Genomic DNA, 113700 nt, shown 5'->3' with positions numbered 1-113700 from the left:
ACCCAGGCCCTGCGGGTCCTGAAGGAGGAGGGCCTGCGCGTCATCCTCGTCAACTCCAACCCGGCCACCATCATGACCGACCCCGAGTTCGCCGACGCCACCTACGTCGAGCCGATCACCCCGGAGGTCGTCGAGAAGATCATCGCCAAGGAGCGCCCGGACGCCGTCCTGCCGACCCTGGGCGGGCAGACCGCGCTGAACACCGCGATCGCCCTGGACAAGAACGGCGTGCTGGAGAAGTACGGCGTGGAGCTGATCGGCGCCAACATCGAGGCCATCGAACTCGGCGAGGACCGCGAGAAGTTCAAGGGCGTCGTGGAGCGCTGCGGCGCCGAGTCGGCCAAGTCCGTCATCGTCCACACCATGGACGAGGCCTTCGCGGCCGTCGAGGAGCTCAACTACCCGGTCGTGGTGCGCCCCTCCTTCACCATGGGCGGCCTGGGTTCGGGCATGGCCTACAACCCCGAGGACCTGCGCCGCATCGCCGGCGCCGGCCTGCAGTACTCGCCCACCACCGAGGTGCTCCTGGAGGAGTCCATCCTCGGCTGGAAGGAGTACGAGCTGGAGATGATGCGCGACAAGAACGACAACGTCGTCGTCGTGTGCTCCATCGAGAACTTCGACCCGGTCGGCGTGCACACCGGCGACTCGATCACCGTCGCCCCGGCCATGACCCTGACCGACCGCGAGTACCAGAACCTGCGCGACATCGCCATCGCGGTCATCCGCGAGGTCGGCGTCGACACCGGCGGCTGCAACATCCAGTTCGCGATCGAGCCGGACACCGGCCGCGTCGTGGTGATCGAGATGAACCCGCGCGTCTCCCGCTCCTCGGCGCTGGCATCCAAGGCCACCGGCTTCGCCATCGCCAAGATCGCGACCAAGCTCTCGCTGGGCTACACCCTGGACGAGATCCCGAACGACATCACCCTCAAGACCCCGGCCTCCTTCGAGCCGACCCTGGACTACGTGGTCGTGAAGGTTCCGCGCTTCGCGTTCGAGAAGTTCCCGGCCGCGGACAAGACGCTGACCACCACCATGAAGTCCGTCGGCGAGGCCATGGCGATCGGGCGCAACTTCACCGAGGCCCTGCAGAAGGCGCTGCGTTCGCTGGAGCAGAAGGGCTCGGAGCTGTCCTTCTCCGTGCCGGACGAGGCGGAGATCGATGAGCTCATCGAGGGCTCGCGCAAGGGCAGCACCGACCGCATCTACCGCGTGCAGCGCGCCCTGCTGGGCGGGGCCGGCATCGAGCGGATCTACGAGGCCACCGGCATCGACCCGTGGTACCTGGACCAGCTGGCGCTGATCAACGAGACCGCCGAGCAGATCCGCACCGCCGGCTCGCTGAACCCGGACATCCTGCGCCTGGCCAAGCGCCACGGCTTCTCCGACGCGCAGATCGCCGCGCTGACCCACAACTCGGAGGCCGTCGTGCGCGGGGTCCGCCACGCGCTGGGCATCCGCCCGGTCTTCAAGACCGTGGACACCTGCGCCGCCGAGTTCGAGGCCTTCACCCCGTACCACTACTCCTCCTACGACGAGGAGTCGGAGGTCGCCTTCCACGAGAAGCCCTCGGTGATCATCCTCGGCTCCGGCCCGAACCGCATCGGCCAGGGCATCGAGTTCGACTACTCCTGCGTGCACGCCACCATGGCGCTGCGCGAGGCCGGGTACGAGACCGTTATGGTCAACTGCAACCCGGAAACCGTCTCCACGGACTACGACGTCTCCACCCGCCTGTACTTCGAACCGCTCACCCTCGAGGACGTGCTGGAGGTCATCCACGTGGAGCAGGCCACCGGCGGCGTGCTGGGCGTGTTCGTCCAGCTGGGCGGGCAGACCCCGCTGAAGCTCGCGCAGGACCTGGCCGACGCCGGGGTCCCGATCCTGGGCACCTCCCCGGAGGCCATCGACCTGGCCGAGCACCGCGGTGCCTTCCAGCGCGTGCTGGACAACGCCGGGCTGATCTCCCCGAAGAACGGCACCGCCGTGTCCTTCGACGACGCCAAGCGCGTCGCCGACGAGATCGGCTATCCCGTGCTGGTGCGCCCGTCCTACGTGCTCGGCGGCCGCGGCATGGAGATCGTCTACGACGAGCCCAACCTGCTGCGCTACATCACCAACGCCACCGAGATCACCGAGGACCACCCGGTCCTGGTGGACCGCTTCCTCGAGGACGCGATCGAGATCGACGTCGACGCCCTCTTCGACGGCACCGACATCTTCGTCGGCGGCATCATGGAGCACATCGAGGAGGCCGGCATCCACTCCGGCGACTCCGCCTGCGTGCTGCCCCCGATCACCCTCGGCGCGGACGTCACCGCCCGCGTGGCCGCGGCGACCCGTGCCATCGCCGAAGGCGTGGGGGTGCGCGGCCTGATCAACATCCAGTTCGCGCTGGCCTCCGACGTGCTGTACGTGATCGAGGCCAACCCGCGCGCCTCCCGCACCGTCCCGTTCGTCTCCAAGGCCACCGGCGTGCAGATGGCCAAGGCCGCGGCGCTGATCGGCACCGGGGTCAGCATCGCCGAACTGCGCGCCGAGCACGGGCTGCTGCCCGCCACCGGCGACGGCTCCGCGCTGCCGGCCGACGCGCCGGTCGCGGTCAAGGAGGCCGTGCTGCCCTTCGCCCGCTTCCGCACCCCGGAAGGGCGCGTCGTCGACTCCCTCCTCGGCCCGGAAATGCGCTCCACCGGCGAGGTCATGGGCATCGACAAGTACTTCGACACCGCGTTCGCCAAGTCGCAGGCCGCGGCCAACAACCCGCTGCCGACCGCCGGCAAGGTGTTCGTCTCCGTCGCCAACCGCGACAAGCGCTCGATCGTCATCCCGGTCAAGCACCTGGCGGACCTGGGCTTCGAGATCATCTCCACCGGCGGCACGGCCGAGGTGCTGCGCCGCAACGGCATCTCCGCCACCGTGGTCCGCAAGGTCCGCGAGGGCAGCGCCGAGGGCGAGGACAACATCGTGGACCTGATCACCGACGGCAAGATCGACATGATCCTGAACACCCCCTCCGGCGGCGACGCGCGCGGCGACGGCTACGAGATCCGCGCGGCGGCGACCTCGGTCGGCACCCCGGTGATCACCACGGTCGCCGAGTTCGGCGCAGCCATCCAGGCGATCACCGCCATGCGCAGCTTCGAATGGTCCGTCACCTCGCTGCAGGAGCACGAGGCGCGGCTGAAGGCCTCCGCGCATGCCTGAGTCCGCTGACACCCTCGACGCCGGGGAGCAGGCGGCCACCGCCGCCCGCCGCCCGTTCGGGCAGCGGCTGGCCGCGGCCATGGCCGCCCGCGGTCCGCTCTGCGTCGGGATCGACCCGCACCCGGGCCTGCTCGCCGGCTGGGGCCTGGCCGACGACGCCGAGGGGCTGCGCGCCTTCTCGCTCACGGTCGTCGAGGCCGTGGCCGGGCAGGTCGCCGCGGTCAAGCCGCAGGTCGCGCTCTACGAGCGGCACGGCTCGCGCGGCATCGCCGTGCTCGAGGAGACGCTGGCCGCCTGCGCGCAGGCGGACCTGCTGAGCATCGCCGACGCCAAGCGCGGGGACATCGGCTCCACCATGGCCGCCTACGCCGACGCGTGGCTGGGGGAGGGCTCGGCGCTGGCCGCCGACGCGGTGACCCTGAGCCCGTACCTGGGCTACGAGTCGCTGCGCCCGGCCCTGGACCTGGCCACCGCCACCGGACGCGGCGTGTTCGTGCTGGGGCTGACCTCCAATCCGGAGGGCGCCTCGGTGCAGCACGTCGGCGGGAGGGACTCGGTCGCCCGCCGGATCGTGGCCGCCGTGGCCCGCGAGAACGCCCCGGTCGAGGCCTTGGGCAGCACCGGGCTGGTGATCGGGGCGACTGTCGGTCCGGACCTGGTCCGGCTGGGGATCGAACTCGGCGCCACCCGGGCCCCGATCCTGGCCCCCGGGCTGGGCGCGCAGGGCGCCACGGGCGCGGACATGAAGGCCGCGTTCGCCGACTGCTGGCCCCAGATCCTGGGCACCAGCAGCCGCGAGATCCTGCGCGCGGGACCCGACCGTGCGGCCCTTCTCCAGGCCGCGCTGCGCACCCGCGACTCGCTGCTCTGACCACCGCCCGTTCCGGCCGCAAGCATGCGGCCGGAACGGGTCACTGGCCACCATTGCGCGGCCGGTCCCGGTTCGCTAGGTTCGGTGCAGGCGTACCCGCCTGAACATCGATGCGCTAGTCAACGGGGAGTGCGAGGATGGTTTTGAAGTCGCTGTCAGATGAGGACCGGGCCAAGGCCCGGGCCAAGGCCCTTCAGGCCCGCACCCGCAGGGCCGAAGTCAAGGAGGCGTTCGGTTCCGGGCGCCTCGGCATCACGGAACTGCTCGAGCTGGTCCCGGACGACGAAGCCGTCGGCCGCCTCCGCGTCGCAGACCTGCTCGAGGCCGTTCCCGGCGTCGGGCAGATCCGTGCCGCTGCACTGATGGAGCGGCTCGGGATCTCCCCGAGCCGCAGGCTGCGCGGCCTCGGCCGCAAGCAGCAGCAGGCGCTGGTGGAGCATTTCACGGCCACCCCGCCCGCCAAACACTGAAAGATCCACACGAAGGACAAGATGACGGCCAAGAGCCACCCCACCGTGACCGTCCTTGCCGGCCCCACCGCGGTCGGCAAGGGAACGATTTCAACCTATATCCGGGACAACTACCCGGAGGTGTGGCTCTCGGTCTCGGCCACCACGCGCGATCCCCGGCCCGGCGAAATGGACGGGGTGCACTACTACTTCGTTGGCCCCGACGCCTTCGCTCGGCTCGTCGAGGAGGGCCAGATGCTGGAGTGGGCCGTCGTCCACGGGCGAAACAGCTACGGGACCATCCGCTCCAAGGTGGAGGAGGCAGCCGCCTCCGGGCGGCACGTCCTGCTGGAGATCGACCTGCAGGGCGCCCGCCAGGTGAAGGAGTCCATGCCGGAGGCCAAGTTCGTCTTCCTGGCGCCCCCCTCGTGGGACGAATTGGTGCGCCGGCTGGTCGGCCGCGGCACCGAAAGCGCGGAGGAACAGCAGCGCCGCCTGGAAACCGCTAAACTGGAACTCGCCGCGGAACCGGAATTCGACGTCACCATCGTGAACGACGACATCCGGCGTGCCGCGGACGAACTGGTTTCCCTGATGGGCCTGGAGCCGCACGCGCACTGAAACCGCGCGCCGGAACCCGGGACCGGCCGGCACCATCGACCCACTCACAGAATATTTTGGAGGCTTCGTGTCCACGAACCTTGAGGGCATCATCAACCCGCCGATCGACGATCTGCTGAAGACCACCGACTCCAAGTACGCCCTGGTGATCAACTCCGCCAAGCGCGCACGCCAGATCAACGCCTACTACGCCCAGCTGCACGAGGGCCTGTTCGAGTACGTGGGCCCGCTTGTCGACACCAAGCTGAACGAGAAGCCCCTGTCGATCGCCCTGCGCGAGATCAACACGGGCCTGCTCGAGGTCACCCCGATCACCGAACCTGCGGAGTAGCACCCCCCGATGGCACAGCAGCGGCGCATTGTCCTTGGTGTCGGCGGCGGCATCGCGGCCTACAAGGTGGCGTCGCTGCTGCGGCTGTTCAAGGAGGCGGGCCACCACGTCGACGTCGTGCCCACCCGCGCGGCCCTCGACTTCGTCGGCAAGGCGACGTGGGAGGCCCTCTCCGGGCGCCCCGTCACCGCCGACGTCTTCGACGCCGTCGACACCGTGAACCACGTGCGGCTCGGCCAGGAGGCCGACCTCGTGGTGGTGGCCCCGGCGACCGCCGACGTGCTCGGCCGGGCCGCCGCCGGGCTGGCCAACGACCTGCTCACCAACACCCTGCTTGCCTCCCGCGCTCCGGTCGTCTTCGCCCCGGCGATGCACACCGAAATGTGGGAGCACCCCGCAACGCAGGCCAACGTCGCCACCCTGCGGGCCCGCGGCGCGCTGGTGATCGACCCGGCCGTCGGCCGACTCACCGGGAAGGACTCCGGCCCGGGCCGGCTCCCCGAACCGGCCGAACTCTTCGCCGCCCTGTCCCCGCTCCTGCGGTCCGAGGCGCCCCGGGGCCCGGCATCCCGTCCCCTGGCCGGACGCACCGTCGTCGTCAGCGCCGGCGGCACCCGCGAACCGCTGGATCCGGTGCGCTTCCTCGGCAACCGCTCCTCCGGCAAGCAGGGCGCGGCGATCGCCCGGGCGGCCCTGGCCGCCGGCGCCACCGTGCGCTTCGTGGCAGCCCACCTGGAAACCCCCGTTCCCGCCGGCGTCGAGGTGCGCACCGCCTCCACCGCGCTCCAGCTGCGCGACGCCGTGCTCTCCGCCTCCGACGGCGCCGACGTGCTGGTGATGGCGGCGGCCGTGGCCGACTTCCGCCCGGCCGACTACGCGGACGCGAAAATCAAGAAGCGCGAGGACGGCCAGGACCCGGTCATCACGCTGGTCCGCAACCCCGACATCCTGGCCGAGGCCGTCGCCCGGCGCACCGCCGAGGGCGCCGGGACCCGGCTGCCGGCGCTGATCGTCGGCTTCGCCGCGGAGACCGGAGACGCCACCTCAAGCGTCCTGGACCACGCCGCGCGCAAGCTGGCTTCCAAGGGCTGCGAACTGCTGGTGGTCAACCAGGTCGGGGAGGACCTGGTCTTCGGCGCCGACAGCAACGACGTCACGGTGCTCGCCGCGGACGGCTCGGCCCCGCGCACGTTTTCGGGCACCAAGGACGAGGTTGCCTCAGGTGTCGTCGCGGTGATCGCGGAGTCGCTGAGCCGGTAAACTGTCCCGGTGACTTCTGAGAACTCTTCCCTGCGCCTGTTCACGTCCGAATCGGTGACCGAGGGCCACCCGGACAAGATCTGCGACCAGATCAGCGACGCCATCCTCGACGCCCTGCTGGACAAGGACCCCGATTCGCGCGTGGCGGTGGAGACCCTCACCACCACCGGACTGGTGCACGTGGCCGGCGAAGTCACCACCGACGCCTACGTCGAAATCCCGCAGATCGTCCGCGACACCATCCTGGGCATCGGCTACGACTCCTCCGCCAACGGCTTCGACGGCGCCCGCTGCGGCGTGTCGATCTCCATCGGCCAGCAGTCCCAGGAAATCTCCGACGGGGTCTTCAACTCCCTCGAGGCCCGCGAGGGCATCCAGACCGACGCGCGCGACCTGCAGGGCGCCGGCGACCAGGGCCTGATGTTCGGCTACGCCTCCGACGAGACCGACGTGTTCATGCCGACCCCGATCCACCTGGCCCACCGGCTCTCCGAGCGCCTCACCGAGGCGCGCAAGACCGGCGTCGAGCCGCTGCTGCGCCCGGACGGGAAGACCCAGGTCACCGTGGGCTACGACGGGGACAAGCCGGTGTCCGTGAACACCGTCGTCGTCTCCTCCCAGCACGCCGAGGGGCTCTCCCTGGCCGACCTGAAGGACGCCCTCTGGGAGGAGGTCGTCAAGCCGGTGCTGGCCACCACGGACCTGGACACCTCCGCCACCCGCGTCATCCTCAACCCTTCCGGCCCGTTCATCATCGGCGGGCCCGTGGGCGACGCCGGCCTGACCGGCCGCAAGATCATCGTCGACACCTACGGCGGCTTCGCCCGCCACGGCGGCGGCGCCTTCTCCGGCAAGGACCCCTCCAAGGTGGACCGCTCCGCGGCGTACGCGATGCGCTGGGTCGCCAAGAACGTCGTCGCCGCGGGCCTGGCCCGCCGCGTCGAGGTGCAGGTGGCCTACGCGATCGGCGTCGCCCGCCCGGTGGGCCTGTACGTGGAGACCTTCGGCACCGAGACGGTGGATCCGCGCCTGATCTCCCGCGCCATCGAGGACGTGTTCGACCTGCGTCCGCTGGGCATCATCGAGGACCTGGACCTCAAGCGCCCGATCTACCAGCGCACCGCCGCGCACGGGCACTTCGGCCGCGAGGAGCCCGAGTTCACCTGGGAGCTGACCAACCGCGTCGAGGCCCTGCGCAGCTTCGTCAACTTCTAGGGCACGCAACAGGGGGGAGGATCCGGTGGACCCGAACCGGCAGCCCCTGATCCCGGGGGAGGACGGCCAGCCCGGTCCGGCCCTGCCCGGCCTGGAGCCGCCCGCGCTGGACCTGCCTGGCCTGGCCCTGCCTGGCTTGGACGTGCCCGGCCTGGGTGCGGGCGGGTCCGCCGGGCTCCCGGCCGATGCCGCGGAGACGGATCCGGTGGCCCGCGTCATGCTGGAATCCCCGGTGCCGCACCTGGACCGGCCCTTCGACTACCTCGTCCCGCGGGACCTGGCGGCCACCGCCCTGCCCGGGGTGCGCGTCAAGGTCCGGTTCGGCGGGCAGGAGCTCCCCGGCTTCATCGTGGAGCGCCGCAGCGGCTCCGAGCCCGGCGTGCGCCTGCAGCCGCTGCGCACCATCGTCTCCGCCGAGCGCGTCCTGCGCCCGGACGTGCTGGCCCTGTGCGAGGCGATCGCCGTCCGCTACGCCGGCACCGTGTCCGACGTGCTGCGCAGCGCCATCCCCCCGCGCATGGCCCGCGTGGAGCGGGAGCCGGGCGCGGACCCGGTGCCGGTGTCGCCCGGCCCCGAGCCGCTGCTGCTGGGCGCGTACGACGGCGGTGCGGCCTTCGCCGCGGCCCTCGCCGCCGGGGCGTCCCCCCGGGCCGTGGCTTCCGTGCTGCCCAACCAGCCCGGCGGCTGGCCCGCCCTGGTGGCGGAGGCGGTGGGAGCGTGCCTGCGCTCGGGGCGCGGAGCCGTCGTCGTGGTCCCCGACGCCCGTGACCTCAACCGCCTCTGCGCCGCCCTGGACGAGGCCTTCGGCGAGGGCACCTACGCGCGGCTGAACGCCGACGACGGAGCCACGCCGCGGTACCGCAGCTTCCTGCGCGTCTCCCGCGGCACGGTCCGCCTGGCCGTGGGCACCCGCAACGCGGCGTTCGCGCCCGTGCACGACCCCGGCCTGTTCGTGATCTGGGAGGACCACGACTCCAGCCACGCCGAACCGCGCGCCCCCTACCAGCACGCGCGCGAAACCCTGCTGCTGCGCGCCAACCACAGCGGCGCCGGGCTGCTGGTGCTCGCCCACGGCCGCAGCGCCGAGGCCCAGCGGCTGGTCCTGACCGGGTGGGCCGCCGAGCTGGCCCCGCCGCGGCCGGTGCTGCGCGCCGCCGCGCCGCGGGTGGTGGCCAGCTCGGACTCCTTCGAACAGGAGCGCGACCCGCTGCTGCACGCGGCCCGGCTGCCCCGGGTGGCGTGGCAGGCCGCCGCCGACGCGCTGGCGAAGGGACCGGTGCTGGTCCAGGTCGCGCGCACCGGATTCGTGCCGGCGCTGCGCTGCCAGCGCTGCGGCGAACCCGCCCGCTGCCCCCGGTGCACCGGCCCGCTGGGGTACCGCGACGCGCACTCCGCCCCGGACTGCCGGTGGTGCGGGGAGCACGTCCCGGGCTGGTCCTGCGCGGCCTGCGGCGGCACCCGGCTGCGCGCCAGCACGATCGGCGCCGACCGCACCGCCGAGGAGCTCGGGCGGGCCTTCCCGAAGGTTCCGGTGGTCAGCGCCACCGGAGCCAGCCCGCGGGACAGCGTTCCGAACCGTCCGGCACTGGTGGTGGCGACCCCCGGCGCCGAACCGGTGGCGGAGGGCGGCTACGCGGCCGTGCTGCTGCTGGACGGTGACCGCATGCTGGCCCGCGACGGCCTGCGCACGGGGGAGGAGGTGCTGCACCGGTGGATGTCGGCCGCGGCGCTGGCCCGGCCCTCCCGGGACGGGGGCACGGTGGTGGTTGCCGCGCAGGAGTCGGACCCGCTGCGCGCCCTGGTGCGCTGGGACCCCGCCGCGTACGCGGACCGGGAACTGGCGCTGCGGCGCGAGCTCGGGCTTCCCCCGGCGGTGCGCACGGCCGTCCTTACCGGACCGGCCGAGGCCGCGGACAGGTTCGTCGAGGGACTCGCCCTGCCCGAGGGCGTGCGCGTGAACGGGCCGGTCCTGGAGGAGGACGGGCACCGCTGGCTGCTGTTCTTCGGCTACGCGGCCGGAGCCTCCGTCACGGCCGAACTGCGCCGGCGCAAGGCGGTCTCCAGTGCTGCCCGCGAACCCGTGGTCCACGTCCGGGTCGATCCCGAGGACGTCCTGTAGCGCGCGGGGCAGGCCGCGAACGGGCGACGAAGTCGACACGAAAGGGCCTGCCCCGCGCTTAGCGCTAGGCCAGGAACTCCTCGACCATGCCGGCGGCCTCGGCGGGGGTCTCGTAGTGGACCAGGTGCCCGACGCCGGGGATCACCCGCAGCGTCGCGTCCGGGAACAGGGCGGCCAGCGAGCGCTGCGAGGCCACCGAGCCGATCTCGTCCAGTTCCCCGGCAATCAGCAGCGTGGGCGCGCCGATCTGTGCGGCGACCTGGCGCACGTGGCCGCCGATCGAGGCGTTGAAGGCCTCCTCGAGCATGCGGCGGTTGCTGAAGCCCCCGAAGTAGCGCCGGTGCTGGTCGAAGACGTAGGCCCGGACCTGGGGATCCCTGGTCTTGGACATCACCGCGCTCATCGTGTCCGCCACGAGCCTGCTGCGCAGCACGGCCAGCCCGGGCCGTTCGGGCAGGGCCCGGGCCAGCGCGTAGTAGCCGGCGGCGAGCCTGGACATGACCGCCTTGGGGCCCTCCAGCGCGGGCTCGCTGATCGGGTTCACCAGCACCAGCCGGGCGAAGTCCCCGGGGTGGGCGGCGAGGTAGTGGGAGGCCACGATGGAGCCGAAGGAATGCCCCAGCAGCACCGCGTCCTCCGGCAGGTCCAGTTCCCGGCGCAGCGTCCCCAGCACCAGTCCGTAGGAGGCGGTCGAATGGGGCAGGGCCGGGAAGGGCTCCGATTCCCCGAACCCGGGCAGGTCCGGGACCACCACGGTGTGTCCGGGCAGGGCGTCCACGATCCGGGCCAGCCCGTGCCGGTCCCCGCGGAACCCGTGGACCATCAGGATGGTCGACTTCGGCGTGCCGGCCGCCGGGTAGGTCCAGCAGCGCACCCGCGCGCCCTCGATCAGGTGATCGGCGATCGTTGCCGGACGGGTGCCGGCAACCGGCAGCTCAGAACTCATGCATCCAGCCTAGAGGGCGAGGGGCCCACGGCGAGCGCAGCGAGGCGGGGGAGCCCGATAGGCGCTAGAGGGCGAGGGGCCCACGGCGAGCGCAGCGAGCCAAGAGAGCGGCCAGGGGTCCCCGCGCGCGAAACGTGTGGGGCAGGCCGCGAACGGGGAGCCCGACAGGCGCTACCGGGGCCGCGTTGACGGTCCGGTGGGCGGCCGATAGCTTCGGGGAATGCGCCGCTACGTACTCGCCATCGATCAGGGGACCACTTCCACCCGGGCGGTCGTCGTCGATGGTGCCGGGCAGATCGTGGCGGCGGCCCAGCGCGAACACCACCAGTACTTCCCGCACCCGGGCTGGGTGGAGCACGATGCCGCCGAGATCCGCGACAACGTGCGCCTGGTCGTGGCCCGGGCCCTCTCCGGGTCCGGGCTGGGCCGCGGGGACATCGCCGCCGTCGGGCTTACCAACCAGCGCGAGACCACGGTGGTGTGGGACCGCCGCACCGGCGAGCCCGTGCACCGGGCCATCGTGTGGCAGGACACCCGTACCCAGCCGGCCGTGGACGCGCTGGCGGCCGACGGCGGCACCGGCCCCTTCCGCGCCGCCACCGGGCTGCCGCTGGCCACCTACTTTTCCGCCACCAAGATCGCCTGGATCCTGGACAACGTGCCCGGCGCCCGGGCCGACGCCGAGGCCGGCCACCTGGCCTTCGGCACCACGGACAGCTGGATGCTGTGGAACCTCACCGGCGGGCTGGAGGGGGGAGTGCACGCCACCGACGCCACCAACGCCTCGCGCACGCTGCTGATGGACCTGCGCACGCTGGAATGGTCCCCGGAACTGCTGGAGGCGTTCGGGATCCCCGCGGCCATGCTGCCGCGCATTGCGGCCTCGGCGGAGGTCTACGGCACGATCGCCGCCACGGAGCCGGTGGTCGGGGAGGTCCTTGCCGGAGTGCCGGTGGCCGGGATCCTGGGCGACCAGCAGGCGGCCACCTTCGGGCAGACGGTGTTCGCCCCCGGGGCGGCCAAGAACACCTACGGCACGGGCTGCTTCATGAACATGGTCACCGGAACCGAGCCGGTGTTCTCCACCAACGGGCTGCTCACCACCGTCGCCTACCGGCTGGCCGGCCAGGACCCGGTGTACGGCCTGGAGGGGTCGATCGCGGTGGCCGGGTCGCTGGTGCAGTGGCTGCGCGACAACCTTGGCATCATCTCCACCTCCGCCGAGGTGGAGGAGCTGGCCGCGTCGGTGGAGGACAACGGCGGGGTGTACTTCGTGCCCGCCTTCTCCGGACTCTTCGCCCCGCACTGGCGGCCGGAGGCGCGCGGCGCCGTCTTCGGGCTGACCCGCTACGCCACCCGGGCGCACCTGGCCCGCGCGGCGCTGGAGGCCACCGCCTTCCAGGTCGCCGAGGTGGTCGCGGCCGCGGCCGCGGACTGCTCCCGCCCGCTCACCGAGCTGCGGGTGGACGGCGGCATGGCCGTGAACGACGCGCTGATGCAGTTCCAGGCGGACCTGCTGGGCATCGACGTGGTGCGCCCGGCCGTCACGGAGACGACGGCGCTGGGCGCGGCCTTCGCGGCCGGCCTCGCCGTGGGCAACTGGTCCTCCCTGGAGGAGCTGGGGCACACCTGGCACGAGGAACGCCGGTTCGTACCGGACCTGGACGCCGGCAGCCGGGCGGCGCTGCTGCGCCGGTGGGGATCGGCCGTGCGGCGCACCTTCGGCTGGCTCGACGACGCGTAGGGCCGCCGCCTTGACGCCCGCGGCGGGCTCCACGGCGGCGTCCGGTCCTTCGCCGGCGAGCGCGGGCGCTGTTGTAGACTGGCCGCATGGAGACGACCCTGCTTCTACGCTAGCCGCGCGTTCGAAACGCGTGGCCGCCCCTTGCATGCCAAGGGGCTTTTGCATGTTCCGGGCAGGACAGGTCCCGGCGGCACGGCAGGCAGGATACGGAACGGCCGCCCCGATCGGGACGGCCGCACAAGGAGAAGGCGAAGCACACAGTGAGCACCCAGCCAACCGGCACCGAAACCGGCGGATCGACGTACCGCTTCCAGGACCTGGAAGCGAAGTGGGCACCCGTGTGGGAGGAACTCGGCGTCTTCACGCCGAAGGACGACGGCTCCGCCGAGCGCCGCTACGTGCTGGACATGTTCCCGTACCCCTCCGGCGACCTGCACATGGGCCACGCCGAGGCGTTCGCGATGGGCGACGTCGTGGCCCGGTACTGGCGCCAGCTGGGCTATGACGTGATGCACCCGATCGGCTGGGATTCCTTCGGCCTGCCCGCGGAGAACGCCGCGATCAAGCGCAACGCGCACCCGGCCGAGTGGACCTACACGAACATCGACACCCAGGCCGCCTCCTTCAAGCGCTACGCGATCAGCGCCGACTGGTCCCGCCGCCTGCACACCTCCGACCCGGAGTACTACCGCTGGACCCAGTGGCTGTTCACCCGTTTCTACGAGAAGGGGCTGGCCTACCGCAAGGACCACCCGGTGAACTGGTGCCCGAAGGACCAGACCGTGCTGGCCAACGAGCAGGTCGTCAACGGCGCCTGCGAGCGCTGCGGCACCGCGGTGACCAAGAAGTCGCTGAACCAGTGGTACTTCAAGATCACCGAGTACGCCGACCGCCTGCTCGAGGACATGGAGCAGCTGAAGGGCCATTGGCCCGAGCGCGTGCTGGCCATGCAGAAGAACTGGATCGGCCGCTCCGAGGGCGCCCACGTGGACTTCGTGGTCGAGGCCGCCGGGGATCGTCCCGAGCACAAGGTCACCGTGTTCACCACCCGCCCGGACACCCTGCACGGGGCCACGTTCTTCGTGGTTGCCGCGGATGCCGACCTGGCCGGGGAACTGGTCACCGGGGCCCACCGGGCCGAGCTGGAGGCCTACCAGGAGCAGGTCAAGGCGCTGTCGGAGATCGAGCGCCAGTCCACCGAGCGGGAGAAGACCGGCGTCTTCACGGGCCGCTACGCCATCAACCCGCTCAACGGCGCGAAGCTGCCCGTCTGGGCCGCCGACTACGTGCTGGCCGACTACGGCACCGGCGCCATCATGGCCGTGCCCGCCCACGACCAGCGGGACCTGGACTTCGCCAAGAAGTTCGACCTGCCCGTGCGCGCGGTGCTGGACACCGGCGAGGAGGATCCGGCCGTCACCGGCATCGCCACCACCGGCGAAGGCACCCTGATCAACTCCGGCGAGCTGGACGGCCTGAGCAAGGCCGAGGGCATCGCCCGCGCCATCGAGATCGTCGAGGCCGCCGGCACCGGCGAGCACACCGTGAACTTCCGCCTGCGCGACTGGCTGCTCTCCCGCCAGCGGTTCTGGGGCACCCCGATCCCGATCATCCACTGCGCCGAGTGCGGCGAGGTCCCGGTCCCGGACGAGCAGCTGCCGGTGCGCCTGCCGGACAACCTGCGCGGGGAGCAGTTGGCTCCCAAGGGCACCTCCCCGCTGGCCGCTGCCGCGGACTGGGTCAACGTGCCCTGCCCGCAGTGCGGCGGCGCCGCCAAGCGGGACACCGACACCATGGACACCTTCGTGGACTCCTCCTGGTACTTCCTGCGCTTCGTGTCCCCGCAGTACACCGAGGGGCCGTTCGATCCGGAGGCCGCTGCCCGCTGGATGCCGGTGGGCCAGTACGTCGGGGGCGTCGAGCACGCCATCCTGCACCTGCTGTATTCGCGGTTCTTCACCAAGGTGGTCCACGACCTGGGCCTGGTGCCGTTCACCGAGCCGTTCAGCGCGCTGCTGAACCAGGGCCAGGTGCTCAACGGAGGCAAGGCGATGAGCAAGTCGCTGGGCAACGGCGTGGACCTGGGCGAGCAGCTGGACAAATTCGGCGTCGACGCGGTGCGCCTGACCATGGTCTTCGCCTCCCCGCCGGAGGACGACGTCGACTGGGCGGACGTCTCCCCGTCGGGTTCGGGCAAGTTCCTCGCCCGTGCCTGGCGCCTGGCCGGGGACGTGGCCAGCGAGGCCGGCGCGGACCCGGCGGCCGGGGACAGGGCGCTGCGCGCCATTACCCACCGCACGGTGTCCGACTGTGCCGAGCTGCTGGATTCGGGCAAGTTCAACGTGGTGGTGGCCAAGCTGATGGAACTGGTGAACGCCACCCGCAAGGCGATCGACTCCGGTGCCGGCGCGGCTGACCCGGCGGTGCGCGAGGCCGTGGAGGCCACCGCGGTGGTGCTGAGCCTGTTCGCCCCGTACACCGCCGAGGACATGTGGTCCCTGCTCGGCCACGAGCCCGCGGTCGCCAACGCCGGGTGGCCCGCGGTGGATCCGGCCCTGCTGGTCCAGGACACGGTCGTCGCCGTCGTGCAGGTCCAGGGCAAGGTCCGCGACCGCCTGGACGTGCCGGCGGACATCACCGAGGAGGCGCTGCGCGAGCTGGCGCTGGCCTCCGAGCCTGTCCAGCGGGCGCTTGACGGCCGCGGGCTGCGCACGGTGATCGTCCGGGCGCCGAAGCTCGTGAACATCGTCCCGGCGTAGGCGGACCCACCCGTGGAGCTTCCCGAAGGCACCAGCCAGCCCGGCAAGGCCATCCGCCCGCCGGGCTGGCTGGAGCGCCTGACGGGACTGCTCCGCGAACCCGGTGCCAGGGTTCCGCGCAGGGGCGGGCGCGCGCCCGTCCAGCGCGTCGCGGTGGTGACCGACTCCGCGGCCGCGGTTCCCCACGAGTGGTGCGCGGCGCACTCGGAGGCGCTGCGGGTGGTGGCCATGCCGGTAATGATCGACGGGCAGATCTACACCGAGGGCCTGGACGACGTCGAAACGGAACTGGCGCTGGCCCTGGCCATGGGCCGGCGCGTGCAGACCTCCCGGCCGGCCCCTGGCCTGTTCCTGCGCTCCTACCGCGAGCTGGCTGCGGCCGGTGCGCACGAGATCGTCTCCATCCACCTCTCCGCGGAGCTGTCCGGGACGGTCGAGGCCGCCCGGCTGGCCGCCGCGGAGAGCCCGGTGCCGGTGCACGTGGTGGACACCTCCACGGTGGGGCTCGCCCAGGGCTTCGCCGTGATGGACGCGGTCGAGGCCGCGGCGGCGGGAGCCACCGGGGAACAGGTCGCCGCCCTCGCCGCCCGGGCCCGGGAGAACACCATCCTCTTCGCCGTTCCCAGCCTGGAGCAGCTGCGCAAGGGCGGCCGGATCGGTGCCGCGGCTTCGGTCCTGGGCACCTGGCTGGCCGTGAAGCCCCTGCTTATGGTGGCCGGCGGGCAGATCACGGTCGCCGAGAAGGTCCGGACCCTGCCGCGGGCGCTGGCACGCCTGGTGGTCCTGGGTCGGGAGGCCGCCGCCGCGGCGCCGGGCGGGGCGCGGATCGCGGTGCAGTACTTCGGCAACGAGGACGAGGCCCGGGAACTGGTCCACGAACTCGCGGGGTCCTCGGTGGCGCCCGTGCTGTGCGAGGCGCTGCCGGCCGTGCTGGCCGCCCATACCGGGGCCGGCGTACTGGCAGTGGCCGTCGCGCCGGTGCCCACCGCTCCGCTTCCCGCCGCCCCGCAGCCGCCTGCCGCTCAGCCGTCCGTTCCTCTGGGCGGTCCGCTGCCCGGCGGTGCGGCAGCCGTCCGCCCGTCCCGCGGCGGCTTCCCGTGGGAGAGGGCGCAGGAGGCCCCCCTGTCCGATCCCGCGGGGAACGCCCCGGTCGCGGCGCCGACCACGACGCCGGATGCCGTGCCGGATGCCGTGCCGGATGACATGCCCGGCGCGGCACCGGGAGGCACGCCGGCCCCGCGACAGGACTAGGCGCCCTCCACAGACCCCGGGCACGATTGCCCTCTCCACCTCGGCCCCCGGTGGCCCCCGCCGGGCCGGTGCCCGGTCCTACGGTGGGTGGATGGTCCGCCACCGATGGGAGCTTCGCACCCGTGCCACCGGCCCCGGCGCGCCCCGCAGCAGGGTCCGCCTGGGCGCAGGCCGCGCCGCAACGCTGTGCGTCCTGTTCGCGGCGCTGGCCTGGATCAGCGCCAGCCTCCTCTTCCATCCGCCGGCCCGTGCCGGGGAGGAGCTGGGGCGGATCGAACTGGAACGGACCGACCAGGGACACCCCCAGCCGGATTCAACCGATGCAGCCCGGACGGGTGAGGCACAGCCTGATGGGACACAGCCCGGAACGGGCGCGGGAGCTTCAGCCACGGACGGATCCACCCCGGACGGGGTGGCCGCGCAGGACCGGCCCGCCCTGCAGGACGGGAGCAACAGGCAGGAGGGCCCCGCTGGGCAGAAGGACAGCGGCGGCGCACCGGTGGAGGCCTCCGCGGCGGACGTGGTCGTCCATGTGGCCGGGGCGGTCAAGCGCCCGGGGGTCTACGAACTTCCCGCGGGGACCCGCGCCCACGAGGCAGTCGATGCCGCGGGCGGCCTGACCCGCGATGCCGATGCCGGAGCAGTGAACCTGGCCTCGCCCCTGACGGACGGGCAGCAGCTGTACATTCCGGAGCAGGGCGAACCCGTACCTCCGGCCGGCAGCAATCCGGGCAATGACGGTAGTGGTGCCGGGACCGCGCCCGGTGGAGGAGGGGCTGCCACCGGCACCGTCAACGTCAACACCGCCACCTCCGAGGAACTCCAGCGGCTGCCGGGGATCGGACCGGCGCTGGCGGAGCGGATCATCGAATTCAGGCAGCGCAACGGGCCCTTCGGCTCCCTGGCCGAGTTGGATGCGGTCAGCGGGATCGGACCGGGCGTCCTGGCCCGGCTGGAGAGCATGGTGTCCTTCGGATGAGGCGGCCTGACCGCGGGAGCCGGAAGCCGGAACCGGATCGGGTGGAAGCCGATCCGGGGGTGGTGGATCTGCGCGGGGTCTGGGCCGCGGCCGGCGCGTGGGGCTCCGCGGCACTGATGGTGAGGATCCCCACGGCGCAGGCTGCCTTGGGTGCAGTTGCCGGGTGCCTCCTGCTGGCGCTGATGGCGTGGAACCTGCGCAGCGGCAGGGGCCTGGTGGCATGGTGGCAGCGGGGGTGGGCGCCCGTGGCGCTGGCGGCAGCCGGGGCGGCCGTGGTGGCCGCGTCGGTCGCCATCCAGGGTGCAGGCGGCCAAGGCAGCGCAGGTGCGGAACCGCGCTGGGCAGCCATGGTGGAGGCCCGCGAGACGGCTCGGGTCAGGATCGTCCTGACCGGGGAACCGGAGACCCGCCCCGCGCCCGGCGGCTACGGTCCGGTGCCCCACGGCAATGGCCCGGCGGCCGGGGAAAGTCGCGGTGTGGAATGGGTCGCGGAGGGGCAGCTCCAGGCCGTGGCAGTCTCCGGAGCCTGGGTGTCCGTGCGCTCCAGGGTGACGGTCTCGTGGCCGGAGTCCCTGGACACGGATGCGGGCGGTGCCGGACAGGGTGCCGGGGTGGATGCCGGCGATGCGACGGCTGAGGAAGCGGCCGTGGGGAGGGGGGACACCTTGGAGGCCTTGGGACGACTGTCTCCGGTGGCCGCGGGGCGTCGGGAAGCGGCGTGGGTGGGTTTGCGCAGTCCGCCGACCGTGGTGCCCGCAGCGGAAGGAGCCGTCGACCGCGCGCGGGAGGACTTCGCGCAGGCCGCCCGGAGGCTGCCGGGAGACGGGCCGGCGCTTCTGCCCGGCATGGTCATGGGGGACCGTCGCGGGCAGGACGCCGACCTTGAGGCCGCGATGACCCGGGCCGGGCTGGCCCACCTGACCGCGGTGAGCGGGGCCAACTGCGCGCTCGTCCTGGGAACGGTGCTCGGGGCAGGCCGCGCCTGCCGGTTGGGCCGGACCGCCACCCTGCTGCTGTGCCTGGCGGCGCTGGCCGGATTCGTCGCGGTGGTGCACCCGGAGCCGAGCGTTGTGCGGGCGGCGGCGATGGGGGCGGTGTCCGCCGTGGCCGTGTACGCCGGACGCGGCCGGCAGGCGTTCGCCGCGCTGTGCGCCTGCGTGGTGGGCCTGTTGGCCTGGGATCCCTGGTACGCGGGCGAGGCGGCCTTCCGGCTTTCCGTCGCCGCGACCGCCGGAATAGCCCTGCTGGGGCGCCCCTTGGCGGTGGTGCTGCACCGCGTCCTTCCGGGCTGGCTCGCCGACGGCACGGCCATCACGGTGTCCGCCCAAGCGTTCTGCCTGCCGGTGCTGCTGACCTTCACCACGGACGTCGCCGCGTACGCGGTGCCGGCGAACCTGGCCGTGGCGCCCCTGGTGCCGGTGGCCACCATCGCCGGGACGGCGGCGTTGGGGCTCGCGTTCCTTCCCGGTGCCGGGGCCCTGACAACGGCGCTGGTGTGGGTGGCGGGGCTGCCCGCGGCACTGGTGGGCGGGGTGGGCCGCTGGTTCGCCTCGCTGCCGCACGCACACCTGTCCTGGGCCGAAGGCCCGGCCGGAACGGCGGCGGCGGTCCTGGTCGCCGCGGCCCTGCTTGCCGCCGTATGGATGGCCCGGGCGCCCGGCGGCATACCGGAACGGCGGACGGCGGCTCTGCTGGCAGCCTTCGCCGCGGCCGTCACCGCAGGCATCCTGGTGCCGGCCACCGCGCTGGTGGGGCGGGATCCCCCGGACTGGGAGGTGGCCCTCTGCGACGTGGGGCAGGGCGATGCGTTGGCCCTGCGCACCGGCCACGGGCACGCGATCGTCATCGACACGGGACCGGACCCCGAACCGGTGCGGACCTGCCTGGACGTTCTGGGAGTGGAGGTGGTCGACGTCCTGATGCTCACGCACCTGCACGCGGACCACATCGGCGGGACGGAGGGGGTCTTCACCGGGCGGGAGGTGCAACAGGTGCTTTATTCCACGGCGGCCGCCGCGCCGGGCGGGACGCCGGATGCCCGAACGGAGGATCGGCCCGGGGTCGAGGGCGCGGAGCTTTCGGGACGGCTGCCCGCGACGGTCCAGGCGCGCAGGGCCTTCGCGGGCGAACGCGGATCCGCCGGTCCGGTGCAGTGGGAGGTGCTGTGGCCGCTGGCAGGTGCCCCGGCTCCGACGGAGAACGACGCCTCGCTGGTGGTGAGGTACCGGATCGGCGCCGACGGGACGGCGGCCGGTCGTCCCCTGACGCTGCTGGCCCCCGGGGACATCGAGGAGGCGGCGATGGACGAGCTGCTGCGCACCGGCGCCGACCTGCGCGCTGACATCCTCAAGGTCAGCCACCACGGGGCCCGCAACGGCGGCACTGCGGTCATCGGCGCCGCGGACCCGCGGGCCGCCCTGGTCGGCGTCGGCGCCGGGAACCGCTACGGCCATCCCGCCCCGGAAACCCTGGCCGCGCTCGAGGCAGCGGGGGCCGCTGTCTTCCGCACGGACACGGGCGGGGCCGTGGTGCTCAGGCGGGAAGGGAACGCGCTCGTGACCGCCCGGCTGGAGGGCGCGGGAGGGTAGCGGTGCCTCTTCGGGCTCAGTGACAGGGCGTGGCGGTAGGATGCAGGGGCAGCAATGTCGGTGAAAGGCGGAGGACAATGGCGGCAGGCAGGACGGCGGCGGGCAAGCCCGGCACAGGCAAGGCGGCCGCAGGCAAGCCCGGTTCCCCACACGCCTGGCGGACCGTTGACCCGGCCCCGCTGGTGCTTCTGCAGGGCCCCGAGGAGTATGTCGCCGGCCGCGTGTTCGAACTCGTCCGCGGCAAGGTCAAGGAGCGCGAGGACGCCGTCGAGGTCACTCGCTTCGACGCCTCCACCTACCAGCGCGGCGAACTCCTGCTGGCCGCCAGCCCCTCGCTGTTCGGCGAGGCGAAGGTCATCGAGGTCCGTGCCCTGGCCACCATGAACGAGGATTTCCTCGAGGACGCCCTGGCCTACGCCACCGCCCCCGCCGGGGACGTGGTGGTGGTGCTGCACCACTCGGGCGGCAACCGCGGCAAGAAGCTGCTGGACCGGCTGCGCGAGGCAGGGGCCACCGTGGTGGACTGCCAGCCCCTGAAGAAGGACTCCGAGAAGCTCGACTTCGTTGCCCAGGAGTTCCGCGGCTCCCGCCGCAGGATCCTTCCCGAGGCCGCGCGGGCGCTGGTGGCCGCCGTCGGCTCCGACCTCGCCGAGCTCGCTGCCGCCTGCTCCCAGCTGGTCACCGACACCAGCGGCGAGATCGACCAGGACACCGTCGACCGGTACTACGGCGGCCGCGTCGAGGCCACCGGGTTCAAGGTCGCCGACGCCGCGCTGTCCGGCCGTGCCGAAACCGCGCTCAGCACCCTGCGCCACGCCCTGGCCACCGGCACCGACCCGGTCCCGATCGTCGCCGCGCTGGCCATGAAGCTGCGCCAGGTGGCGAAGGTCGCCGGCCAGCGCAAGTCTTCCGGCCAGCTGGCCAAGGAACTGGGCATGGCCCCCTGGCAGGTCCAGCAGGCGCAGGAACAGGCCCAGTACTGGACCCAGGACGAACTCGTGAAGTGCCTGCGTCTGGTCGCCGAGGCCGATGCCATGGTCAAGGGCGCCTCCCGCGACCCCGAATACGCCGTCGAGCGGGCCGTGGCCGGGATAGCCCTGGCCGCCCGCCGCTGAGGCCGCCCCGGCACGAGCACCATAGGCCGGCACACAAAAGCGAGGGCCGCCCCGGGATGTCCCGGAGCGGCCCTCACCGTGCAACCAACGCTTAGAGCGTGGCGACCTTCTTGGAGATCGCGGACTTGCGGTTGGCGGCCTGGTTCTTGTGGATGACGCCCTTGCTGACGGCCTTGTCCAGCTTCTTGCCGGCGGTGGACAGCGCGGCGGCCGCGGCATCCTTGTCGGCGGCGGAGACGGCGGTGTTGACGGAGCGGATGGCCGTCTTCAGCTCGGACTTGATGGCAGCGTTGCGCTGGCGGGCCTTCTCGTTGGTGAGAATGCGCTTCTTCTGGGACTTGATGTTAGCCACTGGATAAACTCTCTTGCTTTTCGCGGAAATGGGTCTAGAGGGTTACTTCCGGGCCATCGACTGAGCGGCGTGGGGATACCTATGGCGACCCTAGAAGAAGGTGCCCGTTCGACCTGCGCGGGCACACAGCATTAGATACTAGCAGGTCGCGCCGGGGGAGTGCGACTCCGCGCGGGCGGCGCGCCGGTTCCACGGCCCGGGGCCGGACCGGCCTAGAGGCTCCGGGCGACGGCCTCGAACCGCTCCCGGTCCAGCACCGCGCCCTCGCGGCGGACGGCTCCGGGCAGCAGCCGCACCACGCGGTCCAGCTTGACCTCGCTGGGCCGGCCCTGCCGGTCCCACGGCCCGGTCCCGATGTCCATGTAGTCCTCGTCGCGGCGGGTGACGTTGTTGCGGTCCTTGGAGGTGAGCATCAGCGCCAGCAGGTAGTCCCCGTCGCGCCCGACCAGCAGCACCGGCCGGTCCTTGCCCTGCGCGTGGTCCTCCTCGTAGGGGACCCACGCCCACACGATCTCGCCCGGGTCGGGCCTGCCGTCCGGGCTCGGCGCATAGCGGGCGCGGACCGTTCCGGTGAAGTCGCCCGGGTATCCGCCGTCTTCCCAGCTGGCGGTGCCGCCCACGACGGCGGGAGCCGGCGCAGGTCGCGGAGCCGGCTTCGCGGCGGCGCGGGCGGGGGAGGCCGCCGTGCCGGCGTTGCCGCGGCCCTTGGAGGCGCTCTTGGAAGGGCCCTTGGTGCGAGCCTTGGGGGAGGCCGGGCGCGGGCCGGTGCCCGTCGCCGTGCCTCCGGCCCGCGAGGTGCCCCTTCGCTGCGGCGGATTGGGGTCCTGGGCCTGGCCCGTGCCGAACAGGCGGGCGAGCGAATCAAGGAGCGTGCGGACGAAGGAGGCCTCGGATTTCATGCCCCACAGGCTACCGCCCCTTCCCGGGAGGAACCTTAACGAACGGGTCGCGGCAGACGGGGCCCGCCGCGGCATGGGACAATGAGTGCTTGCGGTGCGTCCGCGTTCATTTGTGCCGTTCGTCCCTACCCCGTCCGTCAGCAAGAGTGAGGTCACCCACGTGTCACCCATGGCCCGCACCGCACCGGTGCCCGCCGCCACCGATCCGGCGATCATCAGAAACTTCTGCATCATCGCCCACATCGACCACGGAAAGTCGACCTTGGCCGACCGGATGCTGCAGAAGACCGGCGTCGTCGCCGCCCGGGACATGAAGGCCCAGTACCTGGACCGCATGGACATCGAGCGCGAACGCGGCATCACCATCAAGAGCCAGGCCGTGCGCATGCCGTGGGAGGTCGACGGGACCGCCCACGCGCTGAACATGATCGACACCCCCGGCCACGTCGACTTCACCTATGAGGTCTCCCGCTCCCTGGCCGCCTGCGAAGGCGCCGTCCTGCTGGTCGACGCCGCCCAGGGCATCGAGGCCCAGACGCTGGCCAACCTGTACCTGGCGATGGAGAACGACCTCACCATCATTCCGGTGCTCAACAAGATCGACCTGCCGGCCGCCCAGCCGGAGAAGTACGCCCTGGAACTGGCGAACCTGATCGGCGGCGACCCGGCGGACGTGCTGCGGGTCTCCGGCAAGACCGGCGAGGGCGTCGAGGCGCTGCTGGACAAGATCGTGCGCGACCTTCCCGCCCCGGTCGGCAACGCCGACGCGCCGGCCCGGGCGATGATCTTCGACTCCGTTTACGACACCTACCGCGGGGTGGTCACCTACGTCCGCGTGGTCGACGGCAAGCTGAGTCCGCGCGAGCGCATCCAGATGATGTCCACCAAGGCCAGCCACGAACTGCTGGAGATCGGGGTCAGCTCCCCGGAGCCGACTCCGACCCAGGGCCTGGGCGTGGGCGAGGTGGGCTACCTGATCACCGGCGTGAAGGACGTGCGCCAGTCCAAGGTCGGCGACACCGTCACCAACCTGGCCAAGCCGGCCAACGAGTCGCTCGGGGGCTACCAGGACCCCAAGCCCATGGTGTTCTCCGGCCTGTACCCGCTCGACGGCTCCGACTACCCGGCGCTGCGCGACGCGCTGGACAAGCTGCAGCTGAACGACGCGGCCCTGGTGTACGAGCCGGAGACTTCCGTCGCGCTCGGCTTCGGCTTCCGCGTGGGCTTCCTGGGGCTGCTGCACCTGGAGATCGTCCGGGAGCGCCTGGAGCGCGAGTTCAACCTGGACCTGATCTCCACCGCACCGAACGTGGTGTACGAGGTCAAGACCGAGGACAAGAAGATGATCACGGTCACCAACCCCAGCGAGTTCCCGGGCGGCAAGATCCTCGAGGTCCACGAACCCATGGTGGCCGCCACGGTCCTGGCCCCGAACGAGTTCGTCGGAGCCATCATGGAACTGTGCCAGTCCCGGCGCGGGCACATGCGCGGCATGGACTACCTGTCCGAGGACCGCGTGGAACTGCGCTACTGGCTCCCGCTGGCGGAGATCGTCTTCGACTTCTTCGACGTCCTCAAGTCCAAGACCCGAGGCTACGCCTCGCTGGACTGGAAGGCCGACGGCGAGCAGATCTCCGACCTGGTGAAGGTGGACATCCTGCTCCAGGGCGAGCAGGTGGACGCGTTCAGCGCCATCACCCATAAGGACAAGGCCTACTCCTACGGCGTCATGATGACCCAGAAGCTGCGCGAGCTCATCCCGCGCCAGCAGTTCGAGGTGCCCATCCAGGCCGCGATCGGCTCGCGCATCATCGCCCGCGAAAGCATCCGCGCGATCCGCAAGGACGTGCTGGCCAAGTGCTACGGCGGCGACATCTCCCGCAAGCGCAAGCTCCTGGAGAAGCAGAAGGAAGGCAAGAAGCGCATGAAGATGGTGGGCCGCGTCGAGGTCCCCCAGGAGGCGTTCATCGCCGCGCTGTCCTCCGACGAATCCAAGGACAAGAAGAAGTAGGAACCATGGCCGGCGCGCTGCCCCTGGGCGACCCCGCCCCGGCGGACGGGCTGCTTCCCCCCACCGTGCTCGACGGTGCGGGGGAGCGCCCGTTCTCCGTCTACGTCCACATCCCGTTCTGCGCGGTGCGCTGCGGATACTGCGACTTCAACACCTACACCGCGCAGGAACTCGGCCACGGCTCCAGCCAGGACACGTACGCCGCCGCGGCCAGCCGCGAAATCGAGTTCGGTGCAGCCGCGCTGGAGGCCTCCGGGCTTCCCGCACGCCGCGCGGGGACCGTGTTCTTCGGGGGCGGAACACCCACGCTGCTGCCCGCCTCGGACCTTGCGGCCGTGCTGGGGACCATCCGCGACACGTGGGGCCTGGAGCCCGGCGCCGAGGTCACCACCGAGGCCAACCCGGAGTCCGTGACGCCGGAGTCGCTGCGCACCCTGGCCGAGGCCGGATTCACCCGCGTCTCCTTCGGCATGCAGTCGGCCGTCCCGCACGTGCTGAAGGTCCTGGACCGCACGCACCGGCCCGAACGCGTGGGGCAGGCCGTCGGCTGGGCCCGGGAGGCCGGGCTGGACGTGAGCGTGGACCTGATCTACGGCACCCCCGGGGAGTCGCTGGAGGACTGGCGGCGCAGCCTGGAGGAAGCGCTGTCCTACGCGCCTGACCACATCAGCGCGTACGCGCTGATCATCGAGGAGGGGACCCGGCTGGCCGCGCGCATCCGCCGCGGTGAGGTCCCGGACATCGACGACGACGACCACGCGGACAAGTACCTGCTCGCCGAGGAGATGCTCACCGCCGCCGGCTACGGCTGGTACGAGGTCTCCAATTGGAGCCGGGGCGAGGCCACCCGCTGCCGCCACAACCTGGCCTACTGGTCCGGCGGCGACTGGTGGGGCGCCGGCCCGGGCGCCCACTCGCACGTGGGCGGGGTGCGCTGGTGGAACGTCAAGCACCCGGCCGCCTACCAGCAGCGCATCGACTCCGGCTCGTCCCCGGCGGCGGGCCGCGAAACGCCCGACGCGGAGGCGCGCTACCTGGAGGAGGCGATGCTGCTCACGCGCATCGTCGAGGGGCTTCCGACGGCGCGCCTGCGCCCGGAGGGCCGCAAGGCCGTCGCCGGGCTGATCGCCGACGGGCTGGTGGACCCGGCGGCCGCGTTCGCCGGCCGGGTGGTGCTGACCCTGAAGGGCCGCCTGCTCGCCGACGCCGTGGTGCGCCGGCTGCTGGACTTCTAGCCCCGACGGACGGCTGGCTGCGCCGGACTTCCGGCCGTCGAAAAAGCCCCCCGACGCGGGCGTCGGGGGGCTTTTTCGACGGCGGGGCCGCCTACTTGATCATGCGGAAGTTCAGCAGGTAGCGGTATGGACGGCCCTTGTTGGTCTCGATGCCGGCGATCACGCCGCAGACGGTCAGGTACAGCCAGATCCCGACGGCCAGGATCGCGAAGAACCCGCCGATGAATGGGATCAGCGCCAGCAAGTTGGCCAGCATCGCCAGCACCGTCAGCGGGAGGGCGAAGTTCAGGGCCTCCTTGGACTCCTGCGCCGTGAACGGACCGCGGTCGCGGTAGACGTAATAGATGATGGCCGCGGGAATGAAGCCCAGGATGCAGCCGAAGTGGGAAATCATGGCCCACTGGCGGTCCTCGGAGGGGGTCAGCGGCAGCGGCGCCGGCGACGAACCCTCGAACCGGCCGGCAGCCTCCGCCCCGTCGGCGGTCTTGTCTGGGTGCCCGTTGGTCACGCTTGCATCCTCCACTAGTTCTCCTGCTTGCCCGCCAAGTCTACCGGGCGCGGGACCCGCGGCGAGCGCAGCGAGTCGGGGGAGCCCGGTAGACGCTAGCCGCCGTCCCGGCGGCTTTCGTCCGCGGTCAGGAAATCGATGACTTCCTCCACCCGGCCCAGCAGCGACGCCTCCAGATCCGCGTAGGTGCGCACGTTCCCGAGCAGGCGCTTCCACCCCAGCGCCACGTCGGCCGGGGTCCGGTGCGGCCAGCCCAGGCCGCGCAGGATGCCGGTCTTCCAGTCGGTGCCGCGCGGGACCACCGGCCAGGCCGGGATCCCGAGCACGGAGGGGCGGATCGCCTGCCACACGTCGACGTAGGGATGCCCCACGATCAGGACGTTGCCGCGGGCTCCGGGCACCGCCATCGCGGCGGCGGCGATGCGTTCCTCCTTGGTCCCGGCGACCAGGTGGTCCACCAGGATGCCGAGCCGGCGGCCCGGGCCGGGGGAGAAGTCGCGGACCGCGGCGGCGAGGTCGTCGACGCCGTGCAGCGGCTCGACGACGATGCCCTCCACGCGCAGGTCGTGGCCCCAGACCTTCTCCACCAGTTCGGCGTCGTGCTTGCCCTCCACCCAGATGCGGCTGGCCCGGGCGGTGCGCGCCTTGAGGTTCTGCACCACCACCGAGCCGGAGGCGCTGCGCGCGGGGGCGGCCTTCGCGGCCGGCGCGGCCGCCTGGGCGACGGCGGGGTCCACGAGTTCGACCGGCTCGCCCTCGAGCAGGAAGCCGAAGCCGGTGCGGAACGACTTGGTCCGCCCGTGCCGGTCCTCCAGGGCCACCACGCGCATGCCGCCGGCCTTTTCGACCCGGACCACCTCGCCGACCCAGCCGGTCTGGACGTCCTCGAGCAGCAGCCCGACGGCGGCGGGGACCTTGCGCAGTTCGCGCCGCTTCGGCGCCCCGATCTCCTGCGCGCCCCAGTCGTACGTGCCCATGTCCCGCCCTCGCCTTCCGTTCCTCGGCCGGCGTCGTTCCGCCCGCCGTTCCGCCCGCCGCCAGCGTGCGCGCGGCCCCCATGCTAACAACGGGCCGGACGTATTAGACTTAGCACTTGAACGTGTCGAGTGCTAAGGCCTCGGCCGAGAGAGCACGGAGGGCGGGACCATGTCCGAACCGCGGCGGCTTGAGGTCCTGAGGGCCATCGTCGAGGACTACGTACATTCCCGCGAGCCCGTGGGCTCCAAGGCCCTCGTGGACCGGCACGGGCTCGGGGTCTCGGCGGCAACCATCCGCAACGACATGGCCGCGCTCGAGGAGGAGGGGCTGATCGTCGCCCCGCACACCTCGGCCGGGCGCATTCCCACCGAAAAGGGCTACCGCCGCTTCGTGGACCGCATCGAGGACGTCAAGCCCCTTTCGCCGGCCGAGCGCCGCGCCATCCAGTCGCTGCTGGAGGGCTCGGACGACATGGACGTGGTGCTGGACCGCACGGTGCGGCTGCTCGCCCAGCTGACCCACCAGGTCGCCGTCATCCAGGTGCCGCGGTTCAGCGACGCCAAGGTCCGCCACATCGAGCTGGTCGGGCTCGGCGCCGGCCAGGCGCTCGTGGTGCTCATTTCCACCACGGGGAAAGTGGAGCAGCGGGTGGCGCTGCTGGCCCCGGAGACCACCGACGCGGACCTGCACGAGCTCAAGTCCGCGTTCCTGACGGCCGCCGCGGGCCGCCGCATGGACGATGTCCGCGACCTGTGCCAGGCCGCCGCGGACCAGCTGCCGCCCCGGCTCGCGCCGGCCGGCGGCCAGCTGGCCGCCGCGCTGGGCGCGCTGGCACGCAACAGCGGCGTCGAACGCATCATCATGGCCGGCACCGCGAACCTGGCCCGCGCGACCGGCGACTTCTCCCACACCATCACCCCGGTCCTGGAGGCGCTGGAGGAACAGGTGGTGCTGCTGCGCCTGTTCTCCGAGATGGAGCAGGACGCGCACGGGATCTCGGTGAGCATCGGCAGCGAGCACGCCCACGGCAGCCTCGCGGAGGCCTCCGTGGTCGCCACCGGCTACGTCGCCGGCTCCACCGCCAAGGTCGGCGTGCTGGGCCCGACCCGCATGGACTACCCCAACAGCATCGCGGCCGTGCGTGCCGTGGCCCGCTACCTGTCGCGGATCCTGGCCGGCTGACCCGGCCCCGCGCACCAAGAATTCACCCTCACGAAAGGACACAGCGAAGACTGTGAGCACCCACTACGACGTCCTGGGCGTCACGCAGGACGCGAGCACCGAGGAAATCAAGAAGGCCTACCGCAAGATGGCCCGCAAGCTGCACCCGGACGTGAATCCCGGCGACGATGCGGCCGAGCAGTTCAAGCTGGTCACCCGCGCCTACGAGGTCCTCTCCGACCCCGAGAAGCGGCGCAACTACGACGCCACGGGCAACGAGAACGGGACCGGCGGCTTCGGCGCGGGCGGCGCCGGGGCGGGCTTCGGCTTCACCGACATCTTCGAGCAGTTCTTCGGCGCCGGCGGAGGCCAGCAGGGCCCCATGTCCCGGACCAGCCGTGGCCGCGACGCGCTCATCACCGCGACCATCGACCTGCAGGACGCCGTGCAGGGCGTCGTGTACCCGCTGGAGATGGAAACCGCAGTCACGTGCCCCACCTGCCACGGCAGCTGCTGCCGGCCGGGCACCCACCCCGAGGAATGCACCATCTGCCACGGGCGGGGACAGGTCCAGCGCCCGGTCCGTTCCTTCCTGGGCCAGATGATGTCGGTGGAGACCTGCAGCGCCTGCCGCGGCTACGGGACCACGCTGCCGAGCCCGTGCAACGAGTGCATGGGCCAGGGCCGGGTGCGCCAGCGCGTCAGCAAGCAGCTCAAGGTGCCCGCCGGCGTCGGTACCGGAACCCGCATCCACCTGGCCGGGCAGGGCGAGGCCGGCCCCGGCGGCGGCCCGGCCGGCGACCTCTACGTCGAGATCGACGTGCGCCGCCACCCGGTTTTCGAGCGCGACGGCAACGACCTGCACGCCACGCTGAAGGTCCCCATGACGGCCGCCGCGCTCGGCACGGACATCTCCCTGGACACCTTCGACGGCAGCCAGACCGTCACCGTGGATCCGGGCACCCAGTCGGGCGAGAACGTCCGGCTGTCCCAGCTCGGCGTCCCGCGCCTGCGCGGCACCGGCCGCGGGGACCTGATCGTCACCATCCAGGTGGAGACCCCGACCCGGCTCGACGGAGAGCAGCGCGAGCTGCTGGAGCGGCTGGCCGAGCTGCGTGGGGACCACGTCGCCGAGGGCCGCTTCGAGCACCGCGGGGTGTTCTCCCGCCTGCGCGACAAGCTGCGCGGCTGATGAGCAATCAGTCGTTCCTGGCCGGGCCCGGCGCCCTCGACGGGGTCCGGGTCGGGAACACGCTCACCCTCGACGGACCCGAAGGGCACCACGCCGTCGCGGTCAAGCGGGTCAGGGCCGGGGAGGCCATCGACCTCGTGGACGGGCTGGGCCGCCGCGCCGTCTGCACCGTCACCGCCACCGCCAAGGCCGGGCTCGACGCCCGCGTCGATGAGCTGCACACCGACCCGGAACCCGCCGTCTCCACTGTCCTCGTCCAGGCCCTGGCCAAGGGCGACCGCGACCTGCAGGCCGTCGAGTCCGCCGTCGAACTGGGCATCGACCGGGTGGTGCCGTGGCAGTCGGAACGCTGCGTCGTGCGCTGGCAGGGCGACCGCGCGGCCAAGGGGCAGGCCAAATGGGAGTCGACCGTGCGCGCCGCGCTCAAGCAGTCGCGCCGTTCCCGCCTGCCCGCCGTCGAGCCCGTCCTGACGACGGCGCAGCTGGCCGGGCGCTGCGCGGCCGACGGCGGGAACGCCGCCGCGGAACGGCTCGCGATCGTGCTGCATGAGAAGGCCGAGCGCCCGCTCGGAGCGGTCGTCGCCGACTGGATGGCCGAACGCGCCCGCTACGAGTCGCCGGAGGCCCCCGCCCCGGCGGAGGTGCTTCGGGGCGAAATCCTGCTGGTGGTCGGCCCCGAAGGCGGGATCTCCGACGCGGAGGTGGAACGGCTCACCGGCGCCGGGGCGGTGGCCGCGCGCTTGGGCTCCCACGTGCTGCGGGCCTCCACGGCCGGTCCGGCCGCGCTGGTCCTGGTGCGCCACCTTGCGGGCCTGTTGGACTGACGGGCAAAGCGCGGGGCTGCTGCCGCGCGCTAGCGGCTAGCGTCCTCGCTTCGCTCGGGGCGGGGCCCTCGGGCGCTAGTCTCCCGAAACCGTGAAGTCCTTGGTGTCCTCGGCCAGGCGCTCGGTGCCGGTGGAGGGCGTCCCCCAGACCGCCAGCCGGTAGCTGCCCCGGGGCAGGGCCAGGGAGATCTCGAATTCGTTGGCGCCCAGGTCCGCCTCCCCGGTCTCCACGGCGCCGGAGGCGACCACCGTGTCCGATTCGCTCCCGGTCCGCTGCACCTCCCAGCGCGTCCCGGCGGGGAACTTGGCGGCGTAGCCGTGGATGCGCACGGCGTTGTCCGCGGCGACCCGGTCCTGCCCCGGGTCCAGGACCCAGATCGGGGCACAGAACGTGGCGTCCCGGGACATCGCGCCGTCCAGGGGGACGTGGCCGAAGGCCTCGTAGTCGGCATGCCCGTCCACCAGCAGGACCACCTGCGCGGACGAGCCGCCGAGCAGGCCCGCATTGGCCGCGGCCGACGTGGCGGTGAAGACCAGCTGCTGGATGGCGCGCTGGGCGAGCCCCGCGTCCAGCCGCCGGGCGAAGGCGTCCGCTGACAGGTCCACCGTGATCACGTTGTCGGCCGAGATCGAGGTCCCGATCCGGCTGGCCGGGCTCCACACGTTGAAGAAGTCGGGGTCCTCCGGCGGCTGCTCCAGCATGTGCTTGATGCTGGTGGTCACCGGATCGCCCTGGTCCTCGGCCCGCACGTACTCGCGGTAGAGGTAGACGGTGGAATCGCGTTCGCCCAGCCAGTAGACGGGGGAGAGATCGCGGGAAGCGACCGGTTCCAGGGCGGTGCCGCTGGCCGCCGCGGGCACCTTCTGCGACGCCTCGGTCGGGGCCGGCATCGTGGCGGCCGCCCCTCCGGGCCCCTCCGCGCAGGCGGAAACCATTGCCAGGCACGCCGCCAGCGCCAGCGTGGCGGCACGGGCGCGAGGCCTGAGGCGGGGTTGGCGGCGGGTCAAAGGTCATTCCTTCCTGCGAAAAATCGGACAGCCAAGATGCGGACAATCCAGCTTTGCACAGCCCGCCGACCGGGTCCTGCTCGCCGGGGCGCCCGTGCCCGGAACGTTGCACAAGCGATACCAAAGCATCCGCCCGTGACTGGGCCGTGTCCTTGGAGGCCAGTCTTCCGAAGTGCGGGGGTCCGGACAACCACCGTGTTCCAAATCACGCACCGGCGGCCGGACCCGAGGGCGCGCCGACAAGGTCAAGTACCATGGAAGGGCGCCGGAAAGGCCCGGGAAAGCCCGCGGCCGGATCCGCCGGCGCGAACCAACGGGGAGGCCCGCCAGCAGCATGACCGAGGACGTCAGCAACCAGGGGGACGCGGTCGGCGCCCCCGCGCCGGAGCAGCCCGAACAGGCCTTGGCCCCCATCCACTTCGACAGCACGGAGGAGATGGTCGCAACGCTCGGTGCCCACGACGAGGTCCTGCGCATCATCCAGGGCGTCTATCCCGCGGCCCAGCTCCACGTCCGCGGCAACGAGCTCAGCTTCGGCGGCGACCCGGCCGACGCCGGCAAGGCCCACCGCCTGGTGCAGGAGGCCCGCGGCCTGGCCGCGCGCGGCACGCGCATCTCCCCGCAGGTGGTCGAACAGCTGGTGCGGATGCTGGAGGGGAACCGCGAATCGCGCCCCCAGGACGTCTTCGGCCTGAACATCCTCACCGGACGCGGACGCAGCATCCGGCCCAAGACGGTCAACCAGAAGGCCTACGTCGACGCCATCGACACCCACACGGTCATCTTCGGCATCGGCCCGGCCGGCACCGGCAAGACCTACCTGGCCATGGCGAAGGCCGTCCAGGCCCTGCAGGCCAAGGAGGTCAACCGGATCATCCTGACCCGCCCCGCCGTGGAGGCCGGAGAGAAGCTCGGCTTCCTGCCCGGGACGCTCACCGACAAGATCGACCCGTACCTGCGTCCCCTCTACGACGCGCTGCACGAAATGGTCGATCCCGAATCGATTCCGCGCCTGATCGCCGCCGGCACCATCGAGGTCGCCCCGCTGGCGTACATGCGCGGGCGCACGCTCAACGACGCGTTCATCATCCTCGACGAGGCACAGAACACCACCCCGGAGCAGATGAAGATGTTCCTGACCCGCCTGGGCTTCGGTTCCCGGATCGTGGTCACCGGCGACGTCACCCAGGTGGACCTGCCCGGGGCCACGAAGTCGGGGCTGAAGGTCGTCACCGAGATCCTGCAGGGCGTGGAGGACATCGCCTTCTGCCGGCTCGATTCCTCCGACGTCGTCCGCCACCGGCTGGTCGGCGACATCGTCAACGCCTACGAGGCCTGGTCCGCCCGCGCGCGCACCCCCCGCCCCCGTCCCGCCCGCCGCAGCAAGGCCGCACCGGCGGCCGTTCGTCCCCAGGAGGACTAGCCCGTGTCCGTGGAAGTCAACAACGAATCCTCCATGGAGGCCGACCTCGAGGCCGTCGCCGCCCTGGGCCGGCACGTCCTGGACAGCCTCTACGTCCACCCGGAGGCCGAGGTCTCGGTGATCTTCGTGGACGAGGACGCGATGGAGCGGCTGCACGTGGAGTGGATGGACCTGCCCGGCCCCACCGACGTCATGTCCTTCCCGATGGACGAGCTGCGTCCGGGCAGCCCGGGCAGCCCGACCCCCGCCGGGATGCTCGGCGACATCGTGATCTGTCCGCAGGTGGCAGCCCAGCAGGCCCGCGCCGGCGGGCACTCCACCGCTGACGAGATCCTGCTGCTGGCCACCCACGGGCTGCTGCACCTGCTCGGCTACGACCACGAGGACCCGGCCGAGAAGGAAGAGATGTTCGGGCTGCAGCGCAGCCTCCTGGAGGCGTTCCTGGGCCGTCCGGCCCCGCGGGAGACGATGCAGTGATCCCGGGCGTCCTGGTTCTGCTCGCCGTCCTCTTCATCCTCTGCGCCGCACTGCTGACCGCCGCCGAGGCGGCCTTCCTCCACCTGCCGCGCCACGACGCCGAGCAGATGCTGGCCGAGCGCCCGCGCCCGCGGCTGCGCCGGATCCTCGCCGAGCCGACCGCGCACTCGCACGCGGTGCGGTTCTGGAGGATCTGGTTCGAAACCGCCTCGGCCGTCGCCATCGCGATCCTCTACCACGACCTGTTCAACAGCATCTGGATCGCCGGCCTCCTGGCCACCGCCACCATGGCGGCGATCGGCTTCGTGCTGATGGGCGTGTCCCCGCGCCGCTACGGCCGCAACCATGCCGCCGGCGTCGTCGCCTTCACCGCCCCGCTGGTGCGCCTGCTGCGCATCGTGCTCGGGCCCATCCCGGGCTGGCTGGTCGCGGTCGGCAGCGCCGTGGCCCCCAACGCCCCCGACGCCGAGGAGGCCTTCTTCACCGAGGAGCACCTGCGCGACCTGGTGGACCGGGCCAACGAGGCCGACGTGCTCGAGGACGCCGAGGCGGACCTGATCCACTCCGTGTTCGAACTCAGCGACACCCGGGTGCGCTCGGTCATGGTCCCGCGCACCGACATGGTCACCGTGGAGTACGGCACCTCGCTGGAATCGGCGATGAGCCTATTCCTGCGCTCGGGCTGCTCGCGCATCCCGGTCATCCGCGACAGCGCCGACCAGGTCACGGGCATCGTCTACCTCAAGGACGTCGCGGCCCGGCTGCACGCCCATCCGGACGAGCACCGCACCGTGGAATCGGCCAGCCGCGAGGTCAGGTACGTCCCCGAATCCAAACTGGTCGGGGACCTGCTGCGCGAACTGCAGCGCGAATCCACGCACGTGGCCATCGTGATAGACGAATACGGCGGCACGGCCGGCCTGGTCACGCTGGAGGACCTCATCGAGGAGATCGTCGGGGAGATCGACGACGAGTACGACCGCTCCCGCCCGGAGACCGAGGACCTCGGTAGCGGCGTGTACCGGATCAGCGCCCGGCTGGGCATCGACGACTTGGGCGAGCTGTTCGGCCGCGACATCGAGGAGGACGAGGTCGACACCGCCGGCGGGCTGCTGGCCAAGACGCTCGGCCGCGTGCCGATCGTCGGCTCCGAGGTCACGGTGCACGGCATCCGCCTGCAGGCCGAACGGCTCCAGGGCCGGCGCAACCGCCTCGGCACCCTGCTGGCCCGGCTGGCGGAGGAGCCGGCCACCGACGACACAGACGACGACGGCCCGCGGGGCCGCAAGGAAAAGGACGCCGCCCTGCGCGGCGACCGGAACGAGGAGTAGGCGATGGCTTCCAGTAACACGGGCCCCCGGAACCAGGGACAGGGGAACCGCAGGCAGGGGAACCGCCGGCAGGAGGGTACCCCGATCCAGGTTCCGGGCCTGCTCCCCACGGAGTGGCCGGAAGGCTACCGCGCGGGCTTCACGTCCTTCGTGGGCCGGCCCAACGCGGGCAAGTCCACGCTGACCAACGCGCTGGTGGGCCAGAAGGTGGCCATCACCTCGGCCAAGCCGCAGACCACCCGGCACACCATCCGCGGCATCGTGCACCGCGCCGACGCCCAGCTGGTGCTCGTGGACACGCCCGGCCTGCATCGGCCGCGCACCCTGCTGGGGCAGCGCCTGAACGACCTCGTCGCCGAAACCCTCTCCGAGGTGGACGCGATCGGCTTCTGCCTCCCCGCCAACGAAAAGATCGGCCCGGGCGACCGCTTCATCGCCACCCAGCTGGCCCAGCTGCAGCGCAAGCCGATCGTCGCGATCGTCACCAAGGCCGACCTCGTCGACCGCGCCGACCTCGCCAAGCAGCTGATCGCCGTGGAGGCGCTGGGCACCGAGACGCTCGGCGCCGACGGCTGGGCCGCCGTCGTGCCGGTCTCCGCCACCAAGGACTTCCAGGTCCAGGCCGTCGCCGACGTCCTGGTGCAGCAGATGCCGATCTCCCCGCCGCTCTACCCGGACGGGGAACTCACCGACGAGCCGGAGGCCATCATGGTCGCCGAGCTGATCCGCGAAGCCGCCCTGGAGGGTGTGCGCGACGAGCTTCCGCACTCGCTCGCGGTGGTGGTGGAGGAGATCGTCCCGCGCGAGGGCCGCCCGGAAGACAACCCGCTGCTGGACGTACGCGTGAACCTCTACGTGGAGCGTTCCTCGCAGAAGGCCATCATCATCGGCCGCGGCGGCGCCCGCCTGCGCGATGTCGGCACCCGGGCCCGCAAGGGCATCGAGGCGCTGCTGGGCACCCGCGTCTACCTGGACCTGCACGTGAAGATCGCCAAGGACTGGCAGCGCGACCCGAAGCAGCTGGGGCGCCTGGGCTTCTGACCCATCCGCCCCTGACCTGATCCGACCCGCACGGCACGACGGCGGCGGGGGATCTTCCGCACGGAAGGTTCCCCGCCGCCGTCGCACGTTTGGCCCCGCACGTTTGCCGCCTCCGCAACAATGCCCGGCACGAAGTGGGCGGGTGCTACTGTGGAGGCGTGAGTTCGGGAATGCTGCTACTTAGCCGCCGCTGCGAGGCCAGATAGGACCAGCGGTCCTGGGCCGACCCCTCGCGGCGGAGTTCCGATGTTGCCGGCCACCCATTTCATCCCCACTGAAAAGGCCACCTGAACCATGCAGAACATGCAAAAGCCCTCCGGAATGCCCGTCCACAAGTACGTCCCGTTCCAGGACCAGATCGCCGTATCCCTGCCGGACCGCACCTGGCCGGACAAGTACATCACCCGGGCCCCGCGCTGGTGCGCGGTCGACCTGCGCGACGGCAACCAGGCGCTGATCGACCCGATGAGCCCCGAACGCAAGCACAAGATGTTCGACCTGCTCGTGAGGATGGGCTTCAAGGAGATCGAGGTCGGCTTCCCGTCCGCCTCGCAGACCGACTTCGACTTCGTCCGCCAGCTGGTCGAGCAGGGCCGCATTCCCGACGACGTCACCATCCAGGTCCTCACCCAGTCCCGCGAGCACCTGATCGAGCGCACCTACGAGGCCCTCGAGGGATGCAAGCAGGCGATCGTCCACCTGTACAACTCCACCTCGATCCTGCAGCGGCGCGTGGTGTTCAACCAGGACGAGGACGGCATCGTCGACATCGCCCTGAGCGGGGCCCGGCTGTGCAAGAAGTACGAGGAGCAGCTGGTCGGCACCAAGATCACCTACCAGTACTCCCCGGAGTCCTTCACCGGCACCGAGCTGGAGTTCGCCAAGCGGATCTCCGACGCCGTCGCCGAGGTGCTGGAGGCCTCGCCGGAGAAGAAGATGATCCTGAACCTGCCGGCGACCGTCGAAATGGCCACCCCGAACGTCTACGCCGACTCGATCGAGTGGATGCACCGCAACCTGGCCAACCGCGACTCCATCATCCTCTCCCTGCACCCGCACAACGACCGCGGCACCGGCGTGGCCGCGGCCGAGCTCGGCTACCTGGCCGGCGCCGACCGCATCGAGGGCTGCCTGTTCGGCAACGGCGAACGGACCGGCAACGTCGACCTGGTCACCCTGGGCATGAACCTGTTCGGCCAGGGCATCGACCCCATGCTGGACTTCTCCGACATGGACGAGATCCGCCGCACCGTCGAGTACTGCAACCAGCTGCCGGTGCCTGAGCGGTCGCCCTACGGCGGCGACCTGGTCTTCACCGCCTTCTCCGGCTCCCACCAGGACGCCATCAAGAAGGGCTTCGAGGCGATGGAGAAGGACGCGGCCGCGGCCGGCAAGACCATCGACGAGATCGCCTGGGCCGTGCCCTACCTGCCGATCGACCCGAAGGACATCGGCCGCAGCTACGAGGCCGTGATCCGCGTGAACTCCCAGTCCGGCAAGGGCGGGGTCGCCTACCTGCTGAAGAACGAGCACCAGCTGGACCTGCCGCGCCGCGCGCAGATCGAGTTCTCCGGCGTCATCCAGCGCCACACCGACACCGCCGGCGGCGAGATCACCGGCGCCGAGCTGTGGCGGGTGTTCCAGGACGAGTACCTCCCGGTCAAGGCCGAAGAGGGCACCAAGTGGGGCCACTACGAGATCGGTTCCGTCACCGCCGACACCGCCGAGGACGGCACCTTCAACCTCACCACCACCCTGCTGGTGGACGGCCAGCCGCAGCGGCGCGCCGCCGGCGGCAACGGGCCCATCGACGCGCTGCTGAAGATCCTGGCGGAGGACGGCGTCGACGTGCGCGTGCTGGACTTCACCGAGCACGCCCTGGGCGAGGGCGGCAACGCCCAGGCCGCCGCCTACGTCGAATGCGCCGTCGGCGAACGCGTGCTCTGGGGCGTGGGCATCGACACCAACACCGGCGTCGCCTCGCTCAAGGCCGTCATCTCCGCGGTCAACCGCGCCATCCGCGACGCCCACTAGCGTACAAAGGGCCGGGGACGGCGCTGGCCGTCCCCGGCCCTTTGTACGGGCGCAACGATTCTCTGGGACAATGGAAACCGTGTCCCGCTCCAGTTTCGCCGCCAAGTCCTACCGGACCCCGGCCCTGGTGCTGCGCACCCACAAGCTGGGGGAGGCGGACCGGATCGTGGTCATGCTGACCCCCGAGCACGGGCAGGTGCGCGCCGTGGCCAAGGGCGTGCGGCGGACCAGCTCCAAGCTGGGCGCGACGCTGGAGCCGTTCATGTTCGTGGACGTGCAGCTGGTGCACGGGCGGACGCTGGAGATCGTGGCCCAGGCGCAGCTGCGGGCGCCCTACGGGCAGGCCCTGGCCGCCGACTATGCCCGCTACACGTCGGCGCATGCGATGGCGGAGACCGCCGAGCGGCTCACGGAGACCGACGGCGAGTCCTCCGCGGCGCAGTTCCGGCTCCTGCACGGGGCGATGGCCGCGCTGGCCCGCGGGGACACCGACCCCGGCCTGCTGCTGGATTCGTACCTGCTGCGGGCCCTGGCGACCGCCGGCTGGGCGCCCAGCTTCACCGACTGCGTGCGCTGCGGCGCCCCCGGCCCGCACACCGCCGTGAACATCCCGCTGGGCGGCGTGGTGTGCCACGACTGCCGGCCTGCGGGTTCCCAGTCGCCGGCGCCGGAGACGATCGACCTGCTGGCGGCCCTGCTCAGCGGGGATTGGGCCCGCGCCAACGGCAGCCCCGCCGCGGCCCGCCGGGAAGCGGCGGGCATCGTGACGGGATACCTGCAGTGGCACCTGGAACGGGTGGTCAAGTCACTCAAACATGTGGAGAGAGCGTGAATCCCCTTAGCAGCAAGCGCGGGCCGTCGGGCAGGAAGCCCCAGGCCCCGGAACCGCACCCCAGCGGGGCGGTGCCCCCGCGGATCCCCAAGGCGCTGATCCCGCGGCACGTCGCGATCGTCATGGACGGCAACGGGCGCTGGGCCAACGAACGCGGCCTGCCGCGCACCGAGGGACACCGGGCCGGCGAGGCCGCCCTGGTGGACGTCGTCGCCGGCGCGATCGAGCTGGGCATCGAGTTCGTCACCGTGTACGCGTTCTCCACCGAGAACTGGAAGCGCAGCCCGGAGGAGGTGCGCTTCCTCATGGGCTTCTCCCGGGACGTGCTGCGCCGCCAGCGCCGCCAGCTGGGGGAGTGGGGCGTGCGCATCCGCTGGTCCGGGCGCGAGCCGCGGCTGTGGAAGTCGGTGGTCAACGAACTGCGCGACGCCGAGGAGGAGACCAAGGACAACACCCTGTGCCGGCTCACCATGTGCGTGAACTACGGAGGCCGGGCGGAGATCGCCGACGCGGTCGCCGCCATCGCCCGCGATGTCGCCGCCGGCAAGCTCAAGCCCTCCGCGGTGTCGGAAAAGACGGTGGCCCGCTACCTGGACGAACCGGACCTGCCGGACGTGGACCTGTTCCTGCGCACCTCCGGCGAACAGCGCACCTCCAACTTCATGCTGTGGCAGTCGGCCTACGCCGAGATGGTCTTCATGGACGTGCTCTGGCCCGATGTCGACCGCCGCACCCTGTGGGAGGCCGCCGAAATCTACGCGCGCCGCGACCGCCGCTACGGCGGCGCCGTGGACAAGGCCACGGACAGGGCCGCGCCCTAGCAGGCCCGCACGACTCGGCCCCGTCAGCTCCGGCGGTGCTCCTCGGCCAGAGCGGGCAGGTACCCCCCGGCCCAGCGGGACACCGCGGCGTAGGCCGCCCGCCGGGCCGGCAGCGCCGAGGCGAAAATGTCGTGCATGGCCCCGGACACCCGCACCACCGAGACTTCCCGTCCCAGGCCCACGGCCCGCTGGCGCACCGTGTCGACCTCGATGACGCTGTCCGCGCGCAGCATCTCGGAATCGTACACGGTGCCGAAGCGCGTCCGGCCGGCGGTCAGGACCAGGATCGGCTCGCGGATGTCCAGTCCCCGGGCCACGGCCGCGTGTCCGGCCATCACGGCAGTCAGCCACCCGGCGGTGACCGGGAAGGAGCGGCGCGGGCGCCACAGCGGGTGCAGGTCCCAGTGCCCGTGGGCCTCCCGGCTCATCGACTGCCAGTAGGATTCCACCTCCGGCAGCTTCAGGCGGGTCTTGGGCCGCCGCCGCGCCACGGGATCCAGCAGTCCGGCCGCGGCGTTGCGCACCAGCCAGCTTCCCTGCGTCTCCAGCCACGGGCTGTTGAGCACCAGCGCCGAGAACCGGCCGGGGTTCCGGTCCGCCCACAGGCTGGCGATCAGCCCGCCCGTCGAGTGGGCCACGCACACCACGTTGCCCAGGGTTCCCACGTCCGCCGCCATCGCCGCGAACGCGGCCTCGAGGTCGGCGTCGTACTCGGACAGGTTGGTGGTGAACCCCGGCGTGGACCAGGCGCGCAGGCTGCGCCCGTAGCGGCGCAGGTCCAGCGCGTAGAAGCGGTAGCCCCGGCGGGTCCAGTAGCGGGCCAGCTCCACGTTGTAGAAGTAGTCGGTCCAGCCGTGCAGGGCCAGCACCGCCGGCACCGGCGGCCCGGGCTCGTGGTGGTGCTGGGTGGCGAACTCCACCAGCCCAGCCACCATGCCGCGCAGGCGCGGGCCGTGGTCGGCGGGATGCTCCGGAGGGCTTTCCGGCACGTGGCGCACCAGCGTGGCGCACAGCGGCCCGTCCTCGTCCTCCCCGGCCGCCAGCGTGGTGTACTCGAAGCCCGGCCCCAGCAGGTCGGGGAGCCACTGGCCCGGCAGGGTGTCCTCCGCATAGCCCGGCGGTGCGTCCGCTGCCCACGCTCCCGTGTCCATCGCCATGTGATGAGCATAACCACCCCCGAGTTGCCGCCCACGCACCCAGACGGAAAACTGGAACCCATGCGCATTTACCCGACCTTCTTCCGCCTCGTCTTCTCCGGCATGGATCCGGAAAAGGCCCACCACATCGGCTTCCGGCTGATCCGGCTTGCGGAGGAGACCAAGGCGTCGGCGCTGCTGCGCAGGATCACCCGCCCGCACCCGTCGCTGCGCCGCACCGTCATGGGCATCGACTTTCCGTCCCCGTTCGGTCTGGCCGCCGGCTTCGACAAGGAGGGCCACGGCGTCGCGGCGCTGGCGGACCTCGGCTTCGGACACGTCGAGGTCGGTACCATCACCGGGCAGGCGCAGCCGGGCAACCCGCGGCCGCGCCTCTTCCGCCTGGTGGAGGACCGTGCGGTGATCAACCGCATGGGGTTCAACAACGACGGCGCCGCCTCGGTGGCCCCGCGCGTGGAGGCCGCCCGCCCGGTGCTGGCCCGCCGCTTCCCCGCCACGCGTCCGGTCCTGGGCGTGAACATCGGCAAGACCAAGGTGGTCGAGCTCGAGGACGCCGTGGAGGACTACCTGGCCGGCACCCGGCTGCTGGCCCCGCACGCCGACTATCTGGTGGTCAACGTCAGTTCCCCGAACACCCCGGGCCTGCGCCTGCTGCAAAGCATCGAGTCGCTGCGCCCGCTGCTGTCCGCGGTCGGCGCGGAGGCGGACCGCGTGGCCGGGCGCCACGTGCCGCTGCTGGTGAAGATCGCCCCCGACCTGGCCGACGCGGACATCGACGACGTCGCCGACCTGGCCAAGGACCTGGGCCTGGACGGGGTGATCGCCACCAACACCACGATCGGGCGCGGGGGACTGGTCACGCCGGCCGCCCGCATCGAGGAGATCGGCGCCGGCGGGCTCTCCGGCGCGCCGCTGAAGGCCCGCTCGCTGGAGGTGCTGCGGCGCCTGCGCGGACGCCTGGGTGCGGACACCGCGGTGGTGTCCGTCGGCGGGGTCGAAACCGCCCAGGACGTGCTTGACCGGCTGGCCGCGGGAGCGGACCTGGTCCAGGGCTACACCGCGTTCCTGTACGAGGGCCCCTTCTGGGCCGCGCGCATCAACCGCGGCCTGCGCAAGGCGCTGGCCCGCGCCTGACCGGCCCCTCCTTCCGTCCGACGGCGGCGGGGAGGCTTCCGTACCGGAGGCTTCCCCGCCGCCGTTTTGGCACGCCCGCCGAAGTCAGGGCCAATGCAGGTGGCCAGTGCAGGTGGTCGGTGCGAGTGGATCCGCGTAGCGGGGGAGCGGAATCGGGTACCCCTTCACCCGTGCGCCCCGCCCCCGCCCGCCCCTAGGGTCGAAGCGGCGGCAGGTTTCGCACCGGCCGCTGGATCCACCCGAACGTCTTGGGGGCGTGCGGGAAGGGAGCCGCAGGGGGGCACCAATGGAACGCATCGATGTAATGAAGCCGTGGCTTGGGTCGGCGGAGGCCGAGGCCGTCGCGGACGTCCTGGCGTCGGGCCGGGTCGGGCCGGAGCCACGCACCGCGCAGTTCGAGGCCGCCTTTGCCGCGGACCGGCACAGCGCCCACGCCGTGGCGACCAGCAGCGGGACGGCGGCGCTGCACCTGGCCCTGGAGGTGGCGGGCGTGCGCCGGGGCGACGACGTGGTCGTGCCCTCGTTCGCCTCCCTGGCCACCGCCAACGCGCCGGCGTGCCTGGGCGCCCGGCCCGTCTTTGCCGACGTGGATCCCGCCACCGGGAACGTCACCGCCCGAACGCTCGCGGGCGCCCTGAGCTCAACGGCCACCGCCGTGATCGTGGTGGACCAGGGCGGGATGCCGGCGGACCTCTGGCCGATCCGCGCGCTCTGCGACGAGCACGGACTGACCCTGGTCGAGGATGCGTCCTGCGCGGCGGGGTCCTCCTACTGGGGACGTCCGGTGGGCACCGGTGCGCACGTGACGGCGTGGTCGTTCCTCCGGCGCAGGTTCCCCGCCGCCGGCAACGGCGGGATGCTGACCACGCACGAGTGGGAGCGGGCCGAGCGGGCCCGCAGGCTGCGGGAGGATGCCGCCGACATGACGGAGTTGCAGGCCGCCGTGGGGCTGGTCCAGCTGGACCGGATTCCGCACGTGGTGGCCCGGCGCCGCGAACTGGCGGAGCACTACGGGAGGGGGCTGGCGGACGTGCCCGGACTGCGCCTGACGGCCGACCCCGAGTACGGGGCCTCCAACTTCCAGTCCCTCTGGCTGGAGGTCCTGCCCGAATTCCCGCTGGAGCGCGGGCAGCTGCTGGAAAAGCTCGCCGCGGACGACATCCAGGCCCGCCGCGGCCCGCTGGCCGCGCACCTGCATCCGGCCTATGCCGGCCACGTCGGCACGTGGGTGCCGCTGCCGGCCACCGAACGCCTCAACGACGCCGTGCTGGTCCTTCCGCTCCACCAAGGGATGGACGCGGCGGACGTTGACCGCGTGGTGGCCGGCCTGCGCACCGCGGCGGCAATGTGAACTGACGGATGTGACCTGACGCGTGCCGTGGTGGCCCGCGCCAGGTCAGCCCATGCCCTGCGGTTAGGTGATGCCCTGCGGTCAGTCGACCTTCTGGCCGCGCTTGACCAGCGGCTTGGGCACGCGCAGCTTGCGGAACTGGAGGCCGCGCATGGCCGCGTACCACAGCACGCCCCGATCCACCTGGCCGAACTTGGCGGCCAGGCGCTTCTTGAGCTGGCGGGTCATGAGGAAGGCGTCCAGGACGGTGATGCCCAGCACCGCCCACAGGGCGAAGGTGATGCCGACCTGCGTCTGGGCGCTGGAGGGCATCACGAGCGAGACGATCAGGAACGCGAAGATGGCGAACATCAGGTACTCGCCGACCATGAAGCGGGCATCGACGAAGTTGCGTGCGTAACGCTTCTGCGGCCCCTTGTCGCGGACCATCATGTAACGGTCGTCGCCGGTCTCGTTGGCGATCCGCAGGCGCTCCTGGGCGGCCAGGCGTTCGTTGCGGGCGGCCTCGCGCGCGGCCTTGCGGTCGGTGCTCACCAGCGGCCGCTTGCGGCTGGCCACCTGGGCGCTGCGCTTCGGGGTCGGCGCGCCCTTGCCCTGGGTGGGGGTCTTGGTCAGTTCCTCGGCGGCGGCCGGCGAGGCGGCGGCTTCGTCCTTCTTGCGTCCAAACACCCGCCAAGTCTAGCCCGGACCGGCGGTAGGCTGTGCCACATGACTACCCCTGACACGGCACAATACGGTCACGCCGCGGCCCCCGCCGCCGCCGTCGCAGCGGCGGTGGACGCCGCCCTGCCGCGGACGCTCGGCGAGTTGAAGGACCTGGTCGCGATTCCGGGCATCGCCTGGGACGCCTTCGATCCGGCGCAGCTGGAGCGCAGCGCCGAGGCCGTGGCCGGCCTGGTCCGCGGCGTCGGCCTCGACGACGTGCGCATCCTGCGCGTGGACACCCCGGCGGGCAAGCCCGGCGGACCCGCCGTCGTCGCCAGCCGGCCCGCCGCGGCAGGCAAGCCCACCATCCTCCTTTACGCCCACCACGACGTGCAGCCGCCGGGGGACGACGCACTGTGGAACACCCCGCCGTTCACCGCAACGGAAATCAACGGGCGTTTGTACGGACGCGGGGCGGCCGACGACAAGGCCGGAATCATGGTCCACCTCGCGGCCCTGCGCGCGGTGCTGGACACCACAGCGGATTTCGGGCTCGGCGTGGTCCTGTTCATCGAGGGGGAGGAGGAGGCCGGGTCGCCGACCTTCCGCCGCTTCCTCGAGGAGCACCGGGACCTGCTGGCGGCCGACGCGATCGTGGTGGCCGACTCCACCAACTGGAAGGTCGGCGTGCCTGCCCTGACCACCAGCCTGCGCGGGCTCGCCGCCGCCGTCGTGGAGGTGCGCGTGCTGGGCCATGCCGTGCATTCGGGCATGTTCGGCGGACCCGTGCTGGACGCGCCGACCCTGGCCGCCCGGCTGGTCGCCAGCTTCCACGACGCCGAGGGCAACGTGGCCGTCGAAGGGCTCCAGGCGAGCGAGGGCGCGGCCGTGGACTACGCGGAGGAAGCCTTCCGCGCCGACGCCAACGTCGTCGAGGGCTACCGGCTGGCCGGCAGCGGCAGCCTCTCCGACCGGCTCTGGAACAAGCCGGCCCTGTCCGTGATCGGCTTCGACGCCCCCTCGGTGGCCCTTTCCTCGAACACGCTGGTTCCCTCGGCCCGGTTCAAGGTCAGCCTGCGCCTGGCCCCCGGGCAGGACCCGCAGGCCGCCCTGGAGGCGCTCGAGCGGCACGTGCTGGCGCAGGACCTCTTTGGCGCGCAGGTGCTCTTCGAGCCGGTGGAGGCGGGCAACGCGTTCACCACCGACACCTCGGCCCCGGCCGCCCGGGCCTGCCTGTGGGCGCTCGAGCAGGCCTGGGGGGTGCCCGCGGTGGAGATCGGGGTGGGCGGTTCCATTCCGTTCATCGCCGACCTGACCGAGGTCTTCCCGCAGGCCCAGATCCTGGTCACCGGGGTGGAGGACCCGGACTCGCGCGCGCACGGACCGAACGAGTCCCTCCACCTGGGGGACTTCCGCAACGCCGTCCTGGCCGAGGCCCTCCTTCTGGCCCGGCTGGACGCGCAGGGAATATAAGGAAGCCTCCCGACGTACCATTGAAGTAAGGGCGGGACCGGCCTGGTCCCGGAGGCCCGCCACGAGCAGCAACGGAGGACAACCATGACAGCAGCCACCAACGACACCAGCGCCGATGCGACCGAACTGCCGACCCACGAGGTCCAGCTGTCGGAGGTCGCCGCCGGCAAGGTCCGCAGCCTGCTTGAGCAGGAGGGCCGCACCGATCTGCGCCTGCGCGTTGCCGTCCAGCCGGGCGGCTGCTCCGGCCTGATCTACCAGCTCTACTTCGACGAGCGGCTGCTCGACGGCGACGCCGTGCGCGACTTCGACGGCGTCGAGGTCGTGGTCGACAAGATGAGCGTTCCGTACCTCAGCGGCGCATCGATCGACTTCGAGGACACGATTTCGAAGCAGGGCTTCACCATCGACAACCCCAACGCGGGCGGCTCGTGCGCCTGCGGCGACTCCTTCCACTAAGGAGCCGACTGACCGGAAACTCCGCCCGAACCCGTGCGTAAACCAACGGGAGGGGCGGAGTTTCTGTCACGTTTGGAGTACCCGTAGGGGTAAGCTCTACGATGAGTAGTAAAACTATGGATTTCTTTAGCCATGTCACGGCTGGTTCCCAGCAAAAGATGCCGGTCGGCGGCGGGTTGAAGCATCATTCAGCACTATCAAAGAGGAAGGGCCGTCTGTGAGTTCGCAAGACCGAACCAGCAGCAGGCGCGGGGGCAAGGCCAAGGTCTTGGCCGTCGCCGCCGCAGGCGCGCTGTTGTTGACGGGTTGTTCGGAGCAGGTCCAGCGTGGCTGGCTCCCCAACGAGAACCGGGATACCACCAACCACACCGGTATGATCCAGGACCTTTGGGTCAATTCATGGATCGCCGCGCTGTTGATCGGCCTGCTCACGTGGGGACTGATCATCTGGTGCATGGTGGCCTACCGCCGCCGCAAGGACGATACGGGCTACCCGCGCCAGCTCAGCTACAACCTGCCGCTTGAGATCTTCTACACGGCCGTTCCGCTGATGCTCATCCTGACCCTGTTCGGCTTCTCCAACGACACCGAACGCAGCATCAACACCCCGATCGAGAACTCCGATCTGGTCGTGGACGTGCGCGGCAAGCAGTGGTCCTGGGACTTCAACTACACCTGGAAGGGCGAGGAGAAGTACTTCGCCGGCGTCCAGGCGCAGCTTGACGGCACCGAGGGCGTCGAAGGCGAACTGCCGACGCTTTACCTGCCGGTCAACCACTCCGTGGAGTTCCAGCTGAACAGCCGCGACGTCATCCACTCGTTCTGGATCCCGGCGTTCCTGCAGAAGCTGGACATGATCCCGGGCAAGACGAACCACATCTGGCTGACCCCGCAGGTCGAGGGCACGTTCGACGGCAAGTGCGCCGAGCTCTGCGGCGAGTACCATTCCGAAATGCTCTTCAACGTGAAGGTCGTGTCCGAGGCGGAGTTCGAGGCGCACCTCGCCACGCTCGAGGACGGCCACATCGGCGAGGAGTACGACCGCGAGCCGGGGACCGTCAATTCTTCCGCCAACACGTCCCACGGCGAAGGAGAGTAGTCAGCGATGACCACCTACGAATACGCGACCGACGACGCCAAGGCGATCGCTCCGCGCGTCGTCCCGGTATCCAAGGGACGCATCATCGTCAACTGGATCACGACCACCGACCACAAGACCATCGGGTACATGTACCTGATCGCGTCGTTCGTGTTCTTCTGCATCGGCGGCGTGATGGCCCTGCTCATCCGCGCCGAGCTGTTCGAACCGGGCATGCAGATCCTGCAGACCAAGGAACAGTACAACCAGCTGTTCACCATGCACGGCACCATCATGCTGCTGATGTTCGCGACGCCGCTGTTCGCCGGGTTCACCAACGTCATGATGCCCCTGCAGATCGGCGCGCCCGACGTGGCCTTCCCGCGCCTGAACGCGCTGGCGTTCTGGTTCTTCCTCTTCGGCTCCAGCATCGCCGTGGCCGGCTACATCACCCCGCAGGGTGCCGCCTCCTTCGGCTGGTTCGCCTACGCGCCGCTGTCCAACACCACCTTCAGCCCCGGCGTCGGCGGTGACCTCTGGGTCTTCGGCCTGGCCCTCTCCGGCTTCGGCACCATCCTGGGCGCGGTCAACTTCATCACCACGATCATCTGCCTGCGTGCCCCCGGCATGACCATGTGGCGCATGTCCGTGTTCTCCTGGAACGCGCTCATCACCTCGATCCTGGTCCTGATGGCGTTCCCGCCGCTGGCCGCCGCCCTCTTCGCCCTCGGCGCGGACCGCCGCTTCGGAGCGCACATCTTCGACCCGGAGGTCGGCGGACCGGTCCTGTGGCAGCACCTCTTCTGGTTCTTCGGCCACCCCGAGGTGTACATCATCGCCCTGCCGTTCTTCGGCATCGTCTCCGAGATCTTCCCGGTCTTCAGCCGCAAGCCGATCTTCGGCTACAAGGGCCTGATCTTCGCCACGATCTCCATCGCCGCGCTGTCCGTGGCCGTGTGGGCCCACCACATGTACGTCACCGGCTCGGTCCTGCTGCCGTTCTTCGGCTTCATGACCATGCTGATCGCTGTCCCGACGGGCGTGAAGTTCTTCAACTGGATCGGCACCCTGTGGCGCGGTTCGGTGACCTTCGAGACGCCGATGCTGTGGAGCCTGGGCTTCATGGCCACCTTCCTCTTCGGTGGCCTGACCGGCATCATCCTCTCCGCCCCGCCGCTGGACTTCCACGTGTCCGACACCTACTTCGTCGTCGCGCACTTCCACTACGTCGTCTTCGGCACCGTGGTGTTCGCGATGTTCGCCGGCTTCTACTTCTGGTGGCCGAAGTGGACGGGCAAGATGCTCAACGAGCGCCTGGGCAAGATCCACTTCTGGATGCTGTTCATCGGCTTCCACGGCACCTTCCTGATCCAGCACTGGCTGGGCGTCATGGGCATGCCGCGCCGCTATGCGGACTACATGCCGGAAGACGGCTTCACCGCGATGAACCAGTTCTCCACCGTGTTCGCTTTCCTGCTGGGCATGTCCATGATCCCGTTCTTCTGGAACGTGTGGATCACGGCCCGCCACGGCAAGAAGGTCGCCGTGGACGATCCGTGGGGCTTCGGCGCCTCCCTGGAGTGGGCAACCTCCTGCCCGCCGCCGCGCCACAACTTCCACTCCATCCCGCGCATCCGTTCGGAGCGCCCGGCGCTTGACCTGCACCACCCGGAGCTGAGCATGCGCCACACGCCGGACACCGCCGTTGCCAAGATCTTTGGCCCCGCCGACCAGAAGGACCTGTAAACATGAAGATCGAGTCCTGGCTCTTCCTTGGTGGAATCTTCTTCTTCATCCCGGTCGGCATCGTCTACGGCGTCATGACCGACTGGGACGAATGGGTCGGTTTCCCGGCACTGTTCATGGTGGCGGCCATGGCCGGCATGGTCGGCTTCTACCTGTACTACACCGCCAAGCGCGTCGGTCCCCGTCCGGAGGACCGCCTCGACGGCGAGATCCACGAGAATGCCGGCGTCGTCGGCCAGTTCTCCCCGTGGAGCTGGTGGCCGCTGATGCTGGCCGCCGCCGCGGCCGTCGGCTTCCTGGGCCTGGCCCTGGGCTTCTGGGTGCTGTTCCTCGGCGTCGGACTGGCCATCATCGGCCTGGTCGGCTGGGTGTACGAGTACAGCCGCGGCGACCACGCCCACTAGCGCCTAGCGGGCTCCCGCGCCCGTCCAGGCTGCGCCAAGCACGAAACGCCGGTGGCGGCATCCCCCGTAAGGGGGATGCCGCCACCGGCGTTTTGGCGTGCGGCGGGGGCCATGCGCATACCATGGTGGTACCACCCGTCCACCGGCCCAGGAGTCCGTGCATGCCCCATAGCCGTCCGCTCGAAGTCAGGGCCGGTCTCGATCCGGCGGCCAGCGGTGCGAAGTACCTGCAGGTGAAGTCCGCCCTAAAGCAGGAGATCGAGTCCCGGGGACGTCCCGGCCAGCCGATTCCCTCCGAACGCGACCTCACCGCACACTTCGGGGTGGCCCGGATGACGCTGCGCCACGCGATCGACGCCCTGGTCGAGGAGGGGGTGCTGGAACGCGTCGTGGGGGTCGGCACGTTCATTGCCCGCCCCAAGATGGACCTGCAGGTGAAGCTGACCTCCTACACGGAGGACATGCAGCGCCGCGGCATGGTGCCCGCGGCCCGCGTCCTGCGCTTCGAGGAGGTGCCCGCGACCGTGTCGGTCGCGCGCGAAATGGAGCTCGACGAGGGGACCCCCGTCATCCGGTTCCGCCGCCTGCTGCTGGCGGACGGTCAGCCGATGAGCCTGGACGAGAACTACCTGCCCTCCGCGCGGGTGCCCGGCTTCCTGGACGAGCCGGCTCCCACGTCCCTCTACAGCTGCCTGAACGAACGCTACGGGCTGGTCATGGAGTGGGGCGAGGACCAGATCGAGGCCTCGGCGGCGGCACCGTCCGACGCCCAGTACCTCGGCGTCGACGCCGGCAGTCCGCTGCTGCGGATCCAACGCCACGCCTACGTCCGCCAGAACCTGGTGGACTACTCCATCTCCCTCTACCGTGCCGACCGCTACAAGCTCTGGGTACCGCTGCAGCGCCCGGGGGTGCGTCCGCCGCGCGCCTACGACGAGGACGATTTCTGACCCCTGCCTGCGGCCTTCGGGCCGCCCGCGCCGGCCGGATGGGGGAGCGGGGCGGGCAAGCTGTCCGCCGTTTTGCATGGGCATGCGAAAGGGGGCCCCATCCATCCGGATGGGGCCCCCTTTCGCGGGTGCGGGAAGCCGTGCTGCTAGCGGCCGAACACCCTAGTGGCCGATCTGGGCCTTCTCGCCGCCCTCGACGGCCGCGGGGCCGTGGTGGGCGTGCGCCTCGGCGAGTTCCGCCGGGGTGACCGGGGCGACCCGATCCTCGAAGAAGAACCTCGACAGGGCGCCGCGGCTCTTCTCGGGGCCGGAGATGTGCCCGGCGGCGTTCGGCTGGGCCGGAATGACGTCGTGCGACTCGAAGGACACCAGGCGGTAGCGCTTGTACTCGTCGAGCTGCTCGTGGCGCTCGGAGAAGGCGCCCTCCGGGGACATCTCGATGATGCCGGCCTCGCGGCCGTGGAGCACGATGTCGCGGTCCTTGCGCTGCAGCGCCAGGCACAGGCGGCGGGTAACGATGAAGCCGACCACCGGGCCGATGAAGAACAGCGCGCGCAGCCAGTAGGTGACATCGTTCAGGGACACGTGGAAGTGCGTCGCGATGAGGTCGGAACTGGCGGCGGCCCACATGACGGAGTAGAAGATCACACCGGCGACGCCGACGGCCGTGCGGAACGGGGCGTTGCGCGGGCGGTCCAGGATGTGGTGCTCGCGGTTGTCGCGGGTGATCCAGCGTTCGATCCACGGCCAGGTGAACATCAGGCCCAGCAGGACCGTGGCCGGAACCAGCGCCGGGAGCAGCACGTTCAGCACCAGCGTGTTGTTGCCCCACGGGAACGGGATGATCCACTCGAAGCTGAAGTTGCCGAGCACGCCCGGCATCAGGCGCAGCGCGCCGTCGACCCAACCGATGTACCAGTCGGGCTGGGTGCCGGCGGACACGGGGGAGGGGTCGTACGGGCCGTAGTTCCAGATCGGGTTGATCGTGAAGAAGCCGGAGATCAGGGCAATGACGCCGAAGACGATGAAGAAGAAGCCACCGGCCTTGGCGGCGTACACCGGTCCGACCGGGAAGCCGACGACGTTGTCCTCGGTGCGGCCCGGGCCGGGGTACTGGGTGTGCTTGTGCACGACGACCATGAACAGGTGGATGGCGACCATCAGGAGGATGAGTGCCGGCACCAGCATGATGTGCAGCATGTACAGGCGGCCGATGATCGCGGTGCCCGGGAACTCGCCGCCGAAGAGGAAGGCGGAGATGTAGGTGCCTACGACAGGGAGGGCCTTGACGACGCCGTCGATGATGCGCAGGCCGTTGCCGGAGAGCAGGTCATCGGGGAGGGAGTAGCCGGTGAAGCCGGCAGCCAGGGACAGGACCAGCAGCACGCCGCCGACGACCCAGTTCAGTTCGCGCGGCTTGCGGAACGCGCCGGTGAAGAAGACGCGCAGCATGTGCACGGACACGGAGGCCACGAACAGCAGCGCGGACCAGTGGTGGACCTGGCGCATGAACAGGCCGCCGCGGACATCGAAGGAGATGTCCAGGCTGGAGGCGTAGGCCACGGACATCTCCACCCCGCGCAGCGGGTTGTAGGAGCCGTCGTAGTGGGTCTCCGCCATCGAGGGGTCGAAGAAGAACGTCAGGAACGTGCCGGAGATCAGCAGGATCACGAACGTGTACAGGGCCACTTCGCCGAACATGAAGGACCAGTGGTCCGGGAAGATCTTCCGGCCGAACTCCTTGACCATCATGGAGCCGCCAACACGCTGGTCGACGAAGTCCGCGATGCGTCCGGTCCGGGTCTTGGCCTGGAACTCAGTTGCAGTGCTCATGGATTAGCCACGCTCCCAGTAGCTCGGGCCGACGGGTTCGGTGAAGTCGCTCTGCGCGACCAGGAAGCCCTCGGAGTCCACGGTGATCGGCAGCTGCGGCAGCGCGTGGCCGGCGGGGCCGAAGATGACCTTGCATTCCTGCGTGAGGTCGAACGTCGACTGGTGGCACGGGCACAGCAGGTGGTGCGTCTGCTGCTCGTACAGCGCGACCGGGCAGCCCACGTGGGTGCAGATCTTGGAGTACGCAACGATGCCGTTGTAGTGCCAGTCCTCGCGCCCGGGGGAGATGTTCATCTTGCTCGGGTCCAGGCGCATCAGCAGGACGACGGCCTTGGCCTTCTCGTTCAGCGGGTGCTCGGTCTCGCCGAGGCCCTCCGGGATCACGTGGAACACGTTACCGATCTGGACGTCGGACGCCTTGATCGGGGTGCCGGACGGGTCGCGGACCAGCTTCACGTCCTTGTCCCACATCGTGTAGCGCAGGCGGTCCACGATCTGGTTGGCGGTGGCGCCGGTGCGGTCGAGGTCGCGGAACATGAAGATCGCCGGGATCGGGGCCAAGGCGATGGCGCCGATGACGGTGTTGCGGATCAGCGGACGGCGCTTGATGCCCGTTTCCTCGATCACGTCGCCAATGATCTTTACGGCATCCTGGCGGTCCGCCTCCGGGCGGACCTCGTGGCGCGATTCGGACACTTCGTGGTCCGGCATCAGGGTCTTGGCCCAGTGGACGATGCCGACGCCGATGCCGAGCATCGCGAAGGCGGTGCCCAGGCCCAGGAGCATGTTCTGGGTGCGCAGGGCGCTGATGGAGTCGGTCCTGCCTATGACGAAATAGGCAATGAAGAACGACAGAGTGCCGATGATCGAGATGACGAACAGCCACGCCACCTGACGCTCTGCCCGCTTCTCTGCACGCGGACTGGTGTCCGCGAGGCGCTTCCGGTGCGGCGGGAGGCCGGGGTCCTGGAACTTCTCCAGCGACTCCGGGCCAGCCTTAGCAACGGTGCCCGAGTCGTTCGGACCGCCGTGACTATGGTCGCCCATGATGTCTCTCATCCTTCTCTCAAATATCTAGGTACGTAGTGAGCCGGCCATTGCGGGGCCGCCGGCTGGCCTTAGGAGGACCGGGAGGTCAGCCAGATGGTGAAGGCGATGATGATGCCCAGCCCCGCCGTCCAGATGAACAGGCCTTCGGACACCGGACCCAGCGCGCCCAGGGCGGCGCCGCCCGGGGAACCCTGCGACTCGATTTCCTTCAGGAAGGTGATGACGTCGCGCTTCTCCTCGGGGGAGATGTTGGAGTCGTTGAACACCGGCATGTTCTGCGGGCCGGTGGCCATGGCCTCGTAGATGTGGGCCTCGGAAACGCCCGCCAGGGACGGGGCGAACTTGCCGCGGGTCAGGGCACCGCCGGCGGCAGCGGCGTTGTGGCACATGGCGCAGTTGGTGCGGAAGACCGCTCCACCGTTGGCCGAGTTGCCCAGGGACGTGTCGAGCCATTCCTCGTGCGGCACTGCGGGACCGGCACCGAGGGAGGCTACGAATGCGGCGAGCTGTCCGGTCTGCTCGTCGGTGAACTGCTGCGGCTTGGCTTGGGCCTGCGGACCCTGCATCTGCATCGGCATGCGGCCGGTGCCCACCTGGAAGTCGACGGCTGCGGCGCCGACGCCAATGAGGGAGGGGCCGTCGGGGGTGCCCTCGGCATTGAGGCCATGGCAGGTGGCGCAGTTGGCGACGAAGAGCTTGTTGCCTTCTTCGACATCGCTCGCGGTGTAGACAGTCGAGGCCTTGGCCTCGTTGACACTGCCGGCAGCCGTGTACAGGCCGCCGGTGGCGACCAGTCCGATCAGGAGCAGGGCTGCGGCGGCGAGCGGATGGCGGCGCCTTTGCGAAAGAGCCTTCACTTGCTGGTTCCTCACTAGAGTTTCTTGGGTCTTGTAATGCCGGGGGCCGGGTTTGGCCGGTGCTACTTCAGGAAGTAGATGATCGCGAAGAGGGCGATCCAGACGACGTCGACGAAGTGCCAGTAGTACGACGTGACGATGGCGGAGGTCGCCTCGAAGTGGCCGAAGTTGCGCGCGATGTAGGCGCGGCCGATGACCAGCAGGAAGGCGATGAGGCCGCCGGCCACGTGGAGGCCGTGGAACCCGGTGGTCATGTAGAAGCTGGATCCGTACGCGTTGGAGTTAAGCGCCACGCCGTGGTGGACCAGCTCGGTGTACTCGTACGCCTGCACGGAGACGAAGATGGCGCCGAGGAGGAAGGTCAGGATGAACCATTCGACCATGCCCCATTCCTTGAAGTTGAAGAGGCCGCCGGTGCGGCGGGGCTTCAGGTCTTCGGCGCGGAAGACACCCATCTGGCAGGTGAAGGAGCTGGAAACCAGGACGATCGTGTTGATCAAGGCGAACGGCACGTTCAGCTTCGCGCTCTCCACGGCCCACAGGTCGGGGGCGGCGGCGCGGAGCGTGAAATACATGGCGAAGAGCGCGGCGAAGAACATCAGCTCGCTGGAAAGCCAGACGACAGTTCCCACCGACACCATGTTGGGACGGTTCGGCGCAGCGTGCGCCGGGGCATTTATGGCATGAGTCGCAGTTGTCACAGAGCCCATTATGTCTATAAAAGTGCCGGGCACACCAATGCATCTGGCCCCGCGTGGCGGCTTTTGGAGCCGGTCAAGCCCAAGATCCCCGGAATCACAAGGGATTAACAATTCCGCACTTTCTACAAAACGTAGATAACCTTGTCGGGTGCCAACGATTCCAGCCCCGAAGAAGTTCCCCAACTGGCCCTCGGTGTTGACCACTTTGATTGGTGGCCAAGACATCTCCCGCGAAGACGCCGCCTGGTCCATGGGAGAGATCATGGCCGGAAACGCCAGCGATGTGCAGGTCGCGGGTTTCCTGGTGGCCCTGCGCTCCAAGGGCGAGACCGTCGAGGAGCTCACCGGTCTCGTGGACGCGATGGTCGCCAACGCCCGGCCGCTGGATATTCCGGGGGAGAAGCTGGACATTGTCGGAACCGGCGGCGACCGCCAGAACACCGTCAACATCTCCACCATGGCCTCCCTCGTGTGCGCCGGTGCGGGCGCGCGGATCGTCAAGCACGGCAACCGGGCGGCGTCCTCGTCGTCCGGATCGGCCGACGTGCTTGAGGCCCTGGGCGTCCACCTCGAGATGCCGACGGAGCGCCTCGAGTCCGTGCTGGACGCCTCGGGCATCACCTTCTGCTTCGCCCAGGTCTTCCACCCCTCGATGCGCTTCGCCGCGGTGCCCCGCCGCGAGCTGGGCGTCGCAACCGTGTTCAACTTCCTGGGCCCGCTCATCAACCCGGCCAACCCCAGCGCCTCGGCGATCGGCTGCGCGGATGCGGCGATGGCGCCCCTGATGGCCGGCGTGCTGGCCGTCCGCGGCAGCCGCGCCCTGGTCTTCCGCGGCGACGACGGCCTTGACGAGCTGACCACGACCGCGCCCAACCGGGTGTGGGAGGTCCGCGAGGGCAAGATCACCGAGAGCACGCTCGACGCGCGCGACCTCGGCATCGCCCGTGCCACCCTTGAGGACCTGCGCGGGGGGCTGGCCCCGGAGAACGCTGCGGTGGTTCGGCGCGTCCTGGGCGGGGAGCGCGGCCCGGTGCGCGACGCCGTTGTGCTGAATGCCGCCGCCGCGCTGGTGGCCTACGACGAAACGGCGGAGGGGCCGCTGCTTGAGCGGCTCGCCGCGGCCAAGGTACGCGCCGAGGAGGCCATCGACTCGGGCCGCGCGACCGTCGCGCTGGAGCGCTGGGTCGCCGCCTCCTCCGCGGCCTGATCGCGTCCCGGCCCCGGGGCACGGCAAAGGGGCGCCGGCCAATGGCCGGCGCCCCTTTGCGCTGTCCGGAACGGCTGCGCCGGTGCCTGCCTTATTCCAGGCCGAGCGAGAAGGCGGCGTCGAGGTCGTGCTGCGAGTAGGCGCGGAACGCGATGTGGGTGGAGGTCTCCAGCACGCCCTCCACCTTGGAAAGCCGGTTGGCGATGACCTCCGCCAACTGCTCGTGCTGGCGGACGCGGACCACGGCGATCAGGTCCCAGTCGCCGGCGACGGAGTAGACCTCGCTGATGCCGTCGATCTCCGAAATCTGCTGTGCGCACTCCGGAATGCTGTCTGCCTTGGTCTGAATCATCACAAATGCGGTAATCACGCTCTTTGCCTCCACTTTTTGCTGTCGCCGCGGCGTGCCGGCGGCACTACGGTCGAGCCTAGTTCACCCCGTGCCCGGCGCGCACCTTGCGGCGCAGGAGCAGCCCGGTGGCCGCGCGGCGGCCCAGCAGGAACACGGCGAGGGTCACCGCGGTGACGATGATGAACGGCACGGCGGCGGTGGCGCCGGTTGCCACGCGCAGCGCCAGGCCCAGCGCCACGGTGCCCGCCCAGACGACGACGCCGGCCGGCCAGATCCGCGAAATCGTCGCGCGGGGGCGGGTGGCCAGGGTGGCTGCGGTGAGCGCGGCCAGGAACGGGGCGGCCGTCTGCAGGATGCCCAGCGGGGTCAGTCCGTGCTCGTGGGACTGGCGGCCGAGGGCCGCGAACAGCAGCACGAGCAGGGCGTCCAGGATGAACAGGGGAATCCAAGGGTTGCGGCGGTCCATACCTTTAATAATAGGTGGGCTGGCCGATGCCCCCCGAAGCCACAACCTCCACGCCTTGTGTAGGGACATACAAGCCTCTAGCCTTGTGGAATGATTGTGGCAACCATCGACCAGCGGGCCTCGCGCCGCCGGGCGGACCTGGTGGACCAGCTGCTCCACCGCCTGAACACCGACTATCCCCTGGTGCGCCCCTTCGAGCGGACCGCCGGGGATGAGCTCCAGGGCGTGCTCGATGACGGAGCCGCCGCCGTCGCGCTGGCCCTGGACGTCGCGGCGACCCGGGCCTGGAGCATCGGCCTGGGGATCGGGCCGGTGCGCCTGCCGCTGCCCCCACAGACCCGAGCCGGCGCGGGACCGGCGTTCGAGAACGCACGCACCGCCGTCGAACGGGCCAAACACTCCCCGGCCTCGCTGGCCGTCGTGGGTCCGGCGCCGGAAGGGTCCCGGCTGGAGGCGGAACTCCAGCTGGTCGCCGAACTGGAGGTGCGCCGCAGCCCGGCCGCGGCCGAGGCGGGGCGGCTGATCGAGCAGGGGTTGTCCCAGCGCGAAGCCGCCGAGCGGCTGGGCATCACCCAGCAGGCGGTCTCCGGGCGGCTGGCGGCAGGGCTGTGGCAGCCGACGCGCGCGCTGCTGCGCGAGGCCGGGGCCGCGCTGGGCCGGCTGTCCGAATCCGCCGACGCGGCCGGCGAACCCGACGGGGGAGCGGCATGAGCGCGCTGGCCCTGGTGCTGCTGGTCCTCTCGGGGATCCTCGGCCTGCCCCAGTACTTCAGCCGCTTCCGCGGACGGGGCAACCGGGTGCTGTACGGGTTCGCCGCGGCGCAGTTGGCGCTGTTGGGCGCCTCCGCCGTGGTGGCCCTCATCTCCGTCGATGCCGCCGGGGCGGCACCGGTGGCGGCTGCCTTTTCCGTGGCGGCGGCCGCGCTGGGAGGAGGCCCCGTTACGGTGGCGGTCCTGCGGCTATCGCAGCGGGCCGACCTGGAGGAGGCGGAAGCCGGCACCGGGACGGTCGAGGATGCGGGGACGGTCGAGGGCGCCGCCGAATCCGGTGCCGCGGCGCTGCGCGGCGGGACGTGGATCGGCCTGCTCGAACGGATCGCGATCGCCGCGACTCTGTGGGCCGGCTGGCCGGAGGGCCTCGCCGTGGTCCTGGCGGTCAAGGGCCTGGGGCGGTATTCGGAGCTGGACAAGGACGGGGCGGCCGAGCGGTTCATCCTCGGAACCTTCGCCAGCGTCCTGTGGGCCTGCGCGTGCACGGGCATCGGGATGCTGGTGCGCTAGCTGTACTCAGCCAGCGGGGCCGGCGCAGCACGCTACGGAACCGGCGCCCCGGTCCGGGCATCCAGGGCACCAAGCACGTTCCGGGCGATGGTGGCGGCCGGATCGCGCCCGTCGGCCGCGGGCGCAAGGTTGGTCCACACCACCAGGGTGACCTTGGTGTCCGGGTCGTGGCCGGCGAAGGAGTTGAAGCCGGGCAGTTCGCCCGTGTGCCCGTAGAGGTTCCCGAACTTCGCCAGGCCCAGCCCGTACTGGGCTCCGTTGGGGTCGGCGGGGTCCACGGGGCGAACGCTGTCCAGGCGCATCCGTTGCGTCTGGGCGTCCAGGAGCCTGCCTCCGGCCAGGGCCTCGGCCCAGGTGGCCAGGTCGGCCGCGGTGGAGACGCCTTGGCCGGCCGCCCAGGTCCAGGAGGGGTTGGCGTTGGTGACGTCGTTGGGCAGCAGGGTGCCGGCCTGCGCCTTGGCCAGCAGGTCGGCCGGCAGCCGCGCCGAGGACAGCGTGAGCAGGTTGTCCATGTACATGTAGCCCTGCGGGTGCGGCGAGGGCAGCTCCCCGGTGTTCGACGGCGGGAAGGAGGACCCGGACAGGCCCAGCGGCTCCAGGATCCGATCCTCGATGATCCGCGCCAGCGGCTTGCCCTCGAGCTGTTCGGCGATCAGGCCCAGCAGGACGGTGTTCGTGTTCGAATAGTGGAACCCCTCGCCCGGGGCGAAATACGGGGGCAGGGCAAAGGCGATGGCCAGCAGCTCCTCCGGCGTCCAGACCCTTTGTGGGGTCGTGTCCAGGGCCAGGTTCAGCTCGTACGACTCCGAGTAGTTGTAGAGCCCGCTGCGCATGTTCAGCAGCTGTTCGATGGTGATGGCCTCGCCGTTGGGCACGTCGGGCCGGTACTGCGCCACCTTGTCGGCAAGCCGCAGCTTGCCCTCCTGCACCAGTTGCAGGATGACCGTCCCGGTCCAGGTCTTGGTGATGGAGCCGATCCGGACATGGCCGTCGGGGGACACGGGGGTGCTGCCGCCCAGGCTCGTCACCCCGTAGGTGAAGGTGAGGTCCCGCTGCGGGGTGCGCAGCAGCATCACGGCGCCCGGCACCAGCAGCTCCTTGGCCGTGTCCTCGAAGACGGCGCGCAGCGCCCGCTCGTCCAAAGCCGCCAAGGGGGAGGCCGCGGAAGAGTCCGGCCCCGGTGACTGCCCCGACGGTGCTGGGCCTGACGGTGCTTGGCCTGACGCTTCTGGGCCGGCCGGCGCCGTGGGGCCCGTGGACACGGAGGGCGTGGGTCCGGACGGCACGGCCACCGATTGGCCGGCGGGACCGGCCAGGCAGCCCGTGGTGGAGAGCAGGACCGCGGCCGCCGCCGCGGCGGACAAGACCCGCGGCCAGGCGGACCGGCGTCGGACCGCCTGGAAGGACTGCGAATCGGGGGAATGGGGATGGAAGGAGCTCGGATGGATGGACATGGCGTACTCCGGCCGGATGCTGGACCTCTTGCGGAACCGGGCGTTGGATGCCTCGCGCGTCGCCCTCCCGGACGCGCCCTCATCCACGGTGCCCTCCTTCACGGTAACCCCGGGGGGCAGGCCTCCAGAAGGGGAGCGCCGGATTCACTTCTGCATCTCCGGCCGCCGGCCGCGGTCTTGACGCGCTTCCCGATCCCCACAAGGATGCTGAGCATCACCGCTGTCCAATGCGGCCTTTCGCCGGTACCTCCGGCAAGGCGCTTGGACGGCTCAGAGTCCGAGGGAGAAAACATGCGGCCATTGACTTTCATCGTCGGAGCCTCCGTGGGGTTCCTGCTCGGCTCCCGGGCCGGCCGGGAAACCTACGACCGGATCGCGGCCAGCGCCCAGGATCTATGGAGGAATCCCAAGACCCAGGAGGCCGTCCACCACGTGGAGGAAACGGTCAAGGCCAAGGCCCCCGGCGTGGGGCAGAAGGTGGCGGATGCCGCCGCCGCGGTCAAGGACAAGATCCAGCCCTCCCACCGGGCTCCGGCGAGCGCCGAGCAGCAGTATGGGGGAGGAGCCGGACCGGATTACGGAGCCGGGACCGGGACCGGGACCGGGACCGGGACCGACCATCTGTCGGATCCCGCCCTGGCCGACGAGACGGGCCGGGATTGGACCGACGAGGGCGGAGCGACCCCGGGCGGCCCGGCCACCGGCACGTGACCCGAGGGGAAAGGACCACGCCGGTGCTGCAGGCCGGTGGATCGAGGTCGGAGAAAAATAGCGCGGAGAAATCCAGGGCGGACAAGGAGTGTGGTGGCAGTGGGCCTAGGCCGGAAGGATGAGGACCGCAAGGGCCGGGACGAGGAGCGCAGCTCCGCTGACCAGGGGGACTCGGCGAACCCGGACCCGCTGGAGCAGCGGATCACCGGGCTTGAGCCCGGTGGTGGAGTTCCGCCGGGAGAAACCCCGCCGGCCGAGGACCAGATGAGCGCGGACCAGGGCCACGACGAGTAGCACCCGCCAGGGCGGGGTGCGTTGTCCCCGGGGGACGGCGCGCCCCGCCCTGGCACTTTAATGCCCTCGCACTTTAATGACCCCGCCCAAATGACCCGGCACTTTCAGGAGTCGGCCCTTCCGGGCGGGGTGTCGAGCAGGTCCGTCACGAGGATGTCGATCGCGGCGACGTTCAGGTCCGTGTGGGCTGCCAGGGCTCCGGAGAGGGTGGCCCGCAGGTCGGCGGCCAGCCCGGGCAGCGGGTATCCCCACAGGGCCGTGACGCTCACTTCCACGCGGACGGGGGCTTGGGCCGTGGCCAGCTCCCCATGCAGGCGGCATTTCCCGATGATCGTCCCGTCCACCGAGTCTCCGGTGGCGCGGATCAGGGAAATGATCGAGCCCTCGGTCCGGAAACAGCCACTGTCTTCAGGAACACCGTTCCCATGGACACCTTCCGGACGGATGCCGGCCCGGGGCACTGACCGCCCGGCCTTGGGTTCGAGGCTCAGGTTGGCCAGGACGTCCTCCAGCCACGACTGGTCCCCGGCGCCGGCCGCGCGGATGTCTTCCTGGAGCAGTTCGGCGCTGAGGGCTTCGAGCCGGCGCAGCGCCTCCAGGCGGGCCCGGCATTCCGGGCAGCCGCGGACATGGTCCTCAGGGGACGGGGAACCGGCGACGAGGGCGTCGCCGAGGTCCTCCGGGGTCAGGCAGCAGCCGCCTGCGCCGCTCTGGGGCGTCATCTCCAGTCCTCCAACTCCCTGATCAGGGCGATCCGTGCCCTCGCCAGCCGGCCGCGGACGCTTTCGGTGCTGATGTCCAGGATTTCCGCGATCTCCTGGTAGGACAGGCCTCCCATCTGCCTAAGGGTCCAGCACCGGCGCTGTTCCTCCGGAAGCGTGGCCAAGGCGGCTGCCAGGGCGGCGATGCCGGCTTCGGCGACGGCGGCCGCTTCGGGGGTCGGGCCGTGGCCGGCCTCGTCCGCCAAGGCCTCGATGTCGAAATGGTTCCTGCGCCGGCGCAGGAGGTCGACGGCGCAGTGGGCGGTGATGCGCATCATCCAGGTCTTGACGGCGGCGGGTTCGCGCAACTCCCCGATGCCCGACCAGATCAGGATCAGGGACTCCTGAACCACGTCGTCGGCGTCGGTGAAGGATTCGGTCAGCCGACGCGCATAGGCGCGCATGAGCGGGCCGTGCCGACGCGCCAGGGCTTCGAAGGCCCTGGCATCCCCGTCCCCGGCCCGTGCAGCGAGCAGGGCGTCGGGCACGGCCGCCAGTTGTGCCGCGGTCATCTCCGGCCTGTCCATCCGTTAAGCTCCCTGGTCCCGGCATCCGGTGCGGTGCCCGGCGGCGCAAAGGCCGGTCCGCCGGCAAAGATCCCCGTATTTCGGATCGTACCCCGGGAGGACCCGGGCGCGGGAGGGATCGGCAGGCGTCACTAGGGGACGGATCGAAGGGCTTACCGGACGCGTTCGGTGCCGGCCGAGGCGCTGCGCATCCCCGAGCGGATGCGGATCAGGACGGGGACCTGGTTTCCCAGAAGCTCGTCCAGGCCCCGGACGGCTTCCTCGGCCGTGTCGGCGATCGCCCGCGGCACGGCTCCCTTGCGTGCCTGGATGGTGATCCGCAGGCCCTCGGTGCCGTGCGACTTCCAGGCCGAGACGGCGGTGGAGAAGATGCCGGGGCGTCCGTCCAGGGAGGCGCGCACGGCCTGGGCGGCCAGGCCGGCGTCGACCGTGGTTGTTCCGGAGGGCACATCGGCGTTGCCGGCCGACTCGAGGGTGCCGATGCTCTTGGCCTGCCTGCCGATGCGGGAAAAGATCCACGCAAGCAGCAGGACAATGGCAACCGCCAGCAGGGCCAGTGCCGCCAGCGTCCACCAGCTGATGCCCAGGGCGCCGGCCGGAGCGGCCACAAGCCGGGCCTGGATTCCGTTCCAGGCGGCGGTGCCGCGTCCCGTCCAGGCGGCGGCGAAGGACGGGGACAGGCCCGCCGCCGCGACGGCGGCCCCGACGGCGACCAGGAGCAGCCCCAGCACCCCCAGCAGGATGCGGCTGAGCACGCGGCGGGGGCCGGTCATGGTCCCACCTTGCCTCGGTCGCTGACAATCACGTCCAGCTTGGGTTCCGGCTGGAGGGCGGAGGAGGCGAGCACCTGTTCGACGGCGGCCCGAACGGCGGGTTCGTCGACGCCGCCGCCCGGGATCGGCCGGATGCGCACCTGGACCCGGCGCCGGCGGATCCGGCTGGAGACCTGCTCGGGAAGCAGCGCACCGGCCTGGCGGGCGGCACGGTCGATGGCGGCGGCCAGCACGTCGTCGTCCACGACGATCGCGGCGCGGTCGCTGGCCATGATGCGCCGGGGCCGGGTACCCGGGGACACGGCCAGCACCAGCAGCAGCAGCCCGAGCAGTGCCAGTGCGGCCCCCGCGGCCACGAGTCCCCAGGGAAGGGTGGCCGCGGGCAGGCGCACCAGCCACTCCGCCATGCGGGTCGGGGTGGCCAGCAGCGGAGGCTGCCCGCTGCTGGCCAGGACGGCTTCGGTGCCGAGCCAGGCGAGGATCAGGATCAGCACGACGGCGGTGGCGACCGATGCCACGGTGCGGGAGGACCGGGTCTCCCGGCGTGCCAGGCGGCTGGTCCGGGGCGGGGCGCTCATTGGAGTTTCTTCTTTTCCGTGCGCGGCGTGCCGGTCAGGCGGATGTCGAGGCGAACGACGGGGGAGCCGGTCAGGCGCCGTACGCGGTCGCCAATGGCGGCTCGGGCCGTCTCCGCCCTCTGGTACACGGTCCCGCCGCCTTCGCGCACCAGGTCGGGGTGGCGGGCGGCCTCGGCCGGCAGCGGGATGGGAAGGGGCGCCGAGACGGTAATACTCAGCAACCCGGCGTCCTCGCGCACGCGGACGCTCACCCGAGCCCGGGGGACCGCAAAGTAGTCCGCACTGATTGCCTCCACGGTCCGGTTTAGCGCCCTGGAGCTGACCGAGGTGTATCCGGCACGTAGCCGAACCGGTTCCTCGCGGGGGACAAGGGCCTGTTCCGGCTGGGGGACGCCCATCAGACCGAGCGCTTCCCGCGCAACGCCTCCATGACCCCCTGAAGGTCAATCTGGCCCTCGACGATCCTGCCGATTACGGCTCCGATGGCGATGAAGAGCGCCACCAGCAGGAAGCCCCAGAACCCGAAGACTAGGGCGCAGATGGCCAAGGTTGCCCCGGCGGCCATTCCCGCTACCGCGGCGTTCATGAGACCCGCGGGCTCTCGCTCTGGTCATCGGAGGGGATGCGGATGTCGGCAATGCTGATGTTGACCTCGGTGACCTCAAGTCCCACAAGGGTCTCGACCGAGTCGTAGATCGCGTCCCGGACCTGCCCGGCAACGTCCTGCAACGGGTACGGGTAGTCGACCACGAGGATCACGTCGACCGCGGCCTGAGTATGGCCGACCTCGACGCTGACGCCCTGCGCCATGTCGTGCTGGGACACCACGTCCCGGATCTGGCCCATGGCGCGGGCCACGCCGCCCCCGAGGGCATACACGCCCGGAACCTGGCGCGCCGCGATCCCGGCGATCTTGGCGACCACCGATTCGGCAATGGTGGTCGATCCCTTGCCTTGCCCCGCGGGGGTCTTCGTGGCGTTGGACTTCGGGGGAAGCGGGGTGGAGCCGGCGGGGGCGGCTGAAGAAGGCTGGCTGGTCATGACGGTCGCTCCTTGAACTGGTCGGTTGAACTGAGCGGTGTGTGAACCGGGCGGTGGTCATCCGCGTGACGCCCACATACATAGGACGCTGGAGGCGGGCATACCGCACGCGCCGCCGTCGCATTTCATCCTGATGATTTCGCAGGAGCGGTGGGTCATCCATCCGTTGGGGACGGGGAGAGGGCCTGCTACGCGGAAAAATACCCCGGGATCAGGCCGTTGCCCATCGATGGGACATCACTGCCGCCGCGCAGGACGCGGCATCCTGCCAGCCATTCGCCGTCCCAAGGAGGAACAGGCCGGAACGCATTGACCGGTTCCCGGCACGTTTCCATACTGGGAGCTGTCCGCGTCATGGTCCGAAGCGTCGGGGCCGACGCATGATGCTGCAAAGTGTGATGGTTCAAAGGAGATCCTCATGGCAGGCATGATCCGCAAGAGTCTGAACGAACCCGAGGAAACCCGGCCCTTCGAGGAGGGCAAGGGCAGGCTGGACCTGGTCCATCTGGAGGCCGGCGGCGTCGGCCGGGCCGTTTTCGAACCCGGCTGGCAGTGGTCCAAGCACGTCAAGCCGATCGTCCACACGGACAGCTGCGAGGCGGCCCATGCCGGCTACGTGCTGTCCGGGCGGATCAAGGTCGTCATGAACGACGGCCAGGAGGAAGAGTTCGGCGCGGGGGACTACATGCAGGTCCCGCCGGGCCACGACGCGTGGATCGTCGGCGACGAGCAGTGCGTGGTCCTGGACTGGCAGGGGTACGCCGACTACGCCAAGCGCCAAGACTGAGAAGTTCGGTTCCCGCATTGATCACACGTGGCGCGGATTCGCCGCGCCCTCGACATCAGGATGGCAGGTGAGCTCAATGGCCGGACGCGTGGTGCACTTCGAGATCCCCGCGGAGGATACGGACCGGGCGAAGGACTTCTACGCCTCGGCCTTCGGCTGGGACATCGAACCGGAGCCGGAGATCGACTACAACATCGTGAAGACCGCCCCGACCGACGACTCCGGCAGGCCCAGCGAGCCCGGATCCATCAACGGCGGGCTGTTCAAGCGGCAGGGCGAACTGAAGAGCCCCATCATCACCGTGGAGGTCGACGACATCGATGCGGCGCTGGAACGGATCGGATCCCTCGGCGGAACCACGGTGTCACCGAAAGAGGCGGTGGCGGAGATGGGCTTCGCCGCGTACTTCCGGGACTGCGAGGGCAACCTCCTGGGCCTGTGGCAGAACGCCGCGCCCACCGGGAACCAGGCCTAGCGGCGGTTCGCCGGATCGAACCGTCCGTGCCCCTCCAAGGACTGCGACAGCCCGGAGGCGTACCGGTCACGCCACGGCATGCCTGAGAGGTATCGCGTGATGCGAGGAAAATCTTGGACGGGGGTCCCCGCGCCTTCCTAGGGTGGCCATAATGCGCTGCGCCGGAACCGGCGGCCGCCCCACGGACTTAAGGACGATCCCATGCCAGCCAGGCCCCCCGCCGATTCTTCGCCGCTCGGACAGGCACTGGCCGGTGGGCAGCGATTGAGGGAGCCTGCCGTGCCGCAGGTACCGGGGACGGTTCCGGTGCTCACCCGCGCAAACCGGCAATGGCCGGCCGAGCCCGATCCGCAGGCGGCCCGCGTGGTGGCCGCACTCCGGCGCGAACTGCCGTCCGGGTCCGTCCGAGCGGACCTGCAGGAGCTTGCCCGCTACGCCTCGGACGCGGCGGGCCTGCGTCCCGGTGCGCCGCCGGCGGCGGTCGTCCTGCCGGAAACGACGGCGGAAGTACAGGCGGCCATGCGCATCGCCAGCGCGCTGCGCGTGCCGGTCGTGGTCCGCGGCGCGGGCAGCGGCCTGTCCGGGGCCGTGATCGCCCCGCCCGGGGGCATCGTGCTCTCGACGGAGCGGCTGACCCGACTCATCGAGATCCGTCCCGAGGACGAGTTGGCGGTGGTCGAGGCGGGTGTCATCACCGGCGACCTCGACCGGGCGGCGGCAGCTCATGGCCTGCGGTACGCCCCGGACCCGGCCAGCGCCGATTTTTCGACGATCGGCGGCAACGTCGCCATGAACGCCGGAGGGCTGCGGTGCTGCAAGTACGGGGTCACCCGCGAGTCGGTCCTGGCCCTCGACGTCGTGCTTGCCGACGGAACGCTCATGACGGTCGGCCACCGCACCATCAAGGGGGTCACGGGACTGGACCTGGTGGGACTGTTCGTGGGCAGCGAGGGCACGCTCGGGGTGGTCGTTACCGTCACGGTGCGGCTGCGTCCGCTGCCGGTGGCCACGGAGACGATGGTGGCCTTCGCCGACAGCCTCGGCGACGTCGGCGCAGCCGTCCAGGCGATCACCCGCTCCCGGGTCCAGCCCTCAGCCGTCGAACTGCTCGATGAGTCCTCGCTGCGCAGCATCGACGAGAACCGGGGCACGGACCTGGCCGCGCGCGGGCGGGCCATGCTGCTGCTTCAAACCGACGGCCACGGGGCGACGGCGGAGATGGACGAACTGGAGTCCGTGGTGGCCGCTGCCGGCGTGAGCGTCCAGCGGCTCGTGGGCGAGGAAGCCGACCGGATGGTCGAACTGCGCAGGTCCGGCCGGGGCAGCAAGAAGGACACGTGGCGGATCGGCGAGGACGTGGCGGTTCCCCGGTCGCGGCTGGTGGAGATGATTGCAGCGATGGAAGGGATCGGCGCCCGGTACGGCGTCGAGGTCGGCTGCGTGGCCCACGCCGGGGACGGCAACCTTCACATCGGGCTCTCCGCTGCCATGCGGCCCGGGGAAGCGGAGCCCCCGGCCGCCGTCCACGCCGCTGCCGACGCCGTCGTCCGCGCGGCCCTGGACCTGGGTGGCACGATCACCGGCGAACACGGCGTCGGAGCGCTCAAGAGGCCGTGGCTGGAACGCGAGCTCGGAACGCGCCAGCTGCAGCTGCAGCGTTCGGTCAAGGCTGCCTTCGATCCGCTGGGCATCCTGGCTCCGGACTCGTTCCTGGCGACGGTGTAATGTCGCGGGAGAGCATGACGTCCCTTGAGGAGAACCCATTGAGCGAGCAGCGCAGGCGCCACCTGAGGAACACTCCTACCCCTGTCGTCCCAGCCAATTTCGTCCATATCGAGCGTCCGGCCAACCGGTCGCTCGGCGTGGCGGTTGCCGGCCTGGTCACGTTGTCGGCGCTGGCTTTGGCGGTTGTCTTCGCCCTGGTGGCCTTCTTGTTCACTCCTGAAGGGACGGTCGTTTACGTATGGGCGGCCGCAGCGGGAGCCGCGCTGGGAGCAGCCGCGGCTCTCTCTGCGCTGCGCCGTTCAGGCAGGAGTCGACGCGAGGATTTCGTGCGCTGCGGCGGTGATCCCACGGGCATGAGTGACCTGATGTTCGGGGTCATGCGAGGACGCCGGGCCGCCGGGGGCACGTGGGAAGTGCCGCCCCAAGGCTCGGGCGACTACGTCTGAACCCGATGGCCTTCCGGAGGAGGCCCCGCGTAGCGTTCAGCGGAGCTCCTCGACGACGACGCCGACGTGATCCATCCGGTAGATCGTCATGCCGCGCAGCGTAGGGGAGCGGTCCTGCCCTTGACGACCACCGGGCCGGCCCCGGACCGGCGCCACGGGATGTGGTGCGTTGGCCGCGCCGGCGGGCTACGGTGGGCGCCATGCGAAAACTCATAGTCCAGCAGTGGGTTACCGTCGACAACATCGTCGCGGAGGAGGACGGCGGGCTCAGCTTCGTGACGGCGGAGCCCTTTTCCGAGACGGACACCAGTGCGTTCAAGGAAAGCGTGATGGGGTTCATCGACTCGGTCGACACGATGATTCTCGGCGCGAACACCTACGCCCAGTCCAAGGACTACTGGCCGTACGCCGACGAACAGGGCGCGTACGGCGAGAAGCTCAACAACCTCACCAAGTTCGTCGCCTCCTCAAGGCTGGATGACGCCCCCTGGGGCGATTTTCCCGCCGCGACCGTGACGCGCGACCCGGCCGCCACCATCCGGGAGCTCAAGGAGCAGGACGGCAAGGACATCTGGCTGTGGGGAAGCCTGAAACTCATGCACTACCTCCTGGACGACGGCATCGTCGACGAAGTCCGGATGCTGGTCTGCCCGACGACCCGCGGCAAGGGAACGCGCATCTTCGAGGACCGGCGGGACCTGGTGCTGCTTGAGGCCACCGGGTTCGAAAACGGCGTGGCGCTTCTGCGCTATGGGATCAGGAAATAGGCGGCACGTCCCCGGGATCTGCATCACCGCGTCAAATCCGGAAGTACAGTTCAGTGTGCAGCTTGCATCCCGGGTTGAACGCCGCAGCGCAACTCGGGCATGAGTCGACGCCGAGGTACTCGCTGATCGCCAAGAGGTGCCCGCAGACGCCGCAGAGCACGGCTGGCTCGTCGCGGGAATCGACCGGCCACTGCGCTGCAACGTGGTCGGCGGCCTCCGCGTGGCAGAGGTGGCAAGGATAGAACTCGCGGCAGCACGCGAACTTGATCGCAATCACGTCGAGCGGGGATCGATAGTGGACGCAGCGCGTCTCACCATCGACGACGGGACCGAGTACCCTCGGCCGGTTGACGTTCATCGCACGCCCCTCGCGGTGAGCGCATCCCCTAGCTCGTCCGCATGCTTGAGCGCCACAATGAGAAATGGGACGACGAAGGTGCGTGGGTCGTTCCGCGCTCCACGCGCCCGCTGCGCATCGCGCACCTCGCTCGCCCGGCGGCCGAGCACCGGGATGGTGCTGATCGTCACCGTGAGCAGCAGCGCGATCCGATGTGAGTCGAGGCCCAGCCGTTCCAAGGGGTGCAGCCCGCGCTCGATGGCGTCCAGCAGCGCGGTCACCCGCGTGGTGAGCGCGAGCAGTGCAGCAAGCACGATCGCGGCAGTGACCCGGGCGACATTGGCGACCGCGGGCTCCGGGCCCAGAAAGATCAGCTGGCTGACGGCGGTGATCACGATGACCCAGCGGACCGCGAACACCTGACGGCCAAGTTCCCGGATCCCGCTCAGTCCAGCGCCGAGGCCGGACACCGCGTAGCCCAGGATGCCCGCTGCGGTAGCGACGGCCGCTGACCACCAGTGCGATGGCAGCAGCGACACGGCGAGCACGACGGACAGGATCAACAGCAGCTTCGGACCGGCGGGCATGCGATGCAGCCAGCCGTTGCCTGGCCGGTAGAGCGTCAGCATCGCAACCTCGCCTCGTAGTTGGCGATGATCGCGTCCGGTTCGCCGACTGACACCATGCGTCCGCCGGCGAAAAGCACGGCTTGCTCGCAACGCGCGGCCAGTCCGAGATCGTGGGTGACGAGCACGAGGCGATGGCTGACGTCCTCGAACAGGTGATCGGCGACCCGTCTGGCGTTGCGCGCGTCCAGATATGCGGTCGGCTCGTCCGCGATCACCAGCTCCGGACCGCGCACGAACGCGCCGCACAGCGCGAGCAGCTGTTTCTGGCCGCCCGAGAGGTCGTGGGACGGCCGTTCGGCCAAGCCGGTGAGGCCGAAGCGTTCCATCGCCGTGGCCACGCGTTCCTCGAGTTCGGCCGGGCGGAGCCGATCGGCGCGCAGCGAGAAGGCGACGTCCTCGGCGACCGTTGGCATGATGATCTGCGCGTCCGGGTTGCTGAACACGACGGCGATGCGGCGGCGCAGCTCGGCCGCCCGGCGGGTCGGGTCGATCCCCAGAATGCTCAGTTCGCCCGAGGTCCTTGCAATGAGGCCGCCGATCAGCCGGGCGAACGTGGATTTGCCCGAGCCGTTCTCCCCGATGACGGCCACGGTGCGCGCGTCGAGGTCGAGGGAGACATCCCGCAGCACATCCACGTCGCCGAGACGCACCCCGACGGCATCGAGGTGGATTCCGGTCGCGCTCATCGGACAACCTCCAGCACGGCGGCGATCCCCATGCCGCCGCCGATCGAGGCCGCGGCGACGCCACGCGTTCCCGCCGGCGCCCCTGTCCGCACGAGGCGGCTGAAGAGGCGCACCACGGAGATTGCACCGCTGGCACCCCACGGGTGTCCGAGCGCCAGCGCGCCGCCATCTGCGGACAGCCGCGGGTCGTCGTCCGCGATCCCGATCCGGTCGAGCACGGCCAGGCTCTGCGCGGCGAACGCCTCCACGATCTCCAGCGCCGCGATGTCCGCCAGATCCGATCCCGCCGAGCGCAGGGCCGCCTGGATTGCGCCGGCGGCCCCTATGCCCGGAAGCGCCGGATCGCAGCCGACCACGGCGGACGCCCGGATCGCGAGCCCGGATGCGACGCCGGCCGGGGCAAGCACCAGGGCGGCGGCGCCGTCCCCGATCCGCGTGGCCGTGCCCGCGGTGAGCGTGCCTCCGGGGAAGAGCGCGGGCAACCGGGGGAGCAGCCGTTCCGCGCCGCCGATCGCGTCGTCGTGCCGGAGCCCGCCCAGTGGCACCAGTTCGGCGTCGAACCGGCCGGCGTCTCGTGCCGCCCGTGCGCGAGCGTGGCTGCGGGCGGCATGGGCGTCCTGGCGGGAGCGCGAGATGCGCTCGTGCACGGCGAGGTCCTCCGCGGCCTGGGTCATCTCCGGGTCGGGGAAGCCCGTGGGCGCGAACGGTGCCCGGTCATAGGGGATGCCGTCCACCGAACGCACCGGCGCCGTTGATGCGCTCTCCACGCCGCCGGCGACACGCATCCGCTCGTCACCGGCGCGTATCGCTGCCGCGGCATCGAGCACGGCCGCGAGCCCGCTCCCGCACTGCCGATCCACCGTTGCGCCGGGAACCTCGTGGCCGAGTCCGGCTGCCAGCGCGGCGATGCGGCCGGGGTTGCCTCCGGGGCCCATGCAGTTCCCGAGGAGCACGTCGGCCACGGTGATCGGCGAGCCGTTCGCCGCTTCGGCATCGGCCAGGGCAGCCCGGATCACAGGCGCCGCCAACTCCTCGACACGCAGCTGGGCCAGTGCACGGCCGCGCGTGCCGATCGGGCTGCGCCGGGCGGCGATGATCACGGGATCGCGGTCAGGCTGCAAGAGACTGCATCTCCCCGGCCAGGACCAAACGCACGGCTTCGGCACGCGCGGGCTTACCCGAGGCGGTCCGCGGGATCTCGCCCGCAAACCAGCGCCGCGGTCGGTGCGCCGGCGCCAACTGGGCGGCGGCAAGCTGTCGGACATCAACCGACGCATCGCCGTCGAACTCCAGCAACGCCGAGACCAGGGCACCGACGGGCTCGCGCGGCAGCCCGAACACGATCGCGTCGCGGACGCCTGGAATCGAGCGCAGCACCGCCTCGACCTCCTCCGGAACGATGGTGGCCGAAGCGCTCAGGATCGCGTCGTCAGCTCGTCCCAGCAGACGGAGGCGGCCGTCGATCAGTTCCGCACGATCGCCGACCGTGGCCCACTCGCCGTCTCGACGCAGCGGACCAGGGGCGCCTGCATAACCGGACGCGATGAAGGCCGAGCGCACCCACAGGTCGCCATGCCGGATCTGCAGATCGACCCCGGGGAACGGCCGCAAGCCGTCGCCCTCGTCGCAGGCCACAAAGGACAGTTCGGCCGCACCGTAGTAGGCCGTCACGCGGATACCAGCCGCTTCGGCACGCTGGCGGAGTGCCGGGTCGAGGTGGGAACCGCCGATCAACGCCGCGCGCAGCCGCGGCGGTGCTCCCGCGTCGAGCACGGCCCGAAGCGACTGTGGGGTGCCGTGCAAGGCGTCGGCATCCGGGGTGACCCGCGGCATTGGGCGCGGGCCGCCCGAGAGCGAGTGAGCGAGAGAGAAAAGGGTGAGCGAAGAAGCGGGCGGGGCGGGGAGCGCCACATTGTCACCGGGCCCGGCGTCCAGGAACTCGCTGACGGCGGCGAACGAGTCGGCCCACGACTCCGCGCTGCGCAGCACGATCCGTGGCGCACCACTGCTGCCGGAGGTGAGCGTCGCCCAAGCGGTTCCGTGGGGAAGCTCGGCCGCGGTCGCAGCCGCTACCACGGCCGAGCGGTGCGCCTCCGGCCACCTGGCATCGACGACGAGAGGGACGTCTCCTGCGTCACGAATCTGCTGGAGACGTTCGGGCAGGCCGGGCTCCTCACCGTTGACCGGGATGATCACTGGACCTGCTCCAGAACGGGGGCCGTCTTCGGGGCCCACGTGCGGCGGAAGGCGCGCGGATATGCTCGCGCCAACGTCATCACGATGAACGTCGCGATTACGGCCTTCACCAGATCGCCAGGTACGAAGGCGAGACTCATCAACGCCGTCTCGCCGAGCGGCAAGCGCGTCACCAGGCTCTGCACCGGGATTCCTGCGGCGTAGACCACCAGGATGCCACCGGTGAGCAGGCCGACAAGCGTCCGCCACAACACCGGCTTGCGCCCTCCCGCATGCACGATCAAGCCGATGACGAGCGCGCCGAGGATCCAGCCGAGGAGGTAGCCCGCCGAAGGCCCAAAGAACACGCCGATGCCGCCTCGGCCGCCGGCAAGAAGGGGCAGGCCAATTGCGACCAGCGCCATCAGCACGGTCATCGAGAGGGCACCAAGCCATGGACCGAGAATGGCGCCCGCGAGCATCACGCCCAGCGTCTGGACGGTGATCGGGACGCCGCCGGCGAGGGTGAATGCGCCCGGCAAGCCCAGTACAGCGACAATCGCCGCGAAGACTGCGACCCGCGCGAGGTCGGTGGCGTCGAGTCGCCGCCTGCCAGAACGGTTTGAGAGGGGGCGAGGATTGGTCATTGGAGCTATCCTTTTAGGTTTCAATCCTGAACGGCATTCAGCTGAACGCCGTCCAATTGAACGGCGTTCAGGTGGACGGTGTTTACTATAGTGACGCCATGGCGAAGGCCACAACAGCCGGCAGTAACACTACGACGTCCCCGTCCGCGCAACCCCGCACCTTCTGGATGACTGTGGGCTGGCCAATCTCACGAGGCGCGCCTCGCAGCCGTACCGCGTGTTTCATTGCTCGCTTGGCGAGCTGGCCCAAGGCCGCCCTGGTCGCACCCCGCCACTGCGCAAGGATGGAAGAGGGACCGGCCAATTCGCGCCTGACGCGAATATTCCAGACTCTCTTGGAGTTCTTTTGCGGTGCCCTACTCTGCGCCTGACGGCCGTGGTGCCGGCGAGGCCGCCACGGCCACGAAACTCCAGCGGGGGAGAACCTCGCTTTTCGGACGGCGTCGAACCCGTCAGGGTTCAGTCCGCCGGTCAAAATCGCCAGACCACCTTGTCCCTGCGGCGTCGGCGTGGAGGAACGCGACCTGGCGGCGGTTCCGGAGGTGTTGCCTGAGCGGTTCCCGTCGTCCCGCAAGACGCTGCTCCTGCGGGACGACGGGTCGGCCCTTGGCCGCGCAGTGGCCGATTTCGACGCGCCCGTTCGCGCCGACCTTCTTCGCACGGACGAAGAAGGTCCTGATGGCCTTCCCCGTCGCGGGTCCCGTCGCGAGCCAGGCGTCCACACCGCGGGCGGTTGAGTCCGGCGGTGCCGTGGCCCGGATGCGTCCGAAGTGGCGCCGGGCCGCGATCCGCCTCGGGCAAACCCCAATTGCCGCGGCTCAAGGCGTGACGCACACCAACGCCCGCCGCGCCGCGGGAGAGGGGCTGGGGCTTGCCCTGGGGGGCATCCTCGGAACGCTAGTTGACATAATGTAGATTATCGGCGTTATTCGGAGGGGGCTCCGGAAGGGGTTTCGGGCCGAAATTGCCGGTTATCCCAGAAATGTCCCAATCCCCCGTTTTGGACCGTTTTTGCGCGGATTTTCCCGTTTTCGCCTCCCGGACGCCCGTTCGGCATCGGCCGGGAGGCGCCCGCGCGGTTCCGCGGCGCCGGCGCCGGCGAGCCGTCGGTCGCGCCACCGGCGCATCGGGCCCCAAAATCCCCAAAATCGCCGGAGTGCACTCTGGGAATTTGGCCGGCTGGGCCCACCCCCACGCACCGTTCCGGCGGCCCCCAAAACGATAACCCTTAGTTGACATAACTACGCACCCCCTGCCCCACCGTTGTGCAAGCGTCCAACGACGGCCCGTGCGCACGCCCGGTCCGGTTTTGCGCACGCCGGGCGCGCTGGGCCACACTCGAAGCCATGAGTTCCGCCCCGGCCCCAGCGCCCGCCCCGTTTTCGGGGTCAGCCCCGTTCGCAGGGTCAGAACAGTCTTCAGTATCGGCATCGTTCCCAGGATCCGCCCCGTCCTCGGGGCCCGTCCCCGCCCCCGCCAGGGGTCCGGTACGGATCCGTCCGGCCCGGCTGGTGGACGCGGTGCGGGACGCCGCGGCCGCCCAGGGCCTGTTGCTCGACGCCGGCCAGCTCGGCATTGCCCACGCGCTGGCCGACTCCGCCGCCCGGGCGCTGCGGCGGCGCACTCCCGCGGCCGCGCCCGGCGAGCACCTCTATGTCTGGGGGCCGCCGGGGCGGGGCAAGAGCTGGCTCATGGACGCGGTCTGCGAGGCCCTGGGCGGGGCACCCGTGCGCAGGCTGCATTTCCACGACTTCTTCCGCGAACTCCACGCGCGCACGCACCGCGCCGGCATGGAGCGGTCGGCCCAAAACCGCGCCGCCCAGCCACCTGGCGCGGCAGTCGCCGCCGAGCCCCGCGGCGCGGCCATCGCCGACGCCCTCGACGGGATGCTCGGTGGCGCACGGGTCCTCTTCTTCGACGAGTTCCACGTGCACGATCCGGGCGACGGCATGCTGGTGACCCGTGCGCTGCGCGAAATCTTCGCCCGCGGCATCCTCCTGCTCGCCACCTCCAACTACGCCCCCGAAGACCTGCTTCCGGACCCGATGTTCCATCACCTGTTCGAGCCGGCGATCGGCCTGATCACCGAGCGCATGACCGTCCTGGAGCTCGCCGGGCCCGTGGACTACCGCACGCTGCGCCCGGCCGAGCGCTCCGCGGGCTATGCCGCGGGCCATGCGCTGGTCCCCGGCACCGCCGGGCAGCTCGCCGCCGCGGGACTGGAGGAACCGCTGCCCGCCGAGGAGACCCGGGTCCGGCCGACGACGCACGAATTCAGCGCCCGCCGGGCAGCCAACGGGCAGCTCTGGTTCCGGTTCGCCGACCTGTGCGAGGCCCCGTCGGCGACCTCCGACTACCTGGCCCTGGCCGCGACCTACGGGCACTGGGTCCTCAGCTCGATCCCCGGCATGGAGGATGCCTCCCCCAGCGGCTGGAAGCGTTTCGGCAACCTGGTCGATGTCCTCTACGACCGGGACGTGCGCCTTGACCTCATCGGGGCCGCGGACATCGACCCGGCCCGCGTCCTCGACCATCCGGTCGACGCGGCACGGCTGGGCAGCCGCCTCGCCGCCCTGCGCCGCGAAGCCAGGGACCCGAGCGGAAGCTAGCCCTCGAACAGGCAGAACGGATGCCCGGCAGGATCCAGGAAGACCCGCACGCCGGGCTCCGGCTGGTGGTCCGAGAGCCGGGCGCCCAGGCGTGCGGCCCGCGCGCAGGCGGCCTCCAGGTCCCCCACCGTGAAGTCCAGGTGCAGCTGCATCTGCGGCTCCCCCGCGGCCGGCGGCCAGGTCGGCGGAACGTGGCCCTCCTCCTCCTGGAAGGACAGACCCACGCCGCCGGCGGGCGGGCCGATCGCGACCCAGCCGTGCTCCTCAAGCAGCAGTTCCCAGTCCAGCAGCGCCGCGTAGAACCTCGCCAGCCCGCCGGGGTCGGGCGTCCCGAGTACGACGGCGGACAGCGTCACCTCAGCATCGTTGGCCATGGGTCCACTATGGACCGCCACGGAGGGGGCGTCGAGGCCGCCCGGGACCCGGGCGGTGCCTCCGCCGCGGTCAGGTGCCGCCGTCGTAGTTTGATGGGGCCGCGGTCTGGTGGCGCCGTAGTCTGGTTGAGTCGCCTATCCCGAAGGAACCGCCCGATGCCGGACCGCCACAGCGCCGACCCGTCCCCCGCCACCGTCTCCTCTGCAACCATGGCCTCCGCGTCGTGGCTGCGCGAAACCGTCGAGGCCATGGTCGAACACCACGAGGGAACCGGTGACCTGCCGCCGATCGTGCAGCTGGGGCACCCGGCGCTGCGGATGCGCGCGGCGGACGTCGACGGACAGCTCGGCGACGAGCTGCTGCACCGCTTCCTGCGCCTGATGCGCGCCGTGATGCACGCGGCTCCCGGCGTCGGGCTGGCCGCCCCGCAGCTGGGCATTCCGCTGAGGATGGCCGTGCTGGAGGACCTCTTCGAGGTCTCTCCGGAGGTCGCCGAGGTGCGCGAACGCCGCCCGCTGGGCTTCTTCGCCGCGCTCAACCCGGCGTACGCGGCCCGCGGGACGCGCCGGGCCGCCTTCTACGAGGGCTGCCTGTCCTTCGCGGGGTTCCAGGCCGTCGTCGACCGTCCCGCGGACATCGACGCCCGCTGGGAGGAACCCGGCGGCACCCGCAGGGAGGCCGTCTTCTCCGGCTGGCAGGCGCGCATCTTCCAGCACGAGACCGACCACCTCAACGGGGTCGTGTACATCGACCGGGCCCTCACCCGCAGCCTGAGCACGAACGCCAACTACCTGGACCGCTGGGTGTCCCCCGACGTCGCCGCGGCCCGCGCGGGGCTGGGCTTCTAGCCCCGCGGACCGACCGGCAGGTGGCGGTTCCACCAGTCCAGGATCGCCTCGAAGCGCTGCCGCCGGTGCCACGGCGTGCCGCTGCGGGAGAGCTCGTGGTTCTCGCCCGGGAACAAAAGCATCTCCGCCTCCACCCCGGCCCGCTTGAGGGCGACGTAGTAGCGCTGCGCCTGCTCCACCGGGCAGCGCAGGTCCTCCTCCGAATGGATGACCAGCGTGGGCGTGCGCACCTGCGCGGCCACGGCCAGCGGGCTCTGCTTCAGCGTGTGCTCCGGGTCGGTGCCGGTGTAGGCCTCGCCGAAGAACCAGCCGATGTCCGAGGACCCGATGAAGGACATCGGGTCCAGGAAGCCGCGTTCGACGATGGCCGCGGCGAAACGGTGCTCGTGGGCGATCGTCCAGGCGGTCAGGTATCCGCCGTAGGATCCGCCGAGGATGCCGGTGCGGGTCCCGTCCAGCGCCGGGACGGCGGCGACGGCGCCGTCGAGGAACGCCAGCACGTCGTCCAGGTCCACGGTGCCCATCGCCCCGCGGATCGCCAGGCCGTGGTCGCGGCCGTAGCCGGCGGTGCCGCGCGGATTGCACTGCACGACGGCGTAGCCGGCCTGCGCGTACACCTGCGCCTCGTCGAAGTAGCCCCACCCGTACTGGGAGTACGGACCGCCGTGGATGTTCAGCAGCACCGGGTGCGGGCCCTCGCCCTCGGGCAGGAAGACCCACCCGTGGACCGGGTGCCCGTCGGGCGCCTCGACGGTGAGTTCGCGCGGGACAGCGATGCGGGCCGCCGCCGCCAGCGGCGCGGCGAAGGCCGTTGCCGGGCGCAACGCACCGTCCGCGACGACGCCCAGCTCCCCCGGCGTCGCCGGGTCCGCGTAGGAGACGACGACGGTGCCGCCGGCCTCGGCCGCACCCGCCAGGTCCAGCCGGCCCTCCAGCAGGACGGTGGCGCCGCCGTCGGGCCCGATCGCATGCAGCCGGCCGCCGCCGCGCACGCGCGCACGGGCCAGCACCGAGTCCGTGCCGTAGGGAACCAGCCGCCCCGCGTCTCCGTAGTCGAGCGCGTCGCGGTCGGTGAGTGGCCGCGGCTCGCCGCGGACCTCTCCCGCGGCGGCCGGGTCCGTTGCGTTCAGGTCCGCCGCTTCGAGGTCCGCGGTTTCAAGGCCGGCAACGTCAAGGGCGAAGACGCCGCCGTTGCGGGCCACGAAGTCCAGCCCGTCGGGACCCAGCTCCTCGCCGAGAAGGAACAGGGTTCGCCCGTCACGGGAGAACGTCGGGGCCCAGTAGGCGAAGCTGCCGGCGGGACCGCCGGCGACCGCCTGCGGAGGCAGCTCCGGGGCGTCCAGGCGGAGGCGGTGGACCATGCTGCGCAGGTCCAGGTCCGCCCCCTCGTGCAGCGCGGCCGCGAAGTACAGGTGCGTGCCGTCCGGGGAGAACGCGGGCCCGGAGGCCTCGCGGTCCGCCGGCGTCAGCAGGCGGACCGCGGGGAACCCGGGGCCCGGCTCCCCCGCGGCGCCGGGCCGGCCTGAAGCGTCGGAGCCGGAACCGGCGTCGCGGGCCGCCCGGCCAACGGGCTCCACGAACGGCTCCTCATTGGGGTCCGGGACCTCCAGCAGGAAAATCCCGGGGCGCTGGTCGCCGGTGTAGCCGGTGCCGTTCTCGCGGTACTTCCATCCGGTGATCCGGCGCGGGTCCTCCTTCTCCGGCCCGACGCCCTCGAGCGTGCCGTAGCGTCCGGCTTCGGGCCTGCCGGCGGTGAAGGCGATGCGCGCCGAATCCGGGGACCACGCGAACTCCCCCACGCCCAGCGGCCGGTCGGTCAGCACGCGCGGCTCGCCGCCGCGGGCATCGACCACCGCCAGCTGCGGGCGGCCCTTCGCGTCCGCGCGCAGGAACGCGACGGCGGAGCCGTCCGGCGAATACTGCGGGTTGGTGTCGCGCACGCCCCGCGTGAGGCGCCGCGGCGCCGCGGCCCCGGCCGGGTCCACGAGCCAGAGCTGCCCGACGGCGGCATCGGCCGCGAAGCTCGGCCGGCAGGCCGCCACGACGGCGGCCGACCCGTCCGGGGCCAGGGCCGGCGCGGATACAGTGGTCAGGAGCTCAAGCTGCGTAGGTTTCACAGCGCGAGGATATCTGAAAGAAATGTTGAAGGAAACAGATCCGTGCCCCTTTCCGCCCGCCCCGTCGCCCTGCTGTGTCCCGTCTGCGGCGAAGCCCTCGATCGGCTGCCCCGGACCTTGCTCTGCGCCGCCGGGCACCGCTTCGACGCCGCCAAGCAGGGCTACTTCAACCTGCTCACCGGCAAGGGCACCCCGTTCCGCGAGGACACCGCGGAGATGGTCGCCGCCCGGGCGGAGTTCCTGGGGGCCGGCCACTACGCGCCGCTGGCCGAGGCCGTCGCGGAAACCGTGCTGGACTCGCTCCCGGAGGCCGGCGGGGCTGACCTGCGCGTCCTCGACGCCGGCGCCGGCACCGGGTACTACCTCGGCGCCGTGATGGAGCGGTTCCGCACCGCCACCGGAGGCGAGGCCTCCGCCGTCGCACTGGACATCTCCCGGTACGCGATGCGCCGGGCCGCCAAGGTGCCCGGGACCACCGCCATGGTGTGGGACCTGTGGCGCCCGCTGCCGCTGGCCGACGCCTCGGTGGACGTGGTGCTGAACGTCTTCGCCCCGCGCAACGGCGCCGAATTCGCCCGGGTGCTCGCCCCGGGACGCACCGCCGTCGTGGTCACTCCCCTGCCCGGACACCTGGGCGAGGCCGCCGAGGCCTTGGGGCTGCTGTCCATCGCCCCGGACAAGGAGGCCACCGTGGCCGCCGCGCTCGGCGACGCCTTCGCTGCCGGACCCGTGCGCGAGGTCCGCGCCGGGCTGCACCTGGACGTGGACGACGCCGTCCGGCTGGCCGTCATGGGGCCGGCCGGGCATCACCTGGACGCCGCCGCGCTGCGCGCGCGGCTGCACGCCGACGGCGTGCCCCCCGTGGTCACCGCGGCGTTCCGCGTCCAGGCGTTCACCCGCCGCTAGCCGCACCCAGCCACCTGGCCGGGGCGGGCCGAGATACGCCTGAAGGCTGATGGGGCCCGATCCGGGCATCGGGCAAGATGGAGGGAAGCGAGGACCCGCCGGGTCCTCACGGGAACATCGGCGAGGACAACATGTTCGAATGGATCGTGGCCAACGGCTGGGTCTTCTGGCTGGCGGTATTTCTGATCCTGGCCATCGTGGAAATGATGTCCCTGGACCTCTACTTCATCATGCTCGCCGGCGGCGCGCTGGGGGCCGTCTTCGTCGCGCTGGCCGGCGGCCCGTTCTGGCTCCAGACGCTGGTGTTCTGCGTCCTGGCGCTGGCCATGATCCTGTTCCTGCGCCCGCTCGCCATCAAGCACCTGCACAAGGGCCCGCCCGGGCTGCGCACCAACGTGGACCGCCTGATCGGCGAGGACGCGCTGGTGCTGGAGCCGACCAGCCGCATCGCCGGCAGCGCCAAGATCGGCGGCGAGACCTGGAGCGCCCGCAGCGAGGACGACGCCCCGCTGGAGCCGGGCACCTACGGCACCGTTCTGCGCATCGACGGGGCCACGGCCTACATCACCGTCCGGGGGCGGACCTCCGCCACCGACGCCGGCGCGGAGGGCTAGGCCGGGGCGTCCCGGCCGCGCGGTCCGCGTCCGCGGAATACAGATTTTCAGGCCCGGCCAACCGGTCCGGGCGCACCGAGGGGTGCACGGCGCAGTGAACAACACTGTGCACAACACAAGGGGGTAGCATGTTGGATTCGCCAGGCATAGGCGTCGCAATCGTCCTGGTGGTGCTGGCGGTCTTCGTCATCATCGTCGTGGTCCGGGCGGTGCGGATCGTCCCGCAGGCGCGGGCGGGCATCGTGGAACGGCTGGGCAAGTACAACCGGACCCTCCTGCCGGGCCTGACGCTGCTCATCCCGTTCGTCGACCGGCTGCTGCCGCTGCTGGACCTGCGCGAACAGGTGGTGAGCTTCCCGCCGCAGCCGGTCATCACCGAGGACAACCTGGTGGTTTCCATCGACACGGTGGTCTACTACCAGATCACCGAGCCGCGCGCGGCGACCTACGAGATCGCCAACTACATCCAGGCCGTCGAGCAGTTGACCACCACCACGCTGCGCAACGTGGTGGGCGGGCTGAACCTCGAGGAGGCGCTGACCAGCCGCGACCAGATCAACGGCCAGCTGCGCGGGGTCCTGGACGAGGCCACCGGCAAGTGGGGCATCCGCGTGTCCCGGGTCGAGCTGAAGGCGATCGACCCGCCGCTGTCCATCCAGGACTCCATGGAGAAGCAGATGCGCGCCGAGCGCGACCGCCGCGCCGCGATCCTCACCGCCGAGGGCACCAAGCAGGCGGACATCCTCACCGCCGAGGGCCAGCGCCAGGCCGCGATCCTCAAGGCCGAGGGCGACGCGAAGGCCGCGATCCTGCGCGCGGACGGCGAGGCCCAGGCCATCCAGAAGGTCTTCGACGCCATCCACGCCGGCAACCCGGACCAGAAGCTGCTCGCCTACCAGTACCTCCAGACCCTGCCCAAGCTGGCCGAAGGCTCCTCCAACAAGCTTTGGATCATCCCCAGCGAGGTCGGCGAGGCGCTCAAGGGCATCGGCGGAGTCCTCGGCAACCTGGTGCCGGAGGACGGAAAGCCCGGACCGCGGCCCACGCCGTAGCCGGCACGATATACTGGTTTCTTCGAGTCTTCCGTCCCGGCGGGAATCACATCCCCGCCGGAGACGTTGAATCCAAGTAGCCTTCGTCTTCTCGAACGCAGTAGGGAGTAATCATGAGCGATCGCAGTTTGCGCGGCATGCGCTTGGGCGCACAGAGCATGGAAACCGAGGCGGGCGTCGAGCCGGCCCCGCGCCAGCGGGTCGAGTACCGCTGCGAGGACGGCGAGCAGGTCTTCGTGATCTTCTCCTCCGAGGCCGAGATCCCGGCGACCTGGATCTCCAAGACCGGCAAGGAAGCCACCCTGGTCAACGGCGAAAAGCCGGTGGACAGCAACGAGAAGCCCGTGCGCACCCACTGGGACATGCTGCTGGAGCGCCGCTCCGTCGAGGAACTCGAGCAGATCCTCAAGGACCGCCTGGACAAGCTCCGCGCCGCCCGCGGCGAAAAGGTCAACGCCTAGGCGAAGCCCGGGCCGGCCTGGTCCGGCACGCGAAAGGGGTCCGCACCGTTACGGTGCGGACCCCTTTCGCGTGTCCGGCGGGACAGGTCCCGCTAGGCCTGCTTGCCGGTGAGCTTGCGCCAGCGGGCCCCCAGGCCCCACTTGGTCACGTTGAGCATGGCCTCGACGACGATGTTGCCGCTCATCTTGGAGACGCCGAGCTCACGTTCGACGAAGGTGATGGGCACCTCGACGATGCGCTTGCGCAGCTTGGCCACGCGGAAGGTCATGTCCACCTGGAAGCCGTATCCGACGGATTCGACGGCGGAGAGGTCCAGCGCCTCGAGGGTCTCGCGGCGGAAGGCGCGGTAGCCGGCGGTGATGTCCCGCACGCCGATGCCGAGCATGATGCGCGAGTACAGGCTGCCGGCGCGGGAGAGCAGCTTGCGGCGCAGCGGCCAGTTGACGACGCTTCCGCCCTTGACCCAGCGCGAACCGATGACCAGGTCCGCGCCGCGCGGGATCTCGGCCAGCAGGCTGGGCAGCTGCTCGGGCTGGTGGGAGCCGTCGGCGTCGAGCTCGACGAGGACGTCGTAGCCGCGCTCGAGCGCCCAGCGGAACCCGGCGATGTAGGCGGCGCCGAGGCCGGCCTTGCCGGTCCGGTGGAGCACGTGGATGTTGGAATCCCCTGCCGCCAGCTCGTCGGCCAGGCGCCCGGTTCCGTCGGGGCTGTTGTCGTCGACGACCAGGACGTCGGAGTCCGGGACGGCCGCCCGCAGCCGTCCGACGGTCAGCGGCAGCGACTCGAGCTCGTTGTAGGTGGGAATGATGGTGACTACCCGCACGCGGTTGTACCCTTCTGCACACGTGGACGGGCCCGTGGGCCCGACGAACCGGCCCGCGGCTCCGCGGGCCCCTTTCCCGGCCGCGCGCACGGACGCTCCATGCGGCTCACGCCGGGAAACCAAAGGGCCAGTATATCCGCCCCCCGCTCGGGTTCCGGCGGCCCGCGCCGCCGGCGGGCGGGGCAGGCGGGCGCGGCGGCCAGGGGCGCGAAAAGACCCCGGGAACTTCGGACCAGGATCCCCCGAAAAGATGAATGTGGCGGGGATGCCTGTTTTCTACTGTTCCCGGGGCCTTGACGCGTGTTGCCGCCGGTTTCCCGGCGCGGCGAACCCACCTAAGCCACGTAGGAGGGGTGCGCCGTTGCAGGTCCAGCGTATCCGGAAGTTACCGGCTGTCAACCATTTACTGACCAGTGACAACCAACATCACCGCATGTCAGGCCCGGGTAGGGGCGCTCCGGAAGGAGGCGCCGTTCACCTCGGGGATACGGGAAATCAGGCGTCGAAGATCACGCGCCCGGCACGCACCGTGCGCAGGCACCGCGGGGCCCCCTCGTCCAGCACCGGCAGCATGGGGGTGCCGGCGCGGGCATCGGTGCTCCAGGAGGACACCCGCAGGTCGGGGGTCTGCACGGCCAGCTCGGAGGCCTGCCACACGGCGAAGGTCGCCTCCGTGCCCGGGCCCAGCTGCCCGGCCAGCGGGGACGGCTCCCCCACCGCCCGGTACCCGGCGCGGGTGTGGGCCAGGAATGCCGCGCGTGCGGAGATCCGCGCCCGCTCGGAATTCAGTTCCAGGCAGGCCTTCACCGCCAGCCAGGGGCTGGCCGGAACCACGGGGCTGTCCGAGCCCAGGCACACCGGCACCCCGGCGGCGAGGTACCGTCCGACCTCGTTCATGCCCGCGGCACGCTCGGCGCCCAGCCTGCGCGCGTACAGTCCCCCGTCCCCGCCCCAGGCGGCGTCGAAGAGCGGCTGGAGGGAGGCCGTCACGCCGAAGCCGAGCAGCGCCTGGATCGCGGCGTCGTCCGCCATTTCCGCGTGCTCGAGGCGGTGGCGGCCTGCCTGCACCGCGGCCAGGCCAACGCGTTCGGCGGCCAGCGTGAACCCGGCGACCGTCTCGTCGATCGCGGCGTCGCCGATCGCGTGGAAGCCGGCCTGGATGCCGGCGGCCGAGCAGGCCGCGACGTGGGCCGCGATGGCGTCCGCGTCCAGGTGCAGGGTGCCGCGGGTGTGGGGGGCGTCGGCGTAGGGGGCGCGCAGCCGGGCGGTGCGCGAGCCGATCGACCCGTCCACGTTCAGGTCCCCGCCCAGCCCGGCGAGGCGCCCGCCGAACGAGCCGGCCAGGGAACGGGCCTGGTCCGCGGTCTCGACGGCCTCGCCCCAGTAGGCGTAGATGCGCGGCAGGGCGGAGCCGTCGGCTTCCAGCGTGCGGAACAGCGCCTCAAGGTCTTCGCGCCCGGCCAGGTGGGGGGCCGCCATTTCCGCGGCCGCGGCGTAGCCGTTGGCGGCCAGGTGTTCCAGCCCTCGGCGCTGGAGCCCGGCGCGGGTGGCGCCGTCCAGGTCCAGGACGGCGGCGCGGATGGCCGCATGGGCCGGACCGTGGACCCGCCCGTCGCCGTCCCAGCCCTCGTGCGCGGCGATGCCGGTGCGCACCGCCAGGCCGGTGCTGACGGCCGCCGAGTGCAGGTCCACCCGGGCCAGGTAGACGTCGCGGCCTCCGGCGGCGCGCTCGAGTTCCTCGGCGGAGGGGCCGCGGCCCTCCGGCCACGCGGTCTCGTCCCATCCGGAACCGAACACCGGGCCGGCCCCGGCGGCGGCGTGGCCGGCGACGGCGTCCAGCGCCTGGGCCAGCGATCCGGCCCCGCGCAGGTCCAGGGCGGACAGCGCCAGCCCGGTTTCGGTCAGGTGCACGTGCGAATCGAAGAACGCCGGGGCCACCAGGGCGCCCTCGAGGTCCACGACCTCCATGCGCGCATCCAGCAGCGCCGAGGCCGCCGACTCGGACCCGACCCACGCCACGGTCCCGCCCTCCACCAGCATGGCGGTGGCGAACGGGTCGGCCGCGCTGTAGATGGAACCGTTCCGGTACAGGACCAGCGAAGACATGGGGGTGTTCCTTTCCAGGGGGGTGCCGGGCGCGGGCCCGGGGGGCTATTCGGCGATGCTCGAGTAGGCGACGACGCCGCGGCGGACGGATTCGACCGCCGCGATGCACTGGCGGGCCAGGGGCCGGGGCAGGTCGGGGATCTTGGCCAACTGGTCCAGGGTGTCGATCACCTGCTTGGCCCAGCGCACGAAGTCCCCGGCGGCCAGGTCGGTGCCGAGCAGGCATTGCTTCAGGTCCTTGCCGCGCGCCCAGTGGTACATCGGCCAGACCAGGCCGGATTCGGGTTCGGCGGTCTCCGGCAGCCGGTTGGCCTCTTCCAGGTCGGTCAGCCCGGACCAGGCCCGCACTGCCGTTTCCCACGCCTTCTCGATGGCCGGGGTGGGCATCTTCGGGCCCACGCCGCCTTCCTCGCGCTTGGCCTGGTAGACCAGCGTGGTGACGAACCCTGCCAGTTCGGCCGCGTTCATCCCCTCCAGCGCCCCGGATTCGAGCACCAGCGAGGTCAGCAGGTCGCGTTCGCCGTAGATCCGGCGCAGCCGGTTCCCGGCCGGGGGGAAGGCCGGGAGCACAACGTCCCCGCCCTCCTCCGGTTCCGGCTCGGGGGCCAGGTAGCCGTAGTGGGCCAGCACCGCGCAGACCCGGTCGAAGGTCTTGGCGATGGTGTTGGTGCGGCCGCTGATCTGCGCGGCCAGGCGGTCGGTCTCCTGGCGCAGCTTGATCCAGCGGTCCGCCCAGCGCAGGTGGTCCTCGCGTTCGGAACAGCCGTGGCAGGGGTGGCGCTTGAGCCGGCGGCGCAGGTCGGCGATGCGCGCCTCCTGCCGGTCGCTGCCGCCGAAGTCGAAGCCGGCGGCCCCGCGGCGCGGGGGACGGTGCTCGTGCAGGGCGTTGCGCATCGAGGCCGCCAGGTCACGGCGTTCCTTGGGCGACTTGCCGGTGAACGCCTTGGGGATGCGGATGCGGGAGATCACCTCCAGCGGCCCGTTCAGGTCCTGCGGGCCGATGCGCCGGATCTGCCGGTCCTCGGTGAGCACGGTGGGGCGCGGGTCGCGCAGCGAATCGGACAGCGCGATCACCACGGCGCGGCCCAGCTGGCGGGGGCCGGGGACGTCGATCACGTCGCCGGGCACCAGCTGCTCAAGGGACTCGGCGGCCGCGCTGCGGCGGGCCCGGTGGGCGGTGCGGGAGGCGTCCTTCTCGGCGGCCTCCAGTTCCTGGCGCAGCCTGGCGTACTCGGAGAAGTCGCCCAGGTGGCAGGTCATGGCCTTGGCGTAGCCGGCCAGCGACTCCTCCCGGCTGCGCACCTGGCGGGCCAGGCCCACCACGGAGCGGTCCGCCTGGAACTGGGCGAAGGAAGACTCCAGGATCCTGCGGGCCCGCTCGCGGCCGAACTGGGCGGTCAGGTTCAGGCTCATGTTGTAGGTGGGCCGGAAGCTGGAGTTCAGCGGGTAGGTGCGGCGCGAAGCCAGGCCGGCGACGGCCGCCGGGTCGGTGCCCGGCTGCCAGAGCACGGCGGCGTGTCCCTCCACGTCGATGCCGCGGCGGCCGGCGCGTCCGGTGAGCTGGGTGTATTCGCCGGCGGTGATGGAGACGTGCTGCTCCCCGTTGAACTTCTCCAGCTTCTCCAGGATCACGGAGCGGGCGGGCATGTTCACGCCCAGGGCCAGGGTTTCGGTGGCGAAGACCGCCTTGACCAGGCCTTGGGCGAAGAGCTTCTCCACGACCTCCTTGAAGATCGGCAGCAGGCCGGCGTGGTGGGCCGCGAAGCCGCGCAGCAGGCCCTCGCGCCAGGCCCAGAAGCCGAGCACCTCCAGGTCGTCCGGGGGCAGTTCGTAGGCGGCCAGGTCGATGGCCTGCTCGATGCGCTGCGCCTCGGCCTCGGTGGTCAGGGCCAGGCCGGAGCGCACGCACTGGGCGACGGCGGCGTCGCAGCCCTTGCGGGAGAAGATGAACACGATCGCCGGCAGCAGCCCCGCACGGTCCAGGGACAGGACCATCTCCGGACGGGTGACCTTGTACCGGTCCACCGGGACCTGCTGGGGCCGGGCCGGGCCCCTGCCGTGCCCGGGACCGCGGCCGCGGGCCCCGCCGGAGCGGAAGCCGCTGCGCATGTCGCGCTGGGCGAGCTTGGTCAGTTCGGGGTTCACCGCGATGCGTTGCTCGGCGCCGGTGGACCCTTCGGCCGCGGCCTCGTCGAAGGACACCTCCCCGGCGAACAGGTCCAGCAGCCGTCCGCCGACCATGACGTGCTGCCATAGCGGGATCGGGCGGTGCTCGGTGACCACGATCTCGGTGTCCCCGCGCACGGTGTCCAGCCACCCGCCGAACTCCTCGGCGTTGGAGACCGTGGCGCTCAGGGACACCACCTGCACCTCGGAGGGCAGGTGGATGATCACTTCCTCCCAGACGGCGCCGCGGAACTTGTCGGCGAGATAGTGGACCTCGTCCATCACGACGTAGGCCAGGCCGGTGAGGGTGTCCGAATCGGCGTAGAGCATGTTGCGCAGCACCTCGGTGGTCATCACGACCACGTCGGCATCGCCGTTGATGGTGGTGTCGCCGGTGAGCAGCCCCACCCGCTCGGCGCCGTAGCGGGCGGCCAGCTCGGCGTACTTCTGGTTGCTCAGCGCCTTGATGGGGGTGGTGTAGAACGTCTTCAGGCCCCGCTGCAGGGCCATGTAGACGGCGAACTCCCCCACCACGGTCTTGCCGGCCCCGGTGGGCGCGGCCACCAGGACGCCCTTGCCGTCCTCCACCGCCTTGCAGGCGTCGGCCTGGAACGGATCCAGTTCGAAGTCGAGGGTTTGCCGGAAGGCGTGCAGCCGGGTCTTGGCCTCGGCGGCCCTCTGCCGGGATGCCGCGTAGCGTTCGGCCGGGGAGCTCATGGTGCCTGTCTTTCGGGGGTCGGTGCGGCGGGGGCCTTGGGCGACGCCTCCGGGAGGCGACCCTCCGGCGGCCCTAGATGTTTTCGAGGTCCTTCGGTGCGTCGATGCCGTTCGCCCCGCCGAGGGTGGAGCCCGTTCCTCCGGCTGCCGCGGCGTTCTCCGCCTCCAGGGCCGCCCGGCGCCTGGCCCGGCGCTTGTCGTTGGAGAGGCAGACGACGGTCGCTGCGGCGAACAGCACCACCAGCGGGCCGGCCAGCACGAACATGGTCATCGCGTCGCCGCCCGGGGCCGCCATGGCGGAGACCAGGGCGATCAGGAAGACCGTGATGCGCCAGTTCTTGACGATCAGCTTGCCCGGAAGGATGCCGACCATGTTCAGGCCCACCATCAGCACCGGGACAAGCATGGCGACGCCGAACGCGAGCAGCAGGCGCAGGACGAAGGCCAGGTACTCGTTGGCGAGGATGAAGTTTTCCGCGTTGGCCGGGGTCAGCGAAATGAAGAAGCCCAGCGCGTGCGGCAGGACCCAGTAGCCCAGCCAGATGCCGCCGAGGAACAGCGGCACGGCGGCGGCGATGAAGGCCAGCGCCGTGCGCTTTTCCTTCTTCTTCAGGCCCGGAACGATGAAAGCCCACAGTTCGTAGAGGATCACCGGGCTGGCGATGATCAGGCCCAGGAACACCGAGACCTTGATCATCATGTCGAAGGGCGAAACGGCCGTCCCGAAGTTGGGGGTGCCGCCGATGTCCACCAGCGGCTGCATCAACAGGTCCAGGGCCGGGTAGTACAGGAAGAACCCGCCGATGGTGGCCAAAAAGAGCGCCACGAGTGCCACAAAAAGCCGGTTGCGGAGCTCGATCAGGTGCTCTTTGAGCGCCATCCGCCCCTCGGGGTTGGACTTGCGTCCCGCTGCCTTCGTCGTCACGTTCTGCTAGGCGTTGCGGTCACGCTGGTCGGGTTCGACGACCTTGCCCTCGACGGTTTCGCCGGAGGCGGTGGAAGCGCCGGGCTTCGGATCCTCGTCCTTCATCTGGCGCACCTCGGACTTGAAGATGCGCAGCGACTGGCCGATCGAGCGGGCCAGTCCGGGAAGCTTCGGGGCCCCGAACAGCAGGAGGGCAAGCACGATGATGATGACCAGATGCCATCCCTGGAGGCCAGCAAACATGGGTACTTCCTTTCGTCCCTTCAAGTCTACGTCACAGCGGATGGAGGTCCCGCCACCGTTGCGGCTGCCCCGCCCGGCGCTTGCGCGCGATCCGGCGCTGCCTCCTGGCCTCGCGCCGGCTCCACTTGCCGGCCTGGTATTCCAGGCGCGCCTCGCCCGGATCGCGGAAGAGCGCGTCCGTTCCCACGGGTGCGCCGCCGGGGGCGCGGGCCGCCGGCACCGCATCGCCCTCAAGGGCGCCGAGCCCGAGCCGGTCCATCGCCTGGCCGGTGTCGTCGGCCAGGCGCATGAAGCCGCGGAAGAGCCGGATGCCGCACAGCACCACGAACAGGGCGGCGGCCGCCGCCAGGAACATCCACAGCAGGATCCAGAACCACCAGGGCATCACAGGCCCTCCTTTCCGTAGAGGGCCAGCGCCGATTCCAGCCATCCGGCCACGGCGTCCGCGTGCCCGGCCGGTTCCAGCACGGCGACCTCGCCGCCGTGGCGGGCCACCAGTCCGGGCAGGTGCTCGGGGGCCGCGATGCGCACCTCGGCGGCGGTCCCTCCCCCGGCCAGCGCGGCCGTGCGGGTGGGGGCGTAGTCGTCCACGATCCGGCCCAGGCGCGCGGAGAAGGCCAGCACCACCACCGCGTCCGTGTCCGCGGCGGTGTACAGCGCCTCCCCGACGCCGGCGTGGCGTTCGCCGGCCTCGAAGGTTTCCCCCGAGGCCGTGGCGCCCAGGATCCGGTCGGTGCGGAAGTTGCGCGGGGCGCAGGCCTGGCGGCACCAGGCCTGCAGGTAGGTGCGTCCGCCGTCCTCGAGCAGGCGCACCGGCTCCACCTCGCGCACGGTGATCTCCTCGCGGACGCGGTTGTGGTACTCCAGGCGCAGCACGCTGCGTGCGCGGACGGCGTCGGCCAGCACCGCGGTCCGCTCCCCGTCCTCGGCGGAGGCCAGGCGCGTCGACACGATCCGGCCCAGCTGCCCGAACTCCCCCGCCGCCTCGGTCAGCTTGGCCAGGGCGGAGGCGACGGCGGTGCGTTCGCCCGTGTCCGGCAGGTCCAGGATCGCCTGCAGGCCCACCGTCAGGGAGAACGCCTCGAGCAGGTTCAGCCGGACCGGGTCGGCCAGGCCCTCGGCGTTGCCGACGGTGACCACCCCGGTCTCCCACTCGACCTCGATCAGCTCGTCCGGGAGCCCGTTGGGCACCCCGCACATGCGGATCATGGCCAGGTCCTCCAGCAGCGCGGCCTTGGTCAGGCCGAAGTGCGCCGCGGTCTCCTCGACGGTGGGCGCGCCGTGGCGCACCACGAAGGCGACGATGTCCAGGGCCCGGGCCACCACCTTGGTCGCGGCCGGGCGGCCGCCGGAGCGGGAGGGCTTGAGCTGGTAGGCCGGCCGGGAGGCGCGCTGGGCCTGAAGCGCGGCGCGCAGCCGGTGCACGACGGCGTCGCGCAGCTCCGGCGGGCCGGTGACCCGGGCCGCGGGACCCAGTTCGGCCAGTTCGGCGGCGGCGGCCTCCGCGTCGTGGTAGCGGAAGGCGACGGACTCGCGCCCGTCGGCGGTGCCGGCGTCGGGCCCGTCGGTTCCGGGCAGGCCGATGGCGGGCAGGGCGGGGATGCCGGCGTCGTCGGCGGCGGCGATGCGCAGGGCCAGGCCGCGGCCGGGCAGCACGTCCGCGGCGGCGGGGGTCATGGCCGAGGCCGGGTCCAGCCGGTCCAGGTGCTCGGCGATGCGGAACCCCTCGGGACGTTTCATGGTGCCGCCGAGGCGGGCGATGTCGCTGGTGATGCGGGAGAGGCGGAACATGCGTTCCTCGCCGCGGTCGCGGTCCAGCCCCACCAGGTACCAGTTGCCGAACCGGCTGCCCACGCCCCAGGGTTCGACGCGGCGCCGGGATTCGGTGCCGTCGACGGCCCGGTAGGTGAAGCGGATCGGCGCCTCCTCCCAGGCGGCGCGCAGGACGTCGGTGAAGACGGCGTCGCCGGCGTGCAGCCGCGCCGCGTGGCCCTCGAAGGCGGCCTCGGCATCGAGCAGGCCGGCCAGCAGCATGCGGTTGGCGGCCCGGGAGGCGGCCGTGCCCAGGGCCGGGTCCTTCCAGACCTTGGAGGCCAGTGCGAGTGCGGCGGCCTCGGCCGGGTCGAAGGCGACCGGGGGCAGGCGGTATTTCTCGGGCAGGATGCGGTAGCGGGTCAGCTGCCGGTCGCCGTCGAAGAAGCCGTCCTCGGTGAGGGTTTCGACGGGGATCCCGAGCTGGCGCAGGTCCTCCTTGTCGCGCTCGAACTTGCGCTCGAAGGCCTCGTCGCCGAGCCCCCGGTAGTCGTCGACGATCTCGCGCAGCTCCGCCCGCGAGTAGCCGCGCTTGCGGTACAGCAGGGCGTACGTCAGGCTGACGAGCTTCTCGGTCCGCGAGGGGGCGTCATCGATTCGTTTGGCTGGCACGCTGGCTACGTTACTATGCGCCGGGGCCTCCGGGCGCGGCCCCCACGCGCAAGGCGGGCCGGACGCGCATCTGCGCGTCCGGCCCGCCTTGGGGTTTGCCGGTACCGGGAGGTGTCTTAGCGGACGCCCACCAGGTCGACGACGAAGATCAGGGTCTCGCCCGGGCCGATCAGGGCGCCGGCGCCGCGGTCGCCGTAGGCCAGGGGCGCCGGGATCTCGAGGCGGCGGCGGCCGCCGACCTTCATGCCCAGCAGGCCCTGGTCCCAGCCCTGGATGACCTGGCCGATGCCCACGGTGAAGTCCAGCGGCGCGCCGCGGCCCCACGAGGAGTCGAACTCCTCGCCGGTGGACCAGGCGACGCCGACGTAGTGGGCGGAGACGGTGCTGCCCGGGACGGCCTCGGTGCCGTCGCCGACGATCAGGTCCTCGATGACGAGGTCGGCCGGCGGGGTGTCGCCGGGGAACTCGATCTCGGGCTTGGTGCGGTCGTATTCGCGCTTACCGAAAGACATGGTGTCCTCTCTGGGGTTGTTCGGCCGGGTTGGTGTGGCCGGGGATTATTCGGCCGACTTGATGTCGACCACAAACACTAGCGTGCCGGTGGGGCCGCCGGTGGAGCCGTCGTCGCCGTAGGCCATGGAGGCGGGGATGGTCAGCAGGACGGTGGAGCCGACCTTCTGCCCGGCCAGGCCCTTGGTCCAGCCGGTGATGACCTGGCCGAGCCCGAACGTGGCCGGCTGTCCGGTCTCGTAGCTGGAGTCGAAGACCTCCCCGGCCTTGTGGTTGGCGCCGTCGGCCCACTGCACCCCGACGTAGTCGACGGTGACGGTCGAGTCGGCGGTGAGTGCCTCGCCGTCGCCCTCCTTCAGGACCTTCACGGCCAGCCCGTTCGGCGGTTCCTTGCCCTCCGGAATGGAGATGGTGGGGGTGCCGTCCTTGCCGAACTCGACGCCGGGCAGGGCGCCGGCCTCGTCGAGCTGCTTGACCTCGTCCTGGCCCAGCAGGCGGGGCGCGTCCTGGGCTCCGGTGACCTTCAGGATCAGGACCTCGCTGGCGGTGTCCGGGGCGGCGGACTCGCTCTGAGGGGCCGCGCTCTCGGTGGAGCCGTCCTCGGGGACCGCGCTCTCGGTGGCGTCGGTGGCGGTGGAGGGGCGCACGTAGGCGATCCAGGAGCCGACCTTGGATCCGACCAGGATCCCGTAGATCTCCGGGTCCGCTTCCTTCAGCTCGTCCACCAGGGAGAGCGTCTGGTCGCCGGCGCTGAAGGTGTCGCCCAGGACGGTGCCGTCGCTGGTCTTGTAGCCGGCGAGCTTGTAGGTGACGTTCTGTCCGGCGGCGATCTCCGCCCCGTCGCCCTCGATGACGACCTTCGCCCCGGCGGCCGTTGCCGTCATCGGGGTGTCGAAGGTGACCGTGGGCGCGGTGTTGTCGTCGTCGGCGGGGGTGATCTTCACGGAGGCCAGCGGGGCCGCATCCCCGACCGACTTGCCGCCGGAGGCGCTGCAGCCGGCGAGCAGCAGCATCGCGGAGGCGAGGAGTAGGGCCAAGAGCTTGCGCACGTGTTCACTTTCGTCGGACGGCGGGGTCTGGTCCGGGCACGCTGGCGCCGGACCACACCCAGCCTAGGGGGTTTGGCTGTGAGAAGGCCAAGCCGCGACGAAAAAAGCCTCAGATCAGGGAGATCAGTTCCTCCACGCGGGGGTCGGTGTTCGCGAACGGGTCCTTGCACAGGATGGTGTGTCCGGCGTGGTCGTTGAGCTTGAGGTGGACCCAGTCGACGGTGAAGTCCCGTCCGGCGTCCTTGGCGGCGCGGACGAAGTCCCCGCGCAGCTTGGCCCGGGTGGTCTGCGGCGGCACGGTGCGCGCCGCCTCGACATCGGCCTGGCCGACCACGGTGGCGGCCAGCCCGCGGGCGCGGAGCACGTTGAACAGGCCGCGGGTGGGCGAGATGTCGTGGTAGGTCAGGTCCAGCTGGGCGATCCGGGGCGCGTCCAGGCCCAGTCCGTGGCGCGTCCGGTAGCCCTCGATCAGCTTGTGCTTGATGGCCCAGTCGATCTCGGTGTCGATGCCGGAATGGTCCCCGGAGCCGACGGCGTCCAGGGCCCGGTTCCACAGGTCCAGGACCCGCGGCACGTGCGGGGTGTGGGCGCCCTCGCGGTCCACGAAGGCGGTGGCCTTCTCCAGGAAGTGCCGCTGCAGGTCCAGCGCGCTCGTGTCGCGGCCGCTGGCCAGGCGGACCGGGGCCTTGCCGGTGAGGTCGTGGGAGATCTCGCGGATGCTGCGGATCGGGTTCTCGAGGCGGAAGTCGTCCATGATCGTGCCGGCCTCGATCATGCGCAGCATCAGGTCGGTGGTGCCGACCTTGACCAGCTGGGTGGTCTCCGACATGTTCGAATCTCCCACGATCACGTGCAGGCGCCGGTAGTGCTCGGCGTCGGCGTGCGGCTCGTCGCGGGTGTTGATGATCGGGCGGGACCGGGTGGTGGCCGAGGAAACCCCCTCCCAGACGTGGTCGGCGCGCTGGGAGAAGGAGAAGCGGTGTTCGCCGTCCACCGGGACCACCTTGCCGGCGCCGGCGAACAGCTGGCGGCTGACCAGGAACGGGATCAGGATCTCGGCCAGCCGGGAAAACTCCAGCCGGCGCGGGATCAGGTAGTTCTCGTGGCAGCCGTAGGAGTTGCCCGCCGAGTCCGTGTTGTTCTTGAACAGGTAGATGGACCCGGTGTACCCGTCCTCGCGCATGCGGTCCTCGGCGTTGCGCACCAGGTCGTTGAGGATCAGTTCCCCGGCCCGGTCGTGGGCGATCAGCTGGGTGACGTCGTCGCACTCGGCGGTCGCGTACTCGGGGTGGGAGCCGACATCGAGGTAGAGCCGCGACCCGTTGGTCAGGAACACGTTGGAGCTGCGCCCCCAGGCCACGACCCTGCGGAACAGGTACCGGGCCACGTCTTCGGGCGAGACGGGCCGTCCGCCCGGCGCCGAGTAGGTGACGCCGTACTCGGTTTCGATGCCGTAGATCCTGCGGTCCACGTGCCAACCCCTTTCGTCAGGCCGCCAGGATGACGGCCAGTTCGTTCTTGTCCAGCCGGCGGAAGCACCGGCGGCGTCCGCGCAGTACCTGCGGGTCCCGGTCCAGGACCGCCACCTCAAGCATCGCGGCGCCCTCGGGCCCGTCGGGAACGCCCGGCAGCGCCGCGGCCGCGGCCCGGATGGCTCCGGCGAAGCCCTGGTCCGCCGCGGCGTCCCCGCCCCAGGCCTCGTTCAGGCTGGCGGAGATGGTCTCCGCGTCGCCGCCCATGATGATCACGCCAGGCTCGTCGGCGATGGAGCCGTCGAAGTTGAGGCGGAACAGGTGGTCCGAGGCCTGGCTGTCGCCGACCTCCACGACCGCCAGCTCCACCTCGAAGGGCTTGCTGTCGGCGGTGAAGACGGCGCCGAGGCTTTGCGCGTAGACGCTGGCCAGGCCGCGCCCGGTGACGTCCTCGCGGGCGTAGGAATAGCCGCGGGTGTCCGCGTAGCGCACCCCGGCCTGGCGCAGCGACTCGAACTCGTTGTACTTGCCGACGGCGGCGAACGCGATCCGGTCGTACAGCTCCCCCACCTTGCGCAGCGAGCCGGACGGGTTCTCCGCCACCAGGGCGATGCCCTCGCGGCAGCCCAGCACCACCACCGAGCGTCCCCGGGCGATGCCCTTGCGGGCGAAGTCCGCCCGGTCCTTCATCAGCTGTTCGGGCGAGACGTAGAACTGCGCGGACATCTAGGCCTCCCGTCCCGCGATGGAGCGTTGGCGGATGATCGTGGCGGAAATCTCCGCCAGCGTGTCGTCGGGCACCCGGGAGGTGCCCCCGGCATCGACGGAGTACACCACCGGCCACAGCTGGCGCAGCGGGTCCGGCCCGCCGGTGGCGGAGTCGTCGTCGGCCGCGTCGAAGATCGCCTCCACCGCCACCTTCACGCCGTCCTCGCGGGACAGGCCCGGCTTCCAGAGCTTCTTGAGCGCCCCGCGCGCGAACACGGAGCCGGAGCCGATGCTGTGGTGCTCCAGTTCCTCGTAGCGGCCGCCGGTGACGTCGAAGGAGAACAGGCGCCCGACCCCGCGCAGTTCGTCGTAGCCGGCGAACACCGGCACGGCGGCCATGCCCTGCATGGCCATGCCCAGGTTGCCCCGCACCATCGAGGCCAGCCGGTTGGCCTTGCCGTCGAGGCTGAGCAGCGTGCCCTCGATCTTCTCGTAGTGCTCCAGCTCCACCTGGAACAGGCGGGCGATGTCCATGGCGATGCCCGCGGAACCGGCGATCCCCACCACCGAATAGCGGTCGGTGGGGAAGACCTTCTCGATGTGGCGGCTGGCAATCACGTTGCCGATGGTGGCGCGCCGGTCGCCGGCGACCACCACCCCGCCCTCGAAAGCCAGGGACACGATCGTGGTCGCGTGCGGGACCCCGCCGGAGATCCCCTCCGGGGCCGCCGGGACGGACCCGGCCGGCAGCAGGTCGGGACGCTCGCGCACCAGGTATTCGAGGAAGGACGGGCCCGCGGGCAGTTCCACCACCGTTACTGGCCGCCCTTCTGGACGAAGCCGCGGACGAACTCCTCCGCGTTGCGCTCCAGCACGCCGTCGATCTCGTCCAGCAGGTCGTCCACCGCCTGGACCTGCTCCTGGGCCGCGGCGGAGGGACCGGCGGGAACGGGAGTCTCCGTCTCCTCCTGGGTGGTGCCCTGGGCGGGCTGGGCTTTGAACTGTTCCTGGGCCATGGCGTCCTCCTGCTCTCTTGCGGGCGGGCCATGCGGCCCTCCCGCCTCTATCTTGTCACTGTCTCGGCCCTGCGGCGCCCCTTGTCAGCCACGAAATGTCAGGACCTGACCTGATCCACGAACTCGGCGATCCCCAGCCCCGCCTCGAACAGCGGACCCACCAGCGCACGGGTCCCGCGCAGCGGCTCCAGCGTCTGCACGCGCTCCAGCCCGGCCCGCCCGGGGACGCTGAAGATCACCGCGTCCCAGCTGGCCCCCACGACGTCATCCGGGAAGTCGGTCAGGCACCGCCCGCGGAAGTAGGCGCGGGTGTCCTCCGGCGGGGCGGCCACAGCCGCCGCGACCGACTCCGCCGGCAGCAGCGTCTCCACCATCCCGCGCGCGGCCAGCCGGTGGAAGAGACCCTTCTCCGGGCGGATGTCGGCCCACTGCAGGTCCATCAGGGCGATCCGCGGGTCGTCCCAGTCCAACCCGTGCCGGTCGCGGTACTGCTCCATCAGCCGGTACTTGGCCACCCAGTCCACCGTGGACGCGGCAGCGAAAACGTCGGCGCGCAGCGTGTCGATGGTGCGCTGCCAGCGCTCCAGCACGTCCCGGGTCTGGGCGTCGTCGGCTCCCGTGCGGGCGCAGTGGCTCCGGGCCGCGGACAGGTAGGCCTCCTGGATGTCCAGGGCGGTCATCCGCCGCCCGTCGGCCAGTTCGACGGCGGTGCGCAGCGTCGGATCGTGGCTGACCTGCCGCAGCGCCGACACCGGGTGGCGCAGCGCCAGCGCGGGCGCCTCCCCCGCCTCGATCAGGGACAGCACCAGGGCGGTGGTCCCCACGCGCAGGTAGGTGGACACCTGGCCGAGGTTGGCGTCGCCGATGATCACGTGCAGGCGCCGGTACTTGTCCCACACCGCGTGCGGTTCGTCGCGGGTGTTCACCATCGGGCGCCGGATGGTGGTCTCCAGGCCCACCTCGGCCTCGAAGAAGTCGGCGCGCTGGCTCACCTGGAAACCCGACCCGCGCCCGGCGGAACCCACCCCCACGCGCCCGGACGCGCAGGTGACCTGCCGGGTGGCGAAGAACGGCAGCAGCCCGGCCACGATCGCATCGAAGCTGGTGCTGCGCGGCATCAGGTAGTTCTCGTGGGCGCCGTAGCTGACGCCCTTGTTGTCCGTGTTGTTCTTGTACAGCAGCACCTCCGCGAACCCGGGGGTCTGCGCGATGCGCCGGGCCGCGGCCAGCACCACCAGGTCCCCGGCCTGGTCCCAGCGGACCACGTCGAGCGGATTGGTGGTTTCCGGGGAGGAATACTCGGGGTGGGCGTGGTCCACGTACAGGCGCGCCCCGTTGCCGAGCACCATGTTCATCAGCACGTGCCCGGAGGCCTCCCGCTCCGAGTACAGCGTCGCCCCTGCCCGCGCGTCCCCGCCGGCCAGCGCGATCTCCTCCGCGGTCAGTTCCTCCGGCGCGTCCGTGAGCTGGCTGGGGTCCGCGGCCGAGCGCGGCACCGTCCAGCCGCGGGCGTCGTCGAGCGGGTGCTCGTCGGCGTAGTCCCACCGCGTCCCGGCCAGGTGGCCGTAACCCTGCCGCACGGTCGCGGCGTAGGCGTTGACCACCTGAGCCGAGAGCAGGGTCGAGTTCGCGCCGGGCTGGGACGGGGCCAGGACGCCGTACTCCGTCTCCAGCCCCATCACCCGGTGCACGCTCACAGGTACTGCCCCGTCGAGTAGGGACGCGGGTTCTCCGCCTCCAGGCTGCGCCCGGCGTCGGCACCGTCCTTGTCCTGCACGATCGTGCGGATGTAGGTGATCCGCTCTCCCTTCTTGCCGGAAATGCGCGCCCAGTCGTCGGGATTGGTGGTGTTGGGCATGTCCTCGTGCTCGCGGAACTCCTCGGCCACCGCCTCCAGCAGGTGCTCCATGCGCAGGCCGCGCTCGCCGGAGAGCAGGAACTGCTTGATCGCCGACTTCTTGGCCCGGTCCACGACGTTGCGGATCACGGCGCCGGAGTTGAAGTCCTTGAAGTAGAGCACTTCGGTCTCGCCGTTGGCGTAGGTGACCTCCAGGAACTCGTTTTCCTTGCCGGTGGCGTACATCGATTCCACGGTGCGGCGGATCATGTCATGGACGGTGGCCGCGGCGTCGCCGCCGTGCTCGGCCAGGTCGGCCGCGTGCAGCGGCAGGTCGGTGGTCAGGTACTTGGCGAAGATCTCCGCGGCCCCTTCCGCGTCGGGGCGCCTGACCTTGATCTTCACGTCCAGGCGGCCCGGGCGCAGGATCGCCGGGTCGATCATGTCCTCGCGGTTGGACGCGCCGATCACGATCACGTTGTCCAGCTGCTCCACGCCGTCGATCTCGGACAGCAGCTGCGGCACGATCGTGGTCTCCACGTCGGAGGAGACGCCCGTGCCGCGGGTGCGGAACAGCGAGTCCATCTCATCGAAGAACACCACCACCGGGTTGCCGCCGGTGGCCTTTTCGCGGGCGCGGGCGAAGATCAGCCGGATGTGGCGTTCGGTTTCGCCGACGTACTTGTCCAGCAGCTCCGGGCCCTTGATGTTCAGGAAGTAGCTGCGCGCGGTCGGGGTCCCGCGCAGTTCCGCGGTGCGTTCGGCCAGCGAGTGGGCCACCGCCTTGGCGATGAGCGTCTTGCCGCACCCCGGAGGGCCGTAGAGCAGGATGCCCTTGGGCGCCTTGAGGCCGTGTTCGCGGTACAGGTCCGCGTGCAGGAACGGCAGTTCCACGGCGTCGCGGATCTGTTCGATCTGCGGCCCCAGGCCGCCGATGTCGGTGTAGGCGATGTCCGGGATCTCCTCCAGGACCAGGGACTGCATGTCGCTGAGGTGGACCCGCTCGATCGCCAACCCGGACTTCGGCTCGATGGCCAGGGAGTCCCCGACGCGCACCGTCTCGCGCAGCAGCGCCCCGCCCAGCTTGACCACCTTCTGGTCGTCGGCCCGGCCCACGGCCAGCACGCGGCCGTCGTCCAGGACCTCCTTGACGGCCACCAGTTCGCCGGCCCGCTCGAAGCCGAGGATCGCCACGATCGTGAGGGACTCGTTCAGCAGCACCTCCTGGCCCGGCTCCAGGGCGTCGAAGTTCAGCAGCGGGCTGACCGCCACGCGCAGCTTGCGCCCGCCCTGGATGATGTCCGCGCTCTGCACCGCCGCGGCGGCGATCGACCGGCCGGCCTCGGCCTGGGCCCGCGGGTTCAGCGCCACCACGGTGCCGAAGCTGAACGGGGTTTCCCCGTCCTTCTCCAGGGCGCCCTTGAGGGTGATGATCTCCTCGCGGGTGCGCTCGAGGATCCCCACCAGCCGGCCGTTGTTCTGCGCGGCCGTGGCCAGCTGCCGGTCCAGGGTCCGGGCCTTGTCCCGCAGCACCGCGACCTGGCGTTCCGCGGCGCCGAGCCGGTTTTCCAGTTGTGATTCGCGTTCGGTCGGCCTGGGGGTTCCTTCCGGAACGCCTGCGCCGCCCGCTCCCTGCTCCGTCGGCATGTCCCTGTCCCTTCGTCGCTCACCGCCCCGGCCGGACGGTCTTCGTTCCATCCTAGTCAGCGGGGCGGCGGGACCAACCCCTCTGGGCGAGAGGTTGGTCCCGAAACGGCGCGACGGCGGCCGGTCCCGTTCCGGGGAACGGAACCGGCCGGCGTCGTGGCCGGTGCCCGGACTGCCGCCGCCTGCCGGGCATGCGCGGCCCGAAGGTCCGCGGGCCCGGGCGGCTTCCGCGCCGGCAGGGGTCACGGGCGCTCGCAGCGCGGAAAAGCCGGGCGGGGCTAGTCCAGGCCGGGCTCCTGGCTGGCCCCGTGGCCGTCCTGGTCCTCCGCCTCGTCCGCGGCCTGCGGCCCTTCCCCGGCGGTGTCCCTGAAGGCCCCGCGCTGGGCGGTGGAGGCGGCGTCCTTGGCGGCGCGGCGCAGCTTGCGGTCGGAAACCCCGCGTTCGCCCAGGCCCGCGGCGTCCCAGCTCTCCTGGTCGTGGCCCTGGGTCCAGGCGTCCAGGTCCTCCTGCGCGAACTCGGTGTTCTTCACCCGCTTCTGCCCGGGGATGCCGACGGCGCCGTCGGCCAGGCGGCGGCAGGTCATCAGGAAGCCGGTGTGCGCGACCATCCGGTGGTCCGGGCGCACGGCCAGGCCGTCCAGGTGCCAGCCGCGGACCATGGACTCCCACGCCTCGGGCTCGGTGAAGCGCCCGTCGGCGCGGATCGCCTCGGCGGTGCGGGAGAGCTGGGTGACGGTGGCCACGTAGTTGACCCACACCCCGCCCGGTGCCAGCACGGTCGCCACGGCGTCCACGCACTCCCACGGGGCCAGCATGTCCAGCACCACGCGGTCCACGGAGCCGGGCTCCTCCTTCTTGAGGACCTCCTCCTGGAAGTCGCCGATGCTGATCTGCCAGGCCGGGTGCGCTCCGCCGAAGATGGTTTCCACGTTGCCGCGGGCGATGTCCGCGAACTCCTCGCGACGCTCGTAGCTGTGCAGGTAGCCGTGATCGCCCACGGCGCGCAGCAGCGAGATGGACAGGGCGCCGGAGCCGACGCCGGCCTCGACCACGCGGGCGCCGGGGTAGATGTCGCCCATGGTGACGATCTGCGCGGCGTCCTTGGGGTAGACGACGGCGGCGCCGCGCGGCATGGAGAGCACGAAGTCCCTCAGCAGCGGGCGCAGCGCCTGGTAGCGGTGGCCGGTGGTGTTCTCCACCACCACGCCCTCGGACTGCCCGATGAGGATGTCGTGCGCCAGCACGCCCTTGTGGGTGTGGAAGGACCCGCCGGGGGTGAGGGTGATCGTGTTGATGCGGCGCTTCTGGTCGGTGAGCTGGACCCGTTCGCCGGCGCGGAACGGCCCGCGGCGGACGTCGGCCCCGTGCGGGGAGGAGGGGTTCGGGCTCTGTGTCATGCTGTGGCTCATTCCGGTCGGTGGTTCTGCGAAAGATCGGGACTGTGAAGGATCGGGTCTGCGCGCCGCGGGGGCGTCAGCGGCGTTTGGTGACGGCGTTGACGACCGTCCCCTGGAAGAGCAGCCCCACGACGGTCCCGCCGTCGAGGACCGCGTACTCGCTGCCGGCGATTCGGGCCAGGCGGTCGATCAGTTCCTTGCCGACTTCGTCCACGGACACCACGGCGTCCGGGGCCAGGGCGCGTGCGACGGTGCTGGCGGGCGTGGTGGCACGCAGGTGGGCGGGCACGGCGGCCAGCGAGCCGGCGTCGACCACGGCCTCGGGGATGCCGGCGGCGGAGACCAGCAGCACGTGGCCGGGCGGGCGGCGCATCAGGTGCCGGTCGATGTCCGCGACGCGGGCGTCGGTGGGGATGCCGGAGGCCGGCTGCATCAGCTCGCGCACGGCCACGTGCGGCACGCGCAGGCGCAGGCGGGCGTTCGCGATCGAGGCGCTGGCGCCGGACCACAGGAAGCCGGCGATCAGCACGGCCACCACGATCAGCTGCAGGTTCGGTTCCTCGCCGCGCAGCGCGGGCACCAGCAGGAAGTACACGGCGATGCCGACCGCGATGACCCTGCCGGTCCAGCCGGCGGCGAGGGTGCCGCGCTCCTGGGAGCCGGTGCCCCGCCACACCGCGGATTCGACCAGGCGGCCGCCGTCCAGCGGCAGGCCCGGGAGCACGTTGAACAGCGCGACCAGGAAGTTGGCCCAGACCAGGATGCCCAGGAGCAGTCCGGTGACTCCGGCGGGCTCCCAGATGCGGTCAGCGGCGTAGCCGAGTCCGGCGAGGATGAAGTTCGCCGCCGGTCCGGCCATGGCGACCATCAGCGACCGGCCCGGGGTGGCGTTGAAGCTGCCGAACTGGGTGTGTCCGCCCCACAGGGTCAGCACGATCCGGGCGCCGGGCCAGCCGAAGGCCTTGGCGCTGACCGCGTGGGCGAGTTCGTGGACCAGGACGGAGAGGGCGAGCAGGACGGCGTAGGCCAGCGCCACCAGGTAGGCGGCGAGGGTGCCGATGCCGGGCAGGGCGGCGGCGACGTCCGGGGAGAAGACGACGACGATGAATACCGCGACGACGAACCAGGACCAGGCCAGCGAGACGGGGACGCCGAGGATGCTGCCCAGCGGGATGCCCTCGCGGCGTTCTCCCGCCGGTCCTGCGGCAGGGCCTTCGGCCGGGCCTTGTCCGGCGCTCACGGCTTGGCCCCGGCCACCGGTGAGCGGTGGCGCACGAAGGCGTCCAGGTGCGGGGCGCCCACCCCGGCCAGGGTGTCCCACAGTTCCCAGCCCGCCGCGGGCGGGACGTGGCCGCGGTGCGGGACGGCGATGGTCGCCGCGCCGCTGGCGGCGGCGGAGGTGGCCCCGGGCAGGGAGTCCTCGAGCGCGACGACGCGGTGCGGGGCGAGCGATTCGATGCTCTCCTGCAGCGTGGACAGCGCCATCAGGTAGGGTTCGGGGTCCGGCTTGCCCACGGACACCATGTCCCCGGTGACCAGGAAGCGGAAGGTGCCCGAGGGCAGCCCGGCCGCGACCAGCCCGGCCAGCGGACCCTCGGACATGGTCACCATGGCGCAGGGAACGCCGTGGCGGTCCAGGTCGGCCAGCAGTTCGCGGGCGCCGGGACGCCAGGGCACCTCGCGTTCGACCCCGCGCAGGACCTCCGCGATGAGCGCGTCGATGATCTCCCGCACCCCGAGCCGGACGCCGGCGTCCTGCAGCATGCGGGCACTGGTCGGCAGGGCCTGCCCCACAAGGCGCAGGCCGTCCTCCTCGGTCCAGCGGCCGCCGTGTTCCTCGACGAGGGCTTGTTCGGCGGCGATCCAGTACGGTTCGGTGTCCACCAGGGTTCCGTCCATGTCCCAGAGGACGGCCTGCAGCCCCTCCACGGCATCGAAGGCGTTCGCGGGCGGCAGGGAGGAAGGCATAGGGCAATTCTACGGGGGCCGGGACCAGCCATCGGCCCACTATGGCGCTAGGGTGGCAACGTGGCAGAGGAAAACAAGGAACGCAATTCGCTGACCGGGATCGCCGCCGGGGCCGCCGCGGACGCCGAGGGGGTCCGTCCGACCATCATGGTGGCGGCCTTCGAGGGCTGGAACGACGCCGGCGAAGCCGCCAGCGGTGCCGTGCGGATGCTGGCCAAGGCCTGGGGTGCGCGCAAGGTGGGCCGGCTGAGCGAGGACGACTACTACGACTACCAGTTCTCCCGGCCCACGGTTCGGCGCACGCCGACCGGGCGCAGCTCCATCAGCTGGCCCTCGGCGCGGCTCTCGCGTGCCCAGGTCCCGGGCACCGGCGTCGACGTGCTGCTGGTGCGTGGGGTCGAACCGACCTACCGCTGGAAGGCGTTCACGGCCGAACTGCTGGCCCGGGCCGCCGGGGAAAACGTGGTGGCCGTGCTGCTGGTGGGGGCGCTGCTGGTCGACGTCCCGCACACCCGTCCGCTTCCGGCCACGCTGACCAGCGACAATGAGCGGCTGCGCAAGGACCTGGGCGCCGAGGCCGCCACCTACGAGGGACCCACCGGGATCCTGGGGGTGCTGGCCGAGGCCGCCACGACCGCCGGCCTGCCCACCGCCTCCATCTGGGGCGCGGTCCCCCACTACGTGGCCCAGCCGCCCTCGCCCAAGGCGATGCTGGCGATCGTCAAGCGCCTCGAAGAGGTCCTGAACATGCACCTGGACGTGCACGAACTCACCGAGGACGCCGACGCGTGGGAACGCGGCGTCAACGAACTCGCCGCCGAGGACCCGGAGGTCGCCTCCTACGTGCACCAACTGGAGGAGGCCCAGGACGCGGCCGAACTGCCCGAGGCCAGCGGGGAATCGATCGCCCGCGAATTCGAGCGCTACCTCAAGCGCCGCAACCGGCACGAGCGGGGCCCCGGAGACCCGTAGGCCCCCGGGGCCGGACCGCCCCCAATCAGTCCACCTAGACCAGCCGCAGGCCCAGCAGCGCGTCGGTGGCCGCCGCGACCAGCTGCGCGCCGGAACCGGCCGCGTCCCCGGAGGGCGTGGTGGCGGCCCAGGCGTCCAGCGCCGCCAGGGCGCCGGGGGCGTCGAGGTCGTCGGCGAGGCGCTCGCGCAGGGAAGCCACCAGTTCCGTGCCCTCGTCCAGGGTCGCGGTGGCGAGGCGGGCGCGCCAGGCGGCCAGCCGGCGTCGTGCCTGCTCCAGGAGGTCGTCGGTCCAGAACCAGTCGGTGCGGTAGTGCTGGCCCAGCAGGACGGCGCGCACCGCCATCGGGTCCTCGCCGGCGTGGCGCAGCCGGGAGACCAGGACCAGGTTGCCGCGGGACTTGCTCATCTTTTCCCCGTCCAGGCCCACCATGCCGGTGTGCATGAAGTGCTCGGCGAGGCGGTGCCCGTCGCAGGCCGCGGCGTGGCCGGCGGAGAACTCGTGGTGCGGGAAGATCAGGTCCGATCCCCCGCCCTGGACGGTGAACGGGGCGGGCAGGAAGCGGCGGGCGATCACGGAGCACTCGATGTGCCAGCCGGGACGCCCGTTGCCGAGGGAATCGCCGTCCCAGCGGGGTTCGCCGTCGCGGGCGACGCGCCACAGCAGCGGATCCAGCGCGTCGCGCTTGCCGGGCCGTTCCGGGTCCCCGCCGCGCTCGGCGAAGAAGCCGAGCATGGCGTCGCGGTCGTAGCCGCTCACCTCGCCCAGGGCCCAGGCCTTGGAGGCTGCCGCGGCCGCGTCGAAGTAGACGTCCCCGTCCGGTTCCGCGGCCTCCCCCGGCCCGCCGGGCCGGCCCGGCACGCGGTAGGCGAGATCGCGGGCCAGCAGGTCCTCCACGACCGGCACGATCCACTCGATCGATTCGACGGCGCCCACGTAGAAGGTCGGCGGGACGACGTTCAGCGCCGTCATGTCCGCCCGGAAGAGGTCCGTCTGCTCGGCGGCCAGGGCCCGCCAGTCCACCCCGGTGGCGTGGGCGCGCTCCAGGAGCGGATCGTCGATGTCGGTCACGTTCTGCACGTAGGTGACCTCCAGCCCCGCGTCCAGCCACTGCCGGTGCAGCAGGTCGAACGCCACGTACGTCGCCGCGTGCCCCATGTGCGTGGCGTCATAGGGGGTGATCCCGCAGACGTAGAGGCCGGCGGACCCTTCCGCGGCCGGCACCGCCGTGCCGCGCAGGGCGGAGTCGTGGATCCGCAGCGCCGGAGGGGCGCCGTCAAGGGTCGGGACACGGGGGGCGGACCAGGCGTGCATGGGGTCCTTTCATTGCGGGGGCGAAAACCGGGAAGGGAAGGGTGCGGGCCGTGCCGGCGGGCGCCGGCGCTAGGCCTGGATGACTCCGAAGCCGAGCAGCAGGTACAGGGCCAGGCCCAGCAGGACCCGGTACCAGACAAACAGGCGGTAGCCGTTGTTGGAGACGTACTTCAGGAACCAGCCCACGATCACGTAGCCCACCACGAACGCGATGGCCGTGGCCAGGGCCGTCTCGGGGAGGCTGTAGGGGCCGGGCTCGCCGAAGCTCTTGGCCAGCTGGTACAGCCCGGAGCCGAAGACCGCCGGGATGGCCAGCAGGAAGGAGTAGCGGGCCGCGGCCTCGCGGGTGAAGCCCATGAACAGGCCCGCGGTGATGGTGCCGCCGGAACGGGAGACGCCGGGGATCAGCGCCAGCGCCTGGGCAAAGCCGAAGATGATGCCACGCTTGGCGTCCAGCCCGGACAGGTCGCGCTGCTGGCGCCCGTACACGTCGGCCACGGCCAGCACCAGGCCAAAGACGATCAGCGTGGTGGCCACCAGCCACAGGCTGCGGAACACGCCCTCGATCTGTTCCTGGAACAGCAGGCCCAGCACCACGATCGGCAGCGAGCCCAGGATGATGTACCAGCCCATCCGCGCATCCGGGTCCTTGCGCTCGACCTTGCCGGTCAGCGAGCCGAACCAGCGCGAGACGATGCGCACGATGTCGCGCCAGAAGAACACCAGCACCGCGGTCTCGGTTCCGAGCTGCGTGATGGCGGTGAAGGCCGCCCCGGGATCGGCCGCGTTGGGCAGGAGTTCCCCCACGATGCGCAGGTGTGCGCTGGAGGAAATCGGGAGGAACTCGGTCAGGCCCTGTATCAGGCCAAGGAAAGCAGCTTCGAACCAATTCACACGTGAGAGACTACTTCACCCCGAGACCCGATCAGTTGTCGTCGACCTCCACGAGCCCCAGCGCGGGCCTGCGCGCGGCCTCCACGCCGCCGTCCCCCGGCACCCCGTCCACCCCGGCGTCGGAACCGTCCCCGTCCTCGAGGTCGTCCTCCAACTCCTCCTCGCTGTCCTCGTACAGCTCCAGCGGGGTCACCTCGCCGTACGCCTCGTAGAGGGCGTCCTCGTACTCCTCGAACGCATCGGCAATGGCGAAGAACGCCGCCTCCACGGAGGGGTCCTGCGCGCCGCGGCGCGAGGCCACGGCGGACAGATGCTCCTCCAGCGAGGACACCAGAGCCTGTAGGGCAACACGCGGATCTGTGCTCATGGGCTAGACGTTACCCGCAGGAAGCGGACAATGGACAGGACATGATGGAAAAAGCATTCACCGCATCCGAGCACTACCGCGACCCGTCCCGGCCCTTCGAGTACCTGGTACTGACCGTCCGGCCCGACCAGAGCCTCGCGGAAGCCCGGCGCGCGCTAGCCGAGCACGCCGAATACGGCAAGTGGGAGCTGCACCGCAGCCGCATGTACATCGGCGGCATGCGCCGCTACTGGCTGCGGCGGCGCGTGATGCGCGTCGAAAGCACCATCCCCGGGCAGTACACCTAACTCCTAGCCCTGCGGCGCCCCCAGCAGCCAGTTGGCGACCGTGGAGTGCGCCGACTCGGCGTCGGAGGGGTGGTAGAGGCTCGCCAGCACGTCGCGGTAGAGCCGCTCCAGCTCGCTGCCGCGGGAGTACTGGCTGCCGCCGGAAACCTGCAGGGCCAGCTGAACGGTGCGGCGGGCGGTGTCCCCCGCGTGCGTGCGCAGCGCTACCAGGCGCGGGAACCAGGACGGCCCGTGGTCGACGCGCTCATCCAGGTCCCGCGCGGTCAGGCGCAGCTGCGGATCCAGGCCCAGCACCGCAAGGCCGGCCTCGGCCACCTGCCAGCGGATGTCCGGGTCCTGCGCGTAGGACCGGCCCGCCGCCTTCAGCGAGGAGCGCCCGGCCGGCAGCGCGGCCGCGAGCTCCATGCCGCGCTCGGCCAGCCCCACGTACACCGACGCGGTCAGGGTCAGGAACGCGGCGAAGATGCCGAACACCAACGGATCCGCATTCGGCCCCACCGGCAACGAACTGTGGATCCGCTCCGCCGGGACCGGTGCGCCCTCCAGCCGGGTGCTGTGCGACTGGGTCGCGCGCATGCCCAGGGTGTCCCAGTCCCCCCGGGACTCGACGCCGCCGTCGCCGCGATCCAGGAACCCGTGGACGAGCCGCGGCCCACCTTCCTCCTCCGACTTTCCGAACACGCCCAACTTCGTCCACACCGGCGACAGCGAGGTGAAGATCTTGGTTCCGGTGAAGCGGTAGCCGCCGTCGGGCTGGCGTTCGGCACGGGTCGTCGAATCGAAGAGCACCTGGTCGTTGCCGGCCTCGGAGACGCCGAACGCCATCACCTCCCCCGCACCCACCCAGTCGAAGACCCGATCCAGCCGGTGGTCCCCGCGCGCGGCCAGCAGCCGCGCGACGCCGGTCCAGACCAGGTGCATGTTCACGGCCAGCGCCGTGGCCGGTGCGTGCGCGGCCAGCAGGCGTTGGGCCGCCGTCATCCGTTCCATGCCCCAATCCAGGCCCCCGCGGTCCGCCGGGAGCATGGCCTTGAGGTATCCGGCCGCCCGCAGGTCCTCGAAATCCTCCGCGCAGAAGGCGTTCGCGGCGTCGTAGCCGGCCGCGCGCGAGCGGAAGCGTCCAAGCAGGTCGGGGGTGAGGATGTCGGTGGTGTCCACGGGTGTCTCCTGGAGGGGGCTGGGGTGCGAAGGAACGACGCCGGAAGGGCGCCGGAAGAACCCGGAGCCGTCAGTAGGTGGTGAGCAGGCGGTGCAGCACGCGGGTGCCGAACTTCAGCGAATCGGCGGGCACCCGCTCGTCCACCCCATGGAACATGCCGGTGAAATCCAGGTCCGCCGGCAGGCGCAGCGGGGCGAAGCCGTAGCCGGTGATCCCCAGCCGGGCCAGGGACTTGTTGTCCGTGCCCCCGGACAGCATGTACGGCAGCACCACCGCCTCCGGATCCTCGGCCTTGAGGCTGCCCACCATCGAATCGACCAGGTTCCCCGCGAACGGCACCTCCAGGGAGATGTCGCTGTGGTTGAACGTGATGTCGATGCCCGGCCCCGCCAGCCGGCGCACCGCATCCAGCACCAACTCGTCCTGCCCCGGCAGGGTGCGGCAGTCGATCGCCGCCTCCGCTCCACCGGGGATGACGTTGTGCTTGTACCCGGCCCTCAGCACGGTCGGGTTCGAGGTGTTCTGCAGCGTCGCCCCCACGAACCGCGCCACGGTCCCCAATTCCTCCAACAGCCGGGACGGGTCGTCGGGCGTGAACTCGATGCCGGTTAGTTCGGAGACGCCCTCCAGGAACGCGCGCGTGGTGTCCGTGTACTCCAGCGGCCACCGGTGCGCGCCGATGCGCGACACCGCGCCGGCCAGCCGCGTGACGGCGTTCTCGTCATTGATCTGGGAGCCGTGCCCCGCCCGCCCCCCGGCCTTCAGGTCCAGCCACGCAATGCCCTTCTCGGCCGTCTGCAGCAGGTAGGCGCGACGGCCGCCGATGGTGGCGGAGAACCCGCCCACTTCGCTGATCGCCTCGGTGGCGCCGGCAAAGGCCTCCGGGTGCTTCTCCACCATCCACCGCGCCCCGTACTCGCCCCCGGCCTCCTCGTCCGCGAAGAACGCGAACACCAGGTCCCGCCGCGGACGCGTCCCGTCCCGGCGCATCTGGCGCAGGACGGACAGGATCATCGCATCCATGTCCTTCATGTCCACCGCGCCCCGGCCCCAGATCATGCCCTCGCGCACCTCCGCGGCGAACGGATCCACGCTCCAGTCCTCCTTGGCCGCCGGCACCACGTCCAGGTGTCCATGGACCACCAGCGCAGGCAGTGACGGATCGCTGCCCTCCATGCGCGCCACCACGGTCGTGCGCCCCGGCGCCGACTCATACAGCGCCGGTTCCAGGCCGACCTCCGCCAGGAGTTCCGCAACGTACTCGGCCGCCGCGCGCTCGCCGGGGCCCTGGTTGCCGCCGTAGTTGGAGGTGTCGAAGCGGATCAGGTTGCGGCAGATCTCCACGACCTCGTCGGCCGCCGGGCTCCCGGCCTGGGGTCCCGGGGGCGCGGGGTTTGGCTCCGCGTGCCGGGGCTGGGGAGTGTCGGGCCGAGGGTGGGTCATGGTGTGCCGCCTTCCGTTCCGGGTTTTGACTCCAGCCTAGTCAGCCGCCCGGAACGGGCGGAACGGCGCACCGGGGCCCGATTTTGTGTCTGCGCGCAAAGGGTGTTAGAGTCTTTCTCGCCGCGATCGCCGGAGACGAAGTTCCTTGCGGAACTCGGAACGGGGTTCGCCGACACCTGCGCGGGTGGCGGAATAGGCAGACGCGCTAGCTTGAGGTGCTAGTCCACGTATAGTGGGTGGGGGTTCAAGTCCCCCTCCGCGCACAGCGAAGACCCCGGCCGGGAAACCAGGCCGGGGTCTTTTTGCGTTGGCCGCATAATCCGTATTGGCCTCCTTCTGCCCGGGCCTTCTCGTCGGATCCCCTTTGGCTGGGGCCCTTTCGTACGGGATCCGGTCATGTCGGGCCTTGTCCCAAGGCCCTTTTCCGTTCGCGGGGCACCTTGTGAATTTGCTGGAATCCCGAACCACTTTCCTTCCCTCCGTGGACCCCGCCGCGATTCGCGGTTAGCGTGGGCCGTGACATGCGCCACTTGGGCCCGTTCGCGGATGCGCCGCCAGGTCTTCCGCCCGGGCCTTGGCCGTGGTGCGTGTTTTGGCAGGGGGAGCCAAAGACCAGGGGGAAAGCATGAATCGCAGCACTCGACCGCAGGAATCTGTCCGCCACTCCGCGCACCGGGAGGCCGGCCATCCGGACGCCGCGCCCCGGAAGCCCGGGCAGCGGGCGCCGGGACCCGGGTCGCCGTCCAAGGCGACGACGTCGAACCCGGCAACGTCTAACTCGGCGGCCACGGGCGGCGCAACGGAGCACCGCCACTCCGCTCAGCACTCCACCAAACATTCGACGAAGCACCGCATGGACGCCGCCTTGGGGCCGGTTGGGCTCCCGGGCCGGCCGATGGCCGCGCTGGGAATGCTGCTGGCGGCCGGGTCGATCGCGTTCACCGGTTCCGCCCCGTTGGGCGCCCGCGCCATGGAACCGGCCGGGACGGCCGCGGCATCCGCGCCAGGCGCCGTCGTGGTTCCCGCCGTGTCCGCCGCGGGATGGATCCCGGCCGGGGAGGGCCTGGCCAGGGCCCCGCAGGCGGCGACCGCGGGAGCGAACGGCGGCGTGGCCGCGCGCGGGGACAGCGTGACGGCTGCCGGGGCCAAGGCAGCCGTGGACAGCGCCGCCGTTGACCAGGCCCTGCTCATCGGTGCCCCGGCGGCCTTGCCGGGGCATCTGCTCCTGCAGCACCCCGTCGCGTCGGTGACGATCACCAGCCGCTTCGGTTGGCGGTTCAACCCGACCGGGGCCGGTTCCCAGCTGCACATCGGGCAGGACTACGCCATGGCCTGCGGTTCCCCGGTGCGGGCCGCGGAGGACGGCACGGTGGTCCAGTCGGAGTGGGCGGGACACTCCGGCCAGCGGGTGGCGATCGAGCACGGCAACGGCGTTCGCACCGCCTACAGCCACAATTCCCTGCTGCTGGCCCGGGTGGGGGAAGAGGTCAAGCGCGGCGACCTGATCGCGCTGTCCGGAACCACCGGAAATTCGACCGGCTGCCACGTCCACTTCGAGGTGTACCTGAACGGGAAGTGGGTGGATCCTGCCCTCTACCTGCCGCGTCTTCCGGGGCAGCCCGCCCCGCTGACGCCGCGTGAGCAGCTGGCGGTGCGCGATTCCCTGGATGCCGGGTCCTCGCTGGCACGTCCCGCGGACGACTGGGCCAGCTCGGGCGCGTCCGGGGTGGTGGCGGCGGCCACCGCGAAGGCGAAGGCCGGCAATTCCAGTTCGGGCCAGTCCAGTGCGGGCAAGTCCAGTTCGGGCAAGTCCAGTTCGGCGAAGTCCACCACGGGAAAGTCCACCTCAGCGAAGGCCAAGGCCAAAGCGGCGAAGAAGAAGAGCGCAGCGAAGCCCGCCAAGGCGGCCAAGCCTTCGAAGGCCGCCAAGCCCTCGACGCCGTCCGGCGCGGCAGGCGCCCAGGACCCGGTCGTTGAGAAGCCGCAGGCGAATGTCCCCGCCGCGCCGGCTCCGAATCCGGCCCCTGCGCCGGTCCCCGTTCCGTCCCCCAGCCCGGCCCCCGCGCCAACCGTGCCGCCGGCGGAGCCCGTCGTCGTCGGCGGGGACACCCCCGCGGCGCCGGAGCCCGTCCAGCCGGAACCGCCGGCCCCCGCGGAGGACACGGGTTCCGTCGAGGCGCCGGCCGCGCCCGCGGCCGAGCCGGACGGCGGAGCCGCCGCTTGTCCGGACACCGCCGGGACGGCAGCCGGCGAACCCTGCGTGGCAGAGAACCCGGCGGCCCTGGAGCCGATCAAGGAGTAGGCCGGCGCGGGTTCCGCACGGGCAAGGCCGCCAAAAGTGGCGGCCTTGCCCGTGCGGGGGATAACCTCGTGGGGAAACTCCGCCGGTCCCCGACCGGCCCGCAGCAAGGATGCCCATGACCCCCTTCTCCCGCCCCGGGCTTCGCGTGGCCATGCTCTCGCTGCATACCTCGCCGCTCGCCCAGCCGGGATCGGGCGATGCCGGCGGGTTGAACGTCTACGTCCGCCAGTTGGCCCTGGCGCTGGCGGCGGAGGGCACCGAGGTGGACATCTTCACCCGCGGGGCGGCCGGACACGTGCGCATCGCCGCCGGGGTCACCGTGCACCATGTCCCGGCCGGACCGGCCGGACCGGTCCCGAAGGAACGCATCCCCGGACTGGTCCCCGAACTGGTGGACGGCATCGACGCGGTACGCGGGACCGCGCGGTACGACCTCATCCACAGCCACTACTGGATGTCCGGCTTGGCGGGGCTGCGGCTGGCCGAGCGCTGGGGCGTCCCGCTGGTCCACACCATGCACACCATGGGCAAGGTCAAGAAGCACCACCAGGCCGACGCCAACGAACCCGACAACCGGTTGCGGGCGGAGGCGCGACTGGTGGCCTCCGCCTCCCGGCTCACCGCCAACACCCCGGCGGAGATCACCGAACTTCGGGAGCACTACGGCGCGGATCCGGCGCGCGTGGACATCGTTCCCCCGGGCGTCGACCTCTCCGTCTTCCGCCCCTCCCGCGGCCGGGCCGACTGGCCGTGCGGCGAGGCCGACGGCGCCTTGCGGCGGCACCTGCGGGTGCTGTTTGCCGGGCGGATCCAGAAGCTCAAGGGCCCGCACATCCTGGTGCGGGCGCTGGGTGTGCTGGCCCGGACCCGTCCGGATCTGGACGTGCGGCTGACCATCATCGGCGCGCTGAGCGGGACGCCGGAGCTGAACCTGCACCGGCTCGAGTCCGAGGAGGGCATCGCCGGTCGGATACGTCACCTGGATCCGCTGCCGCCCGCCGAGCTGGCCGCCTGGTTCCGGGCCGCCGACGTCGTCGCGGTGCCCTCCTACAGCGAATCCTTCGGGCTGGTGGCGATGGAGGCGCAGGCCTGCGGAACCCCCGTGGCGGCCCACGACGTCGGCGGGCTGCGCCACACGGTGGTGCACGGGCGCACCGGGGTGCTGGTGCCCGACCTGAACCCCGAGAGTTGGGCCGCGGCGCTGGCCCGCCTGGCCGATGCCCCGCTGACCACCGCGCAGCTGGGAAGCGGGGCCGCCGAGTTCGCCGCCGGTTTCAGCTGGGCGCGGACCGCGGAGGCGGCGTCGGCGTCGTACGCGCACGCCCTGGGGCGGGTCGCGCTGCCGCTGTAGCCGGCTAGTCCTCCTGCTGGTAGACGTCGGGGATGCCGTCCCGGTCGGTGTCCACCCGCTCCTCGGCCTCGATCTTCCGGTAGCGCCGGTTGCGGCCGGTCAGCACCAGGGAGGCCAGCAGGGCGGCCATCACGGAGGCGGCCAGGATCGCGACCTTGGCGTGGTCGTTGTGCGGCGTGCCGATGCCGAAGGCGAGTTCGGAAACCAGCAGCGAGACGGTGAAGCCGATGCCGGCCAGCAGGCCCATGCCGAGCAGGTCCACCCATTTGAGCGTGGGGTCCAGCCGGGCGCGGGTGAACCGCGCCGTGAGCCAGGTGGTGGCCAGGATCCCGACGGGCTTGCCGAGCACCAGGCCCGCGGCGATGCCCAGCGCCACCGGGTCGGCCGCCACGGCGGCCAGGCCCCCGATGCCGCCGATCGCCACGCCGGCGGAGAAGAAGGCGAACAGCGGCACCGCAACCCCCGCGGAGAAGGGGCGGAACCGGTGCTCGAAGACCTCCGCGAGCCCGGGACCGGCCTCCGGCTCGCCGTTGGCCTTGCCGTGCAGGACCGGGATGGTGAAGCCCAGCACGACGCCGGCGATGGTGGCGTGGATCCCGGAGGCGTGCAGCAAGGCCCAGGCCACGACGCCGATGGGCAGCAGGATCAACCAGGCGGCGGCCGGATTGAGGTGGAAGTAGCGCCGGTACCGCTGGGCCAGGAAGGCGTAGACGGCCACCGGCACAAGGAACAGCAGCAGCGGGACCACGTGGATCTCGCTGGTGTAGAAGATGGCGATGATGGTGATGGCGATCAGGTCGTCCACGACGGCCAGGGTGAGCAGGAACAGGCGCAGGGCGGTGGGCAGGTGCGAGCCAATGACGGCCAGCACGGCGACGGCGAACGCGATGTCCGTGGCGGTCGGCACGGCCCAGCCGCGCACGGCCTCCGCGTTGCCCCAGTTGACGGCGGCGAAGATGAGGGCCGGGACAAGGACACCGCCGGCGGCCGCCGCGACCGGGACCGCCGCCTTGCTGGGCTGGCGCAGGTCCCCGGCGACGAATTCGCGCTTGAGTTCCAGGCCCACCAGGAAGAAGAACACGGC

At 71.2% G+C, this 113700-nt stretch carries 108 protein-coding genes and 1 tRNA gene (2 of these 109 cut by a window edge); 55 read left to right on the top strand and 54 right to left on the bottom strand.

Annotation, left to right across the window (positions count from 1 at the left end; genetic code table 11):
• From carB to ABD912_RS14885, 8 genes are all read left to right on the top strand, one after another.
• Positions 1-3207, top strand: the 3' portion of a protein-coding gene (gene carB, locus ABD912_RS14920; protein ID WP_345151908.1) for a carbamoyl-phosphate synthase large subunit. 90 nt of this gene lie to the left of the window's left edge; 3207 of the gene's 3297 nt are visible here — the last part of the coding sequence; its start codon lies beyond the left edge, outside the window; the stop codon is at positions 3205-3207.
• The gene (gene pyrF / locus ABD912_RS14915) at positions 3200-4078 is read left to right on the top strand and encodes an orotidine-5'-phosphate decarboxylase (protein WP_345151907.1); all 879 of its coding nucleotides are present in this window, start codon (positions 3200-3202) and stop codon (positions 4076-4078) included. Before carB ends, pyrF begins: the two co-directional genes overlap by 8 nt.
• A 137-nt stretch (positions 4079-4215) precedes the next feature.
• The gene (mihF, locus tag ABD912_RS14910; protein WP_345151906.1) at positions 4216-4548 is read left to right on the top strand and encodes an integration host factor, actinobacterial type; all 333 of its coding nucleotides are present in this window, start codon (positions 4216-4218) and stop codon (positions 4546-4548) included.
• A gap of 21 nt (positions 4549-4569) precedes the next feature.
• Positions 4570-5148, top strand: coding sequence for a guanylate kinase (gene gmk, locus ABD912_RS14905; protein ID WP_345151905.1), 579 nt, complete (start codon positions 4570-4572; stop codon positions 5146-5148).
• A 67-nt stretch (positions 5149-5215) separates the two neighbouring features.
• Complete coding sequence (gene rpoZ / locus ABD912_RS14900) at positions 5216-5479, top strand: DNA-directed RNA polymerase subunit omega (protein ID WP_345151902.1); 264 nt, start codon at positions 5216-5218, stop codon at positions 5477-5479.
• A 9-nt stretch (positions 5480-5488) separates the two neighbouring features.
• Complete coding sequence (gene coaBC / locus ABD912_RS14895; protein ID WP_345151900.1) at positions 5489-6739, top strand: bifunctional phosphopantothenoylcysteine decarboxylase/phosphopantothenate--cysteine ligase CoaBC; 1251 nt, start codon at positions 5489-5491, stop codon at positions 6737-6739.
• Positions 6740-6748: 9 nt separating this feature from the next.
• Positions 6749-7954 (top strand): methionine adenosyltransferase, encoded by a 1206-nt coding sequence (metK, locus tag ABD912_RS14890; RefSeq protein ID WP_345151899.1) that lies wholly within the window; start codon positions 6749-6751, stop codon positions 7952-7954.
• 25 nt (positions 7955-7979) lie between these two features.
• Positions 7980-10073, top strand: a complete 2094-nt coding sequence (locus tag ABD912_RS14885) for a primosomal protein N' (RefSeq protein WP_345151896.1) — start codon at positions 7980-7982, stop codon at positions 10071-10073.
• A 64-nt stretch (positions 10074-10137) separates the two neighbouring features.
• Here ABD912_RS14885 and ABD912_RS14880 read toward each other — a convergent pair whose 3' ends face one another.
• The gene (locus ABD912_RS14880; protein ID WP_345151894.1) at positions 10138-11019 is read right to left on the bottom strand and encodes an alpha/beta fold hydrolase; all 882 of its coding nucleotides are present in this window, start codon (positions 11017-11019) and stop codon (positions 10138-10140) included.
• Positions 11020-11239: 220 nt separating this feature from the next.
• Between ABD912_RS14880 and glpK the strand changes: the two genes are divergently transcribed.
• The 6 genes from glpK to holA all read left to right on the top strand — a co-directional run bounded on the left by glpK (position 11240) and on the right by holA (position 21455).
• The gene (gene glpK, locus ABD912_RS14875; protein WP_345151893.1) at positions 11240-12763 is read left to right on the top strand and encodes a glycerol kinase GlpK; all 1524 of its coding nucleotides are present in this window, start codon (positions 11240-11242) and stop codon (positions 12761-12763) included.
• Positions 12764-13023: 260 nt separating this feature from the next.
• Positions 13024-15522 carry a leucine--tRNA ligase gene (gene leuS, locus ABD912_RS14870; RefSeq protein ID WP_345151891.1) on the top strand — a complete coding sequence of 833 codons (2499 nt, stop codon included), beginning with the start codon at positions 13024-13026 and terminating at the stop codon, positions 15520-15522.
• A 12-nt stretch (positions 15523-15534) separates the two neighbouring features.
• A complete protein-coding gene (locus ABD912_RS14865) occupies positions 15535-16773 on the top strand; it encodes a DegV family protein (RefSeq protein WP_345151889.1) in 1239 nt (412 codons plus the stop codon).
• 91 nt (positions 16774-16864) lie between these two features.
• Entirely contained in the window at positions 16865-17752 is an 888-nt protein-coding gene (locus ABD912_RS14860; RefSeq protein WP_345151887.1) for a ComEA family DNA-binding protein, read from the top strand.
• Between the two features lie 41 nt (positions 17753-17793).
• The gene (locus tag ABD912_RS14855) at positions 17794-20340 is read left to right on the top strand and encodes a ComEC/Rec2 family competence protein (protein WP_345151886.1); all 2547 of its coding nucleotides are present in this window, start codon (positions 17794-17796) and stop codon (positions 20338-20340) included.
• A 77-nt stretch (positions 20341-20417) separates the two neighbouring features.
• Complete coding sequence (holA, locus tag ABD912_RS14850; RefSeq protein WP_345151884.1) at positions 20418-21455, top strand: DNA polymerase III subunit delta; 1038 nt, start codon at positions 20418-20420, stop codon at positions 21453-21455.
• A 91-nt stretch (positions 21456-21546) separates the two neighbouring features.
• On the opposite strand, the gene rpsT is transcribed toward holA, so the two are convergent.
• Both rpsT and ABD912_RS14840 read right to left on the bottom strand, forming a co-directional pair.
• Positions 21547-21807 (bottom strand): 30S ribosomal protein S20, encoded by a 261-nt coding sequence (gene rpsT, locus ABD912_RS14845; protein WP_345151882.1) that lies wholly within the window; start codon positions 21805-21807, stop codon positions 21547-21549.
• Between the two features lie 212 nt (positions 21808-22019).
• Complete coding sequence (locus tag ABD912_RS14840; protein ID WP_345151881.1) at positions 22020-22706, bottom strand: type II toxin-antitoxin system PemK/MazF family toxin; 687 nt, start codon at positions 22704-22706, stop codon at positions 22020-22022.
• 160 nt (positions 22707-22866) lie between these two features.
• On the opposite strand from ABD912_RS14840, the gene lepA reads away from it, so the two are divergent.
• Together lepA and hemW are read left to right on the top strand one after the other, a co-directional pair.
• Complete coding sequence (gene lepA, locus ABD912_RS14835; RefSeq protein WP_345151880.1) at positions 22867-24717, top strand: translation elongation factor 4; 1851 nt, start codon at positions 22867-22869, stop codon at positions 24715-24717.
• A 5-nt stretch (positions 24718-24722) separates the two neighbouring features.
• On the top strand, positions 24723-25952 hold the full coding sequence (gene hemW, locus ABD912_RS14830) for a radical SAM family heme chaperone HemW (RefSeq protein ID WP_345151879.1): 1230 nt from the start codon (positions 24723-24725) through the stop codon (positions 25950-25952).
• Positions 25953-26043: 91 nt separating this feature from the next.
• On the opposite strand, the gene ABD912_RS14825 is transcribed toward hemW, so the two are convergent.
• Positions 26044-26460, bottom strand: coding sequence for a DUF4870 domain-containing protein (locus ABD912_RS14825; RefSeq protein WP_345151878.1), 417 nt, complete (start codon positions 26458-26460; stop codon positions 26044-26046).
• Between the two features lie 95 nt (positions 26461-26555).
• A complete protein-coding gene (locus ABD912_RS14820; protein WP_345151876.1) occupies positions 26556-27437 on the bottom strand; it encodes a DUF3097 family protein in 882 nt (293 codons plus the stop codon).
• Positions 27438-27606: 169 nt separating this feature from the next.
• On the opposite strand from ABD912_RS14820, the gene hrcA reads away from it, so the two are divergent.
• Genes hrcA through ABD912_RS14805 form a run of 3 tightly spaced genes read left to right on the top strand, consistent with a single transcriptional unit; the run spans position 27607 to position 30615 of the window.
• A complete protein-coding gene (hrcA, locus tag ABD912_RS14815; RefSeq protein WP_345151874.1) occupies positions 27607-28620 on the top strand; it encodes a heat-inducible transcriptional repressor HrcA in 1014 nt (337 codons plus the stop codon).
• Between the two features lie 52 nt (positions 28621-28672).
• Positions 28673-29791: a molecular chaperone DnaJ gene (gene dnaJ / locus ABD912_RS14810; RefSeq protein ID WP_345151873.1), complete on the top strand. Its 1119-nt coding sequence runs from the start codon at positions 28673-28675 to the stop codon at positions 29789-29791.
• Positions 29791-30615, top strand: a complete 825-nt coding sequence (locus ABD912_RS14805) for a 16S rRNA (uracil(1498)-N(3))-methyltransferase (RefSeq protein WP_345151871.1) — start codon at positions 29791-29793, stop codon at positions 30613-30615. The genes dnaJ and ABD912_RS14805 overlap by 1 nt, the downstream gene beginning before the upstream one ends.
• Positions 30616-30690: 75 nt before the next feature.
• On the opposite strand, the gene ABD912_RS14800 is transcribed toward ABD912_RS14805, so the two are convergent.
• Positions 30691-31623 (bottom strand): GerMN domain-containing protein, encoded by a 933-nt coding sequence (locus ABD912_RS14800; RefSeq protein WP_345151870.1) that lies wholly within the window; start codon positions 31621-31623, stop codon positions 30691-30693.
• Between the two features lie 334 nt (positions 31624-31957).
• On the opposite strand from ABD912_RS14800, the gene ABD912_RS14795 reads away from it, so the two are divergent.
• From ABD912_RS14795 to ABD912_RS14765, 7 genes are all read left to right on the top strand, one after another.
• Positions 31958-33046, top strand: coding sequence for a PhoH family protein (locus ABD912_RS14795; RefSeq protein ID WP_345151869.1), 1089 nt, complete (start codon positions 31958-31960; stop codon positions 33044-33046).
• 3 nt (positions 33047-33049) lie between these two features.
• On the top strand, positions 33050-33523 hold the full coding sequence (ybeY, locus tag ABD912_RS14790; RefSeq protein WP_345151866.1) for an rRNA maturation RNase YbeY: 474 nt from the start codon (positions 33050-33052) through the stop codon (positions 33521-33523).
• On the top strand, positions 33520-34854 hold the full coding sequence (locus tag ABD912_RS14785; RefSeq protein WP_345151864.1) for a hemolysin family protein: 1335 nt from the start codon (positions 33520-33522) through the stop codon (positions 34852-34854). Before ybeY ends, ABD912_RS14785 begins: the two co-directional genes overlap by 4 nt.
• Positions 34855-34857: 3 nt before the next feature.
• Positions 34858-35895 (top strand): GTPase Era, encoded by a 1038-nt coding sequence (gene era / locus ABD912_RS14780; protein ID WP_345151862.1) that lies wholly within the window; start codon positions 34858-34860, stop codon positions 35893-35895.
• A gap of 294 nt (positions 35896-36189) precedes the next feature.
• Positions 36190-37929: a 2-isopropylmalate synthase gene (gene leuA / locus ABD912_RS14775; protein ID WP_345151860.1), complete on the top strand. Its 1740-nt coding sequence runs from the start codon at positions 36190-36192 to the stop codon at positions 37927-37929.
• A gap of 79 nt (positions 37930-38008) precedes the next feature.
• Positions 38009-38761 (top strand): DNA repair protein RecO, encoded by a 753-nt coding sequence (gene recO / locus ABD912_RS14770; protein ID WP_345151859.1) that lies wholly within the window; start codon positions 38009-38011, stop codon positions 38759-38761.
• A complete protein-coding gene (locus tag ABD912_RS14765; RefSeq protein WP_345151858.1) occupies positions 38758-39582 on the top strand; it encodes an isoprenyl transferase in 825 nt (274 codons plus the stop codon). The genes recO and ABD912_RS14765 overlap by 4 nt, the downstream gene beginning before the upstream one ends.
• Positions 39583-39605: 23 nt before the next feature.
• Here ABD912_RS14765 and ABD912_RS14760 read toward each other — a convergent pair whose 3' ends face one another.
• Positions 39606-40739 (bottom strand): alpha/beta hydrolase, encoded by a 1134-nt coding sequence (locus tag ABD912_RS14760; protein WP_345151856.1) that lies wholly within the window; start codon positions 40737-40739, stop codon positions 39606-39608.
• 60 nt (positions 40740-40799) lie between these two features.
• Between ABD912_RS14760 and ABD912_RS14755 the strand changes: the two genes are divergently transcribed.
• On the top strand, positions 40800-41873 hold the full coding sequence (locus ABD912_RS14755; protein ID WP_345151855.1) for a quinone-dependent dihydroorotate dehydrogenase: 1074 nt from the start codon (positions 40800-40802) through the stop codon (positions 41871-41873).
• Positions 41874-42159: 286 nt separating this feature from the next.
• Entirely contained in the window at positions 42160-43224 is a 1065-nt protein-coding gene (locus tag ABD912_RS14750) for a DegT/DnrJ/EryC1/StrS family aminotransferase (protein WP_345151853.1), read from the top strand.
• A gap of 81 nt (positions 43225-43305) precedes the next feature.
• Here ABD912_RS14750 and ABD912_RS14745 read toward each other — a convergent pair whose 3' ends face one another.
• Positions 43306-43893, bottom strand: a complete 588-nt coding sequence (locus tag ABD912_RS14745) for a DUF3043 domain-containing protein (RefSeq protein WP_345151852.1) — start codon at positions 43891-43893, stop codon at positions 43306-43308.
• A gap of 39 nt (positions 43894-43932) precedes the next feature.
• Between ABD912_RS14745 and ABD912_RS14740 the strand changes: the two genes are divergently transcribed.
• The 6 genes from ABD912_RS14740 (at position 43933) to ABD912_RS14715 (ending at position 49979) form a co-directional block, all read left to right on the top strand.
• The gene (locus tag ABD912_RS14740) at positions 43933-45342 is read left to right on the top strand and encodes a dipeptidase (protein ID WP_345151850.1); all 1410 of its coding nucleotides are present in this window, start codon (positions 43933-43935) and stop codon (positions 45340-45342) included.
• Between the two features lie 84 nt (positions 45343-45426).
• Positions 45427-45801 (top strand): HesB/IscA family protein, encoded by a 375-nt coding sequence (locus ABD912_RS14735; RefSeq protein ID WP_345151848.1) that lies wholly within the window; start codon positions 45427-45429, stop codon positions 45799-45801.
• Positions 45802-46018: 217 nt separating this feature from the next.
• Positions 46019-46900, top strand: a complete 882-nt coding sequence (ctaC, locus tag ABD912_RS14730) for an aa3-type cytochrome oxidase subunit II (protein WP_345151847.1) — start codon at positions 46019-46021, stop codon at positions 46898-46900.
• Positions 46901-46906: 6 nt separating this feature from the next.
• On the top strand, positions 46907-48625 hold the full coding sequence (gene ctaD, locus ABD912_RS14725) for an aa3-type cytochrome oxidase subunit I (RefSeq protein WP_345151846.1): 1719 nt from the start codon (positions 46907-46909) through the stop codon (positions 48623-48625).
• Between the two features lie 2 nt (positions 48626-48627).
• Entirely contained in the window at positions 48628-49029 is a 402-nt protein-coding gene (locus ABD912_RS14720) for a cytochrome c oxidase subunit 4 (RefSeq protein ID WP_345151845.1), read from the top strand.
• A gap of 161 nt (positions 49030-49190) precedes the next feature.
• A complete protein-coding gene (locus ABD912_RS14715) occupies positions 49191-49979 on the top strand; it encodes a GntR family transcriptional regulator (RefSeq protein ID WP_345151844.1) in 789 nt (262 codons plus the stop codon).
• 162 nt (positions 49980-50141) lie between these two features.
• Here ABD912_RS14715 and qcrB read toward each other — a convergent pair whose 3' ends face one another.
• From qcrB to ctaE, 4 genes are all read right to left on the bottom strand, one after another.
• Positions 50142-51812, bottom strand: a complete 1671-nt coding sequence (gene qcrB, locus ABD912_RS14710) for a cytochrome bc1 complex cytochrome b subunit (RefSeq protein ID WP_345151843.1) — start codon at positions 51810-51812, stop codon at positions 50142-50144.
• A gap of 3 nt (positions 51813-51815) precedes the next feature.
• Positions 51816-52859, bottom strand: coding sequence for a cytochrome bc1 complex Rieske iron-sulfur subunit (gene qcrA / locus ABD912_RS14705; protein ID WP_345151842.1), 1044 nt, complete (start codon positions 52857-52859; stop codon positions 51816-51818).
• Between the two features lie 71 nt (positions 52860-52930).
• The gene (qcrC, locus tag ABD912_RS14700) at positions 52931-53719 is read right to left on the bottom strand and encodes a cytochrome bc1 complex diheme cytochrome c subunit (RefSeq protein WP_345151840.1); all 789 of its coding nucleotides are present in this window, start codon (positions 53717-53719) and stop codon (positions 52931-52933) included.
• Positions 53720-53781: 62 nt separating this feature from the next.
• Positions 53782-54429, bottom strand: a complete 648-nt coding sequence (gene ctaE / locus ABD912_RS14695; protein WP_425548075.1) for an aa3-type cytochrome oxidase subunit III — start codon at positions 54427-54429, stop codon at positions 53782-53784.
• A 139-nt stretch (positions 54430-54568) separates the two neighbouring features.
• Between ctaE and trpD the strand changes: the two genes are divergently transcribed.
• Positions 54569-55627: an anthranilate phosphoribosyltransferase gene (trpD, locus tag ABD912_RS14690; RefSeq protein ID WP_345151837.1), complete on the top strand. Its 1059-nt coding sequence runs from the start codon at positions 54569-54571 to the stop codon at positions 55625-55627.
• 91 nt (positions 55628-55718) lie between these two features.
• Here the strand turns inward: trpD and ABD912_RS14685 are convergent, their stop codons facing one another.
• Positions 55719-55997 carry an Lrp/AsnC family transcriptional regulator gene (locus tag ABD912_RS14685; protein WP_345151834.1) on the bottom strand — a complete coding sequence of 93 codons (279 nt, stop codon included), beginning with the start codon at positions 55995-55997 and terminating at the stop codon, positions 55719-55721.
• A 58-nt stretch (positions 55998-56055) separates the two neighbouring features.
• Positions 56056-56445, bottom strand: coding sequence for a DUF3054 domain-containing protein (locus ABD912_RS14680; protein ID WP_345151831.1), 390 nt, complete (start codon positions 56443-56445; stop codon positions 56056-56058).
• Between the two features lie 90 nt (positions 56446-56535).
• Here ABD912_RS14680 and ABD912_RS14675 point away from each other — a divergent pair, with 90 nt between their 5' ends.
• A complete protein-coding gene (locus ABD912_RS14675; RefSeq protein ID WP_345151829.1) occupies positions 56536-57156 on the top strand; it encodes a helix-turn-helix domain-containing protein in 621 nt (206 codons plus the stop codon).
• Entirely contained in the window at positions 57153-57725 is a 573-nt protein-coding gene (locus tag ABD912_RS14670; RefSeq protein ID WP_345151827.1) for a hypothetical protein, read from the top strand. Before ABD912_RS14675 ends, ABD912_RS14670 begins: the two co-directional genes overlap by 4 nt.
• Positions 57726-57757: 32 nt before the next feature.
• Here the strand turns inward: ABD912_RS14670 and ABD912_RS14665 are convergent, their stop codons facing one another.
• A complete protein-coding gene (locus ABD912_RS14665; RefSeq protein WP_345151824.1) occupies positions 57758-58876 on the bottom strand; it encodes a serine hydrolase domain-containing protein in 1119 nt (372 codons plus the stop codon).
• A gap of 594 nt (positions 58877-59470) precedes the next feature.
• Between ABD912_RS14665 and ABD912_RS14660 the strand changes: the two genes are divergently transcribed.
• Together ABD912_RS14660 and ABD912_RS14655 are read left to right on the top strand one after the other, a co-directional pair.
• Positions 59471-59890, top strand: coding sequence for a YtxH domain-containing protein (locus ABD912_RS14660; RefSeq protein WP_345151822.1), 420 nt, complete (start codon positions 59471-59473; stop codon positions 59888-59890).
• Between the two features lie 57 nt (positions 59891-59947).
• Positions 59948-60184 (top strand): DUF6480 family protein, encoded by a 237-nt coding sequence (locus tag ABD912_RS14655; RefSeq protein WP_425548081.1) that lies wholly within the window; start codon positions 59948-59950, stop codon positions 60182-60184.
• Between the two features lie 104 nt (positions 60185-60288).
• Here ABD912_RS14655 and ABD912_RS14650 read toward each other — a convergent pair whose 3' ends face one another.
• The 7 genes from ABD912_RS14650 to ABD912_RS14620 all read right to left on the bottom strand — a co-directional run bounded on the left by ABD912_RS14650 (position 60289) and on the right by ABD912_RS14620 (position 63864).
• Entirely contained in the window at positions 60289-60906 is a 618-nt protein-coding gene (locus tag ABD912_RS14650; protein ID WP_345151819.1) for an Asp23/Gls24 family envelope stress response protein, read from the bottom strand.
• Positions 60903-61457 (bottom strand): RNA polymerase sigma factor, encoded by a 555-nt coding sequence (locus ABD912_RS14645; protein ID WP_345151817.1) that lies wholly within the window; start codon positions 61455-61457, stop codon positions 60903-60905. Before ABD912_RS14645 ends, ABD912_RS14650 begins: the two co-directional genes overlap by 4 nt.
• 167 nt (positions 61458-61624) lie before the next feature.
• The gene (locus ABD912_RS14640) at positions 61625-62245 is read right to left on the bottom strand and encodes a hypothetical protein (protein ID WP_345151816.1); all 621 of its coding nucleotides are present in this window, start codon (positions 62243-62245) and stop codon (positions 61625-61627) included.
• Positions 62242-62823 (bottom strand): DUF6286 domain-containing protein, encoded by a 582-nt coding sequence (locus ABD912_RS14635; protein WP_345151815.1) that lies wholly within the window; start codon positions 62821-62823, stop codon positions 62242-62244. Before ABD912_RS14635 ends, ABD912_RS14640 begins: the two co-directional genes overlap by 4 nt.
• A complete protein-coding gene (locus tag ABD912_RS14630; protein WP_345151813.1) occupies positions 62820-63119 on the bottom strand; it encodes a hypothetical protein in 300 nt (99 codons plus the stop codon). The genes ABD912_RS14635 and ABD912_RS14630 overlap by 4 nt, the downstream gene beginning before the upstream one ends.
• A 101-nt stretch (positions 63120-63220) precedes the next feature.
• Positions 63221-63409, bottom strand: a complete 189-nt coding sequence (locus ABD912_RS14625; RefSeq protein WP_345151811.1) for a DUF2273 domain-containing protein — start codon at positions 63407-63409, stop codon at positions 63221-63223.
• Positions 63406-63864 carry an Asp23/Gls24 family envelope stress response protein gene (locus ABD912_RS14620; protein ID WP_345151810.1) on the bottom strand — a complete coding sequence of 153 codons (459 nt, stop codon included), beginning with the start codon at positions 63862-63864 and terminating at the stop codon, positions 63406-63408. The genes ABD912_RS14625 and ABD912_RS14620 overlap by 4 nt, the downstream gene beginning before the upstream one ends.
• Positions 63865-64282: 418 nt before the next feature.
• Here ABD912_RS14620 and ABD912_RS14615 point away from each other — a divergent pair, with 418 nt between their 5' ends.
• From ABD912_RS14615 to ABD912_RS14595, 5 genes are all read left to right on the top strand, one after another.
• Positions 64283-64651 (top strand): cupin domain-containing protein, encoded by a 369-nt coding sequence (locus ABD912_RS14615; RefSeq protein ID WP_345151808.1) that lies wholly within the window; start codon positions 64283-64285, stop codon positions 64649-64651.
• 76 nt (positions 64652-64727) lie between these two features.
• On the top strand, positions 64728-65126 hold the full coding sequence (locus tag ABD912_RS14610; protein WP_345151993.1) for a VOC family protein: 399 nt from the start codon (positions 64728-64730) through the stop codon (positions 65124-65126).
• 279 nt (positions 65127-65405) lie between these two features.
• A complete protein-coding gene (locus tag ABD912_RS14605; RefSeq protein ID WP_345151806.1) occupies positions 65406-66851 on the top strand; it encodes an FAD-binding oxidoreductase in 1446 nt (481 codons plus the stop codon).
• A gap of 38 nt (positions 66852-66889) precedes the next feature.
• Positions 66890-67297 (top strand): hypothetical protein, encoded by a 408-nt coding sequence (locus ABD912_RS14600; protein ID WP_345151804.1) that lies wholly within the window; start codon positions 66890-66892, stop codon positions 67295-67297.
• A gap of 200 nt (positions 67298-67497) precedes the next feature.
• Positions 67498-68064, top strand: a complete 567-nt coding sequence (locus ABD912_RS14595; RefSeq protein ID WP_345151803.1) for a dihydrofolate reductase family protein — start codon at positions 67498-67500, stop codon at positions 68062-68064.
• A 31-nt stretch (positions 68065-68095) separates the two neighbouring features.
• Here the strand turns inward: ABD912_RS14595 and ABD912_RS14590 are convergent, their stop codons facing one another.
• Genes ABD912_RS14590 through ABD912_RS14565 form a run of 6 tightly spaced genes read right to left on the bottom strand, consistent with a single transcriptional unit; the run spans position 68096 to position 72538 of the window.
• Positions 68096-68422 (bottom strand): CHY zinc finger protein, encoded by a 327-nt coding sequence (locus ABD912_RS14590; protein WP_345151802.1) that lies wholly within the window; start codon positions 68420-68422, stop codon positions 68096-68098.
• Complete coding sequence (locus tag ABD912_RS14585; protein WP_345151801.1) at positions 68419-69030, bottom strand: energy-coupling factor transporter transmembrane component T family protein; 612 nt, start codon at positions 69028-69030, stop codon at positions 68419-68421. The genes ABD912_RS14590 and ABD912_RS14585 overlap by 4 nt, the downstream gene beginning before the upstream one ends.
• Complete coding sequence (locus ABD912_RS14580) at positions 69024-69716, bottom strand: energy-coupling factor ABC transporter ATP-binding protein (RefSeq protein WP_345151800.1); 693 nt, start codon at positions 69714-69716, stop codon at positions 69024-69026. The genes ABD912_RS14585 and ABD912_RS14580 overlap by 7 nt, the downstream gene beginning before the upstream one ends.
• A complete protein-coding gene (locus ABD912_RS14575) occupies positions 69713-70837 on the bottom strand; it encodes a thiolase family protein (protein WP_345151799.1) in 1125 nt (374 codons plus the stop codon). Before ABD912_RS14575 ends, ABD912_RS14580 begins: the two co-directional genes overlap by 4 nt.
• A complete protein-coding gene (locus tag ABD912_RS14570; protein ID WP_345151797.1) occupies positions 70827-71912 on the bottom strand; it encodes a class I adenylate-forming enzyme family protein in 1086 nt (361 codons plus the stop codon). Before ABD912_RS14570 ends, ABD912_RS14575 begins: the two co-directional genes overlap by 11 nt.
• A complete protein-coding gene (locus ABD912_RS14565; RefSeq protein WP_345151796.1) occupies positions 71909-72538 on the bottom strand; it encodes a biotin transporter BioY in 630 nt (209 codons plus the stop codon). The genes ABD912_RS14570 and ABD912_RS14565 overlap by 4 nt, the downstream gene beginning before the upstream one ends.
• Positions 72539-74049: 1511 nt before the next feature.
• On the opposite strand from ABD912_RS14565, the gene zapE reads away from it, so the two are divergent.
• A complete protein-coding gene (gene zapE / locus ABD912_RS14560; RefSeq protein ID WP_345151793.1) occupies positions 74050-75147 on the top strand; it encodes a cell division protein ZapE in 1098 nt (365 codons plus the stop codon).
• Here the strand turns inward: zapE and ABD912_RS14555 are convergent.
• Positions 75144-75521, bottom strand: coding sequence for a VOC family protein (locus tag ABD912_RS14555; RefSeq protein ID WP_345151792.1), 378 nt, complete (start codon positions 75519-75521; stop codon positions 75144-75146). The two genes, zapE and ABD912_RS14555, sit on opposite strands and share 4 nt — an antisense overlap.
• Positions 75522-75677: 156 nt before the next feature.
• On the opposite strand from ABD912_RS14555, the gene ABD912_RS14550 reads away from it, so the two are divergent.
• On the top strand, positions 75678-76370 hold the full coding sequence (locus tag ABD912_RS14550) for a peptide deformylase (RefSeq protein ID WP_345151790.1): 693 nt from the start codon (positions 75678-75680) through the stop codon (positions 76368-76370).
• Here the strand turns inward: ABD912_RS14550 and ABD912_RS14545 are convergent.
• Entirely contained in the window at positions 76367-78487 is a 2121-nt protein-coding gene (locus ABD912_RS14545) for a S9 family peptidase (RefSeq protein WP_345151788.1), read from the bottom strand. The two genes, ABD912_RS14550 and ABD912_RS14545, sit on opposite strands and share 4 nt — an antisense overlap.
• 42 nt (positions 78488-78529) lie before the next feature.
• On the opposite strand from ABD912_RS14545, the gene ABD912_RS14540 reads away from it, so the two are divergent.
• The 4 genes from ABD912_RS14540 (at position 78530) to ABD912_RS14525 (ending at position 81520) form a co-directional block, all read left to right on the top strand.
• On the top strand, positions 78530-79393 hold the full coding sequence (locus ABD912_RS14540) for a putative RNA methyltransferase (protein ID WP_345151787.1): 864 nt from the start codon (positions 78530-78532) through the stop codon (positions 79391-79393).
• A gap of 131 nt (positions 79394-79524) precedes the next feature.
• Positions 79525-80007 carry an NfeD family protein gene (locus ABD912_RS14535; protein WP_345151785.1) on the top strand — a complete coding sequence of 161 codons (483 nt, stop codon included), beginning with the start codon at positions 79525-79527 and terminating at the stop codon, positions 80005-80007.
• 128 nt (positions 80008-80135) lie between these two features.
• Positions 80136-81059 (top strand): SPFH domain-containing protein, encoded by a 924-nt coding sequence (locus tag ABD912_RS14530; RefSeq protein WP_345151784.1) that lies wholly within the window; start codon positions 80136-80138, stop codon positions 81057-81059.
• A 113-nt stretch (positions 81060-81172) separates the two neighbouring features.
• Positions 81173-81520 (top strand): RNA polymerase-binding protein RbpA, encoded by a 348-nt coding sequence (locus ABD912_RS14525; RefSeq protein ID WP_345151782.1) that lies wholly within the window; start codon positions 81173-81175, stop codon positions 81518-81520.
• A 92-nt stretch (positions 81521-81612) separates the two neighbouring features.
• Here the strand turns inward: ABD912_RS14525 and ABD912_RS14520 are convergent, their stop codons facing one another.
• From ABD912_RS14520 to ABD912_RS14435, 18 genes are all read right to left on the bottom strand, one after another.
• Positions 81613-82344, bottom strand: coding sequence for a polyprenol monophosphomannose synthase (locus tag ABD912_RS14520; RefSeq protein ID WP_345151781.1), 732 nt, complete (start codon positions 82342-82344; stop codon positions 81613-81615).
• A 495-nt stretch (positions 82345-82839) separates the two neighbouring features.
• Positions 82840-84450 carry an amidohydrolase gene (locus ABD912_RS14515; protein WP_345151780.1) on the bottom strand — a complete coding sequence of 537 codons (1611 nt, stop codon included), beginning with the start codon at positions 84448-84450 and terminating at the stop codon, positions 82840-82842.
• Between the two features lie 45 nt (positions 84451-84495).
• Positions 84496-87333 (bottom strand): DEAD/DEAH box helicase, encoded by a 2838-nt coding sequence (locus ABD912_RS14510; protein WP_345151779.1) that lies wholly within the window; start codon positions 87331-87333, stop codon positions 84496-84498.
• A gap of 73 nt (positions 87334-87406) precedes the next feature.
• Complete coding sequence (tatC, locus tag ABD912_RS14505; protein ID WP_425548080.1) at positions 87407-88213, bottom strand: twin-arginine translocase subunit TatC; 807 nt, start codon at positions 88211-88213, stop codon at positions 87407-87409.
• A gap of 51 nt (positions 88214-88264) precedes the next feature.
• Positions 88265-88501 (bottom strand): Sec-independent protein translocase subunit TatA, encoded by a 237-nt coding sequence (tatA, locus tag ABD912_RS14500; protein ID WP_345151777.1) that lies wholly within the window; start codon positions 88499-88501, stop codon positions 88265-88267.
• 31 nt (positions 88502-88532) lie between these two features.
• Entirely contained in the window at positions 88533-88886 is a 354-nt protein-coding gene (locus ABD912_RS14495; protein ID WP_345151775.1) for a hypothetical protein, read from the bottom strand.
• On the bottom strand, positions 88886-90925 hold the full coding sequence (locus ABD912_RS14490) for a helix-turn-helix transcriptional regulator (RefSeq protein WP_345151774.1): 2040 nt from the start codon (positions 90923-90925) through the stop codon (positions 88886-88888). Before ABD912_RS14490 ends, ABD912_RS14495 begins: the two co-directional genes overlap by 1 nt.
• 116 nt (positions 90926-91041) lie before the next feature.
• Complete coding sequence (locus tag ABD912_RS14485; RefSeq protein WP_345151773.1) at positions 91042-91437, bottom strand: FKBP-type peptidyl-prolyl cis-trans isomerase; 396 nt, start codon at positions 91435-91437, stop codon at positions 91042-91044.
• Positions 91438-91482: 45 nt separating this feature from the next.
• Complete coding sequence (locus ABD912_RS14480; protein ID WP_345151772.1) at positions 91483-92484, bottom strand: FKBP-type peptidyl-prolyl cis-trans isomerase; 1002 nt, start codon at positions 92482-92484, stop codon at positions 91483-91485.
• A gap of 109 nt (positions 92485-92593) precedes the next feature.
• Positions 92594-93955, bottom strand: coding sequence for a Pup--protein ligase (gene pafA, locus ABD912_RS14475; protein ID WP_345151771.1), 1362 nt, complete (start codon positions 93953-93955; stop codon positions 92594-92596).
• Positions 93956-93971: 16 nt separating this feature from the next.
• Positions 93972-94682: a proteasome subunit alpha gene (gene prcA, locus ABD912_RS14470; RefSeq protein WP_345151770.1), complete on the bottom strand. Its 711-nt coding sequence runs from the start codon at positions 94680-94682 to the stop codon at positions 93972-93974.
• Positions 94683-95477: a proteasome subunit beta gene (gene prcB, locus ABD912_RS14465; protein ID WP_345151769.1), complete on the bottom strand. Its 795-nt coding sequence runs from the start codon at positions 95475-95477 to the stop codon at positions 94683-94685.
• Between the two features lie 2 nt (positions 95478-95479).
• Entirely contained in the window at positions 95480-95680 is a 201-nt protein-coding gene (locus ABD912_RS14460; RefSeq protein ID WP_345151768.1) for a ubiquitin-like protein Pup, read from the bottom strand.
• Positions 95681-95778: 98 nt separating this feature from the next.
• Positions 95779-97359 carry a depupylase/deamidase Dop gene (gene dop, locus ABD912_RS14455; RefSeq protein WP_345151992.1) on the bottom strand — a complete coding sequence of 527 codons (1581 nt, stop codon included), beginning with the start codon at positions 97357-97359 and terminating at the stop codon, positions 95779-95781.
• Between the two features lie 14 nt (positions 97360-97373).
• Positions 97374-99164 carry a proteasome ATPase gene (gene arc, locus ABD912_RS14450; protein ID WP_425548073.1) on the bottom strand — a complete coding sequence of 597 codons (1791 nt, stop codon included), beginning with the start codon at positions 99162-99164 and terminating at the stop codon, positions 97374-97376.
• A gap of 278 nt (positions 99165-99442) precedes the next feature.
• Positions 99443-100561, bottom strand: a complete 1119-nt coding sequence (locus tag ABD912_RS14445; protein WP_345151766.1) for a tRNA (adenine-N1)-methyltransferase — start codon at positions 100559-100561, stop codon at positions 99443-99445.
• A 76-nt stretch (positions 100562-100637) separates the two neighbouring features.
• Positions 100638-101801, bottom strand: a complete 1164-nt coding sequence (locus ABD912_RS14440; RefSeq protein WP_345151764.1) for a site-2 protease family protein — start codon at positions 101799-101801, stop codon at positions 100638-100640.
• Positions 101798-102529, bottom strand: a complete 732-nt coding sequence (locus ABD912_RS14435) for an HAD family hydrolase (protein WP_345151761.1) — start codon at positions 102527-102529, stop codon at positions 101798-101800. The genes ABD912_RS14440 and ABD912_RS14435 overlap by 4 nt, the downstream gene beginning before the upstream one ends.
• Before the next feature lie 90 nt (positions 102530-102619).
• Between ABD912_RS14435 and ABD912_RS14430 the strand changes: the two genes are divergently transcribed.
• Positions 102620-103501, top strand: coding sequence for a PAC2 family protein (locus ABD912_RS14430; RefSeq protein ID WP_345151990.1), 882 nt, complete (start codon positions 102620-102622; stop codon positions 103499-103501).
• A gap of 34 nt (positions 103502-103535) precedes the next feature.
• Here ABD912_RS14430 and mshC read toward each other — a convergent pair whose 3' ends face one another.
• The 3 genes from mshC to ABD912_RS14415 form a co-directional block, all read right to left on the bottom strand.
• Complete coding sequence (gene mshC, locus ABD912_RS14425; RefSeq protein ID WP_345151758.1) at positions 103536-104813, bottom strand: cysteine--1-D-myo-inosityl 2-amino-2-deoxy-alpha-D-glucopyranoside ligase; 1278 nt, start codon at positions 104811-104813, stop codon at positions 103536-103538.
• 69 nt (positions 104814-104882) lie between these two features.
• Positions 104883-105707, bottom strand: a complete 825-nt coding sequence (locus tag ABD912_RS14420) for an undecaprenyl-diphosphate phosphatase (RefSeq protein ID WP_345151757.1) — start codon at positions 105705-105707, stop codon at positions 104883-104885.
• 31 nt (positions 105708-105738) lie between these two features.
• Complete coding sequence (locus tag ABD912_RS14415; RefSeq protein ID WP_345151754.1) at positions 105739-106074, bottom strand: hypothetical protein; 336 nt, start codon at positions 106072-106074, stop codon at positions 105739-105741.
• 41 nt (positions 106075-106115) lie between these two features.
• Here ABD912_RS14415 and ABD912_RS14410 point away from each other — a divergent pair, with 41 nt between their 5' ends.
• Positions 106116-106361, top strand: a complete 246-nt coding sequence (locus ABD912_RS14410; RefSeq protein ID WP_345151752.1) for a DUF5703 family protein — start codon at positions 106116-106118, stop codon at positions 106359-106361.
• A gap of 3 nt (positions 106362-106364) precedes the next feature.
• Here the strand turns inward: ABD912_RS14410 and ABD912_RS14405 are convergent, their stop codons facing one another.
• Together ABD912_RS14405 and ABD912_RS14400 are read right to left on the bottom strand one after the other, a co-directional pair.
• A complete protein-coding gene (locus tag ABD912_RS14405; RefSeq protein ID WP_345151751.1) occupies positions 106365-107519 on the bottom strand; it encodes an acyl-CoA dehydrogenase family protein in 1155 nt (384 codons plus the stop codon).
• 70 nt (positions 107520-107589) lie between these two features.
• Positions 107590-108963 carry a M20/M25/M40 family metallo-hydrolase gene (locus tag ABD912_RS14400; protein WP_345151750.1) on the bottom strand — a complete coding sequence of 458 codons (1374 nt, stop codon included), beginning with the start codon at positions 108961-108963 and terminating at the stop codon, positions 107590-107592.
• Positions 108964-109141: 178 nt separating this feature from the next.
• Here ABD912_RS14400 and ABD912_RS14395 point away from each other — a divergent pair.
• The 3 genes from ABD912_RS14395 to ABD912_RS14385 all read left to right on the top strand — a co-directional run bounded on the left by ABD912_RS14395 (position 109142) and on the right by ABD912_RS14385 (position 112616).
• Positions 109142-109226: transfer RNA gene (locus tag ABD912_RS14395), tRNA-Leu, on the top strand.
• Between the two features lie 590 nt (positions 109227-109816).
• Positions 109817-111265, top strand: coding sequence for a M23 family metallopeptidase (locus ABD912_RS14390; protein WP_345151749.1), 1449 nt, complete (start codon positions 109817-109819; stop codon positions 111263-111265).
• Positions 111266-111380: 115 nt separating this feature from the next.
• The gene (locus ABD912_RS14385) at positions 111381-112616 is read left to right on the top strand and encodes a glycosyltransferase (protein WP_345151748.1); all 1236 of its coding nucleotides are present in this window, start codon (positions 111381-111383) and stop codon (positions 112614-112616) included.
• 4 nt (positions 112617-112620) lie between these two features.
• Here ABD912_RS14385 and nhaA read toward each other — a convergent pair whose 3' ends face one another.
• Positions 112621-113700: the 3' portion of a Na+/H+ antiporter NhaA gene (gene nhaA, locus ABD912_RS14380; protein WP_345151747.1), read on the bottom strand. 255 nt of this gene lie beyond the right edge of the window; the window shows 1080 of its 1335 coding nt (coding positions 256-1335); its start codon lies beyond the right edge, outside the window; it ends in the stop codon at positions 112621-112623.

The sequence above is a fragment of the Arthrobacter ginkgonis genome, from assembly GCF_039540195.1.
Taxonomy (GTDB): Bacteria; Actinomycetota; Actinomycetes; order Actinomycetales; family Micrococcaceae; genus Zafaria; species Zafaria ginkgonis.
This window is presented reverse-complemented; position numbering and strand designations above follow the sequence as displayed.

Bases quoted from the DNA above. Each gene is read 5' to 3' on its own strand.
- pyrF (WP_345151907.1), top strand. From the start codon at position 3,200: ATGCCTGAGTCCGCTGACACCCTCGACGCCGGGGAGCAGGCGGCCACC.
- mihF (WP_345151906.1), top strand. From the start codon at position 4,216: ATGGTTTTGAAGTCGCTGTCAGATGAGGACCGGGCCAAGGCCCGGGCC.
- gmk (WP_345151905.1), top strand. From the start codon at position 4,570: ATGACGGCCAAGAGCCACCCCACCGTGACCGTCCTTGCCGGCCCCACC.
- coaBC (WP_345151900.1), top strand. From the start codon at position 5,489: ATGGCACAGCAGCGGCGCATTGTCCTTGGTGTCGGCGGCGGCATCGCG.
- ABD912_RS14880 (WP_345151894.1), bottom strand. From the start codon at position 11,019: ATGAGTTCTGAGCTGCCGGTTGCCGGCACCCGTCCGGCAACGATCGCC.
- glpK (WP_345151893.1), top strand. From the start codon at position 11,240: ATGCGCCGCTACGTACTCGCCATCGATCAGGGGACCACTTCCACCCGG.
- ABD912_RS14860 (WP_345151887.1), top strand. From the start codon at position 16,865: ATGGTCCGCCACCGATGGGAGCTTCGCACCCGTGCCACCGGCCCCGGC.
- holA (WP_345151884.1), top strand. From the start codon at position 20,418: ATGGCGGCAGGCAGGACGGCGGCGGGCAAGCCCGGCACAGGCAAGGCG.
- ABD912_RS14840 (WP_345151881.1), bottom strand. From the start codon at position 22,706: ATGAAATCCGAGGCCTCCTTCGTCCGCACGCTCCTTGATTCGCTCGCC.
- hemW (WP_345151879.1), top strand. From the start codon at position 24,723: ATGGCCGGCGCGCTGCCCCTGGGCGACCCCGCCCCGGCGGACGGGCTG.
- ABD912_RS14820 (WP_345151876.1), bottom strand. From the start codon at position 27,437: ATGGGCACGTACGACTGGGGCGCGCAGGAGATCGGGGCGCCGAAGCGG.
- hrcA (WP_345151874.1), top strand. From the start codon at position 27,607: ATGTCCGAACCGCGGCGGCTTGAGGTCCTGAGGGCCATCGTCGAGGAC.
- ABD912_RS14805 (WP_345151871.1), top strand. From the start codon at position 29,791: ATGAGCAATCAGTCGTTCCTGGCCGGGCCCGGCGCCCTCGACGGGGTC.
- ABD912_RS14795 (WP_345151869.1), top strand. From the start codon at position 31,958: ATGACCGAGGACGTCAGCAACCAGGGGGACGCGGTCGGCGCCCCCGCG.
- era (WP_345151862.1), top strand. From the start codon at position 34,858: ATGGCTTCCAGTAACACGGGCCCCCGGAACCAGGGACAGGGGAACCGC.
- leuA (WP_345151860.1), top strand. From the start codon at position 36,190: ATGCAGAACATGCAAAAGCCCTCCGGAATGCCCGTCCACAAGTACGTC.
- ABD912_RS14760 (WP_345151856.1), bottom strand. From the start codon at position 40,739: ATGGCGATGGACACGGGAGCGTGGGCAGCGGACGCACCGCCGGGCTAT.
- ABD912_RS14755 (WP_345151855.1), top strand. From the start codon at position 40,800: ATGCGCATTTACCCGACCTTCTTCCGCCTCGTCTTCTCCGGCATGGAT.
- ABD912_RS14750 (WP_345151853.1), top strand. From the start codon at position 42,160: ATGGAACGCATCGATGTAATGAAGCCGTGGCTTGGGTCGGCGGAGGCC.
- ABD912_RS14740 (WP_345151850.1), top strand. From the start codon at position 43,933: ATGACTACCCCTGACACGGCACAATACGGTCACGCCGCGGCCCCCGCC.
- ABD912_RS14735 (WP_345151848.1), top strand. From the start codon at position 45,427: ATGACAGCAGCCACCAACGACACCAGCGCCGATGCGACCGAACTGCCG.
- ctaD (WP_345151846.1), top strand. From the start codon at position 46,907: ATGACCACCTACGAATACGCGACCGACGACGCCAAGGCGATCGCTCCG.
- ABD912_RS14720 (WP_345151845.1), top strand. From the start codon at position 48,628: ATGAAGATCGAGTCCTGGCTCTTCCTTGGTGGAATCTTCTTCTTCATC.
- ABD912_RS14715 (WP_345151844.1), top strand. From the start codon at position 49,191: ATGCCCCATAGCCGTCCGCTCGAAGTCAGGGCCGGTCTCGATCCGGCG.
- qcrB (WP_345151843.1), bottom strand. From the start codon at position 51,812: ATGAGCACTGCAACTGAGTTCCAGGCCAAGACCCGGACCGGACGCATC.
- qcrA (WP_345151842.1), bottom strand. From the start codon at position 52,859: ATGGGCGACCATAGTCACGGCGGTCCGAACGACTCGGGCACCGTTGCT.
- ctaE (WP_425548075.1), bottom strand. From the start codon at position 54,429: ATGGGCTCTGTGACAACTGCGACTCATGCCATAAATGCCCCGGCGCAC.
- ABD912_RS14680 (WP_345151831.1), bottom strand. From the start codon at position 56,445: ATGGACCGCCGCAACCCTTGGATTCCCCTGTTCATCCTGGACGCCCTG.
- ABD912_RS14675 (WP_345151829.1), top strand. From the start codon at position 56,536: ATGATTGTGGCAACCATCGACCAGCGGGCCTCGCGCCGCCGGGCGGAC.
- ABD912_RS14670 (WP_345151827.1), top strand. From the start codon at position 57,153: ATGAGCGCGCTGGCCCTGGTGCTGCTGGTCCTCTCGGGGATCCTCGGC.
- ABD912_RS14660 (WP_345151822.1), top strand. From the start codon at position 59,471: ATGCGGCCATTGACTTTCATCGTCGGAGCCTCCGTGGGGTTCCTGCTC.
- ABD912_RS14650 (WP_345151819.1), bottom strand. From the start codon at position 60,906: ATGACGCCCCAGAGCGGCGCAGGCGGCTGCTGCCTGACCCCGGAGGAC.
- ABD912_RS14645 (WP_345151817.1), bottom strand. From the start codon at position 61,457: ATGACCGCGGCACAACTGGCGGCCGTGCCCGACGCCCTGCTCGCTGCA.
- ABD912_RS14640 (WP_345151816.1), bottom strand. From the start codon at position 62,245: ATGACCGGCCCCCGCCGCGTGCTCAGCCGCATCCTGCTGGGGGTGCTG.
- ABD912_RS14635 (WP_345151815.1), bottom strand. From the start codon at position 62,823: ATGAGCGCCCCGCCCCGGACCAGCCGCCTGGCACGCCGGGAGACCCGG.
- ABD912_RS14625 (WP_345151811.1), bottom strand. From the start codon at position 63,409: ATGAACGCCGCGGTAGCGGGAATGGCCGCCGGGGCAACCTTGGCCATC.
- ABD912_RS14620 (WP_345151810.1), bottom strand. From the start codon at position 63,864: ATGACCAGCCAGCCTTCTTCAGCCGCCCCCGCCGGCTCCACCCCGCTT.
- ABD912_RS14615 (WP_345151808.1), top strand. From the start codon at position 64,283: ATGGCAGGCATGATCCGCAAGAGTCTGAACGAACCCGAGGAAACCCGG.
- ABD912_RS14610 (WP_345151993.1), top strand. From the start codon at position 64,728: ATGGCCGGACGCGTGGTGCACTTCGAGATCCCCGCGGAGGATACGGAC.
- ABD912_RS14595 (WP_345151803.1), top strand. From the start codon at position 67,498: ATGCGAAAACTCATAGTCCAGCAGTGGGTTACCGTCGACAACATCGTC.
- ABD912_RS14590 (WP_345151802.1), bottom strand. From the start codon at position 68,422: ATGAACGTCAACCGGCCGAGGGTACTCGGTCCCGTCGTCGATGGTGAG.
- ABD912_RS14585 (WP_345151801.1), bottom strand. From the start codon at position 69,030: ATGCTGACGCTCTACCGGCCAGGCAACGGCTGGCTGCATCGCATGCCC.
- ABD912_RS14580 (WP_345151800.1), bottom strand. From the start codon at position 69,716: ATGAGCGCGACCGGAATCCACCTCGATGCCGTCGGGGTGCGTCTCGGC.
- ABD912_RS14565 (WP_345151796.1), bottom strand. From the start codon at position 72,538: ATGACCAATCCTCGCCCCCTCTCAAACCGTTCTGGCAGGCGGCGACTC.
- ABD912_RS14555 (WP_345151792.1), bottom strand. From the start codon at position 75,521: ATGGCCAACGATGCTGAGGTGACGCTGTCCGCCGTCGTACTCGGGACG.
- ABD912_RS14550 (WP_345151790.1), top strand. From the start codon at position 75,678: ATGCCGGACCGCCACAGCGCCGACCCGTCCCCCGCCACCGTCTCCTCT.
- ABD912_RS14535 (WP_345151785.1), top strand. From the start codon at position 79,525: ATGTTCGAATGGATCGTGGCCAACGGCTGGGTCTTCTGGCTGGCGGTA.
- ABD912_RS14530 (WP_345151784.1), top strand. From the start codon at position 80,136: ATGTTGGATTCGCCAGGCATAGGCGTCGCAATCGTCCTGGTGGTGCTG.
- ABD912_RS14525 (WP_345151782.1), top strand. From the start codon at position 81,173: ATGAGCGATCGCAGTTTGCGCGGCATGCGCTTGGGCGCACAGAGCATG.
- ABD912_RS14515 (WP_345151780.1), bottom strand. From the start codon at position 84,450: ATGTCTTCGCTGGTCCTGTACCGGAACGGTTCCATCTACAGCGCGGCC.
- ABD912_RS14510 (WP_345151779.1), bottom strand. From the start codon at position 87,333: ATGAGCTCCCCGGCCGAACGCTACGCGGCATCCCGGCAGAGGGCCGCC.
- tatC (WP_425548080.1), bottom strand. From the start codon at position 88,213: ATGGCGCTCAAAGAGCACCTGATCGAGCTCCGCAACCGGCTTTTTGTG.
- tatA (WP_345151777.1), bottom strand. From the start codon at position 88,501: ATGTTTGCTGGCCTCCAGGGATGGCATCTGGTCATCATCATCGTGCTT.
- ABD912_RS14495 (WP_345151775.1), bottom strand. From the start codon at position 88,886: ATGCCCTGGTGGTTCTGGATCCTGCTGTGGATGTTCCTGGCGGCGGCC.
- ABD912_RS14485 (WP_345151773.1), bottom strand. From the start codon at position 91,437: ATGTCTTTCGGTAAGCGCGAATACGACCGCACCAAGCCCGAGATCGAG.
- prcA (WP_345151770.1), bottom strand. From the start codon at position 94,682: ATGTCCGCGCAGTTCTACGTCTCGCCCGAACAGCTGATGAAGGACCGG.
- ABD912_RS14460 (WP_345151768.1), bottom strand. From the start codon at position 95,680: ATGGCCCAGGAACAGTTCAAAGCCCAGCCCGCCCAGGGCACCACCCAG.
- dop (WP_345151992.1), bottom strand. From the start codon at position 97,359: ATGGGGCTGGAGACGGAGTACGGCGTCCTGGCCCCGTCCCAGCCCGGC.
- arc (WP_425548073.1), bottom strand. From the start codon at position 99,164: ATGCCGACGGAGCAGGGAGCGGGCGGCGCAGGCGTTCCGGAAGGAACC.
- ABD912_RS14445 (WP_345151766.1), bottom strand. From the start codon at position 100,561: ATGACACAGAGCCCGAACCCCTCCTCCCCGCACGGGGCCGACGTCCGC.
- ABD912_RS14435 (WP_345151761.1), bottom strand. From the start codon at position 102,529: ATGCCTTCCTCCCTGCCGCCCGCGAACGCCTTCGATGCCGTGGAGGGG.
- mshC (WP_345151758.1), bottom strand. From the start codon at position 104,813: ATGCACGCCTGGTCCGCCCCCCGTGTCCCGACCCTTGACGGCGCCCCT.
- ABD912_RS14415 (WP_345151754.1), bottom strand. From the start codon at position 106,074: ATGAGCACAGATCCGCGTGTTGCCCTACAGGCTCTGGTGTCCTCGCTG.
- ABD912_RS14410 (WP_345151752.1), top strand. From the start codon at position 106,116: ATGATGGAAAAAGCATTCACCGCATCCGAGCACTACCGCGACCCGTCC.
- ABD912_RS14400 (WP_345151750.1), bottom strand. From the start codon at position 108,963: ATGACCCACCCTCGGCCCGACACTCCCCAGCCCCGGCACGCGGAGCCA.
- ABD912_RS14390 (WP_345151749.1), top strand. From the start codon at position 109,817: ATGGACGCCGCCTTGGGGCCGGTTGGGCTCCCGGGCCGGCCGATGGCC.
- ABD912_RS14385 (WP_345151748.1), top strand. From the start codon at position 111,381: ATGACCCCCTTCTCCCGCCCCGGGCTTCGCGTGGCCATGCTCTCGCTG.